Source organism: Gardnerella sialicivorans subsp. sialicivorans (genome assembly GCF_056746795.1).
Genome location: NZ_JBWPXA010000002.1, coordinates 115,343 through 230,685, shown reverse-complemented (window position 1 = coordinate 230,685; position 115,343 = coordinate 115,343). Strand labels below are relative to the sequence as shown.

Here is a 115,343-nt window from a genome sequence, read left to right as displayed (position 1 = left end):
CTTCGCGCTAGTGTAGACAAAGAGTCTAAAAGAATTAACACTCCGTACGAAAATCAAGTTGATAAATCCGACAACATGACTAATGGTACTCACGCTGTATATGGGCCTGGTGTTGTTTTGACTATTGCAAATCCTATTTCTGCAAGTAACGATGTTTCTAATGGTTCTCTTCCTAGAGAAATGTCTAAAGGCGCTAGAATCAAGGTTGTTACCGATAGAGATATTCAAATCTTTGTTTCTATTCTTTGGGATGCTGGAGCAGAAGCAATATCAATTAACGGATACAGGATTGGTTCTCAAACATCGATTCGTACTGCAGGATCCACGATTCTTGTTGGAGTTAATCAAACTCAAAGCCCGTATACGATTGAGGCAATAGGAGACAGCTCAAGCCTTATTGAAAAGTTAAATTCTCAAAAGCATTCTGAATGGTTTACATCTCTTACAAATGCTGGCATTAATCCACAAGTCTCAGCTACTAGTAACTTAAAGTTATCGGCAGCTGGAACGGGAGAAGTAAATTTTGCAAAAGAGTTGACGAGTAGAAGATAGAAAAATAGGAAAGATAGGAAATAGGTTATGACAGCTATTCTTGGATTGATTTTAGGAGCACTTATTGGTATTGTTGTGCATCCAGATATTCCAGTGGTTATTCAACCGTATTTGCCAATCATGGTGCTTGCTGCACTAGATGCTCTTCTTGGCGCTGCTAGAGCCTATTTTGAGCGCAGCTTTTCCGACAAAGTGTTTGTTATTTCGTTCTTCTCAAATGTTATTGCTGCAGCGCTTTTAGTTTTGCTTGGCAACCAGCTTGGAGTTGGTGCACAATTGCAAACGGCTGTTATTGTTGTTTTAGGAATACGAATCTTCTCTAACGTTTCTGCAATTCGTCGTTTTATATTTAGGGGATAGATTCAGGGGATAATATGAAACATCCACTTGCGAATACTTCAAAAAACAGCGTAAAAAACAATGAATTAAGCGATAATAATATTGATAAAAATATAGACAATATTGTTAAGCGGCTTCATCGCCAGCATGCTAAAGATCGAGAAAGCGACCGCACTCAAACAGGTTCCTTCCCGAAAGTTACGCGCAAAAATAAGCCATCTTTGCAAGGTCATGTTACAAGAACGCGCATTCTAACAGGCTTGCTTGTTATGCTTCTTTGTGCTCTTCTTAGCTTTGCATATATGATTCAAGTAAATCGAAGTGCTCTTGTGTACCAAACTATGAGCGAAGACGAACTTACACGATTGATCACGGAAACTAATTCTCAAATACAAAATCTTGAACAACGAAAGTTTGAATTAACAAGTCAGCTTAATTCTCTAAAAGCATCTGTGAATAAGCAAGAAGAAGCTGCTAGAATTGCTAAGCAAAATTCGCAAACAAGCGGCTTGATTTCTGGTCGTCTTCCAGCAATTGGAAAAGGTGTTATTATTCATATTACAGCTGGAGAAAAAGAGCGCGTAGATGCTGCAACTATGTTTCAGCTTATAGAAGAGCTTCGCAATGCTGGTGTGGAAGTTATGTCTATTAACGATATTCGTATTGTGACTTCTAGCTACATTTCCGACACTAAGCATGGATTGCTGTGTGATGGAATCGAGATAAATCCTCCTTACATAGTTAAGGCTATTGGCGATGCGCAAAATTTGCAAAACGCCGTAAATATTGCAGGGGGAGTTGGATCTAGATTAAAAGTTAAATTTGGCGCTTCCGTATACGTTTCAACGCCTGAAGAGGTTGAGATTCGTTCAACACGCGAACCAAAACAGTATCAATATGCAAAACCGGTCGAATAAGAAGGTAAAATAGCAATTATGACTGAACCTATTCCTACAGCTGGCGAAACAACCATTATTGGCATGCCAGCAATAACTATTCCTGTAAATTCTAGTGCAGACCGCCCTCTAAAGCAGGATGATTTAGACACAATAGCAAAACTACTGCCAGGCACCGCTTTGCTTATTTCTACACGTGGGGCAGTTTCTGGGTCTCGTTATTTGCTAGACGAAGATGTTGTATCGGTTGGGCGTGATTCCAGAGCAGATATTATGCTTGACGATTCTACTGTTTCTAGAGCGCATGCAGTGTTTAGAAGGAATGGAAACGTTTTTAGCATTGCAGATGCTGGCAGCTTAAACGGAACCTATGTTAATCGTAATCGAGTTGATGAAGCAGTTCTTAATAATGGCGATGAGATTATGATTGGCAAATATCGCTTAATGTTCTTTACACAAAGTGCTGTTAGTAAACGATAATAAACAATAATGGTGTTAAAAAACTCTTCTAGTAAAAATGCACTGGCGGATTTCTACGAATCTAATAATCAGCCAGTGCAAGGGGAGTTATTTGCTTTTTCTAGCGAAGGAGAAGAGTCCGTAGGATATCGCGGAAGCGTTGCAATGAAGATTGCTGGAATAACCTATAGGCAACTTGACTATTGGGCTAGAAAAAACATTATTGAGCCTTCTATTAATCCTTCTCACGGGTCTGGATCCAGGCGTTTATATTCTTTTAAGGATATTTCTATTATGGCGGTTGCTAAGCGACTTTTAGACGCTGGCGTAAATCTTACAAACGTTACAACAGCTATAGTTTTTTTGAATTGTTATAGTGTTAGTCATCTTGAACGCATGACAATAATTTGCGATGGTCAATCTGTTATGGAATGTAACAATAATCAAGAAAATATGTTTAGCATGCTAGAAGGCGGCTCAGCTGTTTTTGCAATCGCAGTTGGATGCATTGTTAAGCAAGTACGAGCTGATTTATCTAAAGAATCTTCAAACTAAAAATATTTTCAAATCTTAAAATCTTACTTAAAACCTATATCATATTGAAAATATTCGAATAATAAAATATTAAAAGTAATAAATAATAAGAATAATAAAAGTGGAGTATTAGTACTAATTCTTATCTAGTGTTTGTGCTTTATGACTAATCTGACATAACGTACATTATCGGATACTTATATAGGATTATTTTTATATAGAAATATTATTTGCGCAAAGTATTAGAATTATCAAAATATTCATCAATAGCAATGCTTAAATCGCAAACATTGTCAATAATTCTATAAGCACCGTGCTTTTTAAGCTCACCAGGCTCTGCGTAACCCCAAGCGCAACCAAGACAATCAATGTAGCAAGCTAATGCGCCATCTGCGTCCGTCCATCGATCGCCAACCATTAATGCTTTGTCTAGCGAATAGTCAAAACCAATATTTTTTAGAACATAACGTATAACTTGGTCTTTTTTAATTCTAGACATATCAGCACTTGCGCCGTAAATTCCATCAATTAAATCTGTTAATCCAAAATAATCACAAATAGGCTTAACTTGATATTCTGGCTTGCAAGATGCTGTAGCAAGATAATATCCAGATTCACGTAATTTCTTTAATTGTTCTGGAATTCCTTCATAAACCTTGTTCAAAAGGCTTCCAGTGATTTTGCTACCACTAGGATCTCTAGGATCTGTAAAAGTTGCAACTTCGGAATAATACTTTCGATACAACTTTACGCCTTCTAATTGCAAATCTTCTGGCATACCATTTCGTTGAAAAGATTCAAGAATAGACGGCCCTACAAAACGCATCATCTCTTCATCGTCTGGAATTTGCATTCCTAAATCGCTCATAGCTTTTTTAGCACATGCGATAATTCCCATATGAGATTGAGTTAAAGTGCCATCTAAATCAAGCAAAACAACTTTCATGGCGTTTCCTAAAAATCCTAAATTAATAATTAATATTAGTGATTAATCGCAAAATTAAAGCAAAAACTATACAAAAAACTACACAGCAAAGACTACTCGTAATCAGGAATCCAACCTTCGTGATGCATCTTCAAGCGCTTATCAAGCAAAGCTTTAAGCTCTTCTTCGCTTCTACGCTCTAAAAGCATATCCCAATGAGTTCGAGCTGGCTTATTAAAATCATCATCTGGCCTATCTGCATCGCCTTCTTTATGCGCTAAAGCACCACAACGGCATTCCCATTCTTCTGGAACTTCTGCACCTTGAGCAAGCGGGAGAATAGTCCTATGCCCTTTAGGACAAACATATGTAACATCATTACGAGCTGCAAAATCAACATTATCGTCGGATTCTAGCGACTTTGCACCAATGCTCATACCACGTAAACTGCGTTCTGCCATATTATATTCTCCTTTTAGTTTCCATTATAAAGCTAGCGAATTGCACGGACTATAAATACTAAACATCACAAAATACTAAACATCACAATAGGCTACTACCCCACGATTAATTATTTGAACTGCTTCATATGCTTTGTGTGCTAACGAATCGTCTACATTAGGCAAAATTCTTAAATAATCGCTAAGAACAGCAAGCTGATTAAGCAAGTCTATAAGTCTTTTAGCAAAACGAACAAAATCCCCACCCGTAATATCTGTATTTTGCAAAATATCAAGCAAATCAGCGCCTTGCGCCCAATCATATATAAGGTCTACTGCGCCAAAATCAAGCGATTTCAACGCATCAAGATGATTGTTTAAGCACATATTGCTTATGCGCATAAACAATTCCTTTAATCTAGAAACAGTATTGAATACAGCGCCGTCTAATCCGCCAGGATATCTTCTTGGCTCAGATCCAACTGGACCTCTAGACTCATAAACCAAAGAAGATACGCAACTCAACAGCTCAATAGGAGTTAAATCATTAAAAATACCTTCGCAAATAGCTTGCGCAAAAACAACATCAAGCTCGTTATAAAGTCGTCTAAGAAGCTGACCTTTATTAGTCAAAGCAAACGTATTACCTGTTTCTTTTAAGTAATCCAAACTACAAAGAACGTTGCAAATACGGTCAAAACATCTTGCAACAGAACCAGTTCTAGAATTATAACGTTCTTTAACTTGATTTAACTCTTTTGTTTCTCTGGCCCAATAATAGCCCCAATGCAAGTGACTCTGAATATCTGGGCAATTTGCGCAAGGATGGTTTCTTTCTTGACTACGCAAACTAGCAATTTTGTTATCTAACTCTTTGAAGGCATTTGAACGCTCTAAGTCGCTAGAAAACAGAGTATGCTTAAGTTTTCTACGCTGATCATGTTGAGCGTCTTTAAGACGCATTCTAAGAGTCATAAACTCAGCAAAATCGCCATTAGAACAATAAAAAGCCTGCTCATAGCCACTAATCGCCTCTTGAAGCTCCTCAATACGACTCAAAAGGCGCGCTGCAGAAGCGTTCGCTTCCCATTGAGCAAATGAGCTACTAAGCGTTACTCGAGCTGTTTTTGCATCGCTATTATTAAGAAGATTAACAGCCATATTAAAAGTTGGAACAAAGCTGGAGTGAAGAGGATAAACACGCTTACTAGAAAGAGAAGCCGCTTTAGCTGGGTCAAAATCAGGATTGTCTATTAAAACAGCATGACCAATATCGTCAATTCCGCGTCTTCCAGCTCGGCCAGTAAGTTGAGTAAACTCGCCAGGCGTAAGAGGAACATGACCTGTACCATCATACTTAACTAGCTTTTCTACAACAACACTCCTAGCTGGCATATTTAAGCCTAAAGCAAGCGTTTCTGTAGCAAAAATAATCTTAATAAGACCACGCTCAAAAAGAGTTTCAACAATATGCCTAAAAATCGCAATCATACCTGCGTGATGAGCCGCAAATCCTTGTTCCAAAGCGTATCTAAAGCGTTCAAATCTAAGCGCTTTTAAGTCACTTTTAGAAAGCTTATTTTGCGAAATCATTGAATCAACAATTCTACGAATCTCGTACATCTCTTCATCGCTTGTAAGAGCTAGACCAGCGTTTAAGCATTGCTGAACAGCTTGATCGCAACCAGAACGTGAGAAAATAAAGTAAATCCCAGGAAGCATATTAAGATAATCAAGCTCGTCAATAACAGCCCATCTTTTAGGAGTATGACGAATAGTTAAAGACGACTTGGAATTTTTTTGTAAATCACTAGAGCGATCGCGCGATTTTCTTTTAGAAAACTTACCTTTATAAGAACGCTTATCTTTACTTAAATAAGAAGATTTTTTGCGCAAAGCAGCGTTTTCCCACTGGCTTAACTTTCTAGTTAAAGCAAGATTTACACGATTCGTTGGTTTGCCATTTTTATCTGTATCGTAAAGATTAAGAAGCTCTGGCTCTGTTTGACCATCTTTTTGAATAATAACATGACGCTCAAGAGGAACAGGCCTATGCTCATCCACGATTAAATGAGTGTTTCCGCGAACAGAAGAGATCCATGCGCTAAAATCTTCAACATTAGAAACAGTTGCCGAAAGTCCAATAATTTTAACGCTTTGCGGAAGATGAATAATAACTTCTTCCCAAACTGCTCCTCGGAATTTATCTGCTAAATAGTGCACTTCGTCTAGAACAACAAATCCAAGCGAATTAAGTGTTATCGAACGCTCATAAAGCATATTTCGTAAGACTTCTGTTGTCATAACAACAATATCTGCTTCACTGTTAACAGACGTATCTCCTGTTAACAGACCAACTTTATTAGAGCCGTAAACTTCGCAAAAATCATGATATTTTTGGTTGCTAAGAGCCTTGATTGGAGTTGTATAGAAGGTTTTAACACCGCGATTTACACCCAAAAAAACAGCAAAATCTGCTACAACAGTTTTACCAGCACCTGTAGGAGCAGCAACAAGAACGTTATCTCCATTTTCTAGAGCATCAATTGCCTCAAGTTGAAAATCATCCAAATCAAAGCTTAAGGAACTTTCAAATTTAGCAGCCATTGATTTAGAATGTTGCAAAGTCTTGCGAAACGCACTAAATCTTTGAGACGGAGATAATGGGAGCGTAGTCATAAACTATTCTTTAGTTTCCTTTAGTTTCTTTAGATTCATTAAAAATTGGATTGTCAATATCTTCTTTGCGCAAAGACAAGTTATTCCAATGTTGCCAAACAATTCTATGAGAATCTCCTACTTTTTCTTGGCGCTTTAAAACTCTAATTCGAGCCTCTTCTACACGTTGAGCAGCATCGAAAATCGGACGCGTAAAAAATGGATATGAATCCTTTTTCAACGAATCTTCACTGTTTTGCAACTTTTCAAAACAGGAATAAGCCTTAGTATAAAAACTTGTGCAATTCGTTAAAATCTTATACGCGCATTTAAGCGCGTACGCAAGCCCTGCACCAATCATGCATAGCATAAAAAGAGTTAATAAAAGCCAAATCCACCATGGCATTTTAATTCTCCAAGTTTTGGCAATCGCTATTATTAACGCTTAATTCTCGCTGTGCTCGAGCAATAATCATAGTGCGCAAAGTTTCTGGAGAAACAGCTTTAATATGACGAGCGTGAGCAATGCAAAATGCAACAAACCAAGAGTCGGAAGAAACCGTTAAATGAACCTTAACGCCAGTTCCACAAGGCTCGATTGTAGCTCCAGAAAGACTCTTTAAGAAGTTCAAATCTGGCTCATCTGTAATAAAGCATGTTTGAGTGCCATTGTCAAAACTCCATTTTCTAAGTTCGCTAACTGGAACATCTGGAATTTCTACAGGGCAAATAGGCTTAATAACTTCTGCACGCTCAATTCTTGCAACGCGCAAAACCTGCCAAATTCTCGGCAAACCGTTTGCTTTATTAATCGAAGTGTCTTTTGCAACAAAAGTACGCTTATCTTGTGGAGTTTGAGCCTCAACATCTGTCCAAACAGCAACGTAGTAAACGCCTTCATCAACAAAAATCTTAGAAGGAGCAACAATCTTTCTGCGCGTTCTACCAGCACCATCTGTGTACTCCATGTCGATTAATGCATTAGCACTAATAGCGCTGCGAACAACAGAACAATTTCTAGGCTCTACCTCGTAACCAGTAAGGCTAAGCCAAGGAGTCTCCCCTGGGCTAACATGCCTACGCAAACGCATGTAAAGCGCTTTGGCTTGATCTCTTTGTTCAACAGGCAAAAGAGGAGAATGCGCAAGGTAGTTGATAGAAGCCGTAAGCATGCTCATATATTGTTGAGAAACTCCAGCTAAACGCTCAAGACCAAGCGAATTAGTTGCGGAAACAATACCTTCGGCTTCTAAAAGAGACCAATCAATATCGAAGAATTGGCTACCTGCCATCTCGCCATCGTCGGAAACAGTAGTAAGCGTATTAATGTCTTTATGCAAAATCGCAACAAATCTACGAAGTTCATCGTCATTCTTAGGTTTGCCAATGAATCTTACAGCAAGCTCATTTAGTGGGAATTCTTCTCCAAGATGAGCAGAAAGGAAAAGCATTAGTCGAAGTCTGCGATCTACTTCGCTTCCAGTTTGGAAAGACGTCTTTTTTTGACGAGACTTGTCTGGCTCGTTTTCCGAAAGGGCTTGATTATCTTCCGCATTAGAACGTGCAGAATCAACGCTTTGATCAGCGTAATTCTCGTCGCATTCAACGAATTGCGTAGCAGCATTAAGTCTTCTATGGAAAGCATCCGCCGCTTCTTGAGGGCTTACAACGCAAGAACCTGGATGTTCAAGAACAAACATTGCTAAATCGTCGGAATCAGTGTATGCAACGTTCAAATGTTCACCATCAACGTCAACAGTTGCTGCAAATCTTCTAGAATCAATAACCTTAACCAATGCGTCTGGAATTGTTTGAGTTCCAAGTCCTGGAGCAATCGAATCTAAGCCCAAACCAGGAATAGGTGTTTGAGGAACTCTAGGAGCAGTACGAGATGCAGAAGAATGTTGCTGATCTACTTTGCGCGATTCGGAAGAAGAAATCGACATAGAACGAGCTAAATAATTAGCAGCCGCAAGAACAGGAAGCTCTTCTTGTTCAAAGCGAATACGCACGCGAGGTTCGTCACCAAGTTGCAGCCTGTAAGATGCAAAATCTTGGCCTTCTGACTTTGAAGAATATTCAGGCTGACGAGATTCAATCGCAATACCCATAGCTGCAAGCTTTGCACGATCTCTTTGGAATTGCTTTGCAAACGCAGCCTTTGCAGCTTGATCTGCAAGCTCTCCATAAGAATCGGCATAAGCCTTAACTCGTTGCGCAATCTGACGCGAAGTCAGCCATTGTGGAAATGCGGAAGACAACACAGCCAGCACATCAAGCTCGTGTTTACCCCACTTATCGGAAAAACGACGTCTTCCGTTACTTCCTTCTGCCATTTGTCCTCACGTATCGTTTCTTTTGTAGTTTCATCTTGTGTTAAAAACATGCTAAAAATGCTAAATTCTCAACACACACCTTAACTATTTTAATGGTGTTTTGCCATACGTGTGGACATTTTCAAAAAAAGTCATTAATTTTCTTGAAAAGCTATTAGTCAACACTGTAAAATCGTTGAAATTAAGCCATTTTCCACACGACACGCCCGAATGAATTTATTTTGCGATTACACCCACTCATCTGGTTCAATGCCCTGAGGCCCCACAAATTCGCCATTTGGAACGTAGCTTGGCTCCCCCGTATCTTCTAAAACAGCATCCGCAAACATAGAGACTTGACTTCCAAAAGTCCAATCACCTCGTATTGTAACAGATTTTGCAGCCGCCAAAGCTGGAACAGAATACGGGAATCTTTCGTTAAAATCATCAATAGTCTTATAAAATCGTGGATCTAAATCCACATTTGGAAATATGTAATTGCCATCTTCCATCTCGTAAGAATCCGTAAGGTGGAAGCGATCGGAACGCATTATAAACAAATCGTTAGTAGTCTTTACAGGCAAAAATCGCATTCTATCAACCTCAACACAAATCGCATCGTCAAAAAGCGAAACAGCCGAGCCCATAGCAGTTTCAAGCTGAATCACCTTTTCGCTTGAATCATCAGTTGGGTCAACAGTCTTGTGATTGCAAATAACTGGAAGAGGAAGCACACCTTTATATTTTTTAAGAATCTTTTGCAAAGCATCAACACGAATCCAAATATTGTTAGTATTAAAATAAGGATGTTTATTAATACTTTGCGCACTTCTTCTATCTTCTGCAGCAACTTGAGTCATTTCACGAAGCATCATTCTACCAGTTTCAAGACTTCTAACAATATGACCACCTTTACGGTCTGCTTGAGTACGCTTAGCAACCTCAATCATGATTGATGCACCAGTATTTTCAAAATGCTGAGCAAGAGTTCTAGACGGTCTTGCGCCTAAATTGTCGGAGTTAGAAATGAACAAGTACTTAATGCCATTTTTCTCTAGAATATCCAACAATCCAGATTCCCAAATAGTTGAAAAAATGTCACCGTGACCCGGAGGGCACCATTCTAAACTACTATCTTTAGAACAAGAAACAGGCTCACCCGTTTCCTCTAAAAGCTTTGGCTCTTGATGCTGAATAATTTCAACAGGAATATTTTCTTGAGAAAACTTTTTTGTACGCTTTAATACTTGTAAAGTATCTTTAGATGTGCGGAAAGAGTTCATAAAAATCAAAGGCAAATCAACGCCTAAACGTTGGCGCGCTGTAAGAACTTGACCAATTATAATGTCAATAAATCTCATTTGACGAGCTTTATGTCTTCTAACTGGCAATAAAGACTTTGCGCAAGACAAGCCCATTGATGTTCCAAGACCACCATTTAGCTTAATAAATGCCGTTTTTGAGAATGCGCTAACAGCTTTATTATGATCAATTGTTTCATAAATCTCATGAAAATTTGGCACAGTCTTAATAGGCTCTACTGCGTTTTCGCGAATAAATCCGCCAGCTTTATCTTCATTCCACACTTTATAAAGACGTTCAAATTGGCTAATAGCAACTTCGCTCATACCGTGTTCGCGCATCTTTGCAGCGGACAATTCAAAAGTGTTGTCCATTTAACGCAGCCTCCCTGTATGCATTTTGATTAATAGTTTATCTGCTTAGACAATATGTTGCAAACAAAAATGGACTCACGCGTTAAACACGCAAGTCCATTTTTACGTTTCAAATAGTTTTTAATAAGTGAAACTTAGCAAAAACTATTCAGCAGAGCCTTTGCCAACCTCAACACGAGCGAAAGCTAAAGCAGAGCCGCCAACTTCCTTGAACAAGTCGCCAATAGTCTTGGAAGGATCCTTAACATAAGCTTGCTCAAGGAGAACAGTTTCCTTGAAGAAGGCGTTCAAACGACCTTCAACAATCTTTGGAACGATCTTTTCTGGCTTGCCTTCTGCCAAGGATTTCTCGGTAGCAACGCGACGCTCGGACTCCAACACATCTGCTGGAACGTCTTCGCGGCGGAGCCACTGAGCACCCATAGCGGAAATTTGCAAAGCGGCTTCGTGAGCAACCTTAGCGCCTGCTTCGTCGGTAGCAATCATAGAAACAATGCTTGGAGGTAATTCAACGGACTTCTTGTGAGCATAAACCTCAACATGAGGACCGCTAACCTTAGCAATCTGGCCAACCTTAACGTGCTCGCCAAACAATGCTGCTGCTTCTTCAACTTCTTCCTTAACAGTAGCATCTCCAGCCTTAGCGGCAAGAAGCTCTTCTGCACTAGAAGCATTGGCTTCAATAGCATTGTTCAACACAGTTTCGGAGAATTCAACAAACTTTGGTGTCTTAGCAACAAAGTCAGTTTCGGAATTCAACTCAACTGCATAACCAGTTTCGCCTTCTGCAGTCTTAACAACCTTAGAAGCAACGGTTCCTTCTTGAGCCTTGCGACCTTCACGCTTGCCAGCGGCCTGAATGCCCTTAGCACGGATGATTTCCTTAGCGCGAGCTACATCGCCTTCGGCTTCAGTAAGAGCCTTCTTAACGTCCATCATGCCTGCGCCAGTTTCTTCGCGCACCTGCTTAATCAACGCTGCAGTAATTGCTGCCATTTTGTTCTCCTCATTAACTGCCAACAGGCTTATTCAGCCTTGGCTTCATTGTCGGACTGTTCAGATTCCTTAGTGAGCAGTTCCTTTTCCCATGCTGCCATTGGCTGAGCATTGGCATCTTCAGCCTTTGCACCCTTGCCAGCGTGATCAAGCAAACCTTCTGCAACAGCATCGGCCATCAAGCTTGTAAGAAGCTCTACGCCACGAATTGCATCGTCGTTTGCTGGAATTGGATACTCAACGGATTCTGGATCGGTGTTGGTGTCAACGATTGCCACAACTGGAATACCGAGCTTGTGCGCTTCTTCAACAGCCAAAGCTTCCTTGTTAATGTCTACAACAAACATTGCAGAAGGAGTACGGTTCATATTACGAATACCGCCGAGCTGCTTGGAAAGCTTATCCTTTTCGCGCTCAAGAAGCAAAAGTTCCTTCTTGGTTAAACCAGATCCACGAACGTCGGTAAAGTCCATTTCCTCGAGTTCCTTCAAACGCTTTACGCGAGTAGAAACAGTCTGGAAGTTAGTCAACATACCGCCGAGCCAGCGCTCACTTACGTAAGGCATGTTTACGCGAGTAGCCTGATTTTGCACAGCTTCTTGAGCCTGCTTTTTAGTACCCACAAACAAAACAGTGCCATTATGAGCAACAGTCTGCTTAATAAAGTCATAAGCCTTGTCGATCATGTCGAGCGACTTGAACAAATTGATGATATGAATACCATTGCGCTGAGTAAGAATGAACTGCTTCATCTTTGGATTCCAGCGACGAGTTTGGTGACCGAAGTGCAAACCAGCCTTCAGCATTTCGCTCATGGTAATCTGTGCCATATCTATATACCTTTCTTGTCGGTTCTTGCCTGGCCATGTCTGTTCGCATGCAACTTGGTTTTAACACATTAAAACCAAAGCCGACCGACACGAACGGACGCGTACATGGCGCGTATATGCGCATTCTGATAGACAATAAAAACGAGCAATCGTATAACGCGACAACACTCATGCTCAAAGCGAACACGCAAAGTCATATTATAACAGAAGCTTTATACTAACTTTGGTAGCAATTCCTATAAAAAATCGCAATAATTTATTGAATTAGCTACATAAAATTATCTACAATATCTAAATTATCTACTTAGAATAACTATTGCGCAATTGACGCAAAGCTTGCTTTCTAACATCTTTTTCTAAACGATCAATATACACATGACCATCAAGATGATCACATTCATGTTGAATCATGCGAGCCATTAAGCCTTTACCTTCTAGAACAACAGTTTTGCCGTCTAGATCTATCCCTCTTGCTCTGGCATAATCAGCCCTTCGGGTCTTATACCATAATCCTGGAACCGATAAGCAGCCCTCATCTCCGTATTGCTCACCACTAAGTTCTTCTATAACAGGATTCAAAATATAGCCTATTGTTCCATCAATATTATAAGAAAATGCTCTAAGATTAACACCAATTTGGTTCGCGCTAAGTCCTGCACGACCTGGATCGTTTACAGTTTCTAATAAATCTTCTACAAGACTTCTAACAGATGGCGTAATCTCGCGAATTTCATCACAAGGCGTTCTAAGAACAGGGTCTGGAACAACGCGGATTTGTCTAATAGTCACGGCACTCCTTAAAACAAAAGGCTAATTAAAATCGCAATCCATAATTATACAAACTTTATAGTAATACCATCTGTAAATCTGTATTTGCAATTGTTAATTAGCCTATTAGTATCTTACTTCATAAAATCTTATTCACTAACGGTTTGGTTTGCTCCATCTTCATCATTTGAATAAGATTCTCTAGAATCGGATTGCAAAGGCAAATCTTCTCCAAAACGCTTCAAATGCGTTGCAGCTTGATCAATAGCTTGCTTAACTTTAGGAGTAACAACCTCTTGAGCCTGCTTAACAGTTTCTTGAGCTTGCTTAACAGTTTCGGTTGTTTTATCTAAAATCTTAACCGTTGCAGGAAGTGGCCTACTATTTGGTTTTGGAGCATAAAGTTGCGTTTCAATAATATCGCTATATTTCTTCAAAACCTTTGGACGCACAACCTTCATACTTGGCGTTAACGTACCAGCATCTTGAGAGAATTCTTCGTCTAAGATAACAAATTTACGAATAGATTCCGCTCTAGAAACTGTGCTATTAGCTTGATCAACAAATTGCTGAATAACAGATCGTATTGCATCATTTTGTACAATATCTTTCATTGGAATAGTCTCATCCATTCCTTGATTATTAAGCCAAGAACGAACCATATCTGGCTCAAGCTCAATAAGAGCAGAAACAAACGGCTTTCCATCTCCAACAACCACTGCATGCGAAACAAGAGGACACTTTGCAATAATAGTTTCAAGAGGAGCAGGGCTTATGTTTTTTCCGCCAGCAGTGATTATAATGTCTTTCTTTCTGCCAGTAATTGTTAAGAAACCCTCATCATCAATCTCGCCTAAATCGCCAGAATGAAGCCACCCATCTTGATCAATAACTCCTGCAGTAAGATCTGGCTTTCCGTAATATCCAACAAAAACATTAGGACCTTTTACAAGAACTTCGCCATCATCTGCAATGCGAATGGTAATTCCAGGACCAGGCTTTCCAACAGAACCAACTTGATTTGCGTGTTCAAAATTAACAACGCATGGAGCAGCCGTTTCTGTCATTCCATAGCCTTGAATAAAAGTTATGCCATCTAATCCATTAAAGAAGTGAGCAAGCTCTGCATTTATTGGAGCACCGCCACAAGCAAGCCACGCTAAATTAGGACCAAGCGCAGATCTTATAGAAGAACCAACAGTCTTCATATAAAAATCGTGTTGCAATTTTGCGTAAATAGAATGCGATTTTCCTTCAACTTCGTATTTAGACCACTCAACAAAATGCTGAACAGCCTTAGCAAAGATTCTACCTCGGATTCCAGCACCAGCCTTTTGAGATGCTGCGTTATAAACTTTCTCAAACACTCGAGGAACACCAAGTAAATACGTAGGCTTAAAACTACGCAAATCTGCCAACAAATGTTTAGCGTTTGGCACATAACCAATAACACCGTTTGCTCCAATTGCAACATACTGAATATACCTTGCAAAGCAATGCGCAAGAGGAAGGAACAGAAGTATTCTGCTTGGCTTGTACAACATGTCGTTTAGAACATCGTATGCTGCGTAAACAATGTGCGTAAAGTTTCTATTAGTAAGCATTGCTCCCTTTGGCTTACCAGTAGAGCCAGAAGTGTAAACAATAGTTGCTAAATCATCTGCTTTTATTTGATTAATAGCATTATTTAGCTCATCGTCGCTTATTGACTTTCCAAAATCAATAACAGCATCAATGCCATTGGCCTTAAAGTTAAAAACCGTCTTTAATGAAATTCGCTTATTGTCTTGACGAACTCTTTCCAAGCATTGTGCATGCTCATCGTCTCCAGCAAAAGCAATAACAGGCTTTACTTCCGCAATAATATCTGCAGCTTGAAGAGCGGAGTCAGTTTCGTAAATAGGAATACTTACAGCACCAATACAAGCGCACGCAAAGTCCACAACGCCCCATTCATAACAAGTTGGAGAGTAAATAACGATTTTATCTCCTTGCTTAACGCCAAGAGCGATTAAGCCTCTTGCAGTAGAACGAACTTTGGATAGCATCTGTGATGCGCTAACATCGTGCCATTGGCGAGTATTGTCATCTTGCCATTGTGCAATTACGCCTTGCGGGTCTCGCATTGCTCTATTGGCAAGCAACGAATAAATTGTGTCACCGTCATTAGTTGGGTGAATGTCTTCTACAGAAAATTCTCGCAGCATATTCTTAATTGTACGGTATGAGCAAGCCAACACAAAACCATGATCATACAAAAATAGGCATGGAAAATTGGCATTTTTTACAAAATGATGACTATTTAGCAAATAATTATTTATAAAGCCCCTAGAGTCAAACATGCAAACGCAAGCTATAGTCTAGAGGCGTTACACAAACTATGATTACGCAAAAATCTAACCTATATCTGCTAACGTGCAAACCCATTTTCCCATTATGAATCTAAGTGTTAAAGATGTCCAATATTCTGTATCTCCAATATGAAGCAAAACAACTGCCTCTAATCGCGATGGAGAAACCAGTATTCCATTTATCATCTTAGGTATTGTTGGATTGCTTCTTAACTTAGAAGCTTCTTCCTCATTATGCTTATCTTTGTAGCATTCGTTAATCAAATACCACATATTCTCAAGTTTATATATGCACTCTTTTGTTAATGCTCTTTTCATCTCTGGAGATATTGGCCTGCCATGAGAAATATCACCGACTATGCATGCTACTTTGCATATTTGCATTGCAAGATACAAGTACATCTTTTTGCCATGTGTATTATTGAAACACGATGATACGTGATAACTTGCCATTGATTTAGAAGAGCCAACTGGTATTGAACCTTCATACACTGGAAAAGTTATTCTATCTTTATTCTGGAACCGCGACGGATCTGCTTGATCTGGGAAGTTACTGTTAATAACCTCCCAAAATGTCTCATTATCGTCGTCGTTTGCGTATAACAGAGTACTAGAAAAATTTCTCATTTGCTCCTTCTTCCCTAAAATTTTGTCAAGTCATTTATTGTTTAATTCCTTATATTTGTTTATTTTGTTTTCACCTTATGTTTAAGGTTTAAGTAAAGCATACAGCTTATTCAAAAAAATAAAAGAGTTAATTCAATATGTGGATAAGACATTCATAATCCTTGATTTTTCGGCGAAAATTCAAGGATTATCTAATAAAAGTTATGCACATTGTGCAAAAAGAATTGGGTTATATGCAAAAAGCTAAGTTGACTAGTTCTATTTTCAGAATATTCATCAGCTTAGCTTTACACAGTTTTGACGCTTGCCCCCATTTTTCGGACTATAACCCAATAACCCAATATATGTGCGGAGACATGTGACAGAAAATAAAAAAATCTCAGCGGAATATTATGGAATACTGCTGAGACATAAAAAATGGAGCGGACAGCGGGACTCGAACCCGCGGTCTCAACCTTGGCAAGGTTGCGCTTTACCAACTAAGCTATATCCGCAAACAAGATGCCATAGTAGCCTGATTTATTGTTTAATGCAAGTTATAATCAAAAATAAAAAATGTATAGTGATTTTCTGCTGTATTCAAGCGATTTTACGGAGTGTTGAGCAGAAGAAAAAGATAAGAAAACGATAAGAAAAATATTGAATACGATAATTATTATCATTAAGCCATAAATTTTTATAAAAATTTTTATTAAAATGTGATTTTTATCATGAAAAATCGTAAAAATAATGTAGAATAAAAATAGCTTTTACCAAACAGGTAAAAGAAAACTGAAAAAGCAATGTTTTTCAACGATGAAGCATAGAACAAGGAGGTTTCTATGAAGGCTATTGTTGCAACCAAAGATAAGAAGGCTCAGGTTGTAGAGAAGGAACTTCGTCCATTGGAATTTGGTGAAGCCTTACTCGATATGGAGTGCTGCGGCGTATGCCACACCGATCTTCACGTTAAGAACCAAGATTTTGGCGATAAAACTGGCGTTGTTCTAGGCCACGAAGGCATTGGTATTGTTAAGGAAGTTGGCCCTGGTGTTACAACATTAAAGCCAGGCGACCGTGCATCTGTAGCATGGTTCTTTAAGGGTTGCGGACATTGCGAATATTGCACCACGGGCAGAGAAACACTTTGCCGTAGCGTTTTGAACGCAGGATACACTGCCGATGGTGGCATGTCTCAAGAGTGCATCGTCGCAGCAGACTACGCAGTAAAGGTCCCAGAAGGCTTGGATCCAGCTCCTGCAAGCTCCATCACTTGCGCTGGCGTTACAACCTACAAGGCTATTAAGGAATCTGGCGTACATCCAGGCGAATGGCTTATTTTATTCGGTCTTGGCGGTCTTGGTAATCTTGCGTTGCAATATGCAAAGAACGTATTTGGTGCGCACGTAATCGCAGTAGATGTTAACGATGCTCAGCTTGAATTTGCTAAGGAATATGGCGCAGATTTGTGCGTGAACCCACTTAAGGAAAATGTTCCTGAATTTGCTATGAAGAAGGTAGGCGGCGCTCATGGCGCTGTTGTAACCGCTGTAAGCAAGGATGCTTTTAACTGTGCAGTTGACTCTGTACGAGCAGGCGGCACTGTTGCAGCTGTTGGTCTTCCACCAGAAGATATGGAACTCAGCATCCCTCGCCTTGTTCTCGACGGAATCCGCTTGGTCGGATCTCTTGTTGGAACTCGTAAGGATTTGGAAGAAGCGTTCCAGTTTGGTGCTGAAGGCAAGGTTGTTCCAAAATGCCATATGCGCAAGATGGAAGACATTAACGACATCTTCGATGAGATGCTCAGCGGTAAGATTCGCGGTCGAATGGTAATTGACCTCTCCCACTGAAAAAAGAGATAAAATAAAAATCTAGAAGCCACTTAGCAAATGCTAGGTGGCTTCTAGTTTATGTTTGTGCTTTAATTTTTAAGACTTAAGCATTAATCTTAAATCTCAGTATTCAGACTTAAGTCTTAAAAAATCTGCTATTTTAACGGAGGCATTGGCTTCCAATTAGGATCATGCAAAATTTTTCTGCTTGCAATCCAACCAGTAAAAAGCTTTTTAACGCCACTTAAAATATGCTCACGATCTACAGCAACAAGCCTAATAATCTCTTTTGCAGCAGTTAATGCAGTTCCAAGAGCAAACATAAATGGCCTAAAATCGCCATGTATCATAAAGTAGCGCGCCATAAAACCACGATTTCGCATAATATGATAACGATTCATGTCGGAAGTGGAATTTAGTTGACGAACGCCAGCAATATCCCAATTAGGAATATTACGAGTTCTGCGAAGAATAATGTCATTTACAACAATCGGATTCGTAACTTTGCTAGCAAGATAGCCATAAGTAGTGTCATCCCAATAAATAAAGTAGCGCGAATCTGGAAGTCCGATTTTCTCTACAATATTGCGCTTAAACAATCCACCTTCAAAGCACATTGTGTTCATAACGCGGTAGCCAGATGGTCCAAATGCTGCTGGAGCGATTGGATTAGGGATTCCAAGAGAAACAATAAAGTTATATTGCCAATAAAAATCGCCACCGTCGTAGTCTAATCGGCTGCCTTGAATCACATCGTGGCTCTTAGTCCACTTGCAAAGACGCTCAATAGATTCTGGAACAGTTTCAACGTCATCATCCATAACCCAGAACCATTCCGCACCAAGCTCATACGCTTTTTTAACGCCAGCACTAAAACCGCCAGCTCCCCCAAGATTGCTACTTTGTGGCGCGTAAACAACGCGGTTTGAATCGCCAGAATCGTCCGCGCTAGAAGCGCCCCATCTGCGCGAAAGAATATCGCCTAAATCATCCACCATTTTGCGCGTTTTTTCGCTACTTTCGTTGTCTACAATAACAATTCGCCAAGGGCATTGATTCAGGCACTCAAAAGATTTAAAAAGATTTGCAAGAAGCTCCTGGCGTTTATAAGTAACAACAATAATCGCAAGCTTATCTATAGAATTAACAGAAGTATTCGTAATTTCACTCATGCTTTTAATCTTACACTTAGCATTGCCATCAAAAAACGTTACAAGTCAAAAGTTACCCAAACGTGCTAAATGTTCTTAGCATAAGATAAAAATAAAGAGTAGTTTCAGGGAAGGTGAAAATCCTTACTGGCGGTAACGAGGTAATTCTTGGATTATTGAATTTTCTCGAAGCCCGCGAGCGGCACCACTGCTGCTGATTCGGTTAAAATCCGAAGCCAACGGTTAAAGTCCGGATGAAAGAAACGGAGGCTCTAATGAGCATTTCAAGCGATAGTAATCGTAAAACAAGCAATCATACAAATAATCAAATAACAAATAATCACGCAACTTACTCTGGCACAAACTATTGGTCAAGCGAAAAAATTGCTAAATACGCGTTATTTGTGGCGCTATCTATGGCTGTGAGCTTTATAGAATTCCCACTTATTCCAGACTTAAGCTACCTTAAATACGATCCTTCGGGAATTGTGTGCTTAATTGCAGGATTTGCCTACGGGCCATTCGCCGCTGTAATCGTAAGCGTTTTAGGATTTGCTCCGCACTTCTTCACTAATCCGTTTGGCGCAATAATGGCAATATTGGTTTCGCTGGGCGCTTCTGTTAGCGCTGCAATCGTCTACAAAAAAATTAGAACCAAAGAAGGCGCTATTATTTCGCTTGTAATTGGCTCTATAGTTGCGATTGCTCTTGCAATAGTCGGAAATCTTATTATTACGCCGCTTTATGCTCATATAAGCGTTGAACAAGTTGCAGCTCTTATAGTTCCAGCTCTGCTACCGTTTAATGTGATTAAGCTTGCGATTCATTGCGTAGTAACTATGCTTGTTTATAAGCCTGTTTCAAAACTTCTTAACTACAATAAATAGCAAACAAATAGCATTGGCCAAAATAGCATTAGTTAAATTAAGTAAAAAGCAAGCTGATTATGCAAAGCAATAAAGTTATTCAAGATAAAACAAATTGCAAAGACGAAAAAAGCAATACGGATTATTGTGCTAAAAAAGATAATGCTGTTTCTTTGCAAAAAGTTCGCTTTAGCTATGATGGCGGAAAAACTTGGATTCTAGACGGAATAGATCTAGAAATAGCATATGGTCAAAGAATTGCAATAATAGGCAAAAATGGTAGCGGAAAATCTACGCTATCTAAAATTATTGCAGGACTTTCTTCCCCAGATTCTGGAATTGTTACGCTATGCGGAATAAAAGTTTTTGAAACAAACAATGTTGATTCAAAAGCGTACCAAAAAGCACGAGAATCTATTGGAGCATTGTTTCAAAGCCCAGAAGACCAAATCGTTACAACAGTTGTAGAAGACGATGTTGCTTTTGGGCTTGAGAACTTGTGCGCTTCTAAAGAATTTATGAAGCAAAATATAAGCAATGCTTTACGTGCTGTAAACATGGAAAATCACCGTTTTAGCGACCCGAGCAATATGAGCGGAGGCCAGCAGCAGCGCGTTGCTATTGCGTCGTCGATTGCCACACAATCAAAACTTCTTGTATTAGACGAGCCTACAAGCATGCTTGATGCTTGCGCAAAAGCAGATGTAAATAAGCTCTTTGACAAATTACAAGCGCGCGGCACAACAATCGTTCAAGTAACGCATAAGATTAGCGAATGCAAAAATGCGGATAGAATATTAATGCTAGAAAATGGAAAATTGCGTGATGTAAGTTTATTGGAATTAGACGAATTCTACGCGGAAAAATCGCCAGCTGTTATTGAATCAAAAAGAATGACGGAAAATGCAGAAAAATCAAATGCAGAAAGCAAAAATAAACGTGATTCAAATAAAGCAAGTAAGAATGCAGCAATTGAAATATCTAATTTAAGTGTGAGCTATGCAAATAGTCAAAATCCAATAATAAGAGACTATTCTCTAAGCGTAAAAGCAGGCGAAATCGTTGCAATAATGGGAAAAAACGGGTGTGGAAAATCCACGCTCGCAAAAGCAATATGCGGTCTTATTAAATACGATTCTGGCTCTATTTGCGTAAACGGAATAAAAATTAGCGAAAAAACAAGCAAATCGCAAATGCGCGCAGTTCGTAAAAACATTGGTTACGTTATGCAATTGCCAGAACAGCAACTTTTTGCGCAAACTGTTTTTGAAGACGTAGCATACGGTCCAAAAAACTTTGGATTAGAAGGATGCGAATTGCGTTCCAGAGTTTTGAGCGCACTAAAATCATTGCATATTGAGCATTTAGCACAAAAATCCCCATTCGAGCTTTCTGGAGGCCAGCAACGCTTAGCAGCAATCGCGGGAATTTTGGCTTGCAATCCAAAAATTTTGGTTTTAGACGAGCCTACAGCAGGATTAGATTTTGAGTATGCAAAAATCGTGTTAAAAATTTTAAGCGATTTACACAATAAAGGCGTAACAATTATTGTTATTACGCATGATTTTAGTGAAGCAAAATCTCTTGGCGCGCGCATAGTTACGCTTGATTCGCACGAAAAGAAGCAAGTGCCAGAACAAGCACAAGACGAAAAGCTTGAAAATACTAGTGAGAATGCTATTGCGAATGGCAATGCGAATACAAACGAAAATACAAGTAAAAACGTCAGTACAAATGGTAGCGAAAATACAAGTAAAAACAAGAACAAAAACAAGTCATTGCTAAGCTTATTCAATACGCGAATAATACTAATATCATGCTTAATTCTTATGTTTAGCGCGTTTAGTATTACGAACTTCTATCAACTTGGAATCCTTGCTCTATCAACGCTTGCTCTAATATTTCTCGCTAGAATATCGCCTATAGAATTATTGTTGTCATTGCACATGTTTATTGCAATATTCGTATTTTCTGGATTGTTTAATCTTCTAGTTGTGCATTCTGGAAGAGGACTTTTTAGAATCGGACCGATATTAATAACAGACGATGGAATAAAGTTTGCAATACTTTTCGCTTCAAGATTTTCGCTTGTTATACTAATCGGGTCAATAATTGTACTAACTATAAGCCAAACGCGATTGACTGAAGCATGCGCGTCTATTATTTCACCTCTTAAAATCGCAGGATTGCCAAGTCAAGAAATTGCTCTTATTATGAGCCTTGCTTTGCGATTTTTGCCAACTCTTGCAAAAGAAGCAGAATCTGTAGCTTTAGCTCAAATTGCAAGAGGCGGAAACATAAAAGACGGGTCTATAAAAAAGCGATTGCAAGCAATAACATCTCTTATAGTTCCAGGATTTGCAAGTGTGATTCGGCACGCAAACACACTGGGACTTGCGCTAGATTCTAGATGCTACGTTCCTGGAGCAAAACGCACACACTTACATACGGAGAAAATGCGCTTAAAAGACTTTGCGCTTTTAATAATTACATTAGGCATTGTGTGCGGAATAATTTCTGCTGGAATATTTGTATAACTGATAACTGGAATATTTGTATATTCGCATTTAACGTATTGAACTCATTGAACGTGTTGAGCGCGGATTCTTACGGTTAATGTATAATCCGATAAGCATTGAAAATTTAAGCGTTACAAGTAGATAATCAATAGTCGATAGTTGGTTGTCGATAATTGCGTTTAACAATATAGCGTTTTAGCGTTTTATGCATGTTGAGCGCGATTTGGAAGGAAAATAATGGCATTAACTAAAAAGCAGATTAAGCAATTGCGTGCGCTCGCTAACACTTTAAGCCCATTGCTTTATGTTGGAAAAAACGATATTAGCAATGCTGCTGTTAAGCAAGCAGACGAAACAATGCAATCTCACGAGCTTATGAAGTGCGCTGTACAAGATGGCTCTGGATTAAGTGCTAAAGAAGCTGCACAAGAACTCGCAGAACATCTTGGTGCAGAAGTCGTTCAAGTAATTGGCAATCGTTTTGTATTATTCCGCGTTTCAACCCGCGAAGATATTGAACACATTATGCTTGTTCGTGAATAAATAAAAATAATAAAACGTTTACGAATTAGTTTTATTAGTTTTATTTATTTTTATTTTCAGGATTGTGGAGAATATTGCGGATTTGAGATAAGCGTTGTGAAATCTCGTGCTCGTAGCCGCGATTATTTGGGTGATAATATTCGCGGCCAACTAGCTCATCTGGCATATATTGTTGAGAAGCCACAGCTCCTGGGTAGTCGTGAGCGTACTTGTACCCATCGTGATTCCCCCAGCTTTTCATCAAAGCAGTTGGAGCATTTCGCAAATGAAGAGGCACTTGACCAATATTTCCAGCATCAACATCTTGCAAAGCCTTATTAATCGCATTGTAGCTTGCATTTGATTTTGGAGCAGTTGCTACAGCAATCACAGCTTCCGAAAGAATAATCCGCGCTTCTGGCATGCCAATTAAAGCAACCGCTTGAGCTGCTGCAACAGTTACTTGCAAAATTTGTGGAGCTGCCATACCAACTTCTTCCGCAGCAGCAATCATAATCCGCCTTGCAATAAAACGCGGATCTTCCCCAGCTCTAAGCATTCGCGCTAAATAATGCAAAGAAGCGTCAACATCACTTCCACGCATTGACTTAATAAAAGCAGAAATCACATCGTAGTGGTCGTCGCCATCTTTGTCGTAGCGAACTGTAGTAGTATCCATTACGTTAGAAACAATATCAGCAGTAATAACAGGCTTCTTTTTGCCATGTTGCAACGCAACATCTCCAGTTACCGCGCCTGCTGCAGCCTCTAAAATAGTAAGAGTTTTGCGAGCATCTCCCCCGCTTAAACGAATAATTGAATCTATTGCATTATCATCAATTTTAAGCTGATTATTAAGACCATTTTCACTTGAAATTGCGCGTTCTATAAGCGTGCGCAAATCTTCTACACTAAGAGACTCAAGTTTAACAACTACTGATCTGCTAAGTAGTGGCTTAATGATTGAAAAACTTGGATTTTCGGTAGTGGCACCAATAAAAGTTACATCGCGATTTTCTACGCTTGGAAGCAAAGCATCTTGTTGAGATTTAGAAAAACGATGAACTTCGTCAATAAACAGAACTGTTTCTTGACCTTTACTAACCAAGCGCTCATGCGCACGATCTAGCACCGCTCTAACATCTTTAACTCCAGAAGTTACAGCAGAAAGCTCTTCAAACACGCGACCAGACTGTTGAGCCACAATATAAGCAAGCGTAGTTTTACCAACTCCAGGAGGCCCAAACAACACAACAGAACTTGGAGATGTAAGAGAACCTTTAGATTGCGGATTTGCAAGCCTACGCAAAGGCGAACCATCTTTTAACGCATGAGACTGCCCAAGCACGTCTTCTATAACGCTCGGTCGCATACGCACAGCCAACGGACGCGTTACATCGCTAGGCGCACTACTTGCTGTAAATAAATCCTGAACCATAATCTAAGTATACTCAATCCATAGAACAAACGTTCGACTATATTTTGTATTTTGGTCTAAAGCTTAAGTAAAACAACACTAAACGTGCGACACACTGTAGTCAAAGAACACAACTTCGCCTGTATCTTGTGTGGAATCCAAATCAACAATTCCAGTAATAGCCCAATTATGGTCTCCGTCCGAATCGTCAATAATTTGCCGAACTTTCCAAGAATGCTCACTTTTTTCTAGAGAATCATCCAAAATAAACAAGTCGCCGCCACGAGCTTTGGCATCTATTCCAACATACTCGTGCTCATCATAATAGTCGTCAAGCACATCATTCCACTCATGAACGCCGTAACCCCAAGCTTTGTCAAGCTCTCCCAAAGCATCCGCATCTTCCAAATCCATAAGCTGCACGCGGCGGAACATTGCGTTTCTAATCAACACAATAAGTCCACGACGATCCTCAACTACAGATTCAGAAGTTGAAGGCGCAGCTGTAGTTACTGCACTAGCTTCAGCGTCAGACCCTCCTGCGCTCTCCCACTCGTCAACAAGACTTGAATCAATAGAGCGCACAACAAGACGAAGCCACGAAATAATATCACGCAATTCTTCGTTAAGCATATCTTCTGGCACAGTGCGAGCAAGCGAACGGTAAGCGTCCGAAAGGTAGCGAAGAAGCGTTCCCTCACTTCTAGCAATGCCATAGCGCGAAATATAGCCAGTAAAATCGGAAGCAGTTTCAACCATGTCTCGAAGCACAGATTTAGGCTTTAGCCAGTAGTCGTTTGCCCACGGAACATCCTTGCGATATTGCGCAAAAGCAGGCTCAAGCAAATCTTCAAGAGGCTTAGGGTAACTAACTTCCGCCAAGCGTTCCATGCGCTCCTCGTAATCAATGCCATCATCTTTCATGCCAGCTATTGCAGCATCGCGAGCTTTACGCTCTTGCGCGCGAAGAACAGGCTTAGGGTCATCTAAAGTTGCTTCAACCATAGAAATTACGTCAAGCGCGTAGCTTTGAGATTCTGGGTCAAGAAGTTCCAAAGCTGCAAGCAAGAACGGAGAAAGTGGCTGATCTAGAGCAAAACCCTCTGGCATAGCAACATCAAGATCATAATCGCAAGAACCATCCGAAAACTCTCTGCATTCAATCACTTGAGTATCGAGCAGAGTTTGGAAAATATCGTTGCAACGCTCAAGCAATTTTTCTTTATCTTGCGGCTTTTGTGCACTATCTTCAATAAGTTTTTCAACGCGCGCTCTAGCGTCTCCGCCTTGCGTAACTTCGTTCAAAATCATTGAGTGCGTTACAACCATGTGCGGATTCAAAGTTTCTGGAGCGCTTTCAATAAGCTTAGTAAACGTTGGCTCGCCCCAAACTACAAAGCCTTCTGGAGCCTTCTTACGCTTAACTTTTTTAAGCTTCTTAGGATCATTGCCAGCTTTTGCAACAGCTCGCGCATTCTCAATCTCGAACTCTGGAGCCTCTGCAACTACTAAGCCCTCTGTATCAAACCCCATTCTGCCTGCACGACCTGCAATTTGATGAAACTCGCGAGCGCGAAGCTTGCGACTACGATTCCCATCAAACTTTGTGAGCGCTGTAAGCACAACCGAATGAATTGGCACGTTAATACCAACACCAAGAGTGTCTGTTCCGCAAATAACGGGCAGCAATCCTTGCTGAGCTAGCTGTTCAACAAGCCTGCGGTAGCGTGGAAGCATGCCAGCATGATGTACGCCAACGCCTGTGCGCAGTAGCCTTTGCAAAATTTTGCCGAAGCCTGTAGTAAATTTAGTGCCTTTAATCGCTTGAGCAATTTTGTCTCGCTGCTCTTTGCTAGAAACTCCCGTACTAGCTAGCGCTTGAGCTGTTTCTAGAGCTGCGTCTTGCGAAAAATGAACTACGTAGATTGGCGTTAAACCCTTGTTAAATAAGAGTTCTACAGTTGTGGCAAGTGGCTTATCTGTGTACTCGTATTCAAGCGGGATTGGTCTTGGAGCGTCTGCAATAATATCAACACTACGATTTGTTGATTTTTCTAATCGCTGTGCAATATCTGACACATCTCCAAGAGTTGCGCTCATAAGCAAGAATTGCGTATTTGGAAGCGTAAGAAGAGGCACTTGCCAAGCCCATCCTCGCTCTGGATCGCCATAATAGTGGAATTCGTCCATTGCAACGCAATCAACTTTTGCGTTTACGCCTTCTCTTAAGGCTTGATTTGCTAAGATTTCCGCTGTGCAGCAGATTATTGGAGCGTCCGCGTTGATATGCGAGTCGCCAGTAATCATGCCTACGTTGTCTCGCCCAAAAATCGCAACTAAATCGAAGAATTTTTCGGATACAAGCGCTTTGATTGGCGCAGTGTAGTAGGAGCGTCTGCCAGTGGCAAGTGCCGCAAAATGCATGCCGAGCGCTACTAGCGATTTTCCAGAGCCTGTTGGAGTATTTAAGATTACGTGGTCTCCTGCAAGCAAATCCATAACAGACTCTTCTTGATGCGGCCACAAATCCACATGCTTGTTAGTTTTAACCCAATCAACAAATGCTTGAAAAATCTCATCTTCACTAGCATGATGCAAATCAAGAGCTAACTCGCCTAATCCAGCCATATTCCGCTCCTACTTTACTTACGCTTTAATCGCAACTTTTAATCGCAGCTTTATTTACTTACGATTTTACTTGCGCTTCTTTTTATCTCGTACTTTTACAGAGATTTGAATAGGAGTTCCCTCGAATCCAAATTCTTCTCTAAGAGAACGCTCAATAAAGCGACGATAGCCGTGCTCTAAGAAGCCAGTTGCAAATATTACAAAACGCGGAGGGCGTGTAGAAGCTTGCGTTGCAAACAAGATTCGCGCTTGCTTTCCACCTCGCAAAGGATGCGGATGAGCAGACTGAATACGGCCTAAGAAGGCATTAAGCTTGCCTGTAGGAATGCGCTTATCCCAGCTTTCTAAAGCTGTTCGCATAGCGCGCGCAAGACGATTCGTATGCCATCCTGTTTTTGCGGAAAGATTTACACGCTCAGCCCAAGTAACTCGCTCAAACTCAGTTTTCCACAAGCGTTCCATGCGCTGTCTGGAAAATTCGTCCATCAAGTCCCACTTGTTAAACACGAGTACGATTGCGCGACCCGCGTCTACAGCCTGGCTCATAACCTTTAGATCCTGCTCCGCAATTGGATGCGAAGAGTCAAAAAGAATCAAAGCAAGTTCCGAACGCTCAATCGCAGCTTGCGTACGAAGTGAAGAATAATATTCGGCACCCGTAAGCTTGTGCTGCCTGCGCTTAATACCAGCAGTGTCAATAAACAGCCAGTCTTCTCCATCAACTCGCACAACCTCATCAACAGGGTCTCGAGTAGTTCCAGCCAAATCGTTCACAACAGAACGCTCTTCGTGAGCTAAATGGTTCAAAAGCGAAGACTTACCAACGTTTGGACGACCAACTAAAGCAACTCTGCGCAAACCTTCTGGAGTTAAGAATCCAGAAGTCTTATTCGCTTTCTTTAAAGATGCAAGAGCTGCGTCAAGCAAATCTCCAACGCCTCTGCCGTGCATTGCAGAAATTCCATAAGGCTCGCCCATTCCAAGCTTCCAAAACTCTGCAGTCAAATACTCGCTTCTAGCGTCGTCAACCTTGTTAACTGCCAAAGTAATAGGCTTACCAGCAGCGCGAAGCATTGAAACAATACGCTCGTCTGTGGCGGTTAAGCCAACTTGACCGTCTACTAGAAAAATCACAGCATCGCTTAAACGCACTGCCACCTGCGCCTGTTGAGCAATCGAAGAATCAATGCCTTCAACATCCGCTTCCCAGCCGCCAGTGTCAACAAGCTTAAAGTTGGTTCCAGCCCACTCAGCGTCGTAACTTACACGATCTCTAGTAACGCCTGGAGTATCTTCTACAACAGCAACTCTGTGACCCAGAATACGGTTTACAAGCGTTGATTTTCCAACGTTTGGTCGGCCAATAACGGCAATTACTCCAACAGCTTTAGTGTCTTTCGATTCATCTTCGCTTGCAAAATCACCGCCAAGAAGCGCACGGTCTTCATCGTCAAGATCGTAGCCTTCAAGATTTGCAGCATAACGGTCGTACTCATCCTGCTCAATTGCATCGTCAACCATCTCTACAAGCGCATCAAGAGTCTGCTCAAAAGTTAAATCAGAATTATCGAGAGTTGCAACACCGTCTGCAGCTTGAAGAAAATGAGTAACTTTAGAATCTTTAGCGTCACGAGCGCGAATATCGTCTTCTTCTAAAGATTCATTATTCTTAGATTCAATATTTTCAGATTCGCTATTTTGCGAATTTTCTTGCGCAATATCTTGCTTATTTCTGCGAGCTTGACGCACATCCTCGCGTGCAGTAAGAAGCACTCGAACTTGCGCGTTAGGAGCTACAACAGTAGTAATATCGCGGCCTTCTGCAACAATTCCTTCTCCGCTAGAGAAAGAATCCTCAGCTGACTCTGCTGCAATATACGCGCGCTGAGCAGCAATAAGCATGCGTCGAACTGCGGGAATCGAAGAAACCGTAGACACGTGCGAAGAAACTTCAACAGAACGCAATTCTTCGCTAATATCTTCACTATCAATTACGACTACAGGATTTTTTGGATCAACGCTAAATTCAGCATGATCTTCCGTAAACAATGCTCCAACAGCTTCAACAATTTGATTAAAGCGTTCCGCATCTGCAGAATTTGTTGGATTTCCTTCTTCATCCAACTCAAGCTGCTTGCTTAAATCAATTCCTTGCTTTAAGCACCACCATGCGGCAGCTCTATACATTGCACCCGTATCTAAATACGCAAAACCGTAGTATTGTGCTAAAGCGCGAGAAGTAGAAGACTTACCAACTCCTGCTGGTCCATCAATTGCTACACAAATCACAGGCCAACCTCCTTAGAAAGAGAGCGCACTTCTACTTGCGAAAGCACGCGGTAAGACCCAGCTTTTAAATCACCCAACTTAATAGGGCCGATTTGCGTACGAACAAGACGTTTTACGGGGAAGCCAACAGCTCCAAAAATCCTACGCACAATTCGATTCTTGCCAGAGTGCAAAACAACTTTTACGATTGTTGCATCGTGATTCTGGTCAATTATTGCGCATCTGTCTAGCTTAATCCAGCCGTCTTCAAGATTTACGCCTTGCGAAACCAAGCGTCGGCAAACCAAACCGTTGATTTTGCCTTCAACAGTTGCAATATACGTTTTTTCAACTTCGTACTTTGGGTGCATAACATGCTGGCTTAACTCGCCATCGTTGGTCATTAAAATAAGACCTTCCGAATCGTAGTCCAAGCGACCCATGTGGAAAATTCGCTCGTATTTGTCTCCAACAATATCTCTTAAAGTAAAGCGACCTTTTGGATCATCCATTGCACTCAAAACTCGCTTTGGCTTATTAAGCGCGAGCGTTACAAGCTTGTGATTGAACTTTACTCTAGATCCGTCTACGCGAATTTTTTGTTTATTTGGATCTACTCGAGTTCCGAGTGTTGTTACAAGCTCATCATCTACTTCAACACGCCCATCAAGAATAATCTCTTCACATTTGCGTCTTGAACCAAATCCCGCTTCAGCAAGTAGCTTTTGCAGTCGAACGGCGTTTTTGGCTTCTTGTTGCGCCTGATTGGCGCGGGAATATGCGTTTGGCATCGTTCTCCCAACGTGACCTATTGTATTAATTTAATCTTATTGATGTTTTATTTATGGCCATTTTTGCGTATTTATTAATAATTTTTAATCATTTTTTAATACTCACAGCAAATTGCCACGTTTTTCTATGTTAGCGTATGGCATAGCCGTGATACTATAGCAGACGTTTGGTTGTGTTGCTAATAACAAAACAACATAAAAACAACACAACACGTACACATTAACGTAAGGAATTGTTATGAACAACACTTTGCAAAATAAATGTTCAAATGATGAGCAAAAAGCAACTGCTCCTGCACCTCTTGTTTTTAGGATTTTTGCTGAATTTATTGCAAGCGTTTTTGCAATATTTACTATTTACACGTTCTCATCTGTTGTAACAGCGATGTACGGCGTGAATGTTCTTTTGATTGCTGCAGGAACAGGCTTAGCTTACGCAGCTGCAATCAGTATAGCTGCCAAGGTTTCTGGAGGTCACGTTAATCCAGCAGTAACAATCGCTTCTATGCTTACTGGAAGAACTTCTTACATTTCTGGAATTTTATACATCATTGCTCAAGTTCTTGGCGCACTCGTTGCTGCTGCAATAACTGTTTTTATTCTTCCTCAAACTAAAATGGTTCCAGAAAAAACATGGCTTGCTCCTGTTGTAAATGGTTTTGAAAGCGCTTCTATCTCTGCAAATCAACTAAAAAGCGTTAATGCTTCTTTTGGCGTTATCTCCGCATTAATAGTTGAGATTATTGCTGTTCTTATTATTGTTGCAACAGCAATGACGTATACGCGTGAAGATGGTGGTGCTAAATGCACTTATGCAGCGCACATGGGTATTGCATACTCGGTTGGAGCTTTTATTACATACCAAATTACTGGATCCGGTCTTAATCCTGCTCGTTCTACGGGTATTGCCATTCTTGCACAGTCTAAGAAATTAGCTACTGCACCATTAAGCCAACTTTGGGTATTTTGGATTGCTCCTGTTTTTGCTGCAGCGCTCGTAGGATTCGTTATGCTTATTAGCAAGCTTGTTCGTTCTTCTTCAAAAGACTCAATCAGTGCTAAAGAATCTAATAATTCTGGCGATTTAAGCTTGGATGATTCTTCCAAAAACACTTCAGCATCTAACGAAGAATCAGAAAATAGCGAGAATAAAGAAGTTAACCCATTTTATAACGAAGACAAATAGTTAAAACAAAATAGGTTACATAAAAACAAAAATAGAAAAATACGTTATTAGCAAACCAAGTCCTAGTGCAATGCTTATAAAAGAGTCAAAAGCAATGGATCTAACTTTCCAAGGGCTTCGTTGAGAGAAAATTAAGCGTATTATTCCAAGAATGATGGCTGTTGCAGAAATAATAACTGTAGCAGCCATTATTTTTCCTATAAAAGCTAATACAGCGCACACGCATACGATTATTGCTACAATCCATTGCGCGTATGGCTTACCTTCTTTTACTTCCGAAACGTAGATATGATTGCTTGAGTTGCTATTCGCATTACTATTCGCATCGTGCATTAATTCATCTTTATGATCAAATTTTAATTCGCTATCTTGATTCTTCTGGCTAATTGTCATACTTGTATAATACATAAAAAGCCTTGGAAAGTATATTAAATACAATCCAAGGCTTTTTACGTTAATATGATTAATCGAGCTAATCTAACTGACTAATCAGCTATTTACAGAAATACTAATTTGCAAATAGCGATTGATTTTAGTGGAAGAAGTGCCTCGTTCCAGTAGTGTACATTGTTACGCCAGCCGCGCGCGCAGCTTCAAACACTTCCTCATCTCTAATAGACCCTCCAGGTTGAACTATTGCACTTACACCTGCTTCTATCAAGATTTGCGGGCCATCAGCAAACGGGAAGAATGCGTCGGATGCTGCAACAGAGCCTTTAGCGCGTTCTAATCCATCTGCCAAAGTATTTGCTCTTTCAACTGCAAGATGGCAAGAATCCACGCGATTAACTTGACCCATTCCTATTCCAACAGTTGCTAAATCATGCGCAAGCAAAATGGCATTAGACTTTACGCACCTAAGAGAACGCCATGCAAACTCTAAGTCTTTTAAGGTTTCTTCGTTCGCTGGGTTTCCAGAAACAAGAGTCCAATTTTGTGGATTATCTCCAAAATCATCAATCTTATCTGCACTTTGCACCAACGCTCCGCCGTCAATAGGATGCACTTGCAAACCTAAAACAGGAGGATTTGCAACCTTTAGTATTCGCAAATTCTTCTTCTTAGTGCGCAATAATTCCAAAGCCTCAGGCTCGTAGTCTGGAGCAATAATTACTTCTGTAAAAATTGGACGCACACTTTGTGCCATTTCTAGAGTAACAGTTGAATTGCAAGCAATCACTCCACCGTATGCGCTTACAGGATCGCAAGCGTGAGCCTTCGCGTGAGCTTCGGCAGCTGTTGCACCTATTGCTAAGCCGCACGGATTATTGTGTTTGCAAACAGCAACGGCAATTTGCGGAGCAAAATCCCAAACTGCACGCCAAGCCGCATCCGCATCAACATAATTGTTATAACTCATTGGCTTTCCGCCAAGAAGTTCAGCTTGAGCTAAACCGCCATTATGCAACGGATCAAGATAAAGCCCCGCATATTGATGTGGATTCTCTCCATACCTAAGCTTACGTTCAAGAGTCCATGTTCGCGTATAGTCACATGGACGTGACGAATCTTTGCTTGTTTTATCAAGCGAATCATCGCTGTTTTCTGTGTTTTCTATCATGCTTTGTGGCATTGGCCAAGCACTATTAGTCCATTGGCATATTGCAGCATCGTAAGCGGCTGTATGCTCGAATGCTTTATGCGCTAAGTATTCGCGCTCTTGCAAACTAAAGCCTTCGCCAGAAGCAATTCGATTAGCAAGCAATTTGTAATCTGCAGGATCTGTAATAACAGCTACAGACTTATGATTTTTAGCAGCTGCTCGAATCATTGAAGGTCCACCAATATCGATTTTTTCAATAATGGCATCATTTTTAGCGCCGCTCATAACTGTGTTCACAAAAGGATACAAGTTTACAACTACAGCATCAAATGGCTCAATATTCAAATCTTTAAGCTGCTTTACGTGATCCGAATTGCTCATATCTGCTAGGATTCCAGCGTGAATATGCGGATCGAGAGTTTTAACTCTACCATCCAAACTTTCTGGGAATCCTGTTACATCCGACACTTGCGTAACGCTTACACCCAATTCTTGAAGCTTTGAAGCAGTTGAACCAGTTGAAACAACTTGAGTTCCACACTTTCTAAAAGCATCTGCCAGCGTTTCTAGTCCTTCTTTGCAAAATACTGAAACCAGTACTCGCTTTATTGACCTTTTACCTGTGGTTATCAGCACATCTGCATTTTGTTCTTGCTCATGTATCTGTTGCACCGGTCTTCCTCCTTGTGTTGGATGAGGATTTATTTTTTATTAGCTTTTGAGCTGACTGTTCTAGTTGACTCAAGATTACTAGTTTCAGTTTTGCTCTCAAGCAAAGGTTGATTTTCGGATAAAATTTTATTGCTTAAAAGTCGAATACCAACTATTATTGCGCAAACAAAAAGAATAACAAGCCAAGCAAAGCCAAAACCGTATATTGTTAAATGGCCTAAGGAACGAAGACTTCTACTTACATTAACTCCAACATGTGCTAATCTAAATCTTCCCAAACTACCATTCGCAAATAGAAGCAATACACTCATAACAAGTATTATTGCCATGCAAGACGCTACTAGAACTATTGCAGATTGAACAAATGCAAAAGCTGTTTTCTTCCAGTCTACTTTATTGTTATCAAATATGATTCTAAGGTTGCACAACTTTGAGTACAAAATTATAAACGATGCCAAAATAGCGCACAAAACAAACAATATACTAACCGAAGCTGTTCTATAGAATGAATCTTTTATAGCATCTGGGAATATTGCAAAAAGTGGAATAGGTGGTAACGATTTTTTGCTAACAGAAAAAATACTAAAGCTTGCAATATCTCCAATGTTGAATCCTGCTCCAGCAATCCAAGATAACGCCCATAGTGCAATATTCGGCAACCACACTAAACAGGCAATAGATGTTAAAATCCTAGAACCGATTTGCATCCCTAGCTTAGAAAATGCAATCTCAACGTTGCTTGAACCAACTACACACCAAAAGATGATTGTTAAAAGTGCAACAATTGCGTAAATTGCCAAAACACTTATAGAGCAATAAAAACAGATTTTTGCGCATTTAATTGTTCGCTCAGAAAAATGCTTTGATAACTTTTGTTTTATTTGTGCAAACGTAGAAGAATGTGGAAAAACAGCAATCATCATAGCTAAAATATACACACAAACACTTTTTAGCAATATTATTGGCAAAGAATCCAACAACTCAATATTGGTATTTTGAGATATTACAGAATTTGCAAAAACCCAAACAAGTAGTCCTATTGTATTTGCCAACTGACCGCCTTTTAGCTTTCTCATTGCAATTGCAAGAGATGAAACTAAAAGAATTGTTAATCCAAGAGGAATAATCGTAAGAACAAAATCATCAAAGCCAAGCCCAACACCTTGTGCAAAAAGAAGTACGGCCCATGTTAAAGACATTGACGAATCAGAAAGATTACCAGTTCCTTCTTCAATCGAAATTACTAAAAGCGTTAAAGACATAAACAACCCAACAATAAGAGCAAAAACAAAAATAGTTATTGCTGGAATAGCTAAACCCTTCAAAACGCTAATAAGAGAAGATTTTAGTTTTTTCAAAATTGTTCCTCCCCTACGTTCTTAAAGTTTAGACTTGGATTATTTTGGATTATCTACGTATTTAACGCTTTTCTTTAAACTACGATTTGCAGTGTTTAAGCTGGCATTTCCATTAAGCTAGAGCACTTATAGGATTGTAGGTCGCTCATTCCATTAATGCCCGTTAGCTCCATTACAAAGCAGAACCCAGCAACAACACCTTCGGATCTTTCAACAAGCCTTGCAGCAGCTTTTGCGGTTCCTCCTGTTGCAATCAAATCATCAACAATAAGAACACGCTGACCAGGTTTAATCAAGCCTTTTTCAATCTCGATTTTAGCTTCTCCATACTCAAGAGAATACGATTCGCTAATAACTTCTGGCGGCAACTTACCTGCTTTTCTTACGGCAACAAAACCCTTATTTAAGCGTGCAGCTAATACTGGGCCAAATAAGAATCCACGAGCTTCAAGACCTGCAACTAAATCAAAAGAATCTTTAGAAACAGGCAAAGAATCAACAAGTGATTCAATAAGAATATTCATACCACGAGCATCTGCAAATACTGGTAGAAAATCGCGAAAAACAATCTTTGGATTAGGAAATCCTGGAATTGTGCGAACAAGAGATGCTAAATAATTAGCATCTTCACTACTAACATTCTTTAGAGGCTTTACCGTAATATCAGTTGTTGTCATAATCCTAGCGTTCTATTCTAGTTTTCTTTATTTTCATTAGATTCGCTAGATTCTTGAACCTCGTTAGATTCATTGGATTCTTGCGATTCGTTATCTTCTGCGCTATCCGCATTATTAGCGCCTTCGGCACTATCTTCTTTATCGTAGCTATTAAAATCTACGCGAACGTAAACCCTGTTAACAGCACGGAAAGATACGCGAAGCAGACTACCTTCTGAATCTAAAACAATCTCTTCGTGATCTGCATCAACGCTAACAACTTTACCAATAATTCCACCAATGGTTATAACCTCAACACCAGGCTTTAACGAATCATGGAAAGAACGCAATTCAGTTTGGCGCTTTTTCATGTTACGAGATTGGAACCACATGATACCAACCATGGCAATTACAAGAACAATAAGCATGCCATACTGTTGAAAGAATTGGGGCACAATAAACTCCTTAAGTTATCCAACCCTAAGACGGCAAAACACCGTCCAAATCAACTATTTTATGTTATCTATCTGACATTATCGGGTGCTTTAAGACCTAAATGTTGCCAAGCTTTTTCAGTTGCAACTCTGCCTTTAGGTGTTCTAACAAGAAAGCCTTCTCGAACCAAATATGGTTCACAAACAGTTTCCACAGTCTCCGACTCTTCTCCAACCATTGCAGACAAGTTATTAAGCCCCACAGGACCACCATTAAATTGAACCACAATAGCTTTTAGAACAGCAATATCTAAGCGATCAAGACCTTGAGTATCTATTTGATACAAAGATAAAGCCTCGATTACAGACTCGCGATTTACTTCTTTAAGATTATGGACTACTGCCCAATCTCTAACACGCCTCAAAAGTCGATTTGCAATCCTAGGAGTTCCTCTAGAACGCAAAGCAAGCTCTTTTGCAGCTTGGTCTGCAAGATTTACACCTAAAAGTGTGGAAGAACGCTCAATAAGCTTCTCTAGCTCTTCGTGAGGATAAAAATCCAAGTGAGCAGTAAAACCAAAACGTGCTCTAAGCGGAGAAGGAAGCATGCCTTCTCTAGTAGTTGCACCAACTACAGTAAAATGAGGCAAAGTAAGCGGTATGGAAGATGCTCCAGGGCCTTTACCAACCATAACGTCTACTCGAAAATCTTCCATAGCAATATAAAGCAACTCTTCTGCAGCACGAGGAAGTCGATGAATCTCATCAATAAACAGCACTTCGCCTGTATCTAGAGAGCTTAAAATCGATGCTAAATCTCCAGCATGTTGAATAGCAGGCCCAGAAGTAACTCGAATAGAAACGCCTAATTCGTTAGCAACAATCATTGCCAATGTTGTTTTTCCAAGACCAGGAGGCCCCGCAAGAAGCATATGATCTGGAGGAACATTACGCAATCTTGCAGCATCCAAAAAAAGTTGCAATTGCGCTTTTAATAAAGGCTGACCAATAAAACCATCCAGAGCATGAGGGCGTAGTTCTTCATCGCTAATTTGCTCGTTTTCTATAGCGCTAGAAGAAACGATTCTTAAAGAATCTTCCGATACCCCAGTATTTAAAGCTTGCACATTGTTGATTTTTTCATTGTTGATTTTTTCATTTAAACTCATGATTATTACCTGCCTCTATCTAGAGAAGATAAAGCCATGCGCAAAATATTAGGAATATTTGCATCTGCAATTGGCGAGGAAATATTTTCTTGTTCGCAAACATTTTCAACAGCTTTTTGAGCATCGAATCGATTCCAACCTAAAGATATTAATCCATCAACAACTTTTTGTAACGCAAAATCATTAATAGTATTGGAATTTTCATTTACTTTTTTATTAGCTTCATCGTCTAGATTAGAAACGTCAATGGAGCCTTTAAGCTCGAGGATGATTTTTTGCGCGCCCTTTTTGCCCAACCCTGGAGCGTAAGATAATGCATCGGCATCTCCATTTGCAATAGCTTTAGTTAAGCGATCTACGCTTAATGTTGAAAGCAAAGAAAGAGCGACTTTAGGCCCTACTCCACTAACTTTTTGTTGAATTTGAAGAAAAATACGCTTTGCAGCCATACTTGTAAAACCATAGAGCGTAATAGCATCTTGACTAACTTGCAAAGACGTATAAACTCTAACTTCTTGACCTTCGCGCAAAGATGATAAATCTGACGAAGGCATATATACCTCGTAGCCAACGCCACAAACACAGACAAGCGCACAACGCGAATCGATAGATTCCACTACGCCATTAAGCATACCGATCATCAGCGCTCACCTTTCAAAATAAATCCCTACAGTCTATAGAACATCTGTTCTATAGACATCCTACATACCTCGCCCGACAGAACTTGATCCGCGCGCCGCACGCAAAGACTCAGCCCACTTTCTTTGAGCATCTGTTAAATGCTGCTCTCGCTCTCCGCCTTGCAATGCGCCTGCAGGCCTAAGAGCATGGCAAATAGCTTGAGCTAAAGCATCGGCAGCATCTGCAGGAGTTGGTAAAACATTAAGATTCAAAAGACGCGCAACCATGCGCTCTACTTGCTCTTTGCCAGCACTACCACTGCCTGCAACAGCAAGTTTAACCTCCGTTGGAGTATGTAAAGCAACAGGAATACCCCTTTGAGCTGCAACAAGCATAGCGATTCCTGCAACTTGAGCAGTTCCAAGCACCGTATTTCGATTTTCTTGAGCAAACACGCGCTCAATCGAAACAACATCTGGCGAAAACCTCTCAATTTTTTCAACCAGCCCATTGTAAATTTCTAGCAATCTTAAATCTTGAGAAGTTTTTGGATTGCTTCTTAAAACATCGACGTGAATAAAAGAAAGCCGACGAGAAACGCCGGCTTCAATCACGCCGACCCCGCAGCGAGTAAGCCCGGGGTCAACGCCCAAAATCATCATTGGAAACTATTCTGCTTCCTCAAGCTGAGCCATAACTTCATCCGAAGCAGTCCAGTTGCTATAAATATTTTGAACATCGTCCAAATCATCGAGATTGTCAATCAAGCGAGACACCTTTTGAGCATCTTCAAAGCTCAACTCAACCTCGTTATTTGGATGCATAACGATTTCTGCAGAATCGTAGTCAAAACCAGCCTCTTGCAAAGCCTTACGAACAGTTACCAAATCGCTAGAATCCGTGTATACGGAATACACATCTCCATCGTCTGCAACGTCTTCAGCGCCTGCTTCTGCAGCAATATCAAAAAGCTTGCTATAGTCAACGCCCTCGCTAGGAACTTCAATCAAGCCCTTACGCTCAAAGTTAAAGCTCACAGAACCGCTTGTAGCCAAAGAACCATTGCCCTTTGTAAGAGTTGAGCGAACATCTGCTGCAGCGCGATTGCGATTATCGGTAAGGCACTCAATAATCAAACCAACGCCTGCAGGAGCATAGCCTTCGTAAACAATCTCTTCGTAGTTTGCGCCGCCTGCTTCTTCTCCAGAACCACGCTTAACAGCACGCTTAATGTTGTCTGCTGGCATAGAAGCTTTCTTAGCTTTAACGATTGCATCGTACAAAGTTGGGTTACCATCTGGGTCTCCACCACCAAGACGAGCTGCGATTTCAATATTCTTAATAAGCTTGGCGAAAAGCTTGCCGCGCTTTGCGTCGATAGCGGCCTTCTTGTGCTTTGTGGTCGCCCACTTGGAATGACCTGACATGATACTCCTAAAAAGTGTACGGTTACGTAAACGTGATGATTTTAATGCGCTTTAGCGACAAATTGCCAAAACAAGTTTATTTAAGCAAATTTTTAACTTCAAAAATACGCTGAAAAACAGTTATAGCTCCACCAATGCAAAGAATAATCATTGCTAAGCAAAGCCACAATAGCCAACCCGTTAATCCGCTTAGCCCCATTGAAACTAGAATTATTGCAACTCTGTCGGCGCGAGTAATCAAACCTTTTTTAGCATCTACCCCAACAGACTCGCCTCTTGCTCTAGCATACGATGTTACAAAAGCAAACATCATAGATACTAGCGAGCATACTAATCCGCAGTATCGCAAAAAATTATTCACATAAAATGGCAAATATAAGCAAATGTTTAGATTATTTGCGCGATATAAACAAATGCAAACACACGCAAAAAGGGACCAATCCGCAATTCTATCGAGAGTAGAATCTAAAAATGCGCCAAATTTAGTGCCACCATTCTTGTTTGTTAAAGCAGCAACAGAACCATCCAAAGCGTCTGCAAGAACAAAAATCGTAAGCAAAATAGTGCCAATCAAAAGCTGGCCGCTTATAGAAATAAAAACAGAAGTTGCAACAAGCGCAATAGTGCCAAAAATTGTAACACTGTTAGCACTACATCCAAATTTAACAAGAAGCTTTGCGATTGGCAAAATAACACGTTTGAATCCACTTCTTAAAGATTCCAACATATTAAGCCTTTCTTTGATTCAAACACAGCGCTCAAACACGAGTACTCAAACACAAATCACTTCTAAACTCATCACCGCGTTAACAAAAACGCCGCTTAAAACTAAGCGGCGCTAATTCTAGCTCCCTCACCTGGATTCGAACCAAGACAAAGGGTTCCAAAGACCCGTGTGCTGCCATTACACCATGAGGGAACGGCGGAAAAAACCGCCAAGTCACTATTATGCCACAACAATCAAAATCGTCAAGCTTGGCGTGGCGAAATAGGATTTATGCAAATTTATGCAAACAAAAACCCTTTTCCGTGATGTTCTGGGTATGTGTCAAACAGCTTTGCAACAGACCCGTCTTCAAACACAGCTTTAATCGCGCTTGCCAAAAGTGGAGCAATTGAAAGAACCGTCAACCCATCCCAACGCTTTTCTTGTGGGATTGGAACAGTATCTGTTAACACAACTTCTCTAGCACCGCAATTCTTCAATCGCTCAACTGCAGGACCCGAAAGAACGCCGTGCGTTGCAACAACAGTTACAGACTTTGCTCCAGCGTCTTTAAGAACATTGCAAGCACCTGCGATTGTTCCAGCAGTATCGATTAAATCGTCCACCATAACGCAATCGCGACCAGCAACATCACCAACTACACGGTTTGCAACAGCTTGATTTGGACGCGTAATATCTCTAGTTTTATGAACAAAAGCCAGTGGACCTCCGCCCAATCTTTGCGCCCACTGCTCCGCAACACGGATTCGCCCTGCATCTGGCGAAACAACAGTAACGTTTCCTAAATCTTCGCTAAAGCGATCCCTTACATAGTCCACCAAAACTGGCATAGCAATTAAGTGGTCTACAGGACCATCAAAGAATCCTTGCGATTGTGCAGCATGCAAATCAACGCTCATAATGCGATCTGCGCCTGCAGTTTTAAGTAAATCAAACATCAAACGGCAAGAAATAGGCTCACGACCGCGATGCTTTTTATCTTGTCTAGAATATCCAAGCAACGGGCACACAGCGGTAATAGAACGAGCAGATGCGCGCTTTAATGCATCAATCATAATCAACTGTTCCATAATTGACTTATTAACAGGGTCACTATGACTTTGCAACACAAACACGTCTGTTCCTCGCACAGACTGAGTGTAACGAACATACATCTCGCCATTAGCAAAATCGTACGCCGTTGTTTCCAATACATCTATACCAAGCTGATTCGCAACATCTTTAGCAAGCTTAGGATGCGCGCGACCAGTTACGAGAACAAGGTTTTTATCTGGCTTTCCTTCAAGGACGATGCTCACCATATCTCCAAACGCTAGTTCGCTAACAGTCCACAAAAATCGGACTGAAACTAATACTATCTATTTGCGCAGACTATAACCATTAAGCCGTTTCATACATAACAAATGCTTGCAAACAGTTGCAAATCCTTACAAAAACATTACAAATCATTACAAATCGCGTATATATAAACCGTGTTTAACAATGTATTGAACAACGCCGTCTGGAACCAAATACCAAACTGGCTCCCCATGCTCTGCACGCTTGCGAACATCTGTTGAAGATATTGCCAATGCTGGAATCTCCAATATGTCAACAGGAAAACGATGACTATGGCAATTAACCATATCGTCACACGAATCGTAAGACGCGGAACGAGCTTCAATTTGTGTAAACTTTTCTGGACTTGCGTAACCTGGACGCGTTACAGCAACAAATCTAGCCAAACTCCATAATTCTCTAGCATTTTTCCATTGCATAATCTCTGCAATAGCGTCTGCTCCAGTAATAAAGAAAAGCTCCGCGTCTGGGTGTTGCGCGCGAATATCGCGAAGCGTGTCGATTGTGTAAGTAACACCAGGCCTATCAATATCCACTCTAGAAACTGTAAATTTTGGGTTTGAAGCCGTTGCGATTACAGTCATCAAATATCTGTCTTCTGCATTTGTGACTTTTTTGTCTAGCTTAAAAACCGGCTTTCCAGTAGGAACAAAAATAACTTCGTCTAAATCATAAACCCACGCGACTTCGGAAGCTGCTACCAAGTGGCCATTGTGAATCGGATCAAAAGTTCCACCCATAATCCCTATGCGCGGATGTTGATGAACGTTTCCTCTTGCAGAGTGCTTAAGTTTAGAAGATCTTGACGAAACTGGCACGCTAGCTTGGCTTTGATTAAAAGAACCTTGGAACAAATCCGACATTCGGCGTTCTGTAGATGAATCGCTCATTTAATTCGTCCTAGATGCATTGCGTACATTGTGCGAGTTATTTGCATTAGACACATTAGACGCATCTGCAGCATCATCTGCTTTCGCTTCATCAATTACGCTGGAAGCAACATTTGCTTTGTCTGGATTAATATTTCCCATTTCTTCATTCCACTCATCTTGAACAACGCGCTTAATTTCTTCAAACGTTGGAAGATCAAAATCAGGCTGGAAAACACCTCTAATGTTTGCAACGCACTCCGTAATCTCTACAAGAACTTCGCTCATATTGTCTACAAGACTAGCGCGCTCAAGCTTACTAAATTCAGCTATATTGCTTTCCATTTTTTGCAAATTCTTATTAACTTCATCTATTATTTCGCTGTTTTCTGGCGTAACAACATCTCGATTATCTCTATCTGGCCACCCCATTAAAACAGCGTCAGCATATTCAAGAGAAGACCTTTGACTTGCAGACGCAATCCCATCTTCTATTTGAACTAAAAACACGTAACGAACAATAGATAATCTTTCTGCTGCAACATCTAAAGCATCAAGCACATTAGAAGCACCTACACCGTTAGATAGGCACATAGACAGTCTTAAATCCTCGTTTGATTGATTTTTAGAAATTTTAGACGATTGTGATTGTGATGTATCAGGCATATTCTTAACCTTACTCTTAAGCCCTTATTTGTCCTTGACCGTAGCCAATCCACTTTGTAGTTGTCATCTCTACTAAGCCCATTGGCCCTCTTGCATGCAGCTTTTGAGTGGAAATTCCAAGCTCGGCTCCAAAACCAAATTCGCCGCCGTCTGTAAACCTTGTTGAAGCATTTACCATAACAACCGCACTGTCTATTGACGAAACAAACTCGTTAATCGTTAAGTAGTCTTGCGCAATAATCGTTTCCGTGTGACCCGTTGAATATTTTGAAATATGATTAATGGCATCTTTAACACCATCTACAACTTTTACTCCGATTTGCAAAGACAAATATTCTGTAGACCAATCTTCATTATTTGCATGCTCTAGTTTAATACCACTTATATTTGCGGATGATAAAATATTGTATGATTCTTCATCAGCATGAATTAAAACATTACGATTCGCTAATTCGCTTGCGACTTTTGGAAGAAAATCTTTAGCAATGCTTCGATCTACAAGTAATTTTTCTGCAGCATTACAAACTCCGACTCGTTGAGTTTTTGCGTTTATAATAATCGGAATTGCTTGACTAAAGTTTGCTGTTTTATCTACATAAATGTGAACGTTTCCAGCGCCAGTTTCTATGACTGGAACTGTTGATTCTTTAATAACTGCAGAAATCAGATTTGCGCTTCCTCTAGGAACAAGAACATCAATATGACCATGTGCGTGCATCATTGATGTTGCACCGCTTCTGCCAAGATCATCAACAGATTCTATAAGATTTTCACTTACACCAAAATCTTTTAAGACTTGCTTTAACACACTAACAGTTGCACGATTTGTGCATTCGGCTGCGCTTCCGCCTCTTAAAATTACAGCGTTTGAAGATTTTATGCACAAAGATGCAACGTCAACAGTTACATTTGGTCTAGCTTCGTAAATCATTCCCATTACGCCAATTGGCACTCTTACTTGAGAAAGTTTAATACCATTTTCCAGCGTGTATCCTCTAACAATTTGGCCAACAGGATCTTGTAATTGCGCTATTTTTCTAACACTTTGAGCTGATTTAACTATTCTTTCTTTGTTAAACACAAGTCTGTCTAGTTTTCCAGCATCCATACCATTTTTTTGAGCTTTTTCTAAATCTTGCTTATTTGCTTTTTCAATAAATTCTGCGTTATTTTCAAGAGAATCAGCAATAGCATTTAAAAGATTGTTCTTAAAAGTGGCATTAGATTTAGAAAATTCTCTTTGGGCGATTCGCGCATCATCTGCTCTAGAAAAAACAATAGAATCTGTAGAGTCCCCATGCTCTTTAGAACTATTGACTTGCTCACTATTATGTGTTTCGTCAAACTTTGTATTGAGATTAATCATATTGAACATATTAGCAATAGCAGTGCTTAGGCTCCAATGCTTCGGGTATTATGTATAACAATTGACACAAATGGAGGAATCATGGCAGAAAACACTACGAATACAGTTATGTTTCATAGCACTAGGTCTAACTCTAAAACCTATACGTCGAAACAAGCTATTCGTAGGGGCATAGCCGAAGACGGTGGCTTGTTTGTTACAGATTGCCTTGGCGAAACTCGCTACGATATTTCTAATCTTGTTGGAAAATCTTACAAGCAAATTGCTAAAGATGTTCTTCAAATCCTTCTTCCAGATTTTACTTCTAGCGAGCTTGATGAGTGTGTTGAAAATGCTTATGGAGATCAATGGGAAGATTGCGAAGTTACTCCATTAAAGCAGCTTGGCACTAACAATGATTTTGTTTTAGAGCTTTTCCACGGTCCTACTTGCGCTTTTAAAGATGTTGCTTTGCAAATTTTGCCACACTTTATTAGACACTCAAAAAATACTTCTGACTCTAGCCAAAACGTTATGATTCTTACTGCTACTTCGGGAGATACTGGCAAAGCTGCGTTAGCTGGTTTTGCAAATGTTGAAGGCACTTCTATGGTTACTTTTTACCCAGAAGGCAAAGTAAGTAAAGTTCAAGAATTGCAAATGACAACTCAAAGCGGAAGTAACGTAAAAGTTTGCGCTGTTAGAGGTAATTTTGACGACACTCAAAGCAGCGTTAAGCAAATCTTTACTAACGATTCAATCAATGAATCGATTAAGAATAACAATAATGCTTTGCTTTCTTCTGCTAATTCGATTAATATAGGCAGACTTATTCCTCAAGTTGTTTACTACTTCTACGCTTATTCTAAGCTTGTTGAACGCGGCTCTATAAAGCTTGGCGATGAAGTAGAATTTTGCGTTCCAAGTGGCAATTTTGGCAATATTCTTGCTGGATATTATGCAAAAATGCTTGGCCTTCCTGTAAAACACTTGATTGTTGCAAGCAATAGCAACAATGTTTTGTTTGACTTTTTGGTTAGAGGAACATATAACAAGATTCGACCTTTCCATCAAACGGTTGCGCCTTCTATGGATATTCTTGTTTCTTCTAATTTGGAACGCATGCTTTACTACATGTGCAATAAAGATACGCGACTTTTGCAAATGCTTATGAACGATTTGCAACAATGGGGAGCTTTTGAAGTACCAGAAGACGTGCTTTCTAAAATTCGAGAACTTTTTGGATGCGGATGGGCAAACGAGGATCAAATTCGCGATTCCATAAAAGAATGCTGGAATAAGCATAATTATGTTATTGACCCACATACTGCTTGTGGATACTTTGTTATGAGCCATATTCCTCATGATCCTAGTGTTCCTCGCATTCTTTTAAGCACTGCAAGCCCGTATAAGTTCCCTAGAGTTGTTTGCGAATCCTTAGGCTTAAATGTTGAAGGATTAGATGATTTTGCTTGCATGGATTTGCTAGAAAGCAAAACTTCTACAAGCGCTCCTAAAATGCTTAGCGAGCTTAAGAATAAAGCAGCTAGATTTAACGATGTTATTAACGTTGAAGATATGCCAGATTACGTTCTTAAGTGCGCTAACGAAATCTGCTAAGTCCTAATATTTTAAGACTTAAACAAAGCATAATATACTTCGTTTAGCGTGCTTAAATCGTGACCTTTTCTAGCTCCTGCAGAAAAGAATCTTCGCCTTCTAACATCTGGTTCTAGATTTTTTGTTCGCTGTGCTACCTTTTTGCCCAAATCCCATGCGCTTTGCTCAAAAACACCGTTTTCTCTAGCATCTTGCAAAGATGAACAAACAATAGCGGAAGCAACTCCCTTTTTTTGCAACTCCATGCGAGTTGCGCGCTCTCCTAATGTTCTACTTATGCATGAGCGTATAACAGATTGAGCATATTGCTCATCGTCAATCAAATGCAAATCTTCTAAACGAATTATTACAGATTCAACAATATTCTCTCTATAACCCTTATCTATAAGCCTATTTTTTAAGTCGTTTGAAGATCTTGCAGCATAATCTAACATTCTTAAAGCACACTCTTTGCAACTATCAAAGTCGCATGCTTTTTTAGAGTCTACTTTTTTAACAGCTCTATTATTAAAAGAGTTATACTTTTGCAATCTATAAGACGAATGGCATGAGTTTTCTTCGCAATCACCTATTTCAACACTATTCTCTGAATAATGTGAATTAACAGCTTCTAAACTACAATCATCTTCTGCACGCACATTCTTGTTCTTAACATCATTTTTGTTAAAAACAGAAGCATCTACGGGTTTATGATTGCGAAGAAAACTCTCAACACTAATCATCTATCAGTCTTCTCATCTATCACTATTTATTCTTGGAATCTTTACTAGAAGCATCTGACTTATTTTCTGCATTAGAATTCGACTTTGCTTTTTCGCTATCGTCTTCATCTTCTACTTCAACAAATTGATCTTCTGGCTTCATTAGCCCAAAAGCAACTTTTACTTTATCGCTAATTTCTTCCGTAATAGCAGGATTATCCTTAAGGAATTGACGCACGTTTTCTCTACCTTGACCAAGCTGTTCACCCTCATACGTAAACCAAGAACCAGACTTTTTAATAACGTCACACTGTACAGCCATATCAATTACAGAGCCTTCAGTAGATATTCCCTCTCCATAAAGAACATCAAATTCAGCTGTTTTGAAAGGAGGAGCCATTTTATTCTTAACAATCTTTACTTTAGTTCGATTGCCAACAGCTTCTTCTCCGTTTTTAATAGTAGAAACACGCCTAATATCCATTCGAACAGACGAATAGAATTTAAGAGCTTTACCACCTGTAGTTGTTTCTGGATTACCAAAGAACACACCGATTTTTTCTCTAAGCTGATTAATAAAGATTGCGGTTGTTCCAGCTTGAGACAAAGCTCCTGTCATCTTTCTTAAAGCCTGACTCATTAAGCGAGCTTGCAAACCAACATGGCTATCTCCCATATCTCCGTCAATTTCGGCTTTTGGAACAAGCGCTGCTACAGAATCAACAACTATAACATCTAAAGCACCAGATCGAATAAGCATATCTGCAATCTCTAAAGCTTGCTCACCATTATCTGGCTGAGAAACAATAAGAGAATCCGTATCTACACCTAATTTACGCGCATAAACTGGATCTAACGCATGCTCAGCATCAATAAACGCTGCAACTCCGCCATTCTTTTGAGCATTAGCAACAATGTGCAAAGCTAACGTTGTTTTACCAGAAGATTCTGGACCATAAACCTCTACAATACGCCCACGAGGAACACCACCAATTCCCAAAGCCATGTCTAGAGCTAAAGAACCAGTAGGAATAACCTCAACGTCTTGCAGTGGCTTATCTCCTAATCGCATTGCAGAACCCTTGCCATATTGTTTTTCAACATTTGCAAGAGCCATCTCTAGCGCTGCTTTTCTACGTGGATCTGCCTTGTCGGCATCAATAAGACGATCCACAGCACCCTTTTTTGTTTGTTGTGCCATATTATTACTCCTTTCGCATGCCGATGTATTGATGACCATACTCAATACATGATGCCCGTGCAAGCGTTTTAGAGCAATGTGGTTAAAGGCTATTTTCCAATAACCAATAGGCACTTACACGCTGCAAGAAGACCAACAATTAAATATTATACACCATAAACGAACATTTGTTCGATACGCGTGTTGGCTTGAAATTCCAACAAAAACGCATACACGCAATCAAATTAAAAAATAAAATAACCTTATTTTGCAGGAAGCGGCGGAGCATTATGATCTTTGCCCCACCTTTTATTATCTGGAATATTCATATGATCACATAAAATATTCCAAACAATTCTAGGCTCCACGCCAGCATCAATCGCCTCGCGCGCGCTCATACCATCAAGCTTTTGCAACTCTTGATCTTTAGCAATACTCCTACCAAATTCTCTACCGAAAACTTCTTCAAGAAGCTCCCAAAATTCACGCTCGCGCATAAAAAATCCAATCTTCAAAAATAAGAGCATAGAAAATCCTAATTAGCGTACTAACAACACCAATACGAACGTCTTTTCTATCTCCAGAAATATTTAGTTGAGCACAAAGCGTAAAACCGTGGTCAGATGAATAAGCACAACATCTACTTAAAGAAAGATTGCTTATTTTGCCACATTCACAATCAAAAACACGATCTTTAATATTGTTAATTTTTAGCGAAACTAAATCAAAATCGAGCGAAGAACAGCGCTTTGAAGCAACATTTGGAATAAAAATTCCAACGTAAGCCAATCCTTGTGGCTTTAAGCCATCGGGGCCAGGACCTGCAACGCCAGTAGTAGACAATCCAATAACAGGAAAATCTGCGCTATCAACATCTTTACTAGAATCCATGCAATCGTATTGCCACTTTGCGCCGCTATACAATCTTGCGCAACCAAACGCCATTTGCTTTGCAACACTAGGCTCTACAGCGCCGCAAGTTTTAAGCAAATCGCAATCCACGCCAAGAATCTTAGATTTTTCGCGAATATCGTAAGTAACAGCAGAACCAAGAAAAACCTTTGAAGCGCCAGGAATATTTACAAACGAATCCGCAAGAAGTCCTCCTGTTAAAGATTCTGCACAAGAAATATGCAAAGAATTATTCACACAAAAATCGAGAATCTTACTTGCGAAAGCATCCGTAGAAGCATCCGTAGAAGCACTTGCCAAATAGTCACACATTTTACTATCGCTTAAACGCACCGCGCACGTAAAGGAATCCAGAATAAAGGGCAAAACCAAGAGCAATGCCTATAAATCCGTAGCAAAGCGAGTAATAGCACACAACCCAAACAGAAACATTGTAAGCGCAAAATATTGGAACAATAGGCGCAAGCAACATTGAAATTCCAACAGATTGAGAAAGTGTCTTATACTTTCCTGCCCAAGATGCTGCAATAACTTTTCCGCCTTTATCTATAACGTAAAAACGCAAAACAGTAATGCCTATTTCTCTAAGAATAAACAGTAGAGTAATCCACCAATAAAGCTCGCCAAAAGCAGAAGCAATAATAAGAGCAGAAAGTATTAAAAGCTTATCGGCAATAGGATCTAAGAGTTTTCCAAGCTCTGTAACTTGATTATATTTTCTAGCCATCCAACCGTCTAATTTATCTGTTGAAGCTGCGATTATAAACATTGCAAACGCAGCCCAGCGAACCGAAGTAGAAGCATAGCCCCAAGGCCCAGAAATAAGATACAAAACGATGAATACAACAGAAAGAGCTATTCTTATGTAAGTCACAATGTTTGGAGCACAATTCCAACCTTCTAGCAACTTAGACTTACCATTTTGCAACATCGTTAATACCTCCATAACCGCTACACAAATATGGTATAGCAAACGCAAAACTTAATTTAACAACAATCCTTTAGCAATGCTTTAACAATACTTAATTCAAAGTGTTTAATTATGCTTAATTATGCTTAATTCAAAGAATCAGACTCGCCTTTAATAAAAGCTAAGACTTTAGGCAAATCTTGCGGTTGAACAAGAACCTCACGCGCTTTAGAGCCTTCCGAAGGCCCAACAACGCCACGCGATTCAAGCAAATCCATAAGTCTGCCTGCCTTAGAGAATCCAACACGAAGTTTTCGTTGAAGCATAGACGTGGATCCAAATTGCGCACCAACAACAAGCTCGGCAGCTTGAAGAAGTTCATCCATATCGTCGCCAATATCTGTTGTTTTAGCTTGAATTTGAGCCTGTTCGTCTGCTTTTGCAGCCATTTGCTCAATGTCTTCCCTATATCTAGGCTTTCGCTGAGTTCTAACATATTCTACAGCTTTGCGAATTTCCGATTCGCTAACCCAAGAGCCCTGAACTCGCTGAGGCTTAGCAGCACCCATTGGAAGGAACAACGCATCTCCTTGACCAATCAAAGTTTCCGCGCCAACAGTGTCTAAAATAACGCGCGAATCCGTAGCAGAAGACGTAGCAAAAGCCAAACGAGATGGAATATTCGCCTTAATTAAGCCAGTTACAACATCAACAGACGGGCGCTGAGTTGCAAGAACCAAATGCACGCCTGCAGCACGAGCAAGCTGAGTAATGCGCTGAATAGAACTTTCAACGTCGTTTTTTGCAACCATCATCAAATCAGCCATCTCGTCTACAACAACAAGCAAATACGGGTATGGAGCAACTTTTCGCTCAGAGCCTTTTGGCGCATGAACCTTGCCTTCGCGCACTGCCTTGTTAAAGTCTTTAACATGACGGAAACCAAAGAATTGCAAGTCGTCATAGCGCGAGTCCATCTCTTTAACAACCCATTCAAGAGCTTGAGCCGCCTTCTTAGGGTCTGTAATAATCGGAGTTAGCAAATGCGGAATCCCAGCATATGCAGAAAGCTCCACTCGCTTTGGATCTACCAAAATCATGCGAACCTGCTCTGGAGTAGAACGCATAATAATCGAAGTTAGCATAGAGTTTATAAAGCTTGACTTTCCAGAGCCAGTAGCACCAGCAACAAGAAGATGCGGCATTTTATCTAGAGCAGCAGTTACAAAATGACCCTCAACGTCTTTACCAACTCCAGTGAGCATAGGATTTGAATCCTGGCGAGCTTTATCTGACCTTAAAACATCTCCAAGGTTTACAATCTCTCGATCTACGTTTGGAATCTCTATACCAATCGCAGACTTGCCTGGAATTGGAGACAAAATACGCACATCTGTGCTTGCTACAGCGTATGCAATATTTTTTTGAAGATTTGTGACTTTTTCAACTTTTACTCCAGGCCCCAGCTCAACTTCGTATTGAGTAACAGAAGGACCCCTCAAAAAGCCAATAACTTTTGCATCTACTTCAAACTGTTCAAACGTAGAAGTTAGCGCGCGAATTACGCGATCGTTTGCAGGAGTTCTAGTTGCGTGCGGTTTTCCGTGAACAAGAATGTTCAAATCTGGCAATCTGTACGGCTCTTCATTGTACTCATTGGAATTATTGTTTGAAGAATCGCTAGAATCATTCGCATTATTGGCATTGCTCACACTATCTTCATCATTTTCTTGCGATGACCTATATTGATCCAACTGCTGACCAGGCATTTTACTCCATGGGTCACCGCTATATTGCGATTCGCCACTAATTGGCGCTTTTGGAAATTCGTCAATATACATTTGACCAGAAGATGGCGAAGAATTAGCACCAGGAGTGCCATTAGAAACACCATTAGAAGCAACAACACGCGGATGCTGATTACTTTGATTCTGATCTTCTTGCGAGCCAAATTTAGAGCCGTAGTCTTCAATAGAGTCGCCATCTTGACTTTGCTTAGAAGAAGCGCAAAGAAAAGCGTCATCTCCAGCATACGCATCTAAAAGTTCGCTATTATTACTCTTCTTTTTAGAACCAAACAAAGAATTAAAAATCTTAGAAATTATTGAATTGTGCAAATCTTTACGCAACTTTTCGTCATCGGAAGAGTCGTGAGCTGGAACGCCTTCTGCAAACTCAAGATTATCGCTACTATTACCCGAATTTTCAGCATCTGCATTCTCTAAGTCTTGATTATTCTTTGACTTTTTAGAGAAAACAGATGAAACAAATTGAGTCACATCTTCAACATGCAATTTAAGAATCATTAAAATAGCAAAAATGGCAATAATAACAAAAATTGTTAGAGCAAAAATCCTAGATAATCCCCAAGCTAAAGGAGAACCTAAGCAAAATCCTAATAATCCGCCAGATTTTTGCAAATCATCTATATTAAATTCTTGATTTTTGCTTGCAATTAAAATGTCTAAAATTGAGCAAATTGACCATAGAAGAAGAACAAAACCACCTATAACGCGAGGATTGCCAGATTTAGCACCACTATTTCGCATAAGCCTAATAGCAACCGCACTAAGCCACACAGGCAAAACAACGCTCATAATGCCAAAAATCGCGGAAGATAAAGAGTGCAAAGCAACGCCTAAGAATCCGCTAACTCTAAACCATTCAGATGCGCAAAAAAGAACAGCAAGAATAAGCATTACAAAGCACAATCCGTCTCTACGGTAGGCTTCATCATATTGCCCAACTCCAAAAAGCGAGCGAACTGCTTTGCCAATAACACGCGGAACAAAAAGCAGAGCAGACTCCCAAAATGGCTCATTAGTCTGCGCTTTAGACTGCTTACCACCCTTGTTTGGCATATAAATCGCTCCTCCATAAAATGCGCGTACAAAAACCGCTAACAACTAGCAAGCTAATCGCCAGCAATCATTCACATTAAGTACAAACACCAACCGAATTACTTAAAATTATTCAATCAATATTATCTAATTAATAGCCTTACTTATTCTACTCCATTGCATGCAACAAGATATAAAACAAAACACAAACACAGTTAAAACGCAGCCAGAACGCATACATAAACAAAGAAAAAAAAAATCGGCTGAAAAACAGCCGATTAAGTGGGGTGGCTAACGCGGCTTGAACGCGCGACCTTCTGAACCACAATCAGATGCTCTACCGACTGAGCTATAGCCACCATTACAGCGCGAAACCCTTCGGGAATCGCACAACAGAGGAATACTATACACGATTTTTTGATTTTGCGCTACTCTGGCGATTTTCGGCGCGTCGCACAAAATACGACGTTACTTAATGACACAATAAGACTATGAGTTTTTTGCAAAAATCAAATGCAACTAGCATGCTTAATGAGCAAGCAGAACATTGGAAAAGCGTTGAAAATAATCGCACTTTTGGCATTCTAAATTCAACGTCATACACAACAAAAGCTCTTCTTCTAGGGTCTGGAGAGCTTGGAAAAGAAATCGCTATAGAGCTTATAAGACTTGGTATTAAAGTATTTGCTGCAGATAGTTATGCGAATGCTCCAGCAATGCAAGTTGCGCAAGAAAATCGCGTTTTAGACATGAGCGATTCTAAAAAATTGCAAGAACTAATAAACAACATAAACCCAAACATAATAATCCCAGAAGTTGAAGCAATATCAACCGAAGTATTAAAAGACGTAGTTAAAAACAAAAAAATTCAAGTCGTTCCAGGCTCTAGTATCACTTCGATTGCAATGGATCGCGAAGCTTTGCGAAAAATCGCACACGAAAAAATTGGACTTCCTACTACACCATACTGTTTTGCTTCAAGCTACGAAGAATTAGAAGAGGGAGCAAAAATCGTAGGGTATCCATGCGTAGTAAAACCAGTTATGAGCTCTTCTGGTCACGGTCAATCTATTGTAAAAGATCCTAAAAATCTTGAAGATGCTTGGTTTAAAGCTCAAAATGGAAGAAGATCTAAGCATAAAACACAAAACTTGCAAAGTGAAGATAGTGAAAATAGTGAAGATATATCTCGCATAATAGTGGAAGCGTTAGCGCCTTTAGACTACGAATTAACGGTTTTAACAGTGTGCTCAAGCGCTGGAATAATAACATGCGAGCCTATTGCACAATGCCAAGAAAACGGCGACTACAGGCAATCATGGCAACCAGCAAACATACCAGAAAACGTTAGAAAATCAGCTCAAAATATTGCAAAACAAGCCGTAGAAGGTTTAAGCAAAATAGCAAAAGAAAACGGCGAAACAGGCTGGGGCATTTACGGCGTAGAACTTTTTGTTCTTAAGAATGGAGATTTACTTTTTAACGAGTTATCTCCTAGACCGCACGACACTGGCATGGTAACAATGATTTCGCAATACTACAGCGAGTTTGCTTTGCATGTTTTAGCAATATTAGGTGTTCCAATCACACAAAAGCACACTTCTCTTTGCTTAAAAGATAACGAAGTCGCATTAAGTCACGCACTTGTTGTGCAAGGAAACGGTGCTGTAGGATTTACAAATCTTGCGCAAGCATTAGACGAAGAAGATTGCACAAGATGCGATATACGAATTTTTGGAAAACCAGAAGTTCACGGATCAAGACGCATGGGTGTTATTTTGACAGTATCGAACAGAATAAATGATGCAAAATCTTGTGCGACACGCATTGCAAGCAAAATACGCACAATAGAACTGCCGTCGTAAAACGTTGAAAAGTCAAGATTTTTACTACTTTTATTAAACAAAAAATCAAAAAATAATCCAAACAAAATGTAGGTAACAATTGTTAGTCTAATCTTGCTGGCGGTTGAATAAACCTTCAAATAATGATGGTTTGCAACATTCAGCCATGGATACAACGAGAGAGGCACGTCAATGGAAAAACTTGACAAGTTGTATGAAGGCAAAGCAAAGAAATTGTATGCCACAAGTAACGATAATGTTCTGTGGGTTCAATACATGAATCAAGCTACGGCTGGCAATGGTCTTAAAAAGGCTCAAATTGCTGGAAAAGGCAGCTTAAATAATCAAATCACTTCTCTACTGTTTAATCTTCTTAAAGCTCGTGGAGTTAAAAGCCATTTTCTTGGCAGAATCTCGAATACCGAGCAACTTGTAAAGCGCATGCAGATGTTTCCTCTAGAAATAATAATGCGAAACATGGCTGCTGGTTCTTTTGCAAAACGATATGCCGTTAAAGAAGGAACTGCTCTAAAAAAGCCTCTTTTGGAGTTTTGCGTAAAGTCAGACGATCTTGGTGATCCTTTTATTAACCCAGAAGGCGTTGTGGCTTTGGGTCTTGCTAGTGAAAGCGAAATGGCAGAAATTACAAAGCAAGCTCACGCTGTAAACAATGCACTTTTGGATATTTTCAACAAAATCGACGTTCAACTCGTTGACTTTAAGATTGAAGAAGGCGTTGATGCGCAAGGAAATATTCTTCTTGCAGACGAGATAACGCCAGATACGTGCCGACTTTGGGATAAGCGCAATACAAGCTCCGAAGTAAGTCATTTAGATAAAGACTTGTTCAGACGCGATTTAGGAGACATAATTCCAGCCTACGAAGAAATATTCTCGAGGCTTAAATCTCTTGCGCAAAGCGAAGGAGTAAACTTCGACGAAGTTAATCCAAACGATTGTGCTGAACAATGATTTTAATGTGGCTCGCATCTTTTAGGTGCGAGCCACGCGCGTTCTTAAACAAATAAAATAAAACAAATAAAACAAATAAAAAATAGCCAAACACAATAGCCAAAACTACAATTGCAAGGCAGGTTCACCGTGGTATTTCGCGTTTATGTTGAAAAACGATCTGGTTTCGATATAAAAGCCCAACATCTTAATCACGAGCTTAAAGAGATTCTTGGTATTGATTCTCTAAAATCAACGCGCATAATAAACAGGTATGATGTAGAAGGAATATCTAAAGATCTTTTTAACACTGCTGTTAAAACGGTTTTTAGCGAGCCTACAGTAGACAACACTTACGACTACTTGCCTATTAGCACAAATGAACATGTTTTTGCTATAGAGTTCCTTCCTGGCCAGTTTGATCAGCGCGCGCAATCCGCAAGCGAATGCGTACAAATGATTAGCCAGGGAGAATGCCCTAAAGTTAGAACTGCTCAAATTCTTGCTTTTAACGGCAATTTGTCTAAAGAAGAACTTGACTCAATTAAACACTACGTTATTAATCCAGTAGAAGCTCGCGAAGCATCGCTAGATAGTGTTGATACGCTTAAAAGCGAGGCGATTGTTCCAGCAAACGTAGAAGTATTAGACGTATTTAACGATTTAGATTCCAACGGCTTGCAAAAATTCATTGAAGATCGCGCGCTAGCAATGGACTTGGCTGATGCTAAATTCTGCCAAGACTATTTTAGAAGCGAAAATCGCAATCCAACTATTACAGAAATAAAAGTAATAGACACGTATTGGTCCGACCATTGCCGCCATACTACTTTTGGAACGCATTTTGAAAACGTGCAAATAGATGACGAGCAAGTAAAAGATGCATTTAATCGTTATCTTAAATTACGAGAAGAGCTTAACCGCACAAATAAGCCGATTTGCCTTATGGACATGGCCACTATTGGCGCAAAGTATTTGAAGCATACAGGAAAGCTTAAAAACTTAGACGAATCCGAAGAAATCAATGCGTGCACAGTAAAAGTAAAAGTTGACGTTAACGGTCACGATGAAGACTGGCTGTTTTTGTTCAAAAACGAAACGCATAATCATCCTACAGAAATCGAACCTTTTGGCGGCGCGGCAACATGCATTGGCGGATGCATTCGAGATCCTCTTTCGGGACGCTCATACGTATATCAAGCAATGCGCGTAACTGGAGCAGCCGACCCTAGAACGCCTATTAGCGAAACTTTAGAAGGAAAACTATCTCAACGAAAAATCGTAACGTCGGCAGCTGCAGGCTACTCCTCTTACGGAAATCAAATTGGACTTGCAACGGGCGAAGTACATGAGATTTACCACCCAGGATACGTTGCAAAACGAATGGAAGTGGGCGCTGTTGTAGCCGCTACCCCAGCAGACCATGTTCGCAGAGAAACACCTGAGCCAGGAGATGTGATTATTCTTCTAGGCGGCAGAACCGGAAGAGACGGAATTGGCGGAGCAACTGGTGCTTCTAAAGCTCAAGACACAGACAGCATTGAAGAATGCGGAGCAGAAGTTCAAAAAGGAAATGCTCCTATTGAACGCAAGTTGCAAAGACTCTTCCGTCGCAAAGATGCGTGCAGACTTATTAAGCGATGCAACGATTTTGGCGCTGGAGGCGTAAGCGTTGCAACAGGCGAAATTGCCGATGGCTTAATTATTGATTTAGATAAAGTGTCTAAAAAGTATGAAGGTCTTGATGGCACGGAGCTTGCGATTTCTGAATCTCAAGAGCGAATGGCGGTTGATGTTGCTGCAAGCGATGCAAACGAATTTTTGGCCTACGCGCATGAAGAAAATTTGGAAGCACAAATTGTAGCTACAGTTACAAAAGAAGCTCGAATGAAAATGACTTGGCGAGGAAAAACAATTGTGGATCTAAGCCGCGAATTCCTAGCTTCTAATGGCGCTCCAAAATCGCAAGATATTCACGTTGAAAATGGCGAAAAATACACTACAAAGTGGCAAGATAAAAGTGAAGTCTCCAGCAAAACTTTTGGCGAGAGCATGAAAAATCTTGTTTCCAACATAAACATTTGCTCAAACAAGGGTCTTAGTGAAATGTTCGACTCCACTATTGGAGCCGCAACAGTTCTTATGCCTTTTGGTGGCCGCCGTCAGCTTACTCCAGCTCAAGCAATGGTTGCAAAATTGCCAGTTTTTGGAGAAACAAACACAGCTTCTGCAATGTCTTGGGGCTTTAACCCATATATTGCGGAAAAGAATCAATTTACTGGAGCTTACTTAGCTGTTGTTGAGTCTTTAGCAAAAATCGTAGCAAGCGGATTTACTATAGAAAACGCTTATTTAAGTTTGCAAGAATATTTTGGAAAACCTCATAATGTTCCAGAACGTTGGGGAAAACCAATGGCTGCTATTCTTGGAGCTTTAAGCGCACAAATTGACTTTGGCGTTGGCGCTATTGGCGGCAAGGATTCTATGAGCGGAAGCTTTGAAAATCTTGATGTTCCACCAACTCTTATTTCTTTTGCTGTTTCTACAGGAGACGCGCGAAATGTTGTATCTCCAGAATTCAAAAAAGCAAATAGCAGAATCTTAAGAATATTGCCTAAATATAAGGAAGATGGAATCACACCTAACGCTCAAAGCTTCTTAGAAGCGATTAAGATTGTTGAAAATCTTACTTCAAACAAGCATGCGCTTTCCGTTAGCACTCCAGGATTTGGCGCAAGTGCAGAAATCTTATTTAAGATGACTTTGGGCAATCATATTGGATTAAAGCTTAATAATGCGATTAGCAAAGATGATTTGTTTAAGCAAACATACGGATCATTCTATGTGGAACTTAAAGATGATTCTGAGATTCCGCACGCAAATTCAGATCTTGTAAGCGTAGACGTAGTAGGCGAAACTTGCAATGAGTTCGAGTTTTGTGTAGAAAACGAGAAACTTAATTTAGCTGATTTGCAAGAAGATTGGGAAAATACTTTAGAATGCATATTCCCGTATCGTGCGAAGGGAGATTCAGTTCCTGCTATAAACTATGCTCCTGCTATAAAATCTAGCGAGCTAAAGTCTTCTAGTAATAATATGCGTTCTGGCATAAAAACTACGATTAGTCATCCTCGAGTAATCATTCCTGTTTTCCCTGGAAACAATTGCGAATACGACACTCAAGCTGCTTTTGAAAAAGCTGGAGCAGAATGCAAAACGCTTATAATAAACAATTTAAACGCTGATAATATTGCGCAGTCTGCAAAAGATCTTGTTAATGAGATTAATAAAAGCCAAATTGTTATGATTCCAGGCGGATTCTCTGGAGGCGACGAGCCAGATGGTTCAGCCAAGTTTATTGCTGCTTTCTTTAGAAACCCTGCCGTTAGCGACGCTGTTCGCGATTTGCTAAACAATCGCGATGGCTTAATGCTTGGTATTTGCAACGGCTTCCAAGCTCTTATTAAACTTGGTCTTGTTCCATTTGGAGATATTGTTCCAATGGATGCAAAATGCCCAACTTTAACTTTTAACACGATTGGAAGGCATCAAAGCAAGATTGTTAGAACTCGTGTTGCTTCTAATCTTTCTCCATGGCTTTCAAATTGCAAAGTTGGCGATGTTCATAGTGTTGCAATATCTCATGGAGAAGGTCGATTTGTGGCATTGCCAGAAGTTATGGATTCGCTTATACAAAACGGTCAAATCGCAACGCAATACGTTGATAGTAATGGCGTTCCAAACATGAATCTTAAGGTGAATCCAAACGGTTCACTTATGGCTGTAGAAGGAATCACAAGCCCAGATGGAAGAGTGTTTGGAAAAATGGGTCATTGCGAGCGCAGCGGTAACGGCTTGTACGCTAATATTCCAGATTTTAGAACACAAAACATTTTTAGTGCTGGAGTTGAATACTTTACATCGTGATTTGTGATTTGTGATTCACGATTTACAACTTACGATTTGTGATCTACAACTTACGACTTACAACTTACGACTTACAACTTTAAAACAATAGGGGGTGCGAATGTCTGCCGAACTTGAAGGCGTTCACGAAGAATGTGGTGTTTTTGGAGTGTGGGGTCATTGTGACGCTGCAAGACTTACTTACTTTGGCTTGCACGCTTTGCAACACCGCGGTCAAGAAGGCGCTGGAATAGTAACAAACGATAATGGGCATCTTAAGGGTTACAGAAACTTAGGTCTTTTAACTCAAGTTTTTGCAAACGAAGATATTATAAAAAAGCTTACTGGAAATAGTGCGATTGGCCACGTGCGCTACGCGACTGCTGGCTCTGGAAGCGTTGAGAATATTCAGCCTTTTCTTTTTTGCTTCCACGATGGAGATGTTGCTTTAGGCCATAACGGAAATCTTACTAATTGCACAACTCTTAGAAATAAGCTAGAGGATTGCGGAGCTATTTTCCACTCTAATTCCGACACTGAAGTTTTGATGCATCTTATTAGAAGGTCGAGCAAAACTTCGTTTATGGATAAGCTTAAAGATGCTTTGCGAACCGTTCATGGCGGTTTTGCATACTTGCTTCTTACAGAAGACGCGCTTATTGGTGCAACGGATCCTAATGGCTTTAGGCCACTTAGTCTAGGAAGAATGAGTAATGGCGCTTACGTTCTTGCATCGGAAACTTGCGCTTTAGATATTGTTAGCGCTGAATTTATTCGAGATATTGAGCCAGGCGAGATAATCGTTATTAATGACGATGGATACAAGATTGAGCGTTATGCAAAAAATATTCAACACGCTGTTTGCTCAATGGAGTTTATCTATTTTGCTCGCCCAGATTCCAATATTTACGGCATTAATGTTCATTCTGCACGAAAACGCATGGGAGCGCGCTTAGCTAAGGAATCTCCTGTAGACGCAGATATGGTGATTGGAGTGCCTAATTCGTCTCTTTCTGCCGCTGCAGGATACGCCGAAACAAGTGGAATTCCAAACGAAATGGGTTTGATTAAAAATCAATACGTTGCTCGCACTTTTATTCAACCAACGCAAGAACTTAGAGAGCAGGGTGTTCGCATGAAGCTTTCGGCTGTTCGAGGTGTTGTTAAAGGAAAGCGCGTAATTGTTATTGACGATTCAATTGTTCGCGGAACAACGTCTAAAAGGATTGTTCGTCTTCTTAGAGAAGCGGGCGCTAAAGAGGTTCATATGCGAATCTCTTCGCCTCCTCTTAAATACCCGTGCTTCTACGGAATTGACATTCAAACAACTAAAGAGCTTATTGCAGCTAAACATTCCGTTGAGCAAATTCGCGAATATATTGGCGCTGACTCCTTAGCATTCTTATCTTTAGACGGTCTTGTTGAGTCTATTGGCTTAAATAAGCCTGCTCCGTACGGAGGATTATGCGTAGCGTACTTTAATGGCGACTACCCTACTTCTTTAGACGATTATAGAAACGAGTTCTTTGAGTCTCTTTCTAAAGAAGACAAAGAAGTTTTAGATAATATTAGAAAGAATAGTAAATACAATTTTTGCGACTAAAAACTACGATTAAACACTTAAAACACTTAAAACAAACACGAAAGGATTTTTAAATGCCACACGCATATGAAGAAGCTGGCGTTAGCGTAGAAGCAGGCTACGAGGTTGTGCGAAGAATAAAATCCCACGTAAATCGCACAAAAAGACCAGGCGTTATGGGTGGAATTGGCGGTTTTGGCGGACTATTTGACTTGGCAAGCCTTGGATACAAAGACCCAGTGCTAATTTCTGGAACAGACGGAGTTGGCACAAAGTTGATGATTGCGCAAATGATGCAAAAGCATAATACGATTGGCGTTGATTGCGTGGCAATGTGCGTAAACGACATTGCAGCTCAAGGTGCCGAGCCGCTATTCTTCCTTGATTACATTGCTTGCGGAAAAAACAATCCAGAAATACTCGAGCAAGTGGTTTCAGGCGTTGCAGACGGATGCGTGCAATCAGAAGCAGCATTAATTGGCGGTGAAACTGCAGAAATGCCAGGAATGTATAATCAAGATGAGTACGATCTTGCAGGATTTGCTGTTGGCGTTGCAGAAAGAGAAAACATTGTTGACGGAAGCAAAATACAAGCTGGAGACACTCTTATAGGACTTGCATCTTCGGGAGTGCACTCAAACGGATTCTCTCTTGTTCGCAAAGCTTTGTTTGAAGAAGCAGGATTTAGCGTTAATACAAAATTAGATGAGCTTGATGGAAAAACGATTGGCGAAGTTCTTTTAGAGCCTACAAAAATCTACGTTAAAGCACTAAAACCACTATTTGCGAATCATCTTATTAAAGGCGTGGCTCATATTACAGGCGGCGGTTTTATTGAAAATGTTCCGCGCATGTACGCTGACGATTTGGCTGCAAAAATTGACACGTCAAGCTGGAGCGTTCCACCTATTTTCAACGTTATTGAAAAAGCTGGAAAAGTTCCTCACGCAGAAATGTTCAATGTTTTTAATATGGGAATCGGAATGGTGCTTGCAATAGATGCAAATAAAGCCGATGAAGCTATGCAAATTCTTAAAAACAATAACGAACAAGCGTATGTTATTGGCAAAATGACTGAGCGCGAAAACGTTGCAGTTGAGTTGTTATAATTCCAAAATCTTAAAGCAATAAAGGATTAAAGATGAAAGTTTTAGTTGTAGGCTCAGGCGCTCGCGAACACGCAATCGCATATACTCTTTTAAAAAGCGAAAGCGTTAGCGAAGTAACGGTTGCTCCTGGAAATGCTGGAATAGCAAAAGATGGAATTAAAATCGCAAAAATTAATGAAACAGATCACAATGCTTTAATCCAATTTGTTAAAAATAACAACTACGACTTTGCGTTCATTGGCCCTGAAGTACCACTTATGAATGGCATTGTTGACGATTTTGAAGCTAACGGAATACCAGCATTTGGCCCAAACAAAGCGGCTGCTCAGATTGAAGGCTCTAAGGATTTTGCAAAGCAACTTATGCAAAGGCACAATATTCCAACAGCTGCCTACAAAACATTTAGCGAGCTAGAACCAGCGATTGAGTACGTTAAAAAGCAAGGCGCTCCAATTGTTATTAAAGCAGACGGTTTGGCTGCTGGAAAAGGCGTAACAGTAGCAACAAGCGTTGATGAGGCGCTCGCAGCTTTAGAAGATATTTTTGTAGACCACCGTTTTGGCAAAGCTGGAGCAAAAGTTGTTATTGAAGAGTTTCTAGAAGGCGAAGAATTCTCATTAATGAGTTTTGCTAACGGAACAGATTTTTGGGTTATGCCAATTTCTCAAGACCACAAGCGCGCTCACGACGGCGATACTGGCCCAAACACAGGCGGAATGGGAGCATACAGCCCTGTTCCACAAATTAGCGATGACGTTGTAAAACAAGCGATTGATAAAATTGTGCGCCCAACTTTGCAAGCTCTTGCAAACGAAGGTACGCCTTTTACTGGAATTTTATACGCTGGATTGATTAACACAAAGCAAGGTGCAAAAGTCATAGAATTTAACGCTCGCTTTGGAGACCCAGAAACCGAAGTTGTGCTTCCTCGCCTTACTAGCGACTTTGGCGAAGCTATTTTTAACATTTTGCATGGCAAAGAACCAACATTCACTTGGGCTAAAAATGGTGTAACTCTTGGCGTTGTATTAGCTAGCAAAGGATACCCTGGAAAGCTTATTACAGGCACGCCTCTGCCCCAGATTAACCTTAATAGCATAGATCAGCATATTTACTATTCTGGAGTTAAATTAGACGAAAACAATAATCTTGTAACGTCTTCTGGAAGGGTTGCACTTTTGCAAGTAAATGGCAAAGATGTTAAAGACGCACAAGCAAAAGCATATAGCATATTAGATAATCTTAATCTTTCTAACATGTTTTATAGGCACGACATTGCATCTAAAGCGCTAAACTAGCAAAGCCTAATCCAAAAAAGCAAAACTACTTAGCAAAGACACAACTAGCAAAGAGCTAGGCGTATTAATACTCAACTAATTGATATTAATTGATTATCTTAAAATCCAAGAAAGTTTGTGTTTTTAAGATAATGCTTTCCAGCTGTAATATCGTATTGAATCAAACGATAGTCATGTAATAACTGCTTAGTCTCTTTGCTCATATTTTTAGCAATCATTGGCTTACCGTGATTATCTAAATAAATAGATTGTCCTTCTGGAATCCTATCCCAACCTTGAATCTTATTAACCACAGGAGGCTCCATTGCACTAATTTTTTCGTGCAATCTTGTAAGGAATGCAATATATGGCGAAACTTTAGAATTTGTGTGAGATGCCACTTGAGATATAAAGAAGTTCGGCGAAGAATAAGAATCTTTAATTTTGCTCTTCTTCACACTACTTTCACTAGTCTTGTTTTCTTTTTGCTTATTTTCTCTAGCTTTTTTATTCGACCAAATAAAATAATCCGTTAAATGCAAATCGAGAGAATTATTATCATCACTGCTAGATGTGCTATATATTCCAGGAAGATGATCGCCATAAAACACAACAGTTACTGGCTTATTAATAGAATCTAAGTCATTTAAGAATGATTGAGTTGCTTTATCTGTGTAACTCACTCCCTTAGCGTATGTTTCAATTGAAGATGTTTCTGATTGACCCAAATTAGGTGAACCATCTTTTGCTTTTGCAACAAAATCATTATTCTTATACCAATTCCTAAACGGCATATGATTTTGCATTGTGACTATTTGCACAAATTGACTCTTTTTGCTAGAGGCGATTTTTTCAAACGCGCTTTTATACGCAGACTCGTCGCAAACATAAGGCGATTTATCAATCATATTTTTGTGCGCAATAACATTAGGAGCTTCAAGCGAGTAGAACTTACTAAAACCAAACTTTTTATAGTTTGTTGAGCGCAAGTACATACTCGGCTCATACGGATGGAATGCTATGGAATTGGCTTCACTCCCCCAATACCTGTTAATCGTAGGAGTCCAAGAAGAATTTGGAACAAGTTGCTGATACGGGCTTGTAAGAGATGAGTTAAAGTTCACCATGCTCAATCCCGTAAGCGACATGTATTCAAGGTTTGCAGTTCCTCCGCCGTAACCAGAAGAAAGCATTAAACCGCTATCTGTTTTCTCTTTCAAAGAGCTTATAAACGGCATTGGATTCTTATTTAGTTGCAATCCAGGAACTCTTATTGGATTAGAGAATGATTCCGAAAGCACATAAACAACAGTATTATCGGAGATTTTTGACTTTCTAGAAGCGTTTATTTTCTTTGCTTCTTTATTGTATTTTTCTAGCAAAGCGCTCATAGTTCGCTCACTGTAATCCGCAGGCTTATCCATAACCTTTGGGTTAACTTGCCTCAAAAATGCCACTAATGTGCCGTTTCTTTGAGCGTCGTAAACGGAGTCCCACATTGATGGCGTATCTCCCATAAACTTAGCAAAATTGTTTGCGCTAGAATCAACAGTTCCAACCGTGCAAATATACCATCCAAAAGTCGCTAATAATGCGATTAAAGTTACAACACGAACCAAAAGCGAAGTTCTTAAATTTGCAATAATAACGATTTTTCCATGATTAACATCTAAAACATGCAATAAAAGCGCAATAACCCAAGTTATTAGAACAGCAACAATAGAGCTAAAAATAACGGCATTTGCATTGTCTGGAAGAAAAGATGCAATGTTTCCAGTATTACTTCTTAAAAAGTTTAAGTCAGCTGGAAGAATCGTTTCGTATCGAACATTCACTTTCATATATTCAATAACAGAAACAATTATAGATGCGCTAATCAAAATAGCAGAAGTAATCCAAAAACGATTTATGATTATTAGCAAAATACCATAAATCAACGCAAGAATAAGAAGATTAAGCACAAAAACAAAATTAAGCTTAAGCCACATTTTTGAGATTATGTTCCAAGCGCTTGCCGAAAGTGATGAAGTCATTTCTACTCGACCAGAACGCTGTACAGAAAGCTGCACAATCATAACCATTATTGCGCAAAAAGCAACAAACATAACGGAGTACGTCCAACGAGCAAACCTAATCTTAAAACGCTCAAATTGCTTAAAAATTGTAAGAGAATTGCTTAATGGCAATTTTGCACCCTTCTGATTTACGCCTAATGTTTAATGCATATTACGTTTATTACGTTCTTAACGCATGCATGTGTTACATATACATCTTAAGTATCGCTATCGTCATACAAAAATCGTATAAAACTATGCATATTCATACTTTTGATGTATTGTAAGATGTTCTATAGCATTTATCATTATAATAGATGACAAAATATAGAAAATTTTAAGGATTATATACTATATTTGCAATGGTTGTGTTTGTTATCTTCAATCTAGCGAGGTTTTAAGGAACAGTAAGAATGAAGCAATTTATTGCCACAATTAACTTAATGCACGGCATTCTACCTATAAGCATATTCGTAATATCTGGATTATGCTTAGCTGTTCTTTTAATTACAAAACCTAAAAAGTCTAAGTATTTTTCAAAACTCTTAACTCAATTAGGCTCAGCATTTTTATTTGCCATTATTTTTGGATTCATAACTTGGCTAATATCCGACGTTTTTCTTGTGTTTGGCGTAAGTCTTGGATGGCTTGTGATTTTTTCGATTGCAGGAGGATTTGCTGCCGTAGGCTTTGCTCTAAGTGCTGCAATAATTTCTAAAGGATGCAGAAGAGCTTTCGCTATTTTTTCGATTATCTTATTTGTTTTAGCAACAATGATTCGCGTAAATATGATTTACGGAGAATACACGACTATTGGATCTGTTTTTGGATTAGGAAATTACCCAAAGCTAGAAGAGCATAATAAACACAATGCCATTATGGAGATTAAAGATTGGAACTTACTAGCAGATCAGAAAAAACTGCCTAAAATGCCATCCAAAGGCATTAGCCGCTCTGTTAGAATTCCTGCGACGCAATCAAACTTCCGAGCTAGAATCGCAAACGTGTATCTTCCTCCAGCTGCGCTAACAAAATTTGCTCCAAAACTTCCTGTAATGGTTCTTCTTTCTGGACAGCCAGGAAGCCCTAATAGACTATTTGCTGCAAGCGAAATAGTGAACACTTTAGATGCTTACGCTAAAAAACACAATGGTTTAGCTCCGATTGTTGTTTCCCCAGACCAAAATGGCACTTCAACGCACAATTCACTTTGTGCAAACACAAAGGTTTATGGGAATGCTCAAACGTACCTAACTAAAGATGTTGTTAGCTGGATTCGCAAAAATCTTCCTGCAAGCACAAATCCAGCACTTTGGCTTATGGGAGGATTTTCTCAAGGTGGAACTTGTGCAACTCAAATAGTTCCAGCATATCCAAAGTTATTTGGAAACATGTATTCTGCTGGCGGAGAATTAGAGCCAACTTACAAGAATAAAAACGAAACAATAAACCGCTATTTTAGCGGGAATCGCAAGGAATACGAAAAACATATTCCAGCAAACATAATGAGAAAAAACGCTCCATTAAATCAAAATTATTATTCAATAGCAGGAGCATGGGATCCAAAATCACAAATAAACCAATCCACTATTGCTATAGCAGCACACAAAGCTGGAATAAGCGTTATAACAATGATTTCTAAAGGCTCAGGCCACGATTGGCATACTGTTCAAAGCGGATTAAAGGTTGCTATTGATCATCTTTGTAAAGACGCTGGAATAGCAAAACATGATCCGGATTTAAGCTCTTATAGCAATATTCAAGTGGTTATTAATCAGAAGGTGAGGCGGTAAACATGCCAAACTTTTTATCAAAAAATCACAAGTCAACAGCAAAACATCATTTATCTATACTAAGTAATGATGTTAGAATCTGGCTGTCTCAGCGAGTTCTTGCAGTAAAAATCACTCTTGTATTTTTGCTTATAAACCTTGTACATTGGATTTCCCGTACCGTAATGCACATTTACACTTACGGCACAAACGCTACTCTTGCACAGTTCTTCTCGTACCATAAGCCAAAAATTGGCTCCCCATTCCTTTTTGGTCATAAGAATATTCCACAACTTTTGATTAAACTATTCCACTCGCTTTTCTTTGTAAATAGTTTTTCATCTTTAATTGTTAATGCGATTCTGTTGATTATTTTGGTTGGAATGGCAGAAACAAAAATTGGAAAAATACGCTTGCCCTTTGTATCAATATTTAGCACTCTTATTGGAATAGTACTTGGTCTTACTTTAATCGGTAATCTTTCTGCGATTATTCGCAATATGCATTGGATTACAAAAATACCGATTCGACTTTCTCCATTTACACTTTTTGTTGGCGCATTCATGGCCTCTGCAACATATGAAACAATATTGTGGCGTAGACGAATGCTTGTTTTAGGCTACGCAATCACGTGCGCAATGCTACTTTATAGTGGAAATCCTGGCGATTATTGTACAATTTTTGCAGCAATTTGCGGCCATATTATTGGCAATTTAATGAATAAGTCAAAAAATAATGTTAAAAGCGCAAGCTGGTGGCAAGGAACAGACTACGAGATTAGACGTCTATTTGCCATAACTCAACTTGTTATGGCGCTTGGCCCTGTTCTTGCTTTATCTTCAAAATCACATGCTGGAATACTAACAACTCTTGGCTTGTTTATGTCTCCACAAATGGGCACAAAACCTTGGCTTGCAAGATGCATATCGAATTATAGTTCTAGCAGCTGTTTACTTCATTCTGGATTGCAACACGCAACAATTGGCGGTCTTTGGATTCGCATTCTTTTGCCGATTGTAACACTAATGATTATAGCTTGGGGACTTTTACGCGGAAGAAGACTTGCAGCATATGCCGCTATAACAATTAATGGACTTACTGCAGTGTATGCAACTATGTATTTTGCAATTTTGCCATTAATCGCAGCCAAGCAAACTATGCTTTTCCACAAGAATAATGCAACTTCTATAGCGTTTATGCTTACAGCTTTGCCTCCACTATTAATCGCAATACTATTGTTTATAAACATAAAGCATTTTCCAAATCATAGTGATAAGTTTGAGCGCAGAATTGGCTTAGTTGCAATTGTTTTTGCACTATTTTCCACTGGAGTAGGATATGTTTGCTTTGGATTAATTGCGCCAAATGAGTTTAAGCCTGCAGCAGACTTGCATCATTTACTCCGTGACCTTCCAGGACGTTGGATGCCTATGGGATTTGGAACAAGATCTAACGCAATGCTTATGCCTTTAACTCCACTTGCTTCTGCTATTGCTCAATGCGTTGGCGTTCTTCTTTGGATTGTTCTTTTTGTTGTTTGCCTTATGTGGTTTAAGAACAAAGTTACTATTAACGAAGAAGACCGAAAAAAAGCAAGTCAATTAGTTCATTTTGGCGGAGACACAATGAGCTTTATGACTACTTGGCCAGACAATCACTATTGGTTCTCTAACACAGAACGCTCCGCAATAGCATATAGGCTTAAGTACGGAATTGCTTTAACACTAACAGGACCTTTTGGAGATAAAACAGAATATAAGAATGATTTGAAAGCGTTTATTCAACTTTGCGAGCAAAACTCTTGGTCTCCAGCTTTCTACGCTGTGCATGACGAAGATCGCAAAAACCTAGAATCTCTTGGTTTTATGTCTATTAAAGTTGGAAGCGATATGCTTGTTTACCCTAAAGAATGGCAAACTCGTGGTAAAAAGTGGCAAGATATTCGTACCGCTATAAACAAAGCAAAACGCGATGGAATAACAGACGTTCTTAGCACATACAACGATGCTCCGTGGGAAGTTCAACAACAGATTATTGAGATTTCGGAAGAGTGGGCAGAGCTTAAATCTCTTCCAGAGATGAAGTTCACTCTTGGTGGATTAGAAGAATTGCACGATCCTAGAGTAAAGATTTTGTACGCAATTAACGATAATGGCAAGGTTCTTGGCGTTACGAGCTGGATGCCTACTTATAGCAACAACCGCGTAATTGGGTGGACTCTTGATTTTATGAGGCACCGTACGGATAGTCCTAATGGAATTATGGAGCTTCTTATTGCAAGAATGGCGGAACGCTTAAGAGACGAAGGACTTGAGAATCCAGAATCTGCTGTGGAATTTATGAGTCTTTCTGCTGCTCCTCTTGCTGGAATAACAGATATTTGTGACTCAAACGATTCTAGTACCTCAACTTCTTTGCAAAGTGAAGCGAACAGCATTAACAGCAAGGACGATATACGCAATAATTCTAATGAAGGCGTAGAACATACGCAAAATAGCGTAAATCACCACGAGTCCAACGAGATTATCGTTCATGCACTAGAGATGATGTCCGACATTTTGGAACCAGCATACGGCTTTAAGTCGTTGTACTTCTTTAAGAAAAAGTTCCAACCAACTAATAGTCCTGTGTACATATGCTATTTGGATTCCGCAAAGCTTGCGCAAATATCGCTAGCTGTTACAAGTTCATATTTGCCAGAAACAAATCCTAAGCAAATTTTAGAAATGCTAAAAACACTTAAAAAAGACGCAAATCAAAAAAATCTCCGTTAACTTGCACGCATTATAGCTTGCATGTTAACGGAGATTAAATTCCTTAAGAAATCTTAATAGAAATCTTAATTGTACAACTAAGACTCAGATTCGACTTTAGAAGCGGAACCAGATTCGCTTGATTCAGTTGATTCAGAAGAATCGCTGGAATCAGCGGATTCTATCGACTTAGGGCTGCTATATGCGGAATCAAACTTCTTACCGCGGAAAATAAATTCTCCAAGCAATCCTTCGCCTTCGGCATCAACCTCAACACACTCGCCGTCTGTTAAATCGCCAAGCAGAATCTTCTCGCTAATAGCATCCTCGATGTCTCGCTGAATAACTCTGCGCAATGGCCTTGCTCCAAGAAGTGGGTCAAAGCCCTTTTGCGCAAGAAGATTCTTAGCTTCATCTGTAAGCTCCAAAGCCATATGACGCTCAAACAAGCGGTCGTTCAAACGCTTAACATCTAAGTCAACAATTTGACGAACCTCTGGCTCAGTAAGCTGACGGAACACAATAGTATCGTCTAAGCGATTAAGGAACTCTGGGCGGAATTGACGCTTAAGCTCGGAATTAACTTGATCCTTCATACGCTGATAAGACGCATCCACGTTATTACCAAGGCTAAATCCTGTGTTTGCTGCCTTAGCAATATCTCTAGTACCAAGATTCGTAGTCAAGATAATAATCGTGTTCTTAAAATCGACTTTTCGCCCTTGACCATCTGTTAAGTGTCCATCATCCAAAACTTGCAACAATGTGTTGAAAATATCTGGATGTGCCTTCTCAATCTCGTCGAACAAAACCACAGAGAACGGCTTTCTGCGAACCTTCTCCGTAAGCTCGCCACCTTCCTCGTAGCCAACATATCCTGGAGGAGCGCCAAAAAGACGCGAAGCTGCATACTTTTCTGCAAACTCCGACATATCTACGCGAATAAGCGCATCGTCGTCGTCAAACAAGAACTGAGCCAAAGTCTTAGCAAGCTCCGTTTTACCAACACCAGTAGGGCCAGCAAAAATAAACGAGCCAGCAGGACGTTTTGGATCCTTCAAACCCACTCGAGCACGACGAATCGAGCGAGAAAGCGCACAAACAGCCTCATCTTGACCAATAATGCGCTTATGAAGTTCCGCTTCCATGCCAAGAAGCTTTTTAGACTCTGCTTGCGTAAGCTTAACAACAGGAATACCAGTTGTACTAGAAACAACAGATGCAATCACATCTTCGTCTACAACCATATTCACATTGGATTCGCCTTCGCGCCAAGCTTGCTCTTTAGTCTTGCGATCTTCTTCAAGCTTCTCTTGCTCATCTCGCAAGTCGGCAGCTTTTTCAAAATCTTGATTCTTAATAGCTTCGTCTTTTTTATCGGAAAGCTTAGAAATCTTAGAATCAAGTTCTTTAAGCTCTGGAGGCTCTGTTAAGCGCTTAATTCGCAATCGAGCACCAGCTTCGTCAATCAAGTCAATCGCCTTATCTGGCAAATTTCGATCTTGAATGTATCGAGCAGACATTTCGGCTGCAGCTTGCAAAGCACCATCCGTAATAGTTACATGATGATGATTCTCGTAACGCGCGCGCAAGCCCTTTAGAATTTCGATTGTCTCTGCAATAGAAGGCTCTTGAACCTGAATTGGCTGGAATCTGCGTTCCAAAGCCGCATCCTTTTCAATATACTTTCTATATTCATCTGTAGTTGTAGCGCCAATCGTTTGCATCTCGCCGCGCGCAAGCATAGGCTTAAGCATATCGGAAGCGCCCAAAGCGCCATCAGCAGCACCCGCGCCAACAATAGTGTGAATCTCGTCAATAAATAGAACAATATCTCCGCGAGTCTTAATCTCTTTAAGCACCTTCTTTAAGCGCTCTTCAAAATCACCACGGTAACGAGACCCTGCAACCATTGAGCCAAGATCAAGAGAATAAACCTGCTTACCCTTTAAGGTTTCTGGAACATCTCCAGCAACAATCTTTTGTGAAAGACCTTCTACAACAGCTGTTTTACCAACTCCTGGCTCGCCAATAAGAACAGGATTATTCTTTGTTCTACGAGAAAGCACAACCATAACACGCTCAATTTCTTTAGAGCGTCCAATAACAGGGTCAAGCTTGCCTTGTTGAGCTTCGTTAGTAAGATTTCTTCCAAACTGATCTAAAAGAGCAGAACCAGACTGATTGCGTTTATCTTGAACTCCACCAGCATTTGCAAGATCAGCACCTTGACCGTCTGCTGGAATGCCAGAATTGCCACGAATCAAATCCATTGCCGTGCTACGAAGATCTCCTAAATCAACCTCCATTTTAATAAGCACTTGCGTTCCAACGCCTTCGCCTTCTCTAATAAGGCCTAGAAGAATATGCTCCGTACCAATGTAACTATGACCAAGTTGCAAAGCTTCACGCAAACTAAGCTCAAGAACTTGCTTAGCATGCGGAGTAAAAGGTATGTGGCCATTAGGCGAAACAGTGCCCGTGCCAATCATCTCTTTTACTTGTTTGCGAGTACCGTCTAAATCTACGCCTTTTGCGCTCAAAGCTTTTGCTGCTATTCCTTCGCCTTCTCTAATAAGGCCTAAAAGAATATGCTCCGTACCAATGTAGTTATGCTGAAGAGCGCGCGCTTCTTCTTGCGCTAGCACAATAACACGCCGAGCGCGGTCAGTGAACCGTTCAAACATAATTGCCTTCCGTTTTTATCCTTGTTCCATGGTAACGAGTTGCCATGACTCTAGAGCAATGCTCTCTATAGAATCCGTGGGACTAATCGTTTGGTTGCGGATTATTATTTGAGTCAAAATTATCTTCAGATTCTGCACTATCTACGATTTGTGCACTGCTTTTGGATTCTGCAATATCTTCATTTTTTGCAATATCTTCATTGTGCAAACCATCTTCATTGCGACTATCGCCATTGAGCTCTTCGCTATCTTGATTATTCTCAACTAAAACGCGCTTACGCCTTGTCTTGCGATTTTCTTTACTATCTTCAATCGCTTCTTCTATAAGCTCAACATCTGCACGTTCTTCTCTAGGTGTTTGAGGAACAATCTCAATGTGATAGTCGTCGTAAGCAGGCTCTGATTGAACCCAAAGCTGCGATGGCTCAGGAGGCGCTATTTCGGAATGTTCTCCGCATCCATGATCAAGCGCAACCACTCGCCCATCGTCTGGGCTCCACATATTTGCGCAAACTCCAAACATGTTTCCAAGACTTCCCGCAAGAGGAATCATAAATCCACATGACGAACAAGCTTTTCCATCCGCAATCTTAGTAGAAAGCGACTTTGGTCCATGTTGACCCGCATACCATCTTTTTGCAGTTTGAGCTATAGCTTGAGCAGTCATAACTCTTTTTCGAGTTAAGCGGAAAGTTTCAACAGCATCTTCAAAATCTTCTTTTGACTCCCCATTTTCAAGATTTTCATCATCTTCTGCACTTGCGTTATCTGCATTATATGCGCTTTTGCTATCTGAGCTGTTTTCGCCATCAACGCTGTTTTCGCTGTTTTCGCCATTATTGCTGTTATTACTGTTTTCACTATCTTTAGCACATTGCGAACCATCTTCGGATGCATTATTTTCTTGAGCACCCTCAAGCTTAACGCCATCTTCAAGCCTGGAGTCATCTTCTGCAGTGCCGATTGAATCCATAACAGAAAGATCCGTAGGCCTAAGTCTATCTTTCCAAGGAACCCAAGGAGGAGGAAGTAACGAATCTTCAGTTGGAGCAAGACTAGACTCGTTAACAGTCCAACGACCAGCATCTTCATCATGATACAGCGTTACCGACCATTGCCAGCCTTCATAGCCAAGCATAGTGCAAGCAAAACGGAAATCAGTAACATTACTACCAAGATCCGTTTTGCCTACAAAATCGCCTACAGCGTTTTTGCGCTCCGAAGTTTCCACAGCAACTTCATAAGCAAGCTCCTGCGGATTTATTACTTCATCTTCCATAAAAAATCCTGTTAACTATTAATCTTGTACGTCAAAATTATCTGCTACAGCACGCAATAAATGCGCAAGCTTTTTAGATTCTGCACTAGATGGATAATGGCGTCTGCGCAAGCCGTTGCCAGCAGAGTCCAAAAGCTTAATAAGGTCTTCTACGATTGCAGCCATATCTTCTGCTTTTGGCCTTGTAGCTTTTACAAGCGAAGGAGCAGAAGCTACGAGTGTAAGTCCCATTGCTTGCGGGCCTTTACGCCCTTCTACAACAGAAAATTCCACACGCGTACCTTTACGCAATTCCTTTATTGACGATGGCAATGCAGAAGAAGGCAAAAATACATCCTTGCCATCTTCATCTACTATAAAGCCATATCCCTTTTGGGAATCATACCAACGAACACGCCCGTTGGGCATAACACACCTCACTCAAATTCACTAAACTTTATGCGAATCATCAATTCTACTACATCCACATAACTCTACAGATTCACACTTTTTAATTGTAGCGCATGAATCTAGAACAACCTAAATAATCTAAGCAATCTAAGCAATCTTCTTGTTTTCAACATCACTAATAGAGCCACTTGTAAGCATTTTATTTGATTTATCTACAATACTTTCTTTGCTCGCATTATCGTTATTATCACTATTATCGTCAATAATAACATTTGGCAACACAACTGTAAGAGTTAAACCGTGAGGCTTAGAATCCAAAGATTCATCTCCATTCATTGTTATGTCTGCAGAAATATCTGTAGCAAAATCATCTTGGTTAGTTCTATACGTACAAGACGTTGTTGCGCAAATCAAACCGCGATGAGCTTTAACAACAGATTGTGCAATAGACATGCCTAAGCCTGTACCGCCCTTTTCTCTAGCTCTAGAAGGATCAGCAATATAGAAACGCTCAAAAATATGAGGCAGCGATTCTTCTGGAACTCCAGGACCGTGATCAACAACCCTTATAACAACATAAGAGCTGCCAGCACCTGTTGATTGGCTAACTTCTGCAGCTTCCAAAAAGTCCTTAAGAGACTTAGAAACAGAGCTCATTTTTTGCAAAGCTTCTGGAGTAATCGAAGCCTTAAAAACGCCCATTCCTATTTCTACAGGAGAATTACTTGGAGTATAACGATGAATATTTCCAACAATATTAGTAAGAACTTGACGTAACCTTGCTCCATCGCCCTTTATAGTAACGTTAGGAAGCGAGCCGGGAGTAAAAATAAACTTTCTATCAAGATTACAATTTGTAGGCTTAGAGCAATCCATTAGCTTTAAGTCGTCTGCTAAATACAATGTTCCTTGCTGAACAACTCTAACTTGATCAAGCGCGCGCAAATCATTAGCAGCATCTTTAAGAATTGGAGTTACATTAACAGTTTGAGAAACATTGATTCCTCGCCCCTCGTCAAATCGCGCTAGCGAAAGCAAATCTTCAACAAGCTCCGTCATTCTTTCGCTAGAAGCCTTAATGTGAGCAATTGAATCATCTGCCTTATCTTGCTGACCAGCAACCCCTCTCCACATGTAATACAATTCTGCATAACCGTGAATCGCAGCTAGTGGCGTTCTAAGCTCATGACTTGCATCCGAAACAAAACGCTTCATCTTTTCTGTCATTGCTTCTTGATCGTTAAAGCCTTGCTCAATCCTAGAAAGCATTGAATTTAAGCTTGCTGCCAAAGACCCAACTTCTGTATTTTCTGGAGCAGATGGAACTCGTCTGCTTAAATCTCCAGAAGCAATTTTAGAAGCTGTTTTTTCTATTCTTTTTAGCGGAACAAGAGTTGATTGAATAATCAAAGCAGACAAAACTGCACCAAGCAAAATAACAGTTATACTAACCATTAAGCAATAGCGCGTGAGAGTATTTAGAGTATCCATTTGATCGCTTAGAGAAAGCGCTATATAAACGTAACCTCTAACGTGCATTTCGGAGTTGTAACCACTGCGATTACCCCATGTAAGAACTAATACGCGCCACGGCGACTGAGCAACCTTTGCAGTCGCTTCATCAACGCTTTTAAGGTCGCCATGAACAACAGCAGGAGATGTAAACGGCTTTCTTTTTATAACAACGCTGTTGATTTCGCCATCTTCTGGCAGCGTTGGCATAGAAACAACGTCTCCTTTAAGCGGAGGAACCAAAGGCGTTGTAATAATTTTGTTATTAGTGTCTCGAATTTGCAAGAAATAGTCGTTTGGTCCAACAGTTGGCTCTTTTGAATCCTTTTTTCTAAGCAAATCAATATTGTCGTAAATAAGCTGAGCTTGATCTGCCAACTGAGCATCAGTTTTATCTAACAAATAGCTTCCAACTAATTGCCTAATCGACAAAGATATACAAAATGCTGCAATAGTTAAAACTACAAGCGTACATGCCACTAATCGAGTGCTTAACGGTATTGCATCAAAATGTTTACGTATCCATTTTGCTGCTTTATGCTTTTTATTAGGATTATTGTTTTTGCTTTTATAATCCGCATTTGCATTAGCAACTTCTGGATTATAAATAGCGACTTCCGCAGACTTGCCACTATTCATAATCAGGCTTGACCTGCCTTTGGTACGCGAATCATGTAACCAATTCCACGCTTAGTTTCAATAAGTGGAACGACTTTCTTTATAGAGCCATCGTCATTCTTAATCTCAATACCATCGATTTTCTTTCTAAGATAAGAAATATACGATTCAACGATTGCTGCGTCTCCACCCCAATCGTATTGCCAAACGTGATTAAGAATCTGGCTTTTAGACAACACTCTGCCTTCGTTATCCATTAAGTAATGCAAAAGCTTGTATTCCGTAGGGCTTAGCTCGATTGGAACTCCAGCTCTAGAAACATCGTGCGAGTCCTCATTAATCTCTAAATCTGCAACGCGCACAACAGGAGTGTCTTCTTCTGGCTCTTGAGTTCTGCGCAAAATTGCTCGGATTCTAGCAACTACTTCTTCTAGGCTAAAAGGCTTTGTAACGTAGTCATCTCCACCAACTGTTAAGCCCATAATCTTATCTTGAGTATCATCTCTAGCTGTAAGAAACAGCACTGGCACTACTACACCATTTTGGCGGATTCGCCTTGTAACAGTAAAACCATCAATATCTGGTAGCATAACGTCCATAACAATAAGATCTGGATGAACCCGCTCTATAACCTCGATTGCTTCCGATCCAGAGGCAGCGGTTTCTACGTCAAATCCAGCAAAGTGCAACGATGCAACCAAAAGTTCACGAATTGAAGGTTCGTCATCGACCACAACAATAGATGCTTCTACATTCTTACCCATACTGTTTAGCATCACTTATAAAGCTGAATGTTTCCTGAGTGTTTCCTGGAAAAAATAATTTTATTTATGCGATGCGTGCCTACGCTTAGCTTTTCTAAATCCTAGTTTAACTTGCTTTAGCACATAATTTCTTCTATAAAGTACAATCGCAACAATTACAAACAATGCTGCAATCACAACAATCATAACAATAGTTGCAATAATACTTGTTGAAGGCGTAACCGCCGTTTTTTTAGCTCTAGAAATCTGCTTCATAAGCAAAATCGCAGACTTAGCCCAGTCAGCACCTTGCGCGTTAACTAATGGCCTGTAGGCTGCATCCGACAATAAGTCAACCGTTGTTTTTCTTTTAAGCCATTCATCGGAATTAGGCGAAACTGCAACAACAAGCCTTCCTTCATGAGTAGCAATTGCTAAAAGAACAGTGTTTGGAGCTGGATTCGTGCTTGTTAATAAATCACTAGCCCACTTTGATGGGTCTTTGCTGCCGCTAAAATTAGCTAAATAAAGAAGGCGCACAGATACGCCTGTTTGCTTTTTTGTGCTAGCAATCATATCAGAGACTTTTGCAACGGAATCCCCTAGAAGATTTTCCGTATCTGTAATTGAATCAGTAGCAACAATGCCATAATTATTAGAGCTTTTATTTGCTAGATCACCATTTTTTGATTCATCTTCCGCAAAAGCAATGCTTGCAAATAAAGCAATTTGGCTTAAAAACGCAAGCATTATAAGTGTGCATAAGCCTTTAACCACATTAGTAAAAAAATCTTTGTCAAAATCGCTTAATGGCATATATTCATAATACCGTGTTTTTAGATTACAAGAAACAATAGCAAAATTGACTTTTAGACGCATCTTTTTATACAAGCATTATTTTATACAAGCATTAGAGAACGCGGAAATAAAAAAAATATAGAAAACACATACATTTACAAGCATTAAGGAGTAAAAATGGCACAATTTAGAGTAGACTCAGAGCAAATTCAGCAATCAGCTGCAGCAGTCGGATCTTCGATTAATGCGATTAGAGACGCAACAAATGGAATGTACGCAAATCTTCAACAGCTGCAAAGCGTGTGGACTGGCCCTGCTGCCACTCAGTTTGCAACAACTGCTGGGCAATGGCGTGCAGCACACCAACAAATGGAGCAATCTCTAGAGGCGATTCAGCTTGCAATGCAAAATGTTTCTAACATTTACATGGATACAGAAACACAAGCAACTTCCTTGTTTGCAATGAACTAAACAAAAGTCACAAATCAAAAATCACAAAAACAAAAACAAAAACAAAAAACATGAGCGGCAAAGCCAAAACTTTACCGCTCATGCATTAATAACTAAACAGAATGAATTAAATCATTAGCCTAATTTAGTAGCCCATCTCTGCGCCGCCTGCAGGAGCTGCAGCTGGCTTTTCTGGCTTGTTAGCAACAACAGCTTCGGTTGTTAAGAACAAACCAGCAATAGAAGCAGCATTCTGTAGAGCAGAACGAGTTACCTTAACTGGGTCGGTAACGCCAACAGCCATCAAATCTTCGTAAGCGTTAGTTGCAGCGTTAAAGCCTTGGCCTTCTGGAAGCTCGCGAACCTTGTTAAGAACAACATCTCCAGAAACACCGCTATTTTGAGCAATCTGCTTGATTGGAGCCTCTACAGCGCGGAACACGATTGCAGCGCCCGTAGCTTCTTCGCCCTTAAGATTTGCGATTTCGGCAGACTTCTCAACCTTTGCAGCAGCTTGAACAAGAGCAACGCCACCGCCTGGGAGCAAGCCCTCTTCGATTGCAGCCTTAGCATTACGCACTGCATCTTCAATGCGATGCTTGCGCTCCTTGGCTTCTACTTCTGTAGCAGCACCAACCTTAATAACAGCAACTCCACCAGCAAGCTTTGCAAGACGCTCCTGAAGCTTTTCGCGATCGTAATCAGAATCGGTATTTTCGATTTCGCCGCGAATCTGAGCAACACGAGCCTCAACGTCTTCCTTAGAGCCAGCACCAGAAACGATAGTTGTTTCGTCCTTAGAAACAATCACCTTAGATGCATGACCAAACACAGATGCATCGATAGAATCAAGCTTTAAGCCAAGATCATCAGAAACAACTTGAGCACCAGTCAAAATTGCCATATCTTGAAGCATTGCCTTACGGCGATCACCGAATCCTGGAGCCTTAACAGCTACAGTGTTGAAAGTGCCACGAATCTTGTTAAGAACAAGAGTTGGCAAAGCTTCGCCATCAACGTCTTCCGCAATAATAAGCAATGGCTTACCAGACTTCATAACAAGTTCCGCAACATGAACAATGTCTTGCTGGCTAGAAACCTTGCCAGAAGTGAGCAAAATGTATGGATCTTCCAAAACAGCAGTCTGATCTTCTGCGTTAGTTACAAAGTAAGGAGAAATGTAACCCTTATCGAAGCGCATGCCTTCTGTAAAGTCCAAATCAAGACCAAACTTGTTGTTGTCTTCAACAGTAACAACGCCGTCTTGACCAACCTTATCTAGAGCTTCTGCAATCTTTTCGCCAACTTCTGGGTCGGCAGCAGAAATCGTAGCAGTAGCAGCGATTTGATCCTTTGTTTCAACGTCTTTAGCAGATGCGAGCAATTCCTTAACAATTGCTTCGGAAGCTTTTTCAATGCCACGGCGAAGAGCAATTGGATTGCTTCCTGCAACAACGTTCTTTAAGCCTTCGTGCACCAAAGACTGAGCTAAAACGGTAGCGGTTGTAGTGCCGTCGCCTGCAACGTCATCAGTCTTCTTAGCAACTTCCTTAACTAGTTCAGCACCAATACGCTCGTATGGGTCTTCAAGGTCAATCTCTTTAGCGATTGAAACGCCATCATTAGTGATTGTTGGAGCGCCGTAAGACTTATCGAGAACTACGTTACGGCCCTTTGGTCCAAGAGTGACCTTTACTGTATTTGCAAGCTTATCAAGACCAGCAAGCATACCCTGGCGGGCATCCTCTTCATAGGCAATAATCTTTGCCATTATTCCTCCACATAAATTAACTATGGACACTCACTCATGCTTCTTCTAGCTAATCAACCGTCAGCTGTTGACTAAACCGTTAAACTGAGTGCTAAATGAAGATTAGCACTCTACATGCCCGAGTGCCAACTATAATCAAAAATCTATAGAAAAAATCTATAGTATAAAATCAAAAATAGCCAATCAAAAAGCTACTTATTGTAGTTTTTCAATTGACTATTTAAGTATTTATTTATTAATTAAATTTATTACATCACTTGTTGCGTCACTTATTTAATGCACTCGCACATATGCAATCTAATTGCACATTTACTTGCACAAAACAACAACAATAGTGGTTGCTATTTGATTTGCAGGCTCAACATTGCTAATTCCAAGCGTCTTAGCAATATCTTCAGCAGCAGATCGATTCTCGTCTCCCTTATACCAAACAACGGAATCAGCAGGAACGTTTCCAGAAGGATTTGCAGCTTCTACGCTTGCATAGCCTGCTTGCTTAAGCTTTGCTGCTTCTTGAGCCGCATGACCCTGAATCTTTGTTGCGTTAACAACTCTTACTGGAACAGTCTTGTTAATAGGTTGTTCAGAAGCTTTTGAGTCGCTTGCATTATTGTCTTTAGAATCCTTAGAGCTATTATCATTTTTATCTGTTTTGTTTGACTTATCTTCTTTTACTGGATCTCTATCTTCGTCTGAATCGTCATTAGCATTATCAGACTTGCTCTTGTGCTCATCAATCTTACCGTTCTTAGTGCTAGAAGACTTAGCAGTTGTTGACTGATTTGCACTCCAAGGTAAACGAATATTGTTGATTTCTCCAGACATAATAGCCCATGCAAAAACGCCTAAAATAACAGCCATAACTACGACTACTACATATGGGAGCAATACAGCATACCAAGCGCGATTTCCGCGATGAACACCAACAGGGCCTTCTGGTGGATTATCAAAAGCATCTGGCGTAAACGACACGTTCTGCTTATGCGCCATAATTGCATCCCTTCTAAAAACTATCTAAACAATATGAATCCATATTAGCGAATGCCGCGCACAAAGCGTAAAAAATTTATTTATTTTTATATTTGATTTTGGATTTATCACCCTTGTTTTAGAGTTGATAATCATGAATATTAAGCATAGAAAATCTTTGCACGAACTAATAGACCCAGATTGGGCAAATGCTCTTGAACCAGTTGAGCCGCAAATCCACAAAATGGGAGACTTCTTGCGCGAAGAGATGGCATGCGGAAGGCGATTTTTGCCAGAAAGTCATAATATTCTTAGAGCTTTTACTATTCCATTTAATCAAATAAAAGTTCTTATTGTTGGTCAAGACCCTTACCCTACTCCAGGCCACCCCGTTGGTCTTAGTTTTTGTGTGGATGCTCGCGTTAAACCTTTACCTAAAAGTCTGACTAATATTTACAAAGAATTAGTTAGCGACTTAAATGTTCCAATGCCTAAAAATGGTGATTTAACACCTTGGACTAAGCAAGGCGTAATGCTTTTGAACAGATGCCTTAGCGTAGAAGCTGGAAAAGCTAATAGCCATCAAGGAAAAGGTTGGGAACAAATCACAGATGCTGCAATAACCGCGTTAAATAATCGTAAAGATGCTAATGGCAAACCACTTCCACTTGTGGCTATTCTTTGGGGCAGAAACGCTCAAAGCCTAGCACCTCTTCTTACAAATGCAATAATTATTCAATCCCCTCACCCAAGCCCACTTTCTGCTTCAAGAGGATTTTTTGGATCAAAGCCATTTTCTAGAGCAAATCAAGCATTAATATCTCTAGGCGCAACACCAATTGACTGGAGTTTATAGAAATCTAAAGCACATAGCAAGCACATAGCAAGCTGTAGTTTATAGAAAAACGAGTAAAAACTTGCCAAAAATAAAAACTAAAAACATCTAAGGTAGCGCACATCAGTTAAAATAAGACGCATGGCATTATTCCCTCCACAACCAAATAGTCAAAATAATAGCGCAAATACTGGTGTTTTCTCTCTTCCACCTCAACCGCGCATACCTGCTTCTAATGGTGTTGCTTCTAGCACAATAGACGAAGTAAATCAGCCAATATCTGCAGGCGTGTCTAACGAAAGCATTAAAAAAGCGCAAGCAATAGCTGCCATTCTTCGTTCCAGATTCACGCAAACGCTTGTAGGCCAAGATTCACTTAGAGAATCACTTATTTTGACGCTTATTGCTGGAGGCCACATTCTTATTGAATCAGTTCCAGGACTTGCAAAAACAACTGCCGCGCAAACTCTTGCAACAGCTATGTCTGGAAGTTTTAAGCGAATTCAATGTACTCCTGATTTAATGCCATCAGACTTAGTTGGAACACAAGTTTTTGACTTTGCTTCTCAAAGATTTACAACACAAATCGGCCCTATTCACGCAAACGTGATTCTTCTAGACGAAATCAATCGTTCTAACGCAAAAACACAGTCCGCTATGCTAGAAGCAATGGCCGAAGGCGCAACAACAATCGGCGGAGAACGCATTAATCTGCCTCAGCCTTTTATGGTTATTGCTACGCAAAATCCTATTGAAGAAGAAGGAACATTTAATCTTCCAGAAGCTCAAATGGATCGTTTTATGCTTAAAGCAGTTATGACTTATCCTTCACCTAGCGAAGAAGTAAGCATGTTGGAGCTTCTAACAAACAGAGGAAGTGACGTTTTTAATCCTCAAACTCTTAATAGTCAAAAAATAAGTTTGCAAGATATTACTTTTTTGCGCGCAGCTGCTAAGCGAGTGCATGTTTCGGAAGCTGTTATGAAGTATGCTGTAGATATTGTTGCAACTTCTAGAGGCCAAGGAAGTCATCCTCTTAAAACTATTTCTTCGCTAGTTAGAATGGGAGCAAGCCCTAGAGCTTCTATTGCTTTGATTCGCATTGGTCAAGCTCAAGCTTTGCTTTCTGGAAGAGATTACGTTATTCCAGAAGATGTTAAAAAGTTTGCTCACGAAGTTCTTAGACACAGAATTCTTTTGACTTTTGAAGCTTTAGCGGATTCGATTACTAGCGATCAAGTTATTGATGCAATAGTGAAGACGGTTCCTGCACCATGATTTTTGCAAAACTGCTTAACTCTTATTCTCATCCAACTTTTTTTGCTAATAATACTAAAAGAAGTTTGCTATGCTCCGATTCATCTAAAAAAGTTAGAAGAAAAATCGAAGTGTTAGACAATCGCCTAAATTTGCCACTTGCAAAAAAATCTTTAAGCATTTTCGAAGGAGAACATCCTTCTAGTCAAAAATTTGGCAATGGCGACTTAGTAGACGTTCACGCGTGGCAGCCTGGAGACGAAGCAAGAATGATTAATTGGAAAGCCAGCGCAAGAGTTGGCGAGCCAATGGTTTCTTCTAGACAGCGCGAATCTTCTTCTAAAACTTGGATTCTTGTGGATTCTAGCGTAAACATGAATGCCTCTTGCGCATCTAAAAGCAATGAATACTTGTATGAAATTGCATCCAACACAGCATGCTTTTTTGCGTCTTTAAGCTTAAAACGCAACGACTCGCTTAATTGCGCCTTATTTGACGGAGATAATGTTTTAAGAATTCCATCTTGCAGGAATCTTCCTGATTTTGAGCGCGTATTAGATAATTCTTTGTTCAAATCTCGCAAAAATCCTAGAAACATAAATGCAATTATTGATTTTGCTAATTCAATTACGCAAAAACATAGTTTAATCGTAATAATTACGGACGAATACGCTATTTTGCAAAAACATTTTAATGATTTACAAAAAATCGCAAGTTTACATTCTTTAATAGTTGTAACAATAAATCCCGTGAATCCATTTAACGCGTCTAAAAATATTCCAATAGTTGATGGAACAACTATGCGCAAAATACCATCATTCTTAGTAGATGATTCATGCTCTAAGGAAGTAAAAGCGCATAGAGCATTTATAAACAACGCTTTGCACGAGTGCTTAAACGCTTCTAAAGCTTGCCTTATACGAGGGGCTTCCAGCAACCAAATATTCCACTCTTTAGCTAAATTTATTTGCAACGCAACTTTGCAAAATAGCGTTTTTAATGTTAAGAAGAATCAAGATTTACTCTTGGAGTAGTTTGGGTTGGTGCAATCAGTGAGTATTCTTAATGTTCAAAAGGTTTTAAACGACGAAACAATGCTACTTGCTTTTATTGGCTTAAGCATAATAGTGGCAATTTTTGCAAGCATAATGCTCTACTTTGCTATATATAAAATCAACACTAAAGTTAATGCTAAAAAAGATTTAAAAGATGCTGCTCATACTCTAAATGCAAATAAACAAGAATGGCGTAAAAAAATTGAGCAAGTTGTAGCTGAATACAACCAAAACAAAATTAAAAAAGATCAAGCTTTTGCAAAATTAGCTCAAATTGCAAGACAATACGTTTCAATAATCAGTGGCGAAAACATTAAATCACATACTCTTTCAGACATAAGTTCGTTTAGAAACTCTTGGAAGAACACGCATGGAGCAGACTTATTGCGCCAAACGATTGCAGCACTATACCCTCCTGAATTTGCAGATACTAAGTATAATAATCAAGCTAAAAATACGGATGTTGATCAAGGCGCAAGGTGGGTTCTTGTTCTTCTTGAAAGTTGGAAAACAAAGGAAAATAAGCCAAAGGAGAATAAAAAATGACATTCTCCAATTTAGACTCATTCATTTTTGCAATATCGAATTTTGCAATATCTGAGTTTTCAATCCATGATTTAGAAATGAGCAAAATTTTTGCTTCAACACTATTTTCAATGCGATTAAAATGGCCACTAATCTTTGTTTTTGGCGTTTTAATAAGCGTAATTGTTGCAATATTAGCGTTTGCGATAAGTGAGATTAAAAAACGTAATTCTAAAAACTACAAAATTAAATCTTCCAAAATATTAGAAACAAGCTTTTTAACGTCTTTTTCTTTAGACGAAGACCTTAAAGGAAGCATATGCTCAAGAAGATGGCGATTATGGAATATTTTGCGAAGAACATGTGCTTTAATGCTTTCTCTTACGCTTTTATGCACACTCGCTATTAGCGCAAGACCTTCTAGAGTTTTAGATGCAAACGAGCAATCGAGTTCTAGAGATATTGTGCTTTGCTTAGACGTTTCTGGCTCCACTCTTCCCTACGATTTAGAAGTTATTAACGCTTACTTAAAATTTGTTGAGCATTTTCAAGGCGAGCGCATTGGCTTGAGTATTTTTAACTCAACGTCTAGAACTGTTTTTCCACTAACAGACGATTATTCGCTTGTTAAAAAGCAATTGCAATACGCTTCTAAACTCTTAGACGGAGTTCAAACTCAAGACAAAATCGACAATATGCAACAAAAGCAGTATCAGCAAATTTCTACATGGCTTGATGAAACTCAAAATCGAAAAGAAGCAACGTCTTTAATCGGAGATGGTCTTGTTAGTTGTGCTGCAATGATTCCTGGAGTTGTATACGGCTCTTCTAACAATTCTAAAATGCCTCATAATCGCCTTAATCGTAGTGCTTCTATTGTTTTAGCAACAGACAATGTTGTTTCCGGAAAGCCGTCTTATTCACTTAAAGCAGCCTTGGACTTAACAAAACAAGCAAATATTCAAGTTGATGGATTGTATTCTGGGTCTGCTCAAACCGAAAACGAGGCAACCACTAGGCAAATGCGTGATCTAATTACTCAAAACGGAGGTATTTTCTTAACACAACATAACGCTGATTCTGTAATGGCTTTGGTTCGTAAAATCGAGCAGCAACATACGAGTATTCCAAATGATTCATCTCAATCAGCTTTAAGCGATGACCCTAGTATTGCAACAATTTTGGCGGTTATTTTTGTGTCTCTTTGGCTTATTTTTGCAAGAAGGATAAAACGATGAGAATATATTTTACTTGGATTTCGTTAATCTTAATTGCAATTCTTGCTGTTTTAGCACTATTTGAGATTTTCCCACTAAAACGCAACTCTTATAGCACAGATGAAACTGTTTATATGCGTGTTCGCAGAGTTTTAATATGCGTTTTGCTTGCGATTTGCGCATTATGCCCATGCATTATGAAAAGCACTTTTCAACGCTCTCTTAACGCTACAAACGTAATATTTGTTTTAGACGTTACTGGCTCTATGAACGTTAATGATTCTAAAGACTTAAATAACAATCGCACTACTAGGTTTAACAGTGCAAAGCAAATAATAAAGCAAGTGACGAATAATTACGCAAATGCAAGCTTTAGTGCAATAAGGTTTGGAGCGTCTTCTAGTGTTGACGTTCCACTAACTCCAGACGCAAATGCCATTGAAAATTGGGTTAACACCATTAACACAGAGCCTGTTGGAGTTTCAAACGGAACGAGCTTAGACGCTCCTCTAGATAAGACTCTTCTTGCCGCTCAAGCGATTCACAACGCTCATCCTCAAGATGTTACTGTTTTGTATTTAATTAGCGATGGCGAAGAAACTACTAGCAGAAAGCGAAGAACGTTCTCATCTTTGCGCGGCTACATAAATCATGCTTACGTAATTGGTGTTGGCTCTAAAAATGGCGGAAAAATACCAAATAAAAGCACTAAGTTAGATAATTTAGACGATATTAATGTAACTGATTCTTCTATAAAACAGTCTGAAAAATGGGTTATTGACCCTTCTACAAAAAAGCCTGGAATATCTAAAATGGATTCAAAAAATCTTAAGAATATTGCAGACGAGCTTAGTGGAAAATATATTGATTCTAGTAAAGACCATTCTATTGGCATAGAAGCAAAGCAAATTCTTTCTAAGCAATGGAGACAAAACAACACTGTTAAACCAAGGCTTAGGCCTGAGCCAATCGTTTGGCCGTTTGCTATTCTTGCAAGTGTATTAATTCTTTGGGAATTGGCATGCTGGATTACAAAATCGAGGAAGCTTATATGATTAGCAAAATCACACCTAAGTCATTCCTAAGATTTTCTATTATTGCAATATCTTCTATTGTTATATTTTTATGCATGGTTTCAATCTATTTAATTGCAACTAATCTTAAAGCAGAATCAACGTATAATGCTGCTACAAAAAGTCTTATAAACAACATAAATGCATCGAAAAAAGTTGATGCAGATAAAGAAACGTTGGTTGTATCTCAAAAACAGGTTGATGACCAATTTAACAAAGCAAAATCGCCTTACACGATTTTAATGCCACACTTATTAAAGAGCATTAATCATAACGCAATAATATCTAAAGAGCTTACTAAAAGCTTGCAAAACCAGCTTAACCAAGATAAAAAAGATACGGATTCTAATGCGCAAACAAACCAAAATAATCGCAAAAATATGACTAATAAAGCGCAAGAAAAATCCAACAAATCCAGCTTAAGCGATTCGCAAAAAAGTAAAATTCAAGACTTGCTAAAGCAAAATAATCAAAGCGATTCTAGCCAAAATTCGCAAAATCAATCAGATCAAAATAGCGATGATTCCACTAAAGACGAATCAAACAAGAATGAAAAAACTAAGTCTTCTAAAAAAGAAGATTCCAGTAATAAGCCTTGGTAGATTGCGATAAAAATAAAATCAAAATAAAAAATAAATCAAAAACACAAAATCCTTATATTTCAAGGCTTATAGCCTTTAACCACATTGCAAGAATTTTCGTGACTATTTGAAAAACATTGTGTGTAATGTTTGTATGCACATATTTAACGACTACCAGTGGCTGTTAGAAAGGACAGAACAATGCTCTAACAGCGTGCTTAGCGAAGCACACTCCAACACTCTTAAAGACTGGCACGGAAGAGCCGCAAACGCGTTTAACGAACAGATGGCTAAAACTGCTAGACAAGCATGTCAAATAAGCTCTGTTAACACTAGTTTTGTTGACTGTGATTTTTTTAACGCTAATTCTACTTTTAGATCGATGCTTAACTATGGAGGTAAATAATGCCTTGGAGAGTAAAATCCACAATAACTGGCGGCAAACCTCTTAGCGTTGCTGATTCTAACGCGTATAGAACAAAAGCTGCACGACTTAGCGAACTATCAAACGATTTTCACTCACTAAGCGCCTGTTGGATGCAAACTGCAATGCAAATCGAAAGCCAAAAAGCAGCTCTTGTACAAAGCCAAAATAATTGTTTTAGTGAAAGCTTTGACCAATCTTCTTTACAAGACTTTCTAGATCCAGATGAATGCAGAATAAAGTCAAGCCAATGCGAATCAATGTCTAACAATCTTAGTGAATTAGCAAATCTAATAGTCAGAGCAAATAACTTATATTCTGAAGCAGAATACAAAAATAGAGAAACCTTAGATAATCTTGTTTCGATTGGAACTACCATCTTCCCTATTGCTGCTGTACCATTCTTTGCAAGCGTAGGATTCAGCGCGATTTTAGACATGACTCAAAAAAGTGGCATGAAAAACTTTTCTAAGTGGAGCCACGCAACAGCTCCTATTCAACAAGGATTTATTAGAGGCTTTTCTAAACATTTTCTAATAAACCCCGTAACTGGAATCCCTATTCGTCTTTTTTCTAGCATTCAAGAAAAGAACGATGTAAAACATTCAAAAGCACCAGTTTCCACTTTTGCAAGCGCATTAAGCATGTTTAGCTCAAAAATCAACGATGCGAACCAAGGGAACAATCTTAAAGTAACAAAATTAGTTTTGCCTGAAAACGCACAATCTAAAATATTCCTCCATAAAGGAAATAATATTGGTCAAGCGCTTGAAAATCTTAACAACCTTTCTAGCGGAAATCTTTCTGTGCACCCGCCAAAAACAAATCCAGATGCTGCAACAATAGCAATTCAACGTTTTAGGCAAAAAGACGGTAGCACGTCTTGGCTTGTTACAATACCTGGAACCGACGGTAAGCCAAAATCTCCTTTTGGATGGCCTCAAAATGCAGAGGTTATGAGCAGTTCTAGAAGCGTAAGAATGAACGCAGACAGCACAAGAATGGTTGTAGAAGCAATGAAGAAAAGCGGCATTAAACCAAACGATAGCGTTGTTCTTGTTGGACATTCTCAAGGCGGAATTGTAGCTGCAGGAATTGCTAGCGATTATTCAAAACAATACAACATAAAACACGTTGTAACTGCTGGGTCTCCAATAGCAAACCACGCAATTCCAAGCAAAACTTGGGTTACGAGCATAGAAATGGAAGATGAACTTGTTCCAACATTAGACGGAGCAAGTAATCCGAGCAGAAATAATTGGGTTACGATTCACGCAGTTGCAAGTAAAGCAGTGGCAAGTAAAAGCGTTAATAGAAATAAAAGAAAAGAAGAAAATGAGGAAAATGTCTCCAAACAAAATCGTAATAAGATTGGCAACACAAATCGCAACACAAATCGCAGACCAAAAAATATTTTTGAAAAAGACGGAATCTTAGTAAAAAATGTGCCAGAAGAAGGAACACTCACGCACGATTTGAACTATCATCAAGCAGCATATGCGGATGCTCACCAACTTGCATCTAAAGAAATTAGAACTCAAGAATCGCATTTTAATAAGATATTAAGCGGAAAATTAGAAGAGACAACGTTATGGCAAGGAGTTATGCAGCACTAGCACAAAAGTAAAATAGCAACGCTCAAAAGTTAGTAGTTTCATGCCATGCTGTAACCTTTAAGGTATGAAGCTTACTGATATTTGCCCTGCTATTGCTCTAACTCCTCTAGATGGAAGATACCACAACCAAACCGCAAGCCTTGTAGAATATTTAAGCGAACCAGCATTAAACCGCGAGCGCATGCGTGTAGAAGTTGAATGGATGATTCTTCTAGCAAACGGTTATAAAGGAAACGGTTTTAAGACGATTGTAGATGGCGTAAAGCCTTTAACAGACGAGGAATGCGATTATTTGCGCGCAATCCCAGAAAACTTTGGAGCAGAAGGCATAAAACGCCATGCTGCTCACGAAGCTGTTACACATCACGATGTTAAAGCTGTTGAATACTATATTGACGACGAGTTAGACAAAGTAGAACAAGTATTAGGGCATAAAACCCAGCTTAGCAATCTTAAAACATTGGTTCATTTTGCTTGCACAAGCGAAGATATAAACAATCTTTCTATAGCGCGTTGCGTAAAAAACGCTGTTGAAAATGTTTATAGGCCAAATTTGAAAGCTATTGTTGATTACTTAACTCAAAAAGCGCAAGAGTATAGAGATATGCCGATGCTATCGCTTACTCACGGCCAGCCTGCCACTCCTACAACTTTAGGTAAAGAGCTTGCTGTGTTTGTTTATAGGCTAAATCGCCAGCTAAAACACCTTAACTGCCAAGAGTATCTTGGAAAAATAAATGGCGCTACTGGAACTTTTGGTGCTCATCTTGCTGCTTTCCCTAATGTTGATTGGCTTAGCGTTTCTAAAGAATTCGTAGAAAACAGAATGGGGCTTTGCTTTAATCCTCTTACAACGCAAATCGAAAGCCACGATTGGCAAGCGGAACTTTATAGCACTGTAAGTCACATTAATCACATTCTTCACAATCTTGCAGTAGACGTGTGGATGTACATTTCTCGCGGCGTTTTTGTGCAAGTTCCTGTTAAAGGCGCTACTGGATCATCCACAATGCCTCATAAAGTGAACCCTATTAGATTTGAAAACGCGGAAGCAAATCTAGAGATTTCTTGCGCACTTTTAGACACACTTTGCGCAACACTTACCGAGAGCCGATGGCAGCGCGATTTAACAGATTCCACTACTCAAAGAAACGTTGGATCCGCATTCGGCTACGCTCTTCTTGCTTTGAATAATCTTCTTGGCGGCTTAAAGTCGATTCATCCAAACACGCAAATGATGAGCGAAGAGCTTAATAGCAATTGGGAAGTTCTTGGAGAGCCAATCCAAACTGCTATGCGTGCTCAAGAGATTGCTGGTGTAGAAGGAATGGAAAAGCCGTACGAGCAAGTTAAAGAGCTTATGCGTGGTCATAGTATTTCTAGACAAGATGTTGAAGATTTTATATCTTCTAGAAACTTCGATGCTCAAACTGCAAGTAGGCTAAAAAATCTTACTCCAGAATCTTATACTGGAATTGCATCACGTTTGGTGGATTTTATTCAATAACTATTTTGTTCAATAACTTATTAAACATTAATAACTATTAAATAAATAAACGGTGTACTATGCAATCGCAAGTAAAAGATGATTTAGTTATTAACGACGTTGAGCCTAAGCTAGTTCGCAATTGGGCAGATTTGATTTACTCAATCGTATCTGCTGGCGTAGCTACAGCAGTGGTGTTATTTGCAACGTGTTTTTCGGGAACAACAGCAGGCGTAGAGCACGATGCAAAAAACGCTGGAAAAATTATTGAGTGGATTGTTAAAGGACTGCCGTCTTCTCTTTTTCAGCAAGCGCTTACAATCGCAATTGTTGCTGGCGTAATCGTATCAATGATTGATTCAAAAAAATGGATTAATACAGCGCTTTCAACAATAACTTTGCTTTTAACATATCCGCTTGTATGGTACATTTCCTACATTCTTACAACGCTAAACAATCCTTCGATATTCGCATCATTTAATTCGATTTCCAATAGTCATGGCACAGAATTATTGCCAGATATGTATGCTGTTTTAGTTGCTTTTCTAACTGTTAGCGGCCCTAGAAGAGATAATAAAATCGTAAAACTCTCTTGGCAAGCGCTGCTAATTGCGTCTCCAATATTAATCGTAACTTCTTGGCATTCGCTAACAGGCGCATTAACATCTTGGTGTATTGGACGCTCCCTTGGAACACTAATTCGGTTTATTAAAGGCACGCAAAGCAAAGGAGCGTGGGGCAAAGATATTGTTGAAGCACTAGAAAACATTGGCATTACGCATCTTGTTCAGCTTAATAGAAGAACGCTAACAACCGACCATAGCGGAGTTCTTAAGTCTAGTCTTGACGACGATTTGATTGAAAATTCAAGGCTATACGATGCGATTGATATTCACGGAACAAGATACGTTATATCTGTATTAGATAATCAAGTGCATTTGCCTGGGTATCTAAATCAGCTATGGCAATGGGTTAAGCTAATTGACATTCCAGTTAGACGAGACCGTTCTGCAAGGCACTCAATACACCACCATCTTTCTATGCTACTTGCTCTTAGAAACTTGCATCTTGCTACAGCAAACGTGTATGGAGTAACAGACCTAGAAAAATCATCAATAATGGTATTTCATACTAGCAATGTTCTTGTTCCTTGCAATCTAAACACACTTACAGCTAAAGACGCTCAAAGACTTATGCAATATCTTGATATTGCAAACTCTAGAGGTATTACGCACAGAAGAATAGGTCCAGAATCGCTTGCGCGACTAGAAGATGGCACTCCCCTAATTGCAGGTTGGCAAAATGGCGATGTTGCTAGTGATTCAACTAATATTGCTTTAGATAAAGTTCAACTTTTAACAATAATCGCGTCTTGCATTGATGCAAAAACTGCTGTTGAGTCAGCAATAAACGTTTGGGGCACATATAAGGTTGCGCAAATTCTGCCATTTATTCAAAAAGCGGCCGTTCCAGCGTCTACAAGGTCACTTTCTTCTTGCAACAAAAAGCTTTTTGAAGATCTTAAAAATGAGATTAGCAAAAAAGTTTGCACGCTTAACAACGAAGAAGACTACGACACTGTACGCTTAGCACGCTTTAATATTAGATTCTTTGTTAGCTTAATCCTTATTATTGCAGCAATTTCGGCTATTGCTACGCAATGGCATCCGCAAGAATTTATTTTTGCGCTTAAAAAAGCAGATAGCATAATGGTCTTTGCTTGCTTTGCGTGCAGCATGCTTGCTTGGGTTGGGTCTTCTATTACACTCGGGTCTTTTATGGATGATTCAAAGCCAACTGCTGGTGTTTTATTTACATCTCAAGCAGCTTCGGGCTTTACTGCCGTGTCTATGCCAGCTGGAGTAGGGCCTGCGTTTGTAAACATGCAACTTATAAAGAAAAATGGTAGTTCAACATCTCAAGCAACAGCGATTACAAGCGCAGTATGGCTTTTGCAATCGCTAGTAACCGCTCTTGTTATATTTAGCGTTGGAATTTTTACTGGCAAGAACCTTCTATCTGGAATGATTCCTACGCATATGCTTATTACAGTAATAGGAATTGTTACTATAATCCTATGCGCGTTTATGGCAATTACTCCTATTCGCAAATTTATACGCAAAAAATATCTTCCTATTCTTTCCGATTATGGCAAACAGATAAAAGAACTTGTAACTAAACCAAAACAGCTTTTTAATGGCACTTTGGGCGGTTTGATTCTTGTTTTTGCAACAGGACTAGGATATTGGGTTGCTCTTTTGGCATTTGGATACTACGCAAACCCTTGGGAAACAGTTCTGCTGTTCTTAGTAGCAAACACTGCAGGATCTGCTGTTCCAACACCTGGCGGATTGGGAGCCGTTGAAGCATCTTTGACTTTTGCATTCACTTCGGTTGGTGTTCCTCCAACAGTCGCATTATCTGCAACTCTTCTTTACCGTCTTATGTTCTATTGGTTACGAATACCAATCGGAGCGTTTGCAATGAAAAGTCTTAGCAATAAGGGATTAATCTAATAACAAATTAGTGTAAATTTAACAAATCAAAAAAGAATATATTTAGTTAAAAACCGCATAGATACGCCTATATAGGTCATTTTTGCGGTTTTTATGTACTTTATTCACTAAAAAAAGTAAAAAATCGTAAAAAAATCTTAATAAAACGCTGAAAAACCGCGCATTTGTAGGGAAAATGTACTAGTATCTATGAATGAAAGTGGTCTTTGGAAGAGAAGGCCCCTAACACAAAGGATGCTTGTATGGCATACAACAAGTCTGATCTCGTTTCGAAGATCGCTCAGAAGTCCAACCTTACCAAGGCACAGGCCGAGGCCGCTGTCAACGCATTCCAGGATGTGTTCGTTGAGGCTTTACAGTCTGGCGAAGGATTGAAGCTCACTGGTCTGTTCTCCGCTGAGCGCGTAAAGCGCGCAGAGCGCACGGGCCGCAACCCACGTACTGGCGAAACCATTAAGATTCCTGCATCTTACGGTGTTAGAATCTCTGCTGGTTCTTTGCTTAAGAAGGCTGTTACTGAGTAGGTTAAACCTTTAAGCGTAGACTTACAAGAACGAGGAACATCCCAATGTTGGATTTGTTCCTCGTTCTTTTGTTTTTATGCGCTAGCTTTTGTTTTCATGCGCTCTAGTTTATGTGCTCTAGTTTCTCATTCTCACTATTGCAATCTTTGCACAGCCCAAACACTTCCAAAGTGTGGTCTATAACCGTGTATCCGTGAGATTCAGCAATCTTATGAATCCAACCTTCATCGTCTGGAGGCTCTATGTCTACAGTTTTGCCGCACTTTTCGCACACAAGATGATGATGATGTGTGTTTTCATCGCAAATCCTAAAAAGCTGTTGACCCTTAAAACGCACAGTATCAACATCTCCGCTTTGTGCAAGCGTATTAAGCTGGCGATAAACGGTTGCAAGCCCAATGATTTCGCCATCTTCCACAAGCGCGCGATGCAAATTTTGAGCAGAAACAAAATTACGCGAAGCTCTTAAATGCTCAAGGACTGTTTCCTTTTGCTTAGTGTTTCTGCGTATTGGCTCACCAACCATTATTTAACCTTTCACCACAAAAAACTTTTAATCAAGCTCGTCATCCCAACAACCTGTAGAGTCTAACACATTGGCTTCCTCAACAGGATTATTGCAAAGAACAGTAATATGACCCATTTTGCGATTCTTACGAATCTCCGCCTTGCCGTAATCGTGAACATGCCATTCTGGATGCTCCGCAATAAGAGCGCGAGTAGGCGCAACATGCTGACCTAAAACATTAACCATTACGGCTGCAGAAAGCAGCTTAGGCTCTTTTAGTGGCCATCCAACAATGCCTCTAACATGAGCTTCAAACTGATCCATATCGCAAGCTTCAATCGTGTAATGACCCGAATTATGCGGGCGCGGCGCAAGCTCATTTACTACTACGCGATTGTCTTTAGTAATAAACAGCTCTATTCCAAGCGTTCCAGCAAGCTTAAAGCCTTGAGCCAACCTAAGCGCTAAGCTATGCGCATCTTCTTGAATCTTAGTATCAACATTTGCAGGAGCTAAGGTCATGTGCAAAATGCTATTGTGATGCACGTTTTTTACAAGCGGATAAGTCACAAATTCGCTTCCATTTCCCGAAACAAGAATTGATGCTTCAAAAGCAAAGTCAACAAAACCTTCGAGAATAGAAGGCGGCATCTCTTGGCCATTTTCTACGCGATTACGAACATTATCAACGTCTTCTTGAGTGCGCAAAACATCTTGACCGTGACCATCGTAACCACCTCTGCGCGTTTTAAGAATTGCAGGCAGTCCGATTTCTTTGATTGCTTTATCTAAATCGTCTAAATTGTTGACTTCACACCATTTAGCAGTTTCAATACCGTGATTGTTAATAAAGCTTTTTTCAAAAACACGGTCTTGCGTAACTCGCAATAAGTCGGTTCCTTGAGGAACAGCGACTAAATCTCGCACACTATCTAAAGCATCTGCGTTTACGTTTTCAAATTCGTACGTAAGCACATCGCAACTTTTAGCAAGCTTTTTTAAGGCTTCCAAATCATCATATTCAGCTTCGACTTGAAAATCCGCAACTTGGAACACTGGGCAATTATGCGCTGGGTCTAAAACGCCGATTTTAAAGCCCATTCTTCTAGCAGCAATCGCCATCATGCGACCAAGCTGACCGCCGCCTATAATTCCAATAGTTGCCCCTGGCATTAAGCACTTTACAGTACCATTAGTGGCTTCACATAAGCTCGGCATTAGATTCCTCAACCTTCTTTTTTAATTCTTTGCGGTATTCTTCAAGTTCTTCTTCTAGGCGACTATCTGTTGTGCTAAGCATGCTTACAGCAAGCAAGCCCGCGTTTGTAGCGCCAGAATTGCCAACAGCGGTTGTTGCAACTGGAATTCCGCCAGGCATTTGCACTATAGAAAGCAAAGAATCCCAGCCCGAAAGAGCATGGGATTTTACAGGAACACCAACAACTGGAAGCGTTGTTTGAGCAGCAATCATACCTGGCAAGTGTGCAGCTCCACCAGCGCCAGCAATGATCACGCGAAAACCGTTTTTTCTAGCGCCATGAGCAAAATCTGCCATAAGTTCTGGAGTGCGATGTGCAGAAATAACTTGCTTCATATACGGCACCCTAAATTTTTCTAAGATTTCACATGCGTGGCGCATTGTTTCCCAATCGCTAGAAGAGCCCATAACAACCGCCACAACAGGTTTTGAATCTAAAATATCTGCCACAACAACCTCCCGTATATGCGTAAATACGCGGCTTATGCGCAAAGTTTATACGCAAGTTTTACTTTACGCATAAGCACGGAAAAATGGCTAATAATTAGTGTTTTATTGGTGATTTACTAATGTTTTATTAATGTTTTATTGCTTTTTTACTAGCTGCTTATTTTTAAGAACATATTTTACGTCTGCAGCAGCCGCAACATCGCTAGAATGCGTTACAACAATCACGCATTTTCCGCGTTTATGAGCTGCATCTTTTAAGATTGCTATAACTTCTTTAGTGGTGTTTGGATCCAAGCTACCTGTTGGCTCATCGGCAAGAATAACAGGCGCAGAAGATACAAGCGCTCGCGCAATAGCCACTCGCTGCTGCTGCCCTCCCGAAAGCTTTGTTATATTTCTAGTGGACTCGTCTTCACTAAGCCCCAGCTCTTTAAGAATCGCAGAATCCGCCTTTGGATTAACAAGACGCAAATTTTCTACAGGAGTCAAATAGTCGATTAGATTAAAACTCTGGAAAACTAAGGAAACATTGTTCTTACGATGATTAGCATAACCGCCATTCTTGGAAATATCTTGACCGTTAAACAATACTGTTCCACTTGTTGGCGAGTCTAAACCAGCTAGAAGAGATAACATGGTTGTTTTTCCAGCTCCCGATGGACCCGTTATGCTATAGATTTTCCCAGCTTCAAAATCTGCATTAACATTTTTAAGAACCGCAATATTAGTCGCTCCATAAGAGTAATCAACGTTGTTTAGTTTTAATAAAGTTGTCATAATAAACTCCAATATTCTATTAATCTCTATATTTTATGAATCTATATTTTTTATAAATCTGTGTTATAAATCTACCTATTATTTTTATGATTATTTCTGTCTATGCACTTGTTCTGCTCACTAATCGCAAGCATTATGTGCATAAAAATACGCCACTTTAATCTCCTCAACTAATTGAGCTGAGTATAGAACGCGGCTTTTTAAGCATTATTGGCACAAATGCAATGCATAGAGATGCAAACGCTATAGCGAATCCTAAAAGAATAGAAAACGCTGTTTGACCAGTTAGCAAAGACTGATTAGGTGAGTATGTAATTGCACCATTTGCAACATTTGCCAATAGCATTGATCCAACGCTAGACGATATTGCGGCACTAATCGCAGTAGACGCCAGCGAGCAAAATGCGGATATTATAAAAACTTCTATAATCATTTGCAAAGCTATAACACGTTTTTCTACACCAATTGCCATTAGAACGCCAACTTCGTGAATCCTTCCTCGAACCCAAAAAACAAGAACTAAGCCAAGCACTATGATTCCGACTAATGCAAGACACATTAAAATCATTGTTACTAATTGCTTAACTGTTTTTACGGATTGAAGAACAGAGGCAAATCTTTGCGCATTATTTTCTACAGAAAACATGCCGTTGCCATAGTTTTTAGCGATTTTATTGGCTTCTTTTAAAGCTTTTTCTAGATTATTTGAATTTTGCATAACGCACTTTATAGAACTGCGATTTTTACTTCCAAACAAGTAAAGAGCGGATTCTAAATCAGTTATTACGCGATTTTCGGAAGAGTCGGAAGGAAGCGCACCCTTTGTTTGCATCTTTCCAGAAAAAATGCCAACAACCTTAAGATTAATGCTTTTGCTGCCTTGTTTTAGAGTTAAAACAGACCCGAGTCTAAGATTATTTTGTTTAGCAAAGCTCTTGTGAATTATTGCAGATTTCGCGCGCTTAAAGTCGCCAGCAACCGAAGAATCAATATGACTGCCCTCCTCAAGCTTATATAATCCTTCTTGGAATCCCTGCGCTAACTGTGATTTAGTTGTTCCCGTTATGAAAACAAGCGAGAACATTCCATCATTGTCTAAACGCGGGCCATTTATTGGCGCTACAATTTTAGCGTTAACAGGATTTGCTAAAACATCTTTTTCTTCTGCAATAGTTTTTATTCCACTAATCTTTTTAAACTTTGCAATAAGACTTTCGGGAATTCCCTCGTTTTTTTGCAAATCTTGAAGAATATCTTGCTGCGATTGCTTAGAAGAATCACTGACGGAGTCACTGGCTGAATCGCCAGCAGAATCACTAGCAGAATCACTAGCAGAATCGCCAGCAGAATCAGACTTTGGCAAAGTCTGCCCTTGCGTTTTTGCGTAAACGCTAAATCCTAAACCAATGTTGGAAGTTATTTGATCCTCTAGATTTTTTACGCAAGCAATAACACTCGCTTGGCAAATAAGCGCGCTAAGAACAACCGTAATAATCAAAGCTAAAATAGCACTACGCCTTGGTTTTCTAACTATAGCTAGCCAAGCTCTTTTTATAATTTGAGTCATTTTACACCTACTTTTGCAGCCAACTACTTTTGCATGCCAAGCAAATCTCTAGGAGACTTTCGCAAAATAGGAAGATAAGACAGCGCAACCGCCACAATAATAATCGCCAGAACCATCAATGACGATTGCATTAAGCAATCAAGGTTAACTTGAACAGCAATCTTATCTAAGGTTCTAGTGGCCATGCTTGATTCCAGGTTTCCTCCAGCTTGACCCATTGAGCTAAGCTGCTGAGCGGCGGAATTTTTTACCGAACCTAATGCACAATCGCTAAGCCAAGGAGATATTGCGCTAGCAAAACCATAGCCTATTGCAATAGCTGGAATCGCAAGCAACACAAGCTCAAAAAGCTGCTGCAACACAAGGGAAACTTTGCTAATACCAATAGAAGTTAGAACGCCGATTTCTTTTCTACGCTCATTAATCCAAAGAATAAGAACCAATCCAAGAGCCACAACAGCAAACGCGCTTACTGCAACAACAGTTATGTTCATCATGGATTTTACGCCTTTTGCAGCGCCAATCATTCCTTGTACAAACTGGTCATCTCGAGTAATCTGATAGCTTTGCAAATCAATCGGCAGCTTAGACGCTTCTTCAATCACAGAGTCTGCATCCGCTCCTTTTTTAACCTTAAAACTTGCGTCCTGATATATCTCTTTTCCAGGCTTATATTTGTAAAGCTCTCTTGTTGTTTTCAAATCTGTATACACAGTATTTGCAGTTAATTCCGCGCGCGTTGCAACTGGGCGATTATTAGCTCCGCCGTAAATTCCAACTATGCGTGTTTTTACTTGCTCAGTAGAGTGGTTAAGATTATCGGCGTCAAACGGGTTTGCTTTAAGTGTTAATGAGTCCCCTAATTTTAAGCCATTTAGTTTTGCTAAATCTTCGTGTATTAAGGAAGCATGCTCATCTGATTCTTGCAAAGCTCTACCTTTAACCATGTGAATTGACTTTGTTTTGAACGCATTTAAGCCCTTAGAAGAGTTTGTTCCTTCTAGGTTTACAGCGTTGCCGAATTGCTTTTCTCTACGCGCATCGTAGTCTTGAACACCTTTGATTCTAGCTGCTTTTGAGTCAACTAAATCGGCAGTAACATTTTGACGTAAAACATACGAATCAACGTTTTTAAGTGACGCGATTTTTTTAACATCACTTGGCTTAACAGTTCCTGCTCCCCTAGGAGTTCCAGGATTTACTTGCGGATTATTTGCTAAAACAAAACTAGATTCTGCCTGTTCTTCTACCTTTTTGCCCTCTTTTTCTGCAGCAATCGCAACTGCAGAAGATGCCAGCAAAAGCGTTGAAATCAATGCTAATATTACAAACACGATTGCTGTTTTTACTTTTTTTCTCAAAACGTAGCGTATTGCGCGAGAAATAAATGTCATCGACTACCTTCCTCATTGAACACTTGTAATTATGAAATTGTCTGTTACAAAATAGGTACAATAAGTACAATCTCGTAGCTTATATGATTTACCCTTATAAAAAGCTAAGAAAGAACTGTTGATTTTCTTTAAATATCTTAGAAAATTTTATGAAAATTACTGATTTTCGATAAAAAATATATGACATATTGTTATAATCATTTGAAATAATTTATGCAACTAAATGTTAATAGAGGAAAATTTATTAATCGATTAGCAAGTTTTACAAATTAAAACTTTGCAGCCAAAAAATTTATTTTGCATGATTTGACTAGAATTTGCATGAATAAAATCGCATACAACAACAACTAAGGCGAGCACGTTGCATTACCAAAGTACTCGCCCTAATTATTAAAAACAGTTTTATTTATTTATAAACACACCTAAATCGACCTAAAACTAATTAAAGCGCTGTGCCGTGTTCGTCTAGGCGCGGATTTTGCTTAGAGTTGCTAAAGCTAAAGAACAGACCAAATACGCCCAAAGCAAACAACACTGCAACAGTTATAACAAGCACCATTGGCTGGCTTGGCAGCCGCATAATCACTAAGAAAGCAAACGCAGAAAGCAAAAGAACAGCCCAAGAGCACACACCAATAACCTTGCGAACAGCATTCCACGTATCGTCTCCAGCCTGCGCGCGCTTAATATTGCGTTCCATCTTGCTCTGGCTTTGCGTAACGCTAGAAGATGGCTTCCATCCATCAACACCGTTTTCTTGAAGTCTTCTTGAATGTTCTTGCAGATTGTATTCGTCAATCATTCCGCCACGACCGCGGCCATTTGTTTGATCGTATTGAGACGGAATTCCCCTACGATTCTGCCTGGCTTTTGCTCTGCGCTCCTTGCGGTTTGCCATGATTGATTCCTTTCTGCGTTGAATTTTCACACAATACGAATCATTTTAACGCATAACTACGCCATTTTGGCACGCATCAACAATTTTTTCGATTAATAAATCGTTGAGCAGCCTACCTTTGCGCGTTGCAATAATACGATTCTCGTTCAACACTGCCAAATCTTCTTTACACACTTCGATTAGCACTTTTTGCAAATACGAATCGTCAAATCCGCGATTGGCTTTACGCATCTTTGCACACAATTCATCAACGCTAAGCCCTTCCCTAATGCGCAATCCAAGCATTACTTCTTCTATTAACGCGTCCTCACTATTTATGCACTCGTAATTTTGCCAAGGCACGTTTCCTGCATTAATCGCCTGCGCCCAGCGTTTTGGATGCAAAATATCCCAAGATCTAAGATTGTAAAACTTGCTTGAATCCGCCAAAGCAGCACAATCATCCATGCTTTGCTTATTAAGACCACTCGCCGAATTGTAGTGCGAGTGCGCTCCAGGGCCAATTCCTGCCCAATCAATGTTCTTCCAATATCCAAGATTGTGACGAGACTCAAAACCAGTGCGCGCCCAGTTAGAAATCTCATACCACTTTAAGCCAGCAGAACTAAAAAGACTATCTGCCAACTCGTATTTTGCTGCTTCATCATCGTCATCTGGCGCTTGAATTGTGCCAGCAGCAATTTGACGACCCATTTTTGTGCGCGGCTCTACTGTTAGCGCATACGCGGAAACGTGATTAACGCCCAGGCTCAAAGCCATTTCTACAGACTTTCGCCAATCGTCTATGCTCTCCCCTGGAGCGCCATAAATCAAATCAACACTAGATCGCAATCCGCAAGCATCCGCCGCTTTAACTCCGCGCTCTACATTTTCTGGAGTATGCGTGCGGTCAAGCGTTTTTAGCACGTGTGGCACAGCAGATTGCATTCCAAAAGATATTCGCGTAAATCCGCCTTTTGCAAGCGTTTCAATATAAGACTCGTCTGCAGTATCTGGGTTTGCTTCCGTTGTGACTTCCGCACCAGGCATAATGCCCCATAATTCGCTGATTTCACGCAAAATTCGCACTAAATCTTGCGCTTTAAGAACAGTCGGAGTGCCGCCACCAAAGAAAACAGATTGCGCTTTAGGCTCGAAAATCCCGTGGAATTCCTGCCACTTTTTTACAAGACGCATCTCGCGAATTGCAACATCCGCGTATCCGCTTCGACTTGCGCCCTCCCCCAAATCGCGAGCTGTATACGTGTTAAAATCGCAGTAACCGCAGCGTCGCAAGCAAAACGGCACATGCACGTACACTTCAAAAGGCATGATTGAACGCGAATCTTCACTAGACTTGTTCGATTCAAAATTCAATATAAGCCTCAGCCTTCGGATTTTTGCGCAGCGCGAATCTTATCTTTAGTGTCTCTATCGTTCGCATTATCGTCTGTAGCCAAAGCTGCAACAAATGCTTCTTGAGGAACTTCAACGTGTCCAAGCATCTTCATGCGCTTCTTACCAGCCTTCTGCTTTTCAAGAAGCTTGCGTTTACGCGTAATATCGCCGCCATAGCATTTAGCGAGCACGTCTTTTCTAAGCGCACTAATCGTTTCGCGCGCAATAATACGCGAGCCAATCGCAGCTTGAATTGGAATCTCAAACTGCTGGCGAGGAATAAGTCCGCGAAGCTTCTTCGTCATCATAACGCCGTAAGAATAAGCCTTATCGCGGTGAACAATCGCGCTAAAAGCGTCAACCTTATCTCCCTGAATAAGAATATCTACCTTAACAAGATCTGCAGCTTGCTCGCCATCTTCGTGGTAATCCAGCGAAGCATAACCCTTTGTGCGGCTTTTAAGCTGATCGAAGAAGTCAAAAACAATTTCCGCAAGAGGAATCCTGTAGTGCATTTCCACGCGATCGGCACTAATGTATTCCATTGTGCCCATTTCTCCGCGATGATCCTGGCACAAATCCATAATTGCGCCAATAAAATCTTTAGGCGCAATAATATCGGCAGCAACCATTGGCTCAATAATGCGCTTGATTTTGCCTTCTGGGAACTCGCTAGGATTAGTCACATGATGCTCGGTGCCGTCTTCGCTAGTAACGTCGTAAGTTACGTTTGGAGCAGTTGAAATAAGATCCAAGCCAAACTCGCGACTTAAGCGCTCGGAAACAATCTCCATGTGCAAAAGACCTAAGAATCCGCAACGGAAACCAAAGCCCAACGCAACCGACGTTTCTGGCTCGTAAATAAGAGCAGCATCGTTAAGTTTTAGCTTATCGAGTGCATCTCTTAGCTCTGGGAATTGCGCGTTATCAATTGGGAAAAGACCTGCGTAAACCATAGGCTTAGGGTCTCTGTAGCCTTCCAACGGCTTAGACGCAGGGTTAGCAGCGCTAGTAATTGTGTCGCCAACTTTAGATTGGCTAACGTCTTTTGCACCCGTAATTACGTAGCCGACTTCTCCAGCGCCAAGCGCCTTAGTTGGAGTCATATCTGGGCTAATAACGCCGATTTCAATAGGATCGTGCGTCATGCCAATGCCCATCATGTGAAGCTTTTCACGCGATTTAAGCTCGCCATCAACCATACGAATATATGTGACGATTCCGCGATAAGAGTCGTAGACAGAGTCAAAAATAAGCGCACGAGCAGCACCATTAGGATTTCCACTAGGAGCTGGCACTTCCAGCACGATTTGGTCGAGAAGATCTTTTACACCTTCGCCAGTTTTTCCAGAAACACGCAAAACTTCGTTAGGCTTGCATCCAATTAAGCCAGCTATTTCTTCTGCATGCTTATCTGGCTCCGCACTAGGCAAATCGATTTTGTTTAATACAGGAATAATTGTTAAATCGTGTTCGATTGCCATATAAAGGTTAGAAAGCGTCTGCGCTTCAATACCTTGAGTGGCATCCACAAGCAAAACCGCACCTTCGCATGCTGCAAGCGCACGCGAAACTTCGTAAGTAAAATCAACGTGACCAGGAGTATCAATCATTCCTAGTGAGTACTCTTTGCCGTCAAAAGTCCACGGCACGCGAACAGCTTGCGATTTAATAGTGATTCCGCGCTCTTGCTCAATATCCATACGATCCAAGAAACGGTCTCGCATCTCGCGTTCTGGCACGATTCCAGAAAGTTGCAAAATGCGATCCGCTACGGTAGATTTGCCGTGATCTATATGCGCAATAATGCAGAAATTGCGTATCAACGATTGATCCGTAAATCCTGGCTGGTTATGCGGTGTAATCAAAGCAAATATCTCCTTTTAAGTCTATACGAGCAATCAAATGTGCGAAAAGCATTGCAACTAACTAATGTTAGCAACTTGACTACCCTAGAAACACTTGACTACCATAGAAACATTTATCCATAAACCATGCTATGCTTGCTCACTGTATGTCCTTAGTATAGTAAACGTCGTTTGGAGTAATAGTGGCAAACATTAAGTCGCAGAAAAAGCGCGTGCTCACCAATGAAAAGGCACACAAGCGTAACGTGGCAGTAAAGTCTGCTTTGAAGACTGCTATCCGCGCTACTCGCGAAGCCATTTCCGCTGGTGACAAGGCTGCTGCACAGGCTGCTTTTGCAGTAGCTTCTCAGAAGCTCGATAAGGCTGCAGGCCGTGGCGTGATTCACAAGAATCAGGCTGCAAACCGCAAGTCTGGCCTTGCTGTAGCAATCAACGCTCTTTAATAATCGCATAATTGCGAATTAATTAGAGTTTGAAAAATCCCCGCTACCATCTGATTTCATTTGGCAACGGGGATTTTTGTATCGTACAAAACAGCGCAAAGCTTACGAATTAACGTGCATCTTAAATTGAATATCTCCATAATTAGGCGTATGAATACCAACTCCATAGGCGATTATAGAGCCAAAAGAATCTTTAATAATCGACTCAACAGTAAGCGCTGGAGTTTTTGGCTCAACATGTAAGAATTCAGACATATCGTCGCATAATTGTTCAACGCGAATTAACAAATCATTTTCGTAAAGCTTTACAGCGTAATCGCTTTCCAAAAAATTCCCTAACGATTGCTTAGAAAAGTCGTTATTCAAAACCTTCGGGAATCTAGATGCCGAAAGATAAACAACAATATAACTTGATAAAACGTTATCAACGTATTTTAATCTTTTTATGCAAATCAAATCTTCTGATTCGTCTAGCCCAAGCTTATGCGCAGCAGACTCATCTTTAACAATGCTGTTTTGAATAACCTTAATTAGCACGTTTGCATTATCTTCGGAATAATTTTGAAAGAATCCTTGAATCTGATCTGATATAACTTCTCGATTAGAGCTATGAACAACATTCTTTGCTCTAAAAGTTCCTTTTCCTTGAATCCTAACAAGCAAGCCTTCTAGAATCAAACTATCTACCGCATGCCTAAGTGTTATTCGACTAACATTGTATTGTTTGCATAATTCTAATTCTGGAGGGAGCTGCTCCTGCGGCTTCATTAAGTCAATGCGCTTTCTAAGATTATCGCGCACTGCTATATATTTAGGTACACCTTCAGTCACAATTCACTCTCCAAACAGAATGACTAGAAAACAATTGTAAGAATTGCCAAAAATCCTGCGATTCAAGAACCCTGCGATTCAAAAATAATACGATTCAAAGACCTATGATTCCAAAATCTTATAATCCCAAAATCTTACGATTCGAAAATCTTACGATTCAAAGACAATTCTTACAAAAGTGCTTTTTGAACATATATTAGCTTAATTGTATCAGTCTATTAGGTCAATCTATAATTCGACGCGCTAGAAGTGAATTGTTTGCTGCTAGCGATTTAACTTTTTCTTTTCTAAACGAGTCAATATTATTGACGACGCATAGAAAAGAACGTAGAAAATAGCGATTGCAACAATAATCAAAATTCTTCCGCCCGCAACGTTGGAATAGCCAAGTATTACTCCTGCTACACCGTAGTCGGCGTCGGAATAGGTTGAATTTGCAGAGCCAATATTGCCCAAAACAGGCAAAAGAAGCAAAGGCAAGAATGTAATAACAAGGCCATTAACAAAACCGCCTATAATGCATCCTCTTCTACCAGCCTGACCATTGCTAAACACGCCAGTAACACCACCAGCCATAAAGTGCGCAACAATTCCTGGAATAATAACTGTTGTGCCAGCCAAGGCCATAATAACCATTCCAACAATTCCTCCAGCAAAGCTTGCAAGGAATCCAATAAGAACAGCGTTTGGAGCAAAACCGAATGTCATAGGAGCATCCAATGCTGGCTTAGCGTTTTTAACCAATTTTTCGGATATTCCCTTAAATGCTGGAACAATCTCGTCTAAAACAACTTGAACGCCTGCAAGAATAACAAATACACCTGCAGAGAACATTGCTGCTTTAAGAATAACGAACACAATAAAGTTCTGACCTCCCGAAAGCTTTGACTCAATAAACTCAGGGCCTGCAAAAAGAGCAACCACAACGTAAATAATGGCCATTGAAAGCGCAATCAAAACCGTAGTGTCTTTTAAGAATCCAAGGGCAGACGGGAACTTAATATCTTCGGTAGACTTAGACGGATGCTTTTTAGAACGCGTAAGCTTTGCAACTAAAGTTCCAATAAGAACACCACTGCTAGCTGGGTGGCCAAGTGCTACGTCATCTTCGCCAGAAGCTTTACGCATAAACGACTGCACCAACGCTGGTGAAATCGTAATAAATAAGCCCTGTGCAAGAGAGCCGAAAATAATAACGGCTAAAGTGTTAAAACCTGCAACATTGAAGATTACTGCAATCATACTAGCCATGTAGAAAGCAACATGACCAGTTAGATAAATGAATTTGAAGCGAGATGTTAGAGAAAGAATAATGTTTACAATCATTCCAAAGAAGAAGATAAGAGCAGATTCCGAACCGTACTCTAAAAGAACGGTTCCAATAATTGCCTCATTGTTTGGAACTACACCTTGAACGTGGAAAGCATATTGGAACATACTTCCAAACGGATCAAGCGCTTGAGTTACAACGCCAGAGCCTGCAGCTAAAACCAAAAATCCAACCATTGTACGAATAGAACCTTGCACAATGTTGGAAATACTTTTGCCTTGAACTGCAAGTCCAATCAAAGAAATCATTGCAACTATTACAGCTGGTTGCCGGAAAACATCGAGCAGTATAGAAAGAATACCGTTCACAGTTCTCTCCTTATTTTGTATGTTAATATTTTTAGACGCATTTTGGCATGAAAACGCAAATTACAAGAGAGATAGTGTAATTAACTAAGTCAAACCAGAATGCACGAATTTATTTAATTCAAAAGTCATATTAATGGATAAGCCAAGACATAAATTTGTTATAACGTTATATCCAATTTATGGTGATTTTTAGGCATATCTTGAATAAAATGAAAATTATTATGCATAATCGTGATTTAACAGAAAATAATATAACAAAATCGTATATAATCTAAAAATTAATAGTCTTTAATTCGTCAATAACTTAAAAATATGTGAAAATAATCACAATAATTCTTAAAAAGACACGCCAGAAACTATTCAATAATCCAAGCTAAGCCAATCAAAACAGCCAAGAAAAGAAGATTCACAATTGTGTACATAAGCAAATAGCGACCCTTATTATGAGGGTACTTATGCGTAATGCTCTTGTACGAAATCAAAGACGCCATAGACGCAATAAGCGTTCCCATGCCGCCAAGATTAGTGCCAATAATAAGCATCTTCCACTGGTCGCAGAATCCAGAAAGCAAAATAGTTGTTGGAACGTTACTAATCATTTGACTAGAAACAACCGAAACTTCCATAGGGTGAGAGCCAACCCACATTTGCGCAATCTCGGTAAATCCAGGAACTCTGCGCATGTTTCCAATAAAAATGAAGAACATTATAAACGTAAGAGGCAAAGCCCAATCCAAAGCGCGGAACACATGCGAATCGCAAATAATAAAGGCAATAACAACTGCCAAAACCATAATCCAGTCTGGAATCCAGCCAGCTACTCCACACAAGCACAAAATAAACAAAAGGCTGTAAACAACAACTCGCCATTGAGTAAAGCCAACACCGTAGCCCATAACGCGAATCTCGTCTGGCTTAGGAGATTTAGAATGCGGAGCCAAAACGCCTTGCTCAATATCGTCTCCGTGCAAGCCTTCAAATTGATCGACTTTTCTAGAACTAAAGAACACAAACGCAAACGCAATCATAAGAATCGCAGCAGTAAGCGTGTACGGAGCCATAATGGAAAGAAAATCGCCCGTAGACATTCCAGTAAGCGCTTTAAGATACAAATTATGCGCGTTGCCAATAGGAGTTAGCATACTTCCAACGTTTGCGCCAATCGTCATTAAAGTCACAATAAGAATTGCGTGCTTCTCGGCATTTGCCATCATCAAAACAGAAATCGCAAAAGGCACAAAAGTCACAAGAGCAACATCGTTAGTAATAAGCATTGCCGAGAAAAACGTTAAAGACATAAGAACCAGAACTAATCCGCGCTCAGTCCTAACTCTTCTAAGAAGATTCGCGCCAATACTTCTAAAAACGCCTATTCGCTGGAATCCGCAAACAACCATCATTAAGCAAACAAGCTGAGAAATAGTGTTTACGTGAATGTAGCTAAAATATTGCGCATCGGGCGGAACAAAAAAGCAAGAAATAACAGCTAAAACGGCGGCTACAATAAGGATGGTCTCACATTTGACCAAATTCAGAAGCCAACGCCTCATCGTTCCTCCGCGACTAAAATACACAACCTATAAAATTGTATAAGAAACCCAATCCAAAGAGGCAAAAATTCCCGACAAAATCGTTGAAATAACAAGGCAAAGGGTGCTAAAAGTGCTTTAGTTTTGCCACAAAGCGAATATGCAAAAATCCGCCCATTTTTGTGACACGCGCAAGCAACACATGTCTTAGATGCCTATATTATAAATGGAAAAGAAGTCGTAAGGCTAACAAGCATATTAAGCACAAAGCGAGAAACGCAATTATGACAAACCAAGAATCGCAAGCTCAAAAAACAGCAAGCCATAAAAGAAACACAGCCGACTTAATCGTAGAATGCCTTGTAAACGAAGGCGTTGAGGTTGTTTTTGGAATTCCAGGAGAAGAAAATATTCCACTTTTAGAGGCAATTGAGCGAAACGGAAATATACGCTTTGTGCTTACTCGCCACGAGCAAGGCGCAGGCTTTATGGCCGCGACTTATGCGCATATTACTGGAAAGCCAGGCGTGTGCTTGGCAACGCTGGGGCCTGGAGCGCTAAATCTTACACTTCCTGTAGCTCAAGCAAATGCAAGCACAACTCCGCTTGTTGCAATATGCGCTCAAGGAAACGTTTCTAGACTTTACAAGGAATCTCACCAAATCATTGATTTAGTAGCATTATTCCAGCCAATTACGCAATGGTCTTCTATGATGCTTGCTCCAAGCACGGCTCCAGAAATGGTTAGAAAAGCTTTCTCAATCGCTCAAAGAAAGCGCCCAGGAGCAACATGCCTTGTTATTCCAGAAGATATTAGCGAAATGAGCGTTCCAGAAGACGCAAAGCCACTTCCACTTCCAAAGCCGTTGCACATTCTTCCAGCTCCAGACACAATTTACGAAGCTGCTAAAATCATTAGCCAAGCAAAAAGGCCGATTATTCTTGCAGGAAACGGCGTTGCAAGAAGCCACGCTCAAGACCAGCTTCTAGATTTTGCAGAACAGCTTAATGTTCCAGTTGCAACAACGTTTGAAGGCAAAGGCGTGTTCCCAGATAATCATCCAAATGCTCTTGGCGTAGTTGGATTTATGCATAGAGATTATGAGAATTTTGCTTTCGACACAGCAGATTTGATTATTGCTGTAGGATTCTCAATTCAGCAATTTGACCCTAAGAAGATTAATCCAAATATTGACAAGACGATTATTCACATAAACACATTTGTTGAAGACACAGACGCTCACTACCCTACTGCACTAAACATTATGGCAGATATTGCCCAAACGCTTAAAGCGCTTACAAGTGTGCTTAAAGATAGAAACGTTACTTTTGACGTAACTCACCCAAAGATTCGTCAAATGATTACAGACGAGTTGCGTTCGTTTGAAAACGATAACAGCATTCCTATGAAGCCTCAGCGCGTTGTTTACGATACTCGTCGCGCAGTTGCCGAAGGAACTAAGGTTCTTGTAGATACGGGTGCGCTAAAAATGTGGATGGCAAGGCTTTACCCAACAATGCATCCAAATACGTGCATTATAGACAACAGCCTTTCTACAATGGCTTGGACTTTGCCTGGAGCTGTTGGAGCATCGTTTATTAAAGACAATAGTGGAAAAATCAACACAAAGCCTGTTCTTGCTGTTATGGGCGACGGCAGCTTTATGATGAACGTTCAAGAGATTGAAACCGCTGTTCGTGTTGGTTCTAGAATGGTGATTTTGGTTTGGGAAGACAACGCATACGGTTTGATTAAGTGGAAGATGGACTTGCACGCAGGAGAGCACGAATACGTTGATTTTACTAATCCAAATGTTCCAAAATTAGCAGAAAGCTTTGGCGCAAGAGGCCATGTTGTGCAAAAGCCAGAAGACTTATACAACATGCTTAAAGAGGCTTTGGCTCAAGAAAGCGGTGTTGACGTTATATCTTGCCCAGTGGATTATAGCGAAAACATGAAGCTTATTGAAAAGCTTGGAGACATTGACTTCGGCAACTAATCAATGTGAACTCGCAATGAGCATAGCTGAAAAGGACGTAACTCTATATTTAACGCGTCATTATTCTTATGCAAAGCTGTAGGCATACCGTGCAATACTGGCATTTCCATAAGATCTACCTCTTCAATTGAGGCTGCACGCAAGATTTTATTGAGTTTTATTTGCCCATTTGCGTATCCACCAGATGGCTCGTGAATTCGTAAGATTATATCTCCAGAACAATCATCGGCAAGCTTAACCCAATCTAATGCAATTAGACCTGAGTTTCTGCGAATCGTAAACAATGGATCGACTTCTGGTAGCATATCAATAATTGGCGAATTCAAAAGATCAGCTGTGCTTAGAACTGAATCCATATTTGCATCAGCAATAAATGACCAAGTAAATTCGTGCTTACCTTGATCAGTATTTGGATCGGGGTAAAGAGGCGCAGAAAGCAAAGATAATCTGAGCATAGTGCCATAAGATGAAGAATAATCGCCAATAGGAGAAGCATCAGCGCCATAAGTAGATGAATTTGCAACAGCAACAGCATAAGAGGAATCTTCTATACGAACAAACCTATGCGTGCATGACTCGAATTTTGCATCATCACTACGAGTATTTTTTACTATTGGACGTTCAACTAAACCATATTGACACTCATATTGCGCATTATTTGAACATATAGATGTTGGCATATCTACTTTCAAAAATTGTTCTTTAGCTTTCCAATCAACTTGAGCATGGAAATCAAGTCGTTTAACGCATGGCTCTAAAATTATATTTGTTTGAATCTTAACATCTTTTTTACATGCCAAGATTTCAACAGATACACCGCCAGATAAAAGCTCTTTAACGTCAACAATTGAAGAATCGTCAATCTTACGATTCCTAATAAACGCATCTCGCTCAATATCCCACGCATCCCACTGAGATGGCTCATCTTTTAATATCTCATATTGAGCCATGCGATAACCAGATGGAATTAGCTCGCGATTAAATTTAATATCTTTAACGGAAGATACTGTGCCATCGCGTTCAATAGTCACACTTAAAACACTATTATTAAGAATTATTCCACCATCATTTTTGTGTTTTACAGTTGTTTTATTATTTTTACTGCTTTCATTGCATTTATATAAATTCCAAGCAACATCATTTTTACCTGTATAAGTCAATAACTTTACATTTTTACGCGCGTTGATAGCGTTAATCGCGTTAATCGCGTTAGCTGTGCTATCTGTGCTATCCGTGCTAGCTGTGCTGCTAGCTTTTACAATCGCATTGGCAATATTTGAAATGATTTTACGCAAACAAGAAATATCTCTAGCATATTCTTCTCTAGCTTGTCTATGAACCCATGCAATAGCTGAGCCTGGAAGAATATCGTGGAACTGATTCAATAATAATGTCTTCCAAATTCTAGTAAGCTCATCATTATTAAAACGGTATTCTGGCGCATACACTCGAGCTAAAACAACAAGATATTCAGCTACGCGCAACAATGATTCCTCTATGCGACAATAGAGCTTCATATCTTGCTGAGAAGTAAGAGTTTTTCTATGCAACTCTAAATAAAGCTCACCCTTAAACACTGGTGTATCACCATTTGAATCATCAACAATATCTTTTCGTATTTTTTCAAACAACTCATCAGGAGTGCCGAAATCAACTCTAGGAGCACCCTCTAAATTGCGATCGCGCCTAATGCGAGCAGTCATCTCGCGAGTAGGGCCGCCACCGCCGTCGCCAAAACCGTACAACAATATTGCATGATCAGATAAATCTTTATCCAAAAAATTGCGCTGAGAATAAATCAGCTCATGCATACTCACAGATGAAGCATAAGTATTAGATGGAGGAAAATGAGCTAAAATCCTAGAACCATCTATTCCCTCCCAAAGGAAGGAATGATGCGGGAATTTAGTGGCATCGTTCCATGAGAGCTTTTGAGTTAAGAACCAATCAAAACCAGCGCGACGAGCGAGTTGAGGCAAAGCGCCTGTGTAGCCGAAGCTATCTGGCAGCCAAATACCATGCGGCTCAACACCAAGATGTTCCTTAAAATAGCGCTTACCAAAAGTCATTTGGCGAATCAAAGATTCACCGCACGGCATCATTGCGTCAGACTCAACCCACATACCTCCAACAGGTATAAAACGCCCTTCTTTAATCCTACTTTTCATACGCTCAAACAAATCAGGATGCTCGTTTTCTAGCCACTCGTATTGTTGAGCAGAACTCATAGCATAAGTAAAATCAGGGTCCTCATCCATAAGAGCTAAAACATTAGATACTGTGCGCGCAACCTTTCTATGCGTCTCTCGCACAGGCCATTGCCAAGCAGAATCAATATGAGCATGCCCAACAGCAATATGCTTTATAGAGCTTGATGCAGCAGGCTGACTTAATACATCATGCAACACTTTACGAGCATTTTGAACAGTAGAAGAATCATGTTCATCATACGCATTTAAGGAGTGCTGTAAAGCTTTAGCTAGTTTCCAATAACGCGGATTATCATCATTTAATTCGCTCATCAAAGAACTTACAGTCTGAAGATCCATGTAATAATCAAAAATATTACGATTAAAAACAGTAACGTCAACATACTTCAACATATATTGGCATTCAGTTTTTCCAGTAGCACGCTCTCCTAAATCAGTAGGAGAAAACGGAGTAGCTCCTTCAACAAATGGATTGTCTGCAGCTTCCAAATATAAAGTAAAATTACCATTTTCATCAATACTAATCGAACGATTATTATGCTCATCAATCAAAGGAACCCAATGATTACAAGGGTTTACAGCTTTGATAACTCTTCCGTCAACGTTATACACTAATCCTTCTGCCTGAAAACCAGGAAAAAGATTCTCAATCCAACCTAAATCAACATTTAGCTCAACTTTGCGCCCTTTTACCTTTGAAAAATCAATCGACCCTGTAACTTCAAACCACGTTGTGCCCCAAGTTGTTCCCCAAACGCCTGGAACATTAAATGAGCGAAAAACAATATCGTTTCTTTTTAACTTAGAGAAGAATTCGCTAGAAGAAATAGGTTCTCCAGCAATCTCATACGCTCGAATTTTACAGTGCAATAGAACAGTATTTATATACGGGTATAAGCGTTGTTGCATAACTCTTGTACAGCGATTTAATTGCTGTTCAGGTAATAAAAACATAGTTCCTACACTTCTTTCTTACACAACTACGCATTTATACGTAAATCTTGTATACGTAAAATCGCTTATACGTAAATCTCATATCTCTTTATGTAAAAGCAAAACAAGTGATTGATGCACATTATAGAATTTGCGATTGAAGATCTTTTCGAGCAGATTCTAATCTAGTAATCTGACCTAAAAGATTGAGCTTTTCACTCCCATCTTCTAGCTTACTCATTCTAAGCTTAATAGCTCCGATTTTTCGCATAAATCCAACGTCTAGAAGCTTAATAAGCAGCTCATTTGCATACTTTTGTTCTTCTTCGCTAGGAATGCGCAAAAGATCGGATGGGGATTCATTTGTAGAAACACCACTCGAATCGTAAGCAGCCGACGAGTTAATAGAAGAAGACCCACTCAAGCCTTTATTAAAAGACAATGGAAGAGGCATTACAGAAAGCTCGTTAATAACACCTTCTAGCATAGGTCCTGCAGCCTTAGTAATCATGTGCAACCAAAGACCTTTACTAACGCTTGTATTAGGCAATCCACCAGAAGCCACAAAAGCCTGGAAAAGCGTTCTAAAAACTGGCGTAATAAAATTATTCAAAGTAAGATGCGCAAAAAGCTGATTGCTAAATGCTAGAGGAGATTGCATAAGAACAGCCATAAATTGCTGCTCGCACATAAACACAGAATCATCAACCTTGTAGTAGCTTTGATTTTTGTACGCGCTTCTAAGCATAGCGGTTTTTGCAGCAGCCTCATTCATGTTTTGAGAACGCTGATCAAACACGCGAGAATCCGCATAAACGTTGGAAGAGTAGCCTTTAGAATAAGCGTCATCGTCTACAACGTGCAATCGCCTTCTAGCGGACTCCACTTCCTTACGCATAACGTCTAAATCAACACCAATATTTCTAACAGCTTTTCTAGTGTATAAGTCCAGCAAAGACCTGTCTCGAATTTGCGCAACAAGAGGAGCAACCGCCTTAACAGCACCCATCTGCCCTGTTGTAAAAGATGTGTCAAAACGGCGAATAACAGTGTCAATTACAAAATCGTAAAGAGGATTAGCGCGCGCAATCAAAGAACGAACAGCCTCATCTCCCCTTTGAATACGCAAATCGCAAGGATCTAAGTTATTATCTGCAACAGCAACAAAAGTCTGTGTTAAAAACGCTGAATCTAAGCCAAAAGCGTGCAATGCAGCTTTCTGACCTGCTGCATCTCCATCGAAAGTAAAAACAATACGCGAACTAACTTTTTGACCTTCTACTTTTACAGGCCCCACAAGTTGAATCGCTCCCAAAGAATCGTCGGCAATAAGTCGGCGAATAATCTTCGCATGCTCCGCGCCAAAAGCCGTTCCACAAGTTGCAACAGCAGTATCTACACCTGCTAAATGGCAAGCCATAACATCCGTATAGCCTTCCACAATCACAACTTGACGCTTTTTAACAATATTCGACTTAGCAATGTCAATTCCATAAAGAACTTGCGTTTTTCTATACAACACAGTGTCTGAAGTGTTAATGTATTTTGCGCTAATAGAATCGTCGTCGTAAA

92 protein-coding genes, 3 tRNA genes and 1 riboswitch (2 of these 96 running past the window's edge) are annotated in these 115,343 nt (G+C 40.0%); of the genes, 33 read left to right on the top strand and 62 right to left on the bottom strand.

The genetic code is table 11. From position 1 onward, the window contains the following. The 5 genes in view from AC1EKB_RS02110 to AC1EKB_RS02090 are tightly spaced (at most 27 nt apart) and all read left to right on the top strand, a layout consistent with a single transcriptional unit that may run on beyond the window. Positions 1-552 carry the 3' portion of a DUF881 domain-containing protein gene (locus AC1EKB_RS02110; protein WP_481248710.1) on the top strand. The gene continues 480 nt to the left of window position 1, outside the view, so 552 of the gene's 1,032 nt are visible here — the last part of the coding sequence; its start codon lies beyond the left edge, outside the window; its stop codon occupies positions 550-552. Positions 553-579: 27 nt separating this feature from the next. Beyond that, positions 580-912 (top strand): small basic family protein, encoded by a 333-nt coding sequence (locus AC1EKB_RS02105; protein WP_481248709.1) that lies wholly within the window; start codon positions 580-582, stop codon positions 910-912. 14 nt (positions 913-926) lie between these two features. Further along, positions 927-1,808 carry a DUF881 domain-containing protein gene (locus tag AC1EKB_RS02100; RefSeq protein WP_415694211.1) on the top strand — a complete coding sequence of 294 codons (882 nt, stop codon included), beginning with the start codon at positions 927-929 and terminating at the stop codon, positions 1,806-1,808. A gap of 18 nt (positions 1,809-1,826) precedes the next feature. Then, on the top strand, positions 1,827-2,267 hold the full coding sequence (locus AC1EKB_RS02095; RefSeq protein ID WP_004130855.1) for an FHA domain-containing protein: 441 nt from the start codon (positions 1,827-1,829) through the stop codon (positions 2,265-2,267). Positions 2,268-2,276: 9 nt separating this feature from the next. Next, complete coding sequence (locus AC1EKB_RS02090; protein WP_481248708.1) at positions 2,277-2,801, top strand: MerR family transcriptional regulator; 525 nt, start codon at positions 2,277-2,279, stop codon at positions 2,799-2,801. A 205-nt stretch (positions 2,802-3,006) separates the two neighbouring features. Here the strand turns inward: AC1EKB_RS02090 and AC1EKB_RS02085 are convergent, their stop codons facing one another. From AC1EKB_RS02085 to AC1EKB_RS02030, 12 genes are all read right to left on the bottom strand, one after another. Further along, positions 3,007-3,726: an HAD hydrolase-like protein gene (locus AC1EKB_RS02085; protein WP_481248707.1), complete on the bottom strand. Its 720-nt coding sequence runs from the start codon at positions 3,724-3,726 to the stop codon at positions 3,007-3,009. Between the two features lie 92 nt (positions 3,727-3,818). Further along, positions 3,819-4,166 (bottom strand): RNA polymerase-binding protein RbpA, encoded by a 348-nt coding sequence (locus AC1EKB_RS02080; protein WP_415694208.1) that lies wholly within the window; start codon positions 4,164-4,166, stop codon positions 3,819-3,821. Positions 4,167-4,241: 75 nt separating this feature from the next. Further along, positions 4,242-6,824 carry a DEAD/DEAH box helicase gene (locus tag AC1EKB_RS02075; RefSeq protein ID WP_481248706.1) on the bottom strand — a complete coding sequence of 861 codons (2,583 nt, stop codon included), beginning with the start codon at positions 6,822-6,824 and terminating at the stop codon, positions 4,242-4,244. A 10-nt stretch (positions 6,825-6,834) separates the two neighbouring features. Then, positions 6,835-7,209 (bottom strand): hypothetical protein, encoded by a 375-nt coding sequence (locus AC1EKB_RS02070; RefSeq protein WP_481248705.1) that lies wholly within the window; start codon positions 7,207-7,209, stop codon positions 6,835-6,837. 1 nt (position 7,210) lies between these two features. Continuing rightward, entirely contained in the window at positions 7,211-9,139 is a 1,929-nt protein-coding gene (locus AC1EKB_RS02065; protein ID WP_481248704.1) for a helix-turn-helix transcriptional regulator, read from the bottom strand. A 227-nt stretch (positions 9,140-9,366) separates the two neighbouring features. Beyond that, on the bottom strand, positions 9,367-10,794 hold the full coding sequence (locus AC1EKB_RS02060; RefSeq protein ID WP_481248703.1) for a UTP--glucose-1-phosphate uridylyltransferase: 1,428 nt from the start codon (positions 10,792-10,794) through the stop codon (positions 9,367-9,369). Positions 10,795-10,938: 144 nt separating this feature from the next. Next, the gene (gene tsf, locus AC1EKB_RS02055; protein ID WP_415694203.1) at positions 10,939-11,790 is read right to left on the bottom strand and encodes a translation elongation factor Ts; all 852 of its coding nucleotides are present in this window, start codon (positions 11,788-11,790) and stop codon (positions 10,939-10,941) included. A 29-nt stretch (positions 11,791-11,819) separates the two neighbouring features. Then, complete coding sequence (rpsB, locus tag AC1EKB_RS02050) at positions 11,820-12,620, bottom strand: 30S ribosomal protein S2 (RefSeq protein WP_004130830.1); 801 nt, start codon at positions 12,618-12,620, stop codon at positions 11,820-11,822. 300 nt (positions 12,621-12,920) lie between these two features. Then, positions 12,921-13,409 carry a peptide deformylase gene (locus tag AC1EKB_RS02045; protein ID WP_481248702.1) on the bottom strand — a complete coding sequence of 163 codons (489 nt, stop codon included), beginning with the start codon at positions 13,407-13,409 and terminating at the stop codon, positions 12,921-12,923. A 128-nt stretch (positions 13,410-13,537) separates the two neighbouring features. After that, positions 13,538-15,595, bottom strand: a complete 2,058-nt coding sequence (locus AC1EKB_RS02040) for an AMP-dependent synthetase/ligase (RefSeq protein WP_481248736.1) — start codon at positions 15,593-15,595, stop codon at positions 13,538-13,540. Between the two features lie 189 nt (positions 15,596-15,784). Next, complete coding sequence (locus AC1EKB_RS02035; RefSeq protein WP_415694201.1) at positions 15,785-16,366, bottom strand: hypothetical protein; 582 nt, start codon at positions 16,364-16,366, stop codon at positions 15,785-15,787. Positions 16,367-16,784: 418 nt separating this feature from the next. Further along, positions 16,785-16,860, bottom strand: a tRNA-Gly gene (locus AC1EKB_RS02030). Positions 16,861-17,187: 327 nt separating this feature from the next. Between AC1EKB_RS02030 and adhP the strand changes: the two genes are divergently transcribed. Continuing rightward, positions 17,188-18,198 carry an alcohol dehydrogenase AdhP gene (gene adhP, locus AC1EKB_RS02025; protein ID WP_004130822.1) on the top strand — a complete coding sequence of 337 codons (1,011 nt, stop codon included), beginning with the start codon at positions 17,188-17,190 and terminating at the stop codon, positions 18,196-18,198. 137 nt (positions 18,199-18,335) lie between these two features. Here adhP and AC1EKB_RS02020 read toward each other — a convergent pair whose 3' ends face one another. After that, a complete protein-coding gene (locus tag AC1EKB_RS02020; protein ID WP_415694200.1) occupies positions 18,336-19,352 on the bottom strand; it encodes a glycosyltransferase in 1,017 nt (338 codons plus the stop codon). Between the two features lie 96 nt (positions 19,353-19,448). Further along, positions 19,449-19,601, top strand: a riboswitch (FMN riboswitch). 5 nt (positions 19,602-19,606) lie between these two features. Between AC1EKB_RS02020 and AC1EKB_RS02015 the strand changes: the two genes are divergently transcribed. The 3 genes from AC1EKB_RS02015 to AC1EKB_RS02005 all read left to right on the top strand — a co-directional run bounded on the left by AC1EKB_RS02015 (position 19,607) and on the right by AC1EKB_RS02005 (position 23,259). Beyond that, positions 19,607-20,218 carry an ECF transporter S component gene (locus tag AC1EKB_RS02015; RefSeq protein WP_415694199.1) on the top strand — a complete coding sequence of 204 codons (612 nt, stop codon included), beginning with the start codon at positions 19,607-19,609 and terminating at the stop codon, positions 20,216-20,218. Between the two features lie 59 nt (positions 20,219-20,277). Then, positions 20,278-22,734 (top strand): energy-coupling factor transporter ATPase, encoded by a 2,457-nt coding sequence (locus tag AC1EKB_RS02010; RefSeq protein ID WP_415694198.1) that lies wholly within the window; start codon positions 20,278-20,280, stop codon positions 22,732-22,734. 219 nt (positions 22,735-22,953) lie between these two features. Next, positions 22,954-23,259 carry a YhbY family RNA-binding protein gene (locus AC1EKB_RS02005; RefSeq protein ID WP_415694197.1) on the top strand — a complete coding sequence of 102 codons (306 nt, stop codon included), beginning with the start codon at positions 22,954-22,956 and terminating at the stop codon, positions 23,257-23,259. A 40-nt stretch (positions 23,260-23,299) separates the two neighbouring features. Here AC1EKB_RS02005 and AC1EKB_RS02000 read toward each other — a convergent pair whose 3' ends face one another. The 4 genes from AC1EKB_RS02000 to AC1EKB_RS01985 all read right to left on the bottom strand — a co-directional run bounded on the left by AC1EKB_RS02000 (position 23,300) and on the right by AC1EKB_RS01985 (position 30,342). Beyond that, positions 23,300-24,676: a replication-associated recombination protein A gene (locus tag AC1EKB_RS02000; protein WP_415694196.1), complete on the bottom strand. Its 1,377-nt coding sequence runs from the start codon at positions 24,674-24,676 to the stop codon at positions 23,300-23,302. Between the two features lie 78 nt (positions 24,677-24,754). Continuing rightward, the gene (locus AC1EKB_RS01995) at positions 24,755-27,283 is read right to left on the bottom strand and encodes a DEAD/DEAH box helicase (RefSeq protein WP_415694195.1); all 2,529 of its coding nucleotides are present in this window, start codon (positions 27,281-27,283) and stop codon (positions 24,755-24,757) included. Between the two features lie 66 nt (positions 27,284-27,349). Then, positions 27,350-29,572, bottom strand: coding sequence for a bifunctional cytidylate kinase/GTPase Der (gene der, locus AC1EKB_RS01990; RefSeq protein ID WP_481248701.1), 2,223 nt, complete (start codon positions 29,570-29,572; stop codon positions 27,350-27,352). Continuing rightward, entirely contained in the window at positions 29,569-30,342 is a 774-nt protein-coding gene (locus AC1EKB_RS01985; protein WP_415694193.1) for a pseudouridine synthase, read from the bottom strand. The genes der and AC1EKB_RS01985 overlap by 4 nt, the downstream gene beginning before the upstream one ends. 238 nt (positions 30,343-30,580) lie before the next feature. On the opposite strand from AC1EKB_RS01985, the gene AC1EKB_RS01980 reads away from it, so the two are divergent. Continuing rightward, on the top strand, positions 30,581-31,528 hold the full coding sequence (locus AC1EKB_RS01980) for an MIP/aquaporin family protein (RefSeq protein ID WP_481248700.1): 948 nt from the start codon (positions 30,581-30,583) through the stop codon (positions 31,526-31,528). A gap of 15 nt (positions 31,529-31,543) precedes the next feature. Here AC1EKB_RS01980 and AC1EKB_RS01975 read toward each other — a convergent pair whose 3' ends face one another. The 15 genes from AC1EKB_RS01975 to AC1EKB_RS01905 all read right to left on the bottom strand — a co-directional run bounded on the left by AC1EKB_RS01975 (position 31,544) and on the right by AC1EKB_RS01905 (position 44,383). Further along, the gene (locus tag AC1EKB_RS01975; RefSeq protein ID WP_481248735.1) at positions 31,544-31,861 is read right to left on the bottom strand and encodes a DUF3017 domain-containing protein; all 318 of its coding nucleotides are present in this window, start codon (positions 31,859-31,861) and stop codon (positions 31,544-31,546) included. Positions 31,862-32,060: 199 nt separating this feature from the next. Beyond that, positions 32,061-33,701, bottom strand: coding sequence for a bifunctional phosphoribosylaminoimidazolecarboxamide formyltransferase/IMP cyclohydrolase (purH, locus tag AC1EKB_RS01970; protein WP_481248734.1), 1,641 nt, complete (start codon positions 33,699-33,701; stop codon positions 32,061-32,063). A 71-nt stretch (positions 33,702-33,772) separates the two neighbouring features. After that, positions 33,773-35,101 carry a cell division protein PerM gene (locus AC1EKB_RS01965; RefSeq protein ID WP_481248699.1) on the bottom strand — a complete coding sequence of 443 codons (1,329 nt, stop codon included), beginning with the start codon at positions 35,099-35,101 and terminating at the stop codon, positions 33,773-33,775. A gap of 95 nt (positions 35,102-35,196) precedes the next feature. Then, positions 35,197-35,778, bottom strand: a complete 582-nt coding sequence (locus tag AC1EKB_RS01960; RefSeq protein WP_481248698.1) for an adenine phosphoribosyltransferase — start codon at positions 35,776-35,778, stop codon at positions 35,197-35,199. A 17-nt stretch (positions 35,779-35,795) separates the two neighbouring features. Further along, entirely contained in the window at positions 35,796-36,212 is a 417-nt protein-coding gene (gene yajC, locus AC1EKB_RS01955; protein ID WP_016635291.1) for a preprotein translocase subunit YajC, read from the bottom strand. Between the two features lie 68 nt (positions 36,213-36,280). Beyond that, a complete protein-coding gene (gene ruvB, locus AC1EKB_RS01950) occupies positions 36,281-37,360 on the bottom strand; it encodes a Holliday junction branch migration DNA helicase RuvB (protein ID WP_481248697.1) in 1,080 nt (359 codons plus the stop codon). A 5-nt stretch (positions 37,361-37,365) separates the two neighbouring features. Beyond that, positions 37,366-38,001: a Holliday junction branch migration protein RuvA gene (gene ruvA, locus AC1EKB_RS01945; protein WP_481248696.1), complete on the bottom strand. Its 636-nt coding sequence runs from the start codon at positions 37,999-38,001 to the stop codon at positions 37,366-37,368. Positions 38,002-38,061: 60 nt separating this feature from the next. Continuing rightward, complete coding sequence (gene ruvC, locus AC1EKB_RS01940; protein ID WP_004133171.1) at positions 38,062-38,643, bottom strand: crossover junction endodeoxyribonuclease RuvC; 582 nt, start codon at positions 38,641-38,643, stop codon at positions 38,062-38,064. 6 nt (positions 38,644-38,649) lie between these two features. Beyond that, positions 38,650-39,408 carry a YebC/PmpR family DNA-binding transcriptional regulator gene (locus tag AC1EKB_RS01935; protein ID WP_060786727.1) on the bottom strand — a complete coding sequence of 253 codons (759 nt, stop codon included), beginning with the start codon at positions 39,406-39,408 and terminating at the stop codon, positions 38,650-38,652. A gap of 76 nt (positions 39,409-39,484) precedes the next feature. Then, positions 39,485-40,135 carry a CDP-alcohol phosphatidyltransferase family protein gene (locus AC1EKB_RS01930; RefSeq protein WP_481248695.1) on the bottom strand — a complete coding sequence of 217 codons (651 nt, stop codon included), beginning with the start codon at positions 40,133-40,135 and terminating at the stop codon, positions 39,485-39,487. 121 nt (positions 40,136-40,256) lie between these two features. Beyond that, positions 40,257-40,327, bottom strand: a tRNA-Gln gene (locus tag AC1EKB_RS01925). Between the two features lie 86 nt (positions 40,328-40,413). Next, positions 40,414-41,436, bottom strand: a complete 1,023-nt coding sequence (locus tag AC1EKB_RS01920) for a ribose-phosphate diphosphokinase (RefSeq protein WP_018639222.1) — start codon at positions 41,434-41,436, stop codon at positions 40,414-40,416. A gap of 147 nt (positions 41,437-41,583) precedes the next feature. After that, positions 41,584-42,363 (bottom strand): nicotinate-nucleotide adenylyltransferase, encoded by a 780-nt coding sequence (nadD, locus tag AC1EKB_RS01915; protein ID WP_481248694.1) that lies wholly within the window; start codon positions 42,361-42,363, stop codon positions 41,584-41,586. Further along, positions 42,364-43,008, bottom strand: a complete 645-nt coding sequence (locus tag AC1EKB_RS01910; protein ID WP_415694184.1) for a phosphoribosylglycinamide synthetase — start codon at positions 43,006-43,008, stop codon at positions 42,364-42,366. Positions 43,009-43,024: 16 nt separating this feature from the next. After that, positions 43,025-44,383, bottom strand: coding sequence for a glutamate-5-semialdehyde dehydrogenase (locus AC1EKB_RS01905; protein ID WP_415694183.1), 1,359 nt, complete (start codon positions 44,381-44,383; stop codon positions 43,025-43,027). A 72-nt stretch (positions 44,384-44,455) separates the two neighbouring features. Here AC1EKB_RS01905 and thrC point away from each other — a divergent pair, with 72 nt between their 5' ends. Then, positions 44,456-45,973: a threonine synthase gene (gene thrC / locus AC1EKB_RS01900; protein ID WP_481248693.1), complete on the top strand. Its 1,518-nt coding sequence runs from the start codon at positions 44,456-44,458 to the stop codon at positions 45,971-45,973. An 11-nt stretch (positions 45,974-45,984) separates the two neighbouring features. Here thrC and AC1EKB_RS01895 read toward each other — a convergent pair whose 3' ends face one another. The 7 genes from AC1EKB_RS01895 to AC1EKB_RS01865 all read right to left on the bottom strand — a co-directional run bounded on the left by AC1EKB_RS01895 (position 45,985) and on the right by AC1EKB_RS01865 (position 52,875). Continuing rightward, a complete protein-coding gene (locus AC1EKB_RS01895) occupies positions 45,985-46,695 on the bottom strand; it encodes a regulatory protein RecX (RefSeq protein WP_481248692.1) in 711 nt (236 codons plus the stop codon). 22 nt (positions 46,696-46,717) lie between these two features. Further along, entirely contained in the window at positions 46,718-47,875 is a 1,158-nt protein-coding gene (gene recA / locus AC1EKB_RS01890; RefSeq protein WP_128814093.1) for a recombinase RecA, read from the bottom strand. 242 nt (positions 47,876-48,117) lie between these two features. Further along, positions 48,118-48,351, bottom strand: coding sequence for a DUF3046 domain-containing protein (locus tag AC1EKB_RS01885; protein ID WP_481248691.1), 234 nt, complete (start codon positions 48,349-48,351; stop codon positions 48,118-48,120). Then, complete coding sequence (locus tag AC1EKB_RS01880) at positions 48,338-49,078, bottom strand: CinA family protein (RefSeq protein ID WP_481248690.1); 741 nt, start codon at positions 49,076-49,078, stop codon at positions 48,338-48,340. The genes AC1EKB_RS01885 and AC1EKB_RS01880 overlap by 14 nt, the downstream gene beginning before the upstream one ends. A 4-nt stretch (positions 49,079-49,082) precedes the next feature. Beyond that, positions 49,083-49,697, bottom strand: a complete 615-nt coding sequence (gene pgsA / locus AC1EKB_RS01875; RefSeq protein ID WP_032815680.1) for a CDP-diacylglycerol--glycerol-3-phosphate 3-phosphatidyltransferase — start codon at positions 49,695-49,697, stop codon at positions 49,083-49,085. Between the two features lie 125 nt (positions 49,698-49,822). After that, positions 49,823-52,537 (bottom strand): DNA translocase FtsK, encoded by a 2,715-nt coding sequence (locus AC1EKB_RS01870; RefSeq protein WP_481248689.1) that lies wholly within the window; start codon positions 52,535-52,537, stop codon positions 49,823-49,825. A gap of 262 nt (positions 52,538-52,799) precedes the next feature. Next, positions 52,800-52,875, bottom strand: a tRNA-His gene (locus tag AC1EKB_RS01865). Between the two features lie 132 nt (positions 52,876-53,007). Between AC1EKB_RS01865 and purT the strand changes: the two genes are divergently transcribed. From purT to purD, 6 genes are all read left to right on the top strand, one after another. Then, complete coding sequence (gene purT, locus AC1EKB_RS01860; protein ID WP_481248688.1) at positions 53,008-54,381, top strand: formate-dependent phosphoribosylglycinamide formyltransferase; 1,374 nt, start codon at positions 53,008-53,010, stop codon at positions 54,379-54,381. 171 nt (positions 54,382-54,552) lie between these two features. Beyond that, a complete protein-coding gene (purC, locus tag AC1EKB_RS01855; RefSeq protein WP_481248687.1) occupies positions 54,553-55,332 on the top strand; it encodes a phosphoribosylaminoimidazolesuccinocarboxamide synthase in 780 nt (259 codons plus the stop codon). 129 nt (positions 55,333-55,461) lie between these two features. Continuing rightward, entirely contained in the window at positions 55,462-59,238 is a 3,777-nt protein-coding gene (locus tag AC1EKB_RS01850; protein WP_481248686.1) for a phosphoribosylformylglycinamidine synthase, read from the top strand. A 100-nt stretch (positions 59,239-59,338) separates the two neighbouring features. Continuing rightward, entirely contained in the window at positions 59,339-60,820 is a 1,482-nt protein-coding gene (gene purF / locus AC1EKB_RS01845) for an amidophosphoribosyltransferase (protein ID WP_481248685.1), read from the top strand. Positions 60,821-60,873: 53 nt separating this feature from the next. After that, the gene (gene purM, locus AC1EKB_RS01840; protein ID WP_481248684.1) at positions 60,874-61,908 is read left to right on the top strand and encodes a phosphoribosylformylglycinamidine cyclo-ligase; all 1,035 of its coding nucleotides are present in this window, start codon (positions 60,874-60,876) and stop codon (positions 61,906-61,908) included. A 32-nt stretch (positions 61,909-61,940) separates the two neighbouring features. Next, a complete protein-coding gene (gene purD / locus AC1EKB_RS01835) occupies positions 61,941-63,206 on the top strand; it encodes a phosphoribosylamine--glycine ligase (protein WP_481248683.1) in 1,266 nt (421 codons plus the stop codon). A 98-nt stretch (positions 63,207-63,304) separates the two neighbouring features. Here the strand turns inward: purD and AC1EKB_RS01830 are convergent, their stop codons facing one another. Then, positions 63,305-65,371 carry an LTA synthase family protein gene (locus tag AC1EKB_RS01830; protein ID WP_481248682.1) on the bottom strand — a complete coding sequence of 689 codons (2,067 nt, stop codon included), beginning with the start codon at positions 65,369-65,371 and terminating at the stop codon, positions 63,305-63,307. 281 nt (positions 65,372-65,652) lie between these two features. On the opposite strand from AC1EKB_RS01830, the gene AC1EKB_RS01825 reads away from it, so the two are divergent. Beyond that, on the top strand, positions 65,653-67,032 hold the full coding sequence (locus tag AC1EKB_RS01825; protein WP_481248681.1) for an alpha/beta hydrolase-fold protein: 1,380 nt from the start codon (positions 65,653-65,655) through the stop codon (positions 67,030-67,032). 2 nt (positions 67,033-67,034) lie between these two features. Continuing rightward, the gene (locus AC1EKB_RS01820; protein ID WP_481248680.1) at positions 67,035-69,785 is read left to right on the top strand and encodes a bifunctional lysylphosphatidylglycerol flippase/synthetase MprF; all 2,751 of its coding nucleotides are present in this window, start codon (positions 67,035-67,037) and stop codon (positions 69,783-69,785) included. A 77-nt stretch (positions 69,786-69,862) separates the two neighbouring features. Here the strand turns inward: AC1EKB_RS01820 and AC1EKB_RS01815 are convergent, their stop codons facing one another. The 6 genes from AC1EKB_RS01815 to AC1EKB_RS01790 all read right to left on the bottom strand — a co-directional run bounded on the left by AC1EKB_RS01815 (position 69,863) and on the right by AC1EKB_RS01790 (position 77,809). Next, positions 69,863-72,451 (bottom strand): ATP-dependent Clp protease ATP-binding subunit, encoded by a 2,589-nt coding sequence (locus AC1EKB_RS01815; RefSeq protein ID WP_481248679.1) that lies wholly within the window; start codon positions 72,449-72,451, stop codon positions 69,863-69,865. An 82-nt stretch (positions 72,452-72,533) separates the two neighbouring features. Then, a complete protein-coding gene (locus tag AC1EKB_RS01810; RefSeq protein ID WP_481248678.1) occupies positions 72,534-73,730 on the bottom strand; it encodes a DUF3027 domain-containing protein in 1,197 nt (398 codons plus the stop codon). Between the two features lie 18 nt (positions 73,731-73,748). Continuing rightward, positions 73,749-74,138, bottom strand: a complete 390-nt coding sequence (locus AC1EKB_RS01805) for a cold-shock protein (RefSeq protein ID WP_016635790.1) — start codon at positions 74,136-74,138, stop codon at positions 73,749-73,751. Positions 74,139-74,267: 129 nt separating this feature from the next. After that, positions 74,268-76,271: a sensor histidine kinase gene (locus AC1EKB_RS01800; RefSeq protein WP_415694165.1), complete on the bottom strand. Its 2,004-nt coding sequence runs from the start codon at positions 76,269-76,271 to the stop codon at positions 74,268-74,270. A gap of 2 nt (positions 76,272-76,273) precedes the next feature. Continuing rightward, the gene (locus AC1EKB_RS01795) at positions 76,274-77,014 is read right to left on the bottom strand and encodes a response regulator transcription factor (RefSeq protein ID WP_415694164.1); all 741 of its coding nucleotides are present in this window, start codon (positions 77,012-77,014) and stop codon (positions 76,274-76,276) included. Between the two features lie 60 nt (positions 77,015-77,074). Next, positions 77,075-77,809, bottom strand: coding sequence for a hypothetical protein (locus tag AC1EKB_RS01790; RefSeq protein WP_481248677.1), 735 nt, complete (start codon positions 77,807-77,809; stop codon positions 77,075-77,077). 159 nt (positions 77,810-77,968) lie between these two features. Here AC1EKB_RS01790 and AC1EKB_RS01785 point away from each other — a divergent pair, with 159 nt between their 5' ends. Then, positions 77,969-78,262, top strand: a complete 294-nt coding sequence (locus AC1EKB_RS01785) for a WXG100 family type VII secretion target (RefSeq protein WP_016791927.1) — start codon at positions 77,969-77,971, stop codon at positions 78,260-78,262. Positions 78,263-78,386: 124 nt separating this feature from the next. On the opposite strand, the gene groL is transcribed toward AC1EKB_RS01785, so the two are convergent. Then, a complete protein-coding gene (groL, locus tag AC1EKB_RS01780; protein WP_481248676.1) occupies positions 78,387-80,012 on the bottom strand; it encodes a chaperonin GroEL in 1,626 nt (541 codons plus the stop codon). 309 nt (positions 80,013-80,321) lie between these two features. Further along, positions 80,322-81,002, bottom strand: coding sequence for a LytR C-terminal domain-containing protein (locus AC1EKB_RS01775; protein ID WP_481248675.1), 681 nt, complete (start codon positions 81,000-81,002; stop codon positions 80,322-80,324). Positions 81,003-81,135: 133 nt separating this feature from the next. Between AC1EKB_RS01775 and AC1EKB_RS01770 the strand changes: the two genes are divergently transcribed. The 11 genes from AC1EKB_RS01770 (at position 81,136) to AC1EKB_RS01720 (ending at position 94,090) form a co-directional block, all read left to right on the top strand. Then, the gene (locus AC1EKB_RS01770; RefSeq protein WP_116438462.1) at positions 81,136-81,837 is read left to right on the top strand and encodes a uracil-DNA glycosylase; all 702 of its coding nucleotides are present in this window, start codon (positions 81,136-81,138) and stop codon (positions 81,835-81,837) included. 120 nt (positions 81,838-81,957) lie between these two features. Then, positions 81,958-83,094: an AAA family ATPase gene (locus AC1EKB_RS01765; RefSeq protein ID WP_415694160.1), complete on the top strand. Its 1,137-nt coding sequence runs from the start codon at positions 81,958-81,960 to the stop codon at positions 83,092-83,094. Continuing rightward, entirely contained in the window at positions 83,091-84,107 is a 1,017-nt protein-coding gene (locus AC1EKB_RS01760) for a DUF58 domain-containing protein (protein ID WP_481248674.1), read from the top strand. Before AC1EKB_RS01765 ends, AC1EKB_RS01760 begins: the two co-directional genes overlap by 4 nt. An 18-nt stretch (positions 84,108-84,125) precedes the next feature. Beyond that, entirely contained in the window at positions 84,126-84,674 is a 549-nt protein-coding gene (locus tag AC1EKB_RS01755) for a hypothetical protein (protein WP_481248673.1), read from the top strand. 77 nt (positions 84,675-84,751) lie between these two features. Then, entirely contained in the window at positions 84,752-85,891 is a 1,140-nt protein-coding gene (locus tag AC1EKB_RS01750) for a vWA domain-containing protein (RefSeq protein WP_481248733.1), read from the top strand. Beyond that, positions 85,888-86,925 carry a vWA domain-containing protein gene (locus AC1EKB_RS01745; RefSeq protein ID WP_481248672.1) on the top strand — a complete coding sequence of 346 codons (1,038 nt, stop codon included), beginning with the start codon at positions 85,888-85,890 and terminating at the stop codon, positions 86,923-86,925. The genes AC1EKB_RS01750 and AC1EKB_RS01745 overlap by 4 nt, the downstream gene beginning before the upstream one ends. Next, positions 86,892-87,545: a DUF6466 family protein gene (locus AC1EKB_RS01740; protein WP_481248671.1), complete on the top strand. Its 654-nt coding sequence runs from the start codon at positions 86,892-86,894 to the stop codon at positions 87,543-87,545. Before AC1EKB_RS01745 ends, AC1EKB_RS01740 begins: the two co-directional genes overlap by 34 nt. Before the next feature lie 384 nt (positions 87,546-87,929). Beyond that, positions 87,930-89,564, top strand: coding sequence for an esterase/lipase family protein (locus AC1EKB_RS01735; RefSeq protein WP_481248670.1), 1,635 nt, complete (start codon positions 87,930-87,932; stop codon positions 89,562-89,564). Between the two features lie 64 nt (positions 89,565-89,628). Further along, complete coding sequence (gene purB, locus AC1EKB_RS01730; protein ID WP_481248669.1) at positions 89,629-91,071, top strand: adenylosuccinate lyase; 1,443 nt, start codon at positions 89,629-89,631, stop codon at positions 91,069-91,071. Positions 91,072-91,130: 59 nt separating this feature from the next. Continuing rightward, the gene (locus AC1EKB_RS01725) at positions 91,131-93,566 is read left to right on the top strand and encodes a lysylphosphatidylglycerol synthase transmembrane domain-containing protein (protein WP_481248668.1); all 2,436 of its coding nucleotides are present in this window, start codon (positions 91,131-91,133) and stop codon (positions 93,564-93,566) included. 242 nt (positions 93,567-93,808) lie between these two features. Beyond that, positions 93,809-94,090, top strand: coding sequence for an HU family DNA-binding protein (locus AC1EKB_RS01720; RefSeq protein ID WP_004112617.1), 282 nt, complete (start codon positions 93,809-93,811; stop codon positions 94,088-94,090). Positions 94,091-94,193: 103 nt separating this feature from the next. Here AC1EKB_RS01720 and AC1EKB_RS01715 read toward each other — a convergent pair whose 3' ends face one another. The 9 genes from AC1EKB_RS01715 to lepA all read right to left on the bottom strand — a co-directional run bounded on the left by AC1EKB_RS01715 (position 94,194) and on the right by lepA (position 104,187). After that, positions 94,194-94,616, bottom strand: a complete 423-nt coding sequence (locus tag AC1EKB_RS01715; RefSeq protein WP_415694152.1) for a Fur family transcriptional regulator — start codon at positions 94,614-94,616, stop codon at positions 94,194-94,196. Between the two features lie 27 nt (positions 94,617-94,643). Further along, complete coding sequence (gene purK / locus AC1EKB_RS01710) at positions 94,644-95,816, bottom strand: 5-(carboxyamino)imidazole ribonucleotide synthase (protein WP_481248667.1); 1,173 nt, start codon at positions 95,814-95,816, stop codon at positions 94,644-94,646. Further along, on the bottom strand, positions 95,800-96,264 hold the full coding sequence (purE, locus tag AC1EKB_RS01705) for a 5-(carboxyamino)imidazole ribonucleotide mutase (RefSeq protein ID WP_415694243.1): 465 nt from the start codon (positions 96,262-96,264) through the stop codon (positions 95,800-95,802). Before purE ends, purK begins: the two co-directional genes overlap by 17 nt. Positions 96,265-96,441: 177 nt before the next feature. Next, the gene (locus tag AC1EKB_RS01700; RefSeq protein WP_415694150.1) at positions 96,442-97,083 is read right to left on the bottom strand and encodes an ABC transporter ATP-binding protein; all 642 of its coding nucleotides are present in this window, start codon (positions 97,081-97,083) and stop codon (positions 96,442-96,444) included. A gap of 166 nt (positions 97,084-97,249) precedes the next feature. After that, positions 97,250-98,650, bottom strand: a complete 1,401-nt coding sequence (locus tag AC1EKB_RS01695; RefSeq protein ID WP_415694149.1) for an ABC transporter permease — start codon at positions 98,648-98,650, stop codon at positions 97,250-97,252. A 23-nt stretch (positions 98,651-98,673) separates the two neighbouring features. Then, the gene (locus AC1EKB_RS01690; RefSeq protein WP_481248666.1) at positions 98,674-100,044 is read right to left on the bottom strand and encodes an ABC transporter permease; all 1,371 of its coding nucleotides are present in this window, start codon (positions 100,042-100,044) and stop codon (positions 98,674-98,676) included. A 442-nt stretch (positions 100,045-100,486) separates the two neighbouring features. After that, a complete protein-coding gene (locus tag AC1EKB_RS01685; protein ID WP_481248665.1) occupies positions 100,487-100,942 on the bottom strand; it encodes a tripartite tricarboxylate transporter TctB family protein in 456 nt (151 codons plus the stop codon). A 45-nt stretch (positions 100,943-100,987) separates the two neighbouring features. Beyond that, complete coding sequence (hemW, locus tag AC1EKB_RS01680; RefSeq protein ID WP_481248732.1) at positions 100,988-102,253, bottom strand: radical SAM family heme chaperone HemW; 1,266 nt, start codon at positions 102,251-102,253, stop codon at positions 100,988-100,990. A gap of 53 nt (positions 102,254-102,306) precedes the next feature. Then, on the bottom strand, positions 102,307-104,187 hold the full coding sequence (gene lepA, locus AC1EKB_RS01675; protein WP_481248664.1) for a translation elongation factor 4: 1,881 nt from the start codon (positions 104,185-104,187) through the stop codon (positions 102,307-102,309). 182 nt (positions 104,188-104,369) lie between these two features. On the opposite strand from lepA, the gene rpsT reads away from it, so the two are divergent. Next, a complete protein-coding gene (rpsT, locus tag AC1EKB_RS01670; protein ID WP_004130697.1) occupies positions 104,370-104,630 on the top strand; it encodes a 30S ribosomal protein S20 in 261 nt (86 codons plus the stop codon). Between the two features lie 102 nt (positions 104,631-104,732). Here the strand turns inward: rpsT and AC1EKB_RS01665 are convergent, their stop codons facing one another. From AC1EKB_RS01665 to AC1EKB_RS01655, 3 genes are all read right to left on the bottom strand, one after another. Beyond that, complete coding sequence (locus tag AC1EKB_RS01665) at positions 104,733-105,461, bottom strand: GntR family transcriptional regulator (RefSeq protein ID WP_415694145.1); 729 nt, start codon at positions 105,459-105,461, stop codon at positions 104,733-104,735. A gap of 264 nt (positions 105,462-105,725) precedes the next feature. Next, positions 105,726-107,099, bottom strand: coding sequence for a PTS ascorbate transporter subunit IIC (locus tag AC1EKB_RS01660; protein WP_481248663.1), 1,374 nt, complete (start codon positions 107,097-107,099; stop codon positions 105,726-105,728). Between the two features lie 356 nt (positions 107,100-107,455). Further along, positions 107,456-108,649 (bottom strand): SLC13 family permease, encoded by a 1,194-nt coding sequence (locus tag AC1EKB_RS01655; RefSeq protein WP_032817949.1) that lies wholly within the window; start codon positions 108,647-108,649, stop codon positions 107,456-107,458. Between the two features lie 263 nt (positions 108,650-108,912). Here AC1EKB_RS01655 and AC1EKB_RS01650 point away from each other — a divergent pair, with 263 nt between their 5' ends. Further along, positions 108,913-110,628, top strand: a complete 1,716-nt coding sequence (locus AC1EKB_RS01650; protein ID WP_481248662.1) for an acetolactate synthase large subunit — start codon at positions 108,913-108,915, stop codon at positions 110,626-110,628. On the opposite strand, the gene AC1EKB_RS01645 is transcribed toward AC1EKB_RS01650, so the two are convergent. Both AC1EKB_RS01645 and dnaG read right to left on the bottom strand, forming a co-directional pair. Continuing rightward, positions 110,625-113,792, bottom strand: a complete 3,168-nt coding sequence (locus AC1EKB_RS01645; protein ID WP_481248661.1) for an alpha-mannosidase — start codon at positions 113,790-113,792, stop codon at positions 110,625-110,627. The two genes, AC1EKB_RS01650 and AC1EKB_RS01645, sit on opposite strands and share 4 nt — an antisense overlap. A gap of 121 nt (positions 113,793-113,913) precedes the next feature. After that, on the bottom strand, positions 113,914-115,343 hold the 3' portion of the coding sequence (dnaG, locus tag AC1EKB_RS01640) for a DNA primase (protein ID WP_481248660.1). 673 nt of this gene lie beyond the right edge of the window; 1,430 of the gene's 2,103 nt are visible here — the last part of the coding sequence; its start codon lies off the right edge, out of view — the gene reads right to left on this strand; it ends in the stop codon at positions 113,914-113,916.

What these genes read in the sequence shown, in the direction of transcription:
- AC1EKB_RS02105 (WP_481248709.1), top strand. Translation starts at nt 580, where the DNA reads ATGACAGCTATTCTTGGATTGATTTTAGGAGCACTTATTGGTATTGTT.
- AC1EKB_RS02100 (WP_415694211.1), top strand. Translation starts at nt 927, where the DNA reads ATGAAACATCCACTTGCGAATACTTCAAAAAACAGCGTAAAAAACAAT.
- AC1EKB_RS02095 (WP_004130855.1), top strand. Translation starts at nt 1,827, where the DNA reads ATGACTGAACCTATTCCTACAGCTGGCGAAACAACCATTATTGGCATG.
- AC1EKB_RS02090 (WP_481248708.1), top strand. Translation starts at nt 2,277, where the DNA reads ATGGTGTTAAAAAACTCTTCTAGTAAAAATGCACTGGCGGATTTCTAC.
- AC1EKB_RS02085 (WP_481248707.1), bottom strand. Translation starts at nt 3,726, where the DNA reads ATGAAAGTTGTTTTGCTTGATTTAGATGGCACTTTAACTCAATCTCAT.
- AC1EKB_RS02080 (WP_415694208.1), bottom strand. Translation starts at nt 4,166, where the DNA reads ATGGCAGAACGCAGTTTACGTGGTATGAGCATTGGTGCAAAGTCGCTA.
- AC1EKB_RS02075 (WP_481248706.1), bottom strand. Translation starts at nt 6,824, where the DNA reads ATGACTACGCTCCCATTATCTCCGTCTCAAAGATTTAGTGCGTTTCGC.
- AC1EKB_RS02070 (WP_481248705.1), bottom strand. Translation starts at nt 7,209, where the DNA reads ATGCCATGGTGGATTTGGCTTTTATTAACTCTTTTTATGCTATGCATG.
- AC1EKB_RS02065 (WP_481248704.1), bottom strand. Translation starts at nt 9,139, where the DNA reads ATGGCAGAAGGAAGTAACGGAAGACGTCGTTTTTCCGATAAGTGGGGT.
- AC1EKB_RS02060 (WP_481248703.1), bottom strand. Translation starts at nt 10,794, where the DNA reads ATGGACAACACTTTTGAATTGTCCGCTGCAAAGATGCGCGAACACGGT.
- tsf (WP_415694203.1), bottom strand. Translation starts at nt 11,790, where the DNA reads ATGGCAGCAATTACTGCAGCGTTGATTAAGCAGGTGCGCGAAGAAACT.
- rpsB (WP_004130830.1), bottom strand. Translation starts at nt 12,620, where the DNA reads ATGGCACAGATTACCATGAGCGAAATGCTGAAGGCTGGTTTGCACTTC.
- AC1EKB_RS02040 (WP_481248736.1), bottom strand. Translation starts at nt 15,595, where the DNA reads ATGCTGCGAGAATTTTCTGTAGAAGACATTCACCCAACTAATGACGGT.
- AC1EKB_RS02035 (WP_415694201.1), bottom strand. Translation starts at nt 16,366, where the DNA reads ATGAGAAATTTTTCTAGTACTCTGTTATACGCAAACGACGACGATAAT.
- adhP (WP_004130822.1), top strand. Translation starts at nt 17,188, where the DNA reads ATGAAGGCTATTGTTGCAACCAAAGATAAGAAGGCTCAGGTTGTAGAG.
- AC1EKB_RS02020 (WP_415694200.1), bottom strand. Translation starts at nt 19,352, where the DNA reads ATGAGTGAAATTACGAATACTTCTGTTAATTCTATAGATAAGCTTGCG.
- AC1EKB_RS02015 (WP_415694199.1), top strand. Translation starts at nt 19,607, where the DNA reads ATGAGCATTTCAAGCGATAGTAATCGTAAAACAAGCAATCATACAAAT.
- AC1EKB_RS02010 (WP_415694198.1), top strand. Translation starts at nt 20,278, where the DNA reads ATGCAAAGCAATAAAGTTATTCAAGATAAAACAAATTGCAAAGACGAA.
- AC1EKB_RS02005 (WP_415694197.1), top strand. Translation starts at nt 22,954, where the DNA reads ATGGCATTAACTAAAAAGCAGATTAAGCAATTGCGTGCGCTCGCTAAC.
- AC1EKB_RS02000 (WP_415694196.1), bottom strand. Translation starts at nt 24,676, where the DNA reads ATGGTTCAGGATTTATTTACAGCAAGTAGTGCGCCTAGCGATGTAACG.
- AC1EKB_RS01995 (WP_415694195.1), bottom strand. Translation starts at nt 27,283, where the DNA reads ATGGCTGGATTAGGCGAGTTAGCTCTTGATTTGCATCATGCTAGTGAA.
- AC1EKB_RS01985 (WP_415694193.1), bottom strand. Translation starts at nt 30,342, where the DNA reads ATGCCAAACGCATATTCCCGCGCCAATCAGGCGCAACAAGAAGCCAAA.
- AC1EKB_RS01980 (WP_481248700.1), top strand. Translation starts at nt 30,581, where the DNA reads ATGAACAACACTTTGCAAAATAAATGTTCAAATGATGAGCAAAAAGCA.
- AC1EKB_RS01975 (WP_481248735.1), bottom strand. Translation starts at nt 31,861, where the DNA reads ATGCACGATGCGAATAGTAATGCGAATAGCAACTCAAGCAATCATATC.
- AC1EKB_RS01960 (WP_481248698.1), bottom strand. Translation starts at nt 35,778, where the DNA reads ATGACAACAACTGATATTACGGTAAAGCCTCTAAAGAATGTTAGTAGT.
- ruvB (WP_481248697.1), bottom strand. Translation starts at nt 37,360, where the DNA reads ATGAGTTTAAATGAAAAAATCAACAATGAAAAAATCAACAATGTGCAA.
- ruvA (WP_481248696.1), bottom strand. Translation starts at nt 38,001, where the DNA reads ATGATCGGTATGCTTAATGGCGTAGTGGAATCTATCGATTCGCGTTGT.
- ruvC (WP_004133171.1), bottom strand. Translation starts at nt 38,643, where the DNA reads ATGATGATTTTGGGCGTTGACCCCGGGCTTACTCGCTGCGGGGTCGGC.
- AC1EKB_RS01935 (WP_060786727.1), bottom strand. Translation starts at nt 39,408, where the DNA reads ATGTCAGGTCATTCCAAGTGGGCGACCACAAAGCACAAGAAGGCCGCT.
- AC1EKB_RS01930 (WP_481248695.1), bottom strand. Translation starts at nt 40,135, where the DNA reads ATGTTGGAATCTTTAAGAAGTGGATTCAAACGTGTTATTTTGCCAATC.
- AC1EKB_RS01920 (WP_018639222.1), bottom strand. Translation starts at nt 41,436, where the DNA reads ATGGTGAGCATCGTCCTTGAAGGAAAGCCAGATAAAAACCTTGTTCTC.
- nadD (WP_481248694.1), bottom strand. Translation starts at nt 42,363, where the DNA reads ATGAGCGATTCATCTACAGAACGCCGAATGTCGGATTTGTTCCAAGGT.
- AC1EKB_RS01910 (WP_415694184.1), bottom strand. Translation starts at nt 43,008, where the DNA reads ATGCCTGATACATCACAATCACAATCGTCTAAAATTTCTAAAAATCAA.
- AC1EKB_RS01905 (WP_415694183.1), bottom strand. Translation starts at nt 44,383, where the DNA reads ATGTTCAATATGATTAATCTCAATACAAAGTTTGACGAAACACATAAT.
- thrC (WP_481248693.1), top strand. Translation starts at nt 44,456, where the DNA reads ATGGCAGAAAACACTACGAATACAGTTATGTTTCATAGCACTAGGTCT.
- AC1EKB_RS01895 (WP_481248692.1), bottom strand. Translation starts at nt 46,695, where the DNA reads ATGATTAGTGTTGAGAGTTTTCTTCGCAATCATAAACCCGTAGATGCT.
- recA (WP_128814093.1), bottom strand. Translation starts at nt 47,875, where the DNA reads ATGGCACAACAAACAAAAAAGGGTGCTGTGGATCGTCTTATTGATGCC.
- AC1EKB_RS01885 (WP_481248691.1), bottom strand. Translation starts at nt 48,351, where the DNA reads ATGCGCGAGCGTGAATTTTGGGAGCTTCTTGAAGAAGTTTTCGGTAGA.
- AC1EKB_RS01880 (WP_481248690.1), bottom strand. Translation starts at nt 49,078, where the DNA reads ATGTGTGACTATTTGGCAAGTGCTTCTACGGATGCTTCTACGGATGCT.
- pgsA (WP_032815680.1), bottom strand. Translation starts at nt 49,697, where the DNA reads ATGTTGCAAAATGGTAAGTCTAAGTTGCTAGAAGGTTGGAATTGTGCT.
- AC1EKB_RS01870 (WP_481248689.1), bottom strand. Translation starts at nt 52,537, where the DNA reads ATGCCAAACAAGGGTGGTAAGCAGTCTAAAGCGCAGACTAATGAGCCA.
- purT (WP_481248688.1), top strand. Translation starts at nt 53,008, where the DNA reads ATGAGTTTTTTGCAAAAATCAAATGCAACTAGCATGCTTAATGAGCAA.
- purC (WP_481248687.1), top strand. Translation starts at nt 54,553, where the DNA reads ATGGAAAAACTTGACAAGTTGTATGAAGGCAAAGCAAAGAAATTGTAT.
- purF (WP_481248685.1), top strand. Translation starts at nt 59,339, where the DNA reads ATGTCTGCCGAACTTGAAGGCGTTCACGAAGAATGTGGTGTTTTTGGA.
- purM (WP_481248684.1), top strand. Translation starts at nt 60,874, where the DNA reads ATGCCACACGCATATGAAGAAGCTGGCGTTAGCGTAGAAGCAGGCTAC.
- purD (WP_481248683.1), top strand. Translation starts at nt 61,941, where the DNA reads ATGAAAGTTTTAGTTGTAGGCTCAGGCGCTCGCGAACACGCAATCGCA.
- AC1EKB_RS01825 (WP_481248681.1), top strand. Translation starts at nt 65,653, where the DNA reads ATGAAGCAATTTATTGCCACAATTAACTTAATGCACGGCATTCTACCT.
- AC1EKB_RS01820 (WP_481248680.1), top strand. Translation starts at nt 67,035, where the DNA reads ATGCCAAACTTTTTATCAAAAAATCACAAGTCAACAGCAAAACATCAT.
- AC1EKB_RS01815 (WP_481248679.1), bottom strand. Translation starts at nt 72,451, where the DNA reads ATGTTTGAACGGTTCACTGACCGCGCTCGGCGTGTTATTGTGCTAGCG.
- AC1EKB_RS01810 (WP_481248678.1), bottom strand. Translation starts at nt 73,730, where the DNA reads ATGGAAGATGAAGTAATAAATCCGCAGGAGCTTGCTTATGAAGTTGCT.
- AC1EKB_RS01805 (WP_016635790.1), bottom strand. Translation starts at nt 74,138, where the DNA reads ATGCCCAACGGGCGTGTTCGTTGGTATGATTCCCAAAAGGGATATGGC.
- AC1EKB_RS01800 (WP_415694165.1), bottom strand. Translation starts at nt 76,271, where the DNA reads ATGAATAGTGGCAAGTCTGCGGAAGTCGCTATTTATAATCCAGAAGTT.
- AC1EKB_RS01795 (WP_415694164.1), bottom strand. Translation starts at nt 77,014, where the DNA reads ATGGGTAAGAATGTAGAAGCATCTATTGTTGTGGTCGATGACGAACCT.
- AC1EKB_RS01790 (WP_481248677.1), bottom strand. Translation starts at nt 77,809, where the DNA reads ATGCCATTAAGCGATTTTGACAAAGATTTTTTTACTAATGTGGTTAAA.
- AC1EKB_RS01785 (WP_016791927.1), top strand. Translation starts at nt 77,969, where the DNA reads ATGGCACAATTTAGAGTAGACTCAGAGCAAATTCAGCAATCAGCTGCA.
- groL (WP_481248676.1), bottom strand. Translation starts at nt 80,012, where the DNA reads ATGGCAAAGATTATTGCCTATGAAGAGGATGCCCGCCAGGGTATGCTT.
- AC1EKB_RS01775 (WP_481248675.1), bottom strand. Translation starts at nt 81,002, where the DNA reads ATGGCGCATAAGCAGAACGTGTCGTTTACGCCAGATGCTTTTGATAAT.
- AC1EKB_RS01770 (WP_116438462.1), top strand. Translation starts at nt 81,136, where the DNA reads ATGAATATTAAGCATAGAAAATCTTTGCACGAACTAATAGACCCAGAT.
- AC1EKB_RS01765 (WP_415694160.1), top strand. Translation starts at nt 81,958, where the DNA reads ATGGCATTATTCCCTCCACAACCAAATAGTCAAAATAATAGCGCAAAT.
- AC1EKB_RS01760 (WP_481248674.1), top strand. Translation starts at nt 83,091, where the DNA reads ATGATTTTTGCAAAACTGCTTAACTCTTATTCTCATCCAACTTTTTTT.
- AC1EKB_RS01750 (WP_481248733.1), top strand. Translation starts at nt 84,752, where the DNA reads ATGAGCAAAATTTTTGCTTCAACACTATTTTCAATGCGATTAAAATGG.
- AC1EKB_RS01745 (WP_481248672.1), top strand. Translation starts at nt 85,888, where the DNA reads ATGAGAATATATTTTACTTGGATTTCGTTAATCTTAATTGCAATTCTT.
- AC1EKB_RS01740 (WP_481248671.1), top strand. Translation starts at nt 86,892, where the DNA reads ATGCTGGATTACAAAATCGAGGAAGCTTATATGATTAGCAAAATCACA.
- AC1EKB_RS01735 (WP_481248670.1), top strand. Translation starts at nt 87,930, where the DNA reads ATGCCTTGGAGAGTAAAATCCACAATAACTGGCGGCAAACCTCTTAGC.
- purB (WP_481248669.1), top strand. Translation starts at nt 89,629, where the DNA reads ATGAAGCTTACTGATATTTGCCCTGCTATTGCTCTAACTCCTCTAGAT.
- AC1EKB_RS01725 (WP_481248668.1), top strand. Translation starts at nt 91,131, where the DNA reads ATGCAATCGCAAGTAAAAGATGATTTAGTTATTAACGACGTTGAGCCT.
- AC1EKB_RS01720 (WP_004112617.1), top strand. Translation starts at nt 93,809, where the DNA reads ATGGCATACAACAAGTCTGATCTCGTTTCGAAGATCGCTCAGAAGTCC.
- AC1EKB_RS01715 (WP_415694152.1), bottom strand. Translation starts at nt 94,616, where the DNA reads ATGGTTGGTGAGCCAATACGCAGAAACACTAAGCAAAAGGAAACAGTC.
- purK (WP_481248667.1), bottom strand. Translation starts at nt 95,816, where the DNA reads ATGCCGAGCTTATGTGAAGCCACTAATGGTACTGTAAAGTGCTTAATG.
- purE (WP_415694243.1), bottom strand. Translation starts at nt 96,264, where the DNA reads ATGGGCTCTTCTAGCGATTGGGAAACAATGCGCCACGCATGTGAAATC.
- AC1EKB_RS01700 (WP_415694150.1), bottom strand. Translation starts at nt 97,083, where the DNA reads ATGACAACTTTATTAAAACTAAACAACGTTGATTACTCTTATGGAGCG.
- AC1EKB_RS01695 (WP_415694149.1), bottom strand. Translation starts at nt 98,650, where the DNA reads ATGACTCAAATTATAAAAAGAGCTTGGCTAGCTATAGTTAGAAAACCA.
- AC1EKB_RS01690 (WP_481248666.1), bottom strand. Translation starts at nt 100,044, where the DNA reads ATGACATTTATTTCTCGCGCAATACGCTACGTTTTGAGAAAAAAAGTA.
- AC1EKB_RS01685 (WP_481248665.1), bottom strand. Translation starts at nt 100,942, where the DNA reads ATGGCAAACCGCAAGGAGCGCAGAGCAAAAGCCAGGCAGAATCGTAGG.
- hemW (WP_481248732.1), bottom strand. Translation starts at nt 102,253, where the DNA reads ATGCCTTTTGAAGTGTACGTGCATGTGCCGTTTTGCTTGCGACGCTGC.
- AC1EKB_RS01655 (WP_032817949.1), bottom strand. Translation starts at nt 108,649, where the DNA reads ATGAGGCGTTGGCTTCTGAATTTGGTCAAATGTGAGACCATCCTTATT.
- AC1EKB_RS01650 (WP_481248662.1), top strand. Translation starts at nt 108,913, where the DNA reads ATGACAAACCAAGAATCGCAAGCTCAAAAAACAGCAAGCCATAAAAGA.
- AC1EKB_RS01645 (WP_481248661.1), bottom strand. Translation starts at nt 113,792, where the DNA reads ATGTTTTTATTACCTGAACAGCAATTAAATCGCTGTACAAGAGTTATG.